The organism is Sorangium sp. So ce693, assembly GCF_051521375.1.
Lineage (GTDB): Bacteria > Myxococcota_A > Polyangia > Polyangiales > Polyangiaceae > Sorangium > Sorangium atrum.
The window spans coordinates 7,116,102-7,230,529 of the sequence record NZ_CP150347.1 but is presented as its reverse complement, the minus strand read 5'-3'; the positions used below and the strand labels follow the sequence as shown (position 1 = coordinate 7,230,529).

Below are 114,428 nucleotides of genomic sequence, written 5' to 3'. Positions count from 1 at the left end.
CCCGAGCGTGTGACAGCGTTCCTGCACGACGTCTCCGAGTACGTCAATGCGGGCCTGGGGGCCGGGTTCGCGCTCGTTCACCTGGGCGAGTGGCGCGATGCGGAGGCGGTCAGGAGCGACGCGCCGCGGCTCCTTTCCTTGCAGCTCAGGCGCGCGCCGCGATCGCCTGGCTAGCGGCTGAGTCCGTAGCACACAAATCTGCACTCCGCTGTAGAACCCATCGTTGCGTTCTGCCATGCTCCGGGCTGTCCCATCAAACCTGCGAAGGAGATTGCAATGAAGCTCTACTACAACCCCAAGAGCCGTGCAGCGATCACCAAGTGGATGCTGGATGAGTGCGGTGCCACGTACGACCTCGTCCCCATCAGCCTCGAGAAGCGGGAGCACAAGGCGCCGGAGTTCCTGAAGATCAACCCGGCTGGCAAGCTGCCCGCGCTTGTGGACGGCGACACCAGGCTCTTCGAGAACGCGGCGATCTGTCTCTATCTGGCGGACAAGTTTCCCGAAGCCAGGCTGGCGCCGCGGATCGGCGAGCCGCAGCGGGGGCGTTATCTGTCGTTGATGGTCTACTCGACGTCGCAGCTCGAGCCGTCGATGGGCGATCACCTGATGAAGCTCGAGACGGGACCCCAGCGGGGCTGGACGGATTTCGCCACGGCCATGGACGTGATCGAAGGCGAGGTCGGGGATGGGCCTTATCTGTTCGGCGACCGGTTCACCGCGGCCGATGTGATGATCGGCTCGATGTTCATGTGGGCGCGCCTGTGGGGAAACGCGACGGGGCGGCCCAGGTTGGAGGCCTACATCGATCGCTTGCAGGCGCGTCCGCATGCGATGAAGATGGGGAAATGAGCGCAGCGCCTGGCTGCGGCGCTCGAGGTTGACGAGGTTGACGGCCTAGCCGGGTCTGCTCACTTCGGGAACGTGTTCAAGGACGGCCCGCGGGCGGTCGCGGCGCGAGCATCGGGTGCAGCTCGGCGATCCCGAGCCGCGCGCGCCCCGCGAACTCGTAGGCGTCGTCGGTCGCGGCGATGTGCTGCGTCGCCGCGTGGATGTCCCGGAAGCACCGCTGCAGCGGGCTCGCCGCGTAGAGCGCGCCCCCGCCGCCGGCCCGGTAGGCGAAGCTCGCGACCTCCGCGGCGACGTCGGTCGCATACGTCTGGACGAGCCGGATCGCCGCCCAGTCCTCGACCGAGAGCGCCTCTCCAGCGCGCGCCTGGTCCCACATCCGCCCGAGCGCGTCGAACGCATAGGCCCGCGCCGCCGCGAGCTTCGCCTCCGCGCGCCCGAGGTCCATGTGGAAGGCCGCGTGGCTGCCCAGCGCGAGCTGCGGCCAGGCCTTCACGCGGCGCGGGGCGACCGCGGCGATCTCGTCGAGCGCGCGCCGCCCGACGCCGAGCGCGAAGCCGACGTGACCGGCCGCGAGCAGGGCAATCAGCGGCAGCGAATGCAGCGCGCCGCCGCGCCGCTGCGGAGCCGCCGGGAAGGGGCACGTCCGCGCCTCGGGCACGAGCGCGCCCTCGATCCGGTAGTGGTCGCTCCCGGTGCCGCGCAGGCCGGCCACGTCCCACGTGTCCTCGATCACCACCTGCTCGCGCGGAATGGCGAGGCTGATCATCTCGGGCGGCCCCGCCGGAGGGGCCCCGCCCTCCGGCGCCGCGATGGCGCAGGTGAACACCCACGACGCGTGCCGCACGCCGCTGCCGAAGGCCCAGCGGCCCTCGAGCACGTACCCCCCGGAGACGCGCCGCGCGAGGCCGGTCGGCACCTGGAGCCCTGCGAACGTCGGGAACGGCCCTGAGAACACCTGGCGGGCCCCCTCGTCCGGCAGCGTGCCCCCGGCGAGCGCGGCGAGCAGCGCGCTGATCATCAGCGACCACCCCGCCGAGGCGTCCGCGCGCGCCATCGCCTCGAAGACCTCGACCTGCGTCAGCGGATCGCTCTCGACGCCGCCGAGCGCGCGCGGCGCGGCCATCGCGAGCAGGCCGCTCGACTGCAGGGCGTCGACGACCGCGGGCGCGAGCGTGCGCAGCCGCTCGGAGGCCTCGGCGTGGGCGGCGGCGACGCCGCGGACGCGCTCCACGGCGGCGAGGAGGCGTTCGCGCTCGGGGGATCGACGGGGCTCGGACATACGGGGCTCCTTTCCTGGATCGGGTGCAGCGCGCCGGCCCCACCGGGCCGCCCGCGCGCCCGATGATGACACTGACAACATGGGAAAGTTTCCGCTGCCTACATTTTCTTCGCGACCGCCTGCGGCTCGTGAGCTCGCGGCCCTGCCCCCGCCGCCCTGCGCCCCGCGGCTCGGTGCACGGCGGCTCGGTGGACCGCGGCCTTCGTGGTATCGTGCGGCTGCGCTGTGGCTTCCCCCGCAAGGCGCCGCCGTCCGCGCGCGCGCACCTCACCCGCACCCGCGTCGCGCCCTTCACCCGCGCCAGCGTCGCCCCCCGTCGACCGGCCCTACCACCACGGCGACCTGCGGCGCGCCGTGCTGGAGGAGGCGCTCTCGCTCATCGAGGAGCAAGGGAACGCGAGCTTCACGCTGCGCGAGGTCGCGCGGCGCATCGGCGTCTCGCACGCCGCGCCTTACCGCCACTTCGCGGACAAGCGCGCCCTGATGACCGAGCTCGCCGTCCAGGCGAGCGCGGCGCTCGGCGCGCGGATCTCGGCCGCCCTCGAGGGCGCCGGGGGCGACCTCCGGGCGCGTTTCCTGGCGGCCGGCTTCGCCTACGTCGCCTTCGCGCTGGAGCACCCCGCGCCCTTCCACGTGATGTACTCCGGCGAGGTGGACGTGGACGACCCGCGGGTCACGGCGGCCACCGCGCAGAACCTGGGCGTGCTCCTCGGGTTCATCGAGGAGGCGCAGCGCGCCGGCGCGTTCCCGCCCGGCGATCCGCGGGCGCTCGCGGTCCCGATCTGGGCGATGCACCACGGCCTCGCGACCCTCGCGGCGTCGGGCGCCCTGGCCAAGGCCGGGCCGGCGGCGCTCCGGGACCTGGTCGACGACGCCCACGCGCGCCTGCTCGACGGGCTGCTCCTCGCCGCGCCGGGGCCGTCGCGCGTCTGACGTCCGCGACGGATTCCCGTGCCCCTCGGCCCCGGCTACGCTCGCGCCCTCATGCGTGCCCCCGCCGCGCTCGCTCTGCCTGCCTTCCTCGTCGCCGTCTCGTCCTCGCCGTCCGCCGCCGCCGACCCGTCTCCCGAGCTCACGTACCTGCCCGAGATCGATCTGCCGATCACCGTCGTCGGCGGCGCCTCATGGATCGCGTCCGAGCTCGCGAAGAAGGGCCTCGCCCCCGCGTCGTGCCGCTGGTGCGAGGCCAACGCGCTCGACACGTCGATCCGCGACGCGCTGGTCTGGAGAGACAACCCGAACACCGCTCATGATGTCAGCAACGTGATGGTCCTCGGCGTCGCGCCCGCCGCAGCGCTGGGCCTCACCGCGCTCGCCGCGTGGTACGACGGCCGCTCCGACAACATCGCCGCCGATCTCGTGATCGTCACAGAGGCGATGGTGGTGGCGATGGACCTGAACCAGATCACCAAATACATCGTCGGCCGCCAGCGGCCCTATTCCCATTACGACAACCTGGATGTGCTCCGAGCGGGCGAGGGGGCCTCGGGCCCCGTCCCGAACGACGACGATCTCTCGTTCTTCTCCGGCCACTCGACGGCCGTCTTCTCTCTCGCCGCCGCGAGCGGCACCGTGGCGTCGATGCGCGGCTATCGCGCGGCGCCGTGGGTATGGGCGAACGGAATGGCGCTCGCCGCGCTCTCCGGCTACCTGCGCATCGCCGGCGATCGCCATTATTTCACCGACGTGCTCACGGGCGCCGTGTTCGGCGCCGCCTCCGGCGTGCTGATCCCGGCTCTGTTTCATGCACCGCGCCCGGGCGTTGCCGGTCCTGGCACGCCGCGTTTTCGCGTCTCGCTCGCGCCGGCGGGCGGCGGCGCAGGCGTGGGCGTCGCCGGGGCCTTCTGAGCCGAGTAGGGCGAATTCGGCCATAGACAAGTGGCAGCGCTGCTTTCGGACGACGTAAGTAAGCAGTGTTGACAAACTGATAGTTCATTTTTACACTATCCCTGTCAGCTAGGAATGCTTGCGCTCGAGCCGTCGTTGCTGGAGCGCGAGCCCACTACGTCGAATACGCCGTGCCGCCCTGGCGGCCATGGCGACGGCGAGCTGCGGTCCCGCAATGGGCACGCGCGCTTTCGCGCGCCCGTCTCGACGGGGGTCCGCCAGCTCGGCCCCATGAAGGAGTCGACGACATGCATGTCGTTCACCATTCGTCACACACCCGGTGGATCGCGGGAGGCCTGGCCGCCCCGCTCCTCGCCCTCCTCGCAGGTTGCAGCGATCAAGCGCTCGGGGCGCCCGTGCCGGCGCCCGGCGTCGAGCTGCCGCCTCGGTCCGCGCCCGGCGTGGGCCGGGAGCTGCCCCAGGGGAGCGCCGGTCAGGGCGAGCCCACGCTTCGGCCCGCCGCGACGGCGGCCGCGCTGCTGGAGCGCGACGAGCTGCTCCGGGAGGCCGGGCGGCTCGCGGAGATCAGGGCGGTGTTCGCGCGATCGCCGGAGGCGCCGCTCGCCCTGCTCGACGAGCACCAGGCCGAGTTCCCCGAGGGGCGCCTCGCGGCCGATCGGGAGATCGTCGCTATCGACGCGCTGCTGCGCAGCGGGCGCGCCGACCAGGCGCGCACCCGCGCCGGGGCGTTCCTCTCGCATTTCCCGGCGAGCCCCCACGCGGACCGGGTGCGCCGCCTGACCGGCGCCGCGCCATGAGGCGATCTCGACAGCGCCGCGCGGCGCCCCGTAGGGCCGGACGGGCATCGATCGGAGGCTCGCCGCCGCTAAGGCTGCCGAGCCTGGGCCCCCGCGCCCGCGGGGACCTCAGCCCGCGGGCGCCGGCTCGGCCGGCTCGGATTCCGGCGGCGACATCCCGTCGACCACGACGGGATCGCTCTGCTCGACCAGGTGCGGCTTGCCCCACGTGTCGATGAAATGCCCCGAGCGCTTCGCCTTGGTCTCCAGGTAGAAGCGGTTGTGATCGTTCGGCGGTATCACGTGCGGGACGCGCCCGACCACAGAAACTCCGTATTGCGTCAGCTGCTGGACCTTGTTGGGGTTGTTCGTGATGAGCTCGATCGATCTCACGTTCAGGCTGCGCAGCATGTGCGCCGCGACGGCGTAGTCGCGCTCATCGTCCCTGAAGCCGAGCGCCAGGTTCGCCTCGACCGTGTCGAGCCCCTGGTCCTGCAGCGCGTACGCCCGGATCTTGTTGATGAGCCCGATCCCTCGTCCCTCCTGGCGCAGATAGAGCAGGATGCCCCGATCCATGCTCTTGATCTTCTTCAACCCCTCGAGGAGCTGATCGCGGCAGTCGCAGCGCAGCGAGCCCATGACGTCGCCTGTCACGCACTCGGAGTGCAGCCGCGTCGGCACGTTCGAGGCGCCGATGACGTCGCCGTGCACCATCGCGATGTGCTCCTTGGCGTCTCGGTTGTTCCAGAACGCGACGATGCGGAAGTGGCCGGCGCGCGTCGGCAGCTCGGCGACGCCGACCACCCGCACGCAGACGTTCACGTGGCCAACCCCGTCGCAGTCGTGCTCTCGATCGCGGGCGACGAGCTCCAGCAGCGGGTTCATCGAGTCGGTCATGTCCTGCCTCCGCGAGGAGCCGCCTCGCGAGCCGATCCGTCGTGGGTAAAGGCGCGCACTTCTTACCAGAACACGACGACCAGGCAACGCCCCGTCGCCGCGCCGGGCGGCCTTCCGACGGAGGAGGCCTGTCGACACGGCATCACGGCGCGTTCGTCCTGCCGACACCGGCCCTCGCGCGGTGCGAAGCCGTCGCCGACGTCGCGCGCCGGAGCGAAGCGGCGGGCTCAGCTGTTCAGGCGTCTTCGGGCCGCCGTCGGTGGGCCGCGCCGGCCGCGGCCACCTCGGGCAGCGACGGGGACCGCCCCGCGCGCAGCACGCGCAGGATCAGGCGAGGATCCAGGAGCGCCTCCGGCCCGTCGAGCATGTGCAACGCGCGCACGAAGCGCACGTAGACCTCGCGATCGACCTGCGCGGCCCGGTGCAGCATCCCCGTGTACCAGCGCATGATCGGCTGGAGGAACGGCCGCCGGCCCATGGTCTCGGGGTAGGCGAGGTCTTCCCCCGTGGACATCCGCCACGGCAGGTCGACCGCCTTCGCCGCGGCCGCGTGGTAACGGCGGCCGAGGCCCGACATCGCGCCGCGCCCCGCGCGGCTGCGCTGCTCCTTGAGCACGGCGTCGAGCGCCAGCGCCTGGAGGCAGGCCGACGTCATCCCCTGGCCGTAAACGGGGTTGAAGCTGGCGAGCGCGTCGCCAAGCACGGCGAGCCCCTCGGGCATCCGCGCCATGCGCTCGTAGTGCCGCCGGAGGTGCGCCGGGAACTTGGAGACGGCGACGTCCGTCACCGGCTCGGCCCCGAGCAGCGCCCGGTAGAGCGCGTCGTTGGGCAGGCCCCGGGCGAACTCCAGGAAGCCCTCGGGATCGGCGGGCGGGTGATCGCCGAAAAGGCCCGCCAGCACCACGATCCAGCGCCCACCCTCGATCGGCGCAATGCAACCGAACCGCCGGCTGTCGGACGGCGAGCCGAGGACGTACAGCGACTTCCACGGGAGCTGCGCCGGATCCCGCGGCCGGTACTGCCGGCTGGCATACCCCACCCGGACCTGGATGGTCGACTCGTCGGGCCGCCGGTAGCCGAGCGCCTCGAGCCACGCCGGCGCGCGCGAGCCGCGCCCGCTGGCGTCCACCACGAGCTCCGCCGGCAGCCGCTCGATCCGGCCGCCCTCGTCGCGTTGCCGGACCACGACGCCCGTGATCCGGGAGCGATCGGGAGACGCCGAGAGCTCCACCACCTCGCGCTGGTCGAGGCGCCGCACCCTGGGCAGCGCGAACGCGCGGCGGCGCACGTGCGCCTCCAGCAGCGGACGGGTCATGCACACGGTCCGCACCCCCGTCTCGAAGCGCGGCTTCCAGGCGCCGTGGTGGTGCCAGGCCAGGCCGAGCCCGAAGTCGTACGCGATGGCTCCGTCCTGGAGCAACTCCCCGGTGAAGCCGGGGAACAGGTCGTTCAGGATACGCTCTCCCTGGGCGAGCAGCCCGTGGAGCTGGCGAGCCTGGGGCACGCCCTTGCGGGCCTCGCGGAGGTCATCCGGGATGGCGTCGCGCTCGACGACGGCCACCTCGCCGAAATGGTCGGCGAGCACGCGAGCTGCGACCAGGCCCCCGATGCTCCCACCGATCACCACCGCCCTGCGGCCGGCGAACGGGCGACTCGAGCGGATGTCCTGCTGGGTGCAAGGCTTCATGAAGCCGCCAGGATTGCAATCCTCGGGCCGTCCCTGCGGATTGCAAGGCCGGCGCAATGCTCGCTTCGTGATGAGGCGGTCAACGCGCGTTGCGCGCGCTGCGCACATCGCGCGCGACGCGCTACGGCCCGACTGAGCAGCTGCGCAACTACGCAACTCGCCGCGCTCCGTCGAGGTGAAAGCGACGATCACTCCTGCGCTCTTCGTCGCCATCAAAGCAGGACCTCCGATGCGGCCGGCGCGGAGAGGCCGTATCGACGCGCCGCCCCCCGCTGGCGGGTGGCCGCTCCGCGGCGCGTGTGAGAGAGAGCACCGCTCACGCACCGGTCCTCGCGTCTTCGCGAGAGGCGCTCGACGCGCATCACAATGCCGTGCGCCCGGAGCCGCGCGACGTGGCCCGTCGTCGCCGCGATGGGCGGCGGGCTACTTCTTGCGGCAGCCGCAGTCGGACGCCGGCGCCTGCGGGGCCGCCGGCCGCTGGCACGTGGTCACGAGGGTGCTCAGGACTGCGAGGAGGATCGCAACGCGGAGCCGCATGCCGGCGATCCTCCCCCGCGCGCCGGGCGGCGTCAATCCGGCGCTGTGGGCTCAGCCGAGCGGCATCTCGAGCGACACCTCGTCGAGCCCTACGCCGAGGAAGCGGCGCGGGCGCACCGTGACCGCGATCTGCGCGCCGCCCTCGCCGCGGGCGGCCTTCACGGTGAGCTCGACGCTGGCAGGCGGCGCGTTCTCGAACAGCGCCCAGAGAGCGCCCTCGACGACCGGCTGGACCTCCGCCGGGTCGCTCTCCGGGGGCAGCTTCGAGCAGAGCGCGCGCAGGAACTGGACGACGCGCGCGACGAAGAGCTGATCGACGAGCGAGACGCGCTCGAGGCGCTCCTCCGGCTCGGCCGTGGGGCTGTCATACGTGAGCTTCTCCGGCGGGACGTAGGCCGTCGGCGCGGCGAGGACATACACCGCGTCGCTGTTCGGGGCCGACGCGAGCAGGAGCACGCCGCTCTTCGAGAGCTCGCGCTGGGTGTCCGTCGACACGAACGCCTCGGTCGGGATCGCGACGCCCTCGTCGCCCTCGTAGGCGCCCTTGACCTCGTGCACCGGCAGGTCCCCGAGCGTCCCGCCGCCCTTCGCGCCCGTCACGCGGCAGGGCCACGCCGTCTCGCGGAAGCTCCCCGCGATCAGCGCGCCGACGACGTACGCCGGCGAGATCCAGACGCGGCCGCCCTCATCGCCGGGCTGCTCGGCGATCGCCGCTTCCCGGATCCGGGAGGTCGACCGGTCGTACGGCGTCCGGCCGAGCACGCGGTTCATCGCGATCGCGACCCACCGCGCGCCATGCCGCGCTGCAGCGGAGCGCCACGGCGCGCGGTGCGGCGCCCGGAACAGCGCGGCCTTGTTGTCGAGCCGCTCGACGCCGCCGAGATCGTCGACCCCGAGCAGGCGCGCGTCGCCGTTCACCACGGCGGGGAGCGCGTGCGCCTCGGCGACGCGCGCGATCTCCTCGAGCCGCGCGAGCGACGCGGCGCTGCCGTCGATCGCGACGTCCACGATGGCGACCGACGCCGGCGGCTCGGAGCTCGCCGTCTGCGCGAGCACCCGCGCGAGCGCGGAGGCCGCCTCGTCGGGCCGCGCGCTCACGACGTCGAACCGGACGCCCTCCGCCCCCTTCGCGCGCTCCACGAGCAGGCTCAGCCCGCGCCACGCCTCCTCGAGGCGCCGCACCTCGGGGTGCTGCAGGATCGCGCCGAGCTGCGCGCCGATCGCGCGCTCGATCTGCGCGATCGCCTCCGCGGGCCGAGCGGGCTGGCCCGCGCGCGGGCGGGCGCTCGCCGCCACGGTCGCGATGAGCTCCGAGAACCGCCCTCCCTCCGCCGGCTTCTCGTCGAGGCTGCCCGGCGTCGCCGGTGGGGGCGCCGCCTCGGCGCCCTCGCCCCCGCCGAGGTCGATCATCGAGAGCAGCGCGTCCACGTCCGAGCCGGGCGCGGGCCGGTCCGCGACGGGCGCCGCGGACCGGCCGGGCGACGCGTCCCGGCGCTCCGGGAGGAGGCCCAGGATGTCGCGCACCAGCGGGGAGCCGCCCCAGAGCCGATCGAGCTCGGCGCGCGCCTGGTCGAGCGTGGCCGAGCCGTCGCGCAGCCGATCCAGGACCCGGCGGCCGTCGAGCAGCGAGCGCAGCAGCGGCACCTCGGCGCACAGCGCGTCGGGCCGGAAGCTCTTCAGCCCGGCGGGCGCGAGGTCGACGCGCACCGCCCGGCCCGCCGCGAGCACGCTCGGCACCTCGATCGCGAGCCGTGGCCGGAGCATCGTGAAGAGGTTATCGAAGCGGCCCGCGTCGACGCGGATCGCGCCCGAGGGCGGGCTCGCGCCGGCGTTGTGCGGATCGCGCGGGGTGAGATCGGCGACGACGAGAACGCGCAGCGGGAGCAGCGGCCCCCGTTCCGTGGCGCCCCCGTCCTCGCCGACGTGGAACCTGAACTCGTCGCCCAGAACGCCCTTTTCCGTCATGGCCAGCGCAGCATAGGCGTCACCTCTCGGCGCGAGAAGCGCTAAGCTCCGCGCGCATGAAGACGGAAGGCGGTCCGCCCTTGAACTTGAACCCTGAACCCCACTCCGCCAGCGATCGCAGGCGCCTTCGCGGGGGCGCCCCGATCCAGATCGGGCTCCTCGGCTGCGGGACGGTCGGCGGCGGCGTCCTGCGCCTCCTGGCCGAGAACTCCGGTTACCTGGCGGAGCGCGCAGGCGTCCCCCTCGTCGTGAAGCGCGTGGTCGTGCGCGACCTCGAGAAGGAGCGCGTCGCCGCCCTGGATCGCGGCCTGCTCACCACGAACCCCGAGGAGGTGGTCGACGACCCCACGATCGACGTCGTCGTCGAGGTGATGGGCGGCGAGACGCCCGCGCGCGCGCTGATCGAGCGCGCCATCGACCGCGGCAAGGGCGTGGTCACCGCGAACAAGCTGCTGCTCGCCGCCCACGGCCCCGCGCTCCTCGCGCGCGCCTCGGCGCGCCAGGTCGATCTCGCGTTCGAGGGGGCGGTCGGCGGCGGCATCCCGATCATCCGGACGCTCCGGGACGCGTTCGCCAGCGACTGGGTCGAGCGCGTCACCGCGATCCTGAACGGCACCTGCAACTACATCCTCACGCGCATGCGCGACACGGGCGCGTCGTTCGACGCCGCGCTGCGCGAGGCGCAGACGCTCGGCTACGCCGAGGCCGACCCGTCGCTCGACGTCGACGGCCACGACGCGGCGCACAAGCTGATCGTCCTGGCGATGCTCGCCTTCGGAGCGCAGGTCGACAGCGCCGACGTGCACACCTCCGGGATCCGGACCATCGAGGAGGCCGATCACCGCTACGCCGATCGGTTCGGCTACACCATCAAGCACCTCGCGATCGGCCGTGACCTCGGCGATTCCATCGAGCTGCGCGTGCACCCCACGCTGATCCCGAAGGAGAGCGTGCTCGCCAACGTCTCCGGCGTGCTCAACGCCGTGCTGCTCGAGGGGCGCGCCGTCGGCCCGTCGCTCGTCTACGGCCGCGGCGCCGGCGACCTGCCGACCGCGGTCAGCGTCGTCTCCGACATCCTCGACGTCGCGCGCTCGATCGCGTCGGGCGTCGCGGGCATGCAGGGCCGCGGCATGTCGATCAAGCCCCGCGCGGTCCGCCCGCTCGGCGAGATCGTCTCCCGGTACTACCTGCGCTTCGCGGTCGAGGACCGCCCGGGCGTCATGGGGCGCCTCGCCGGCGCGCTCGGCGACGCGGGCGTCAGCATCGAGCAGATCGTGCAGCAGGGGCCGACGAACTCGAGCTCGGGCGCGGCGCCCGCTCCTCAGCCCGCGGTGGACGTCGTGCTCATCACGCACGACGCGCGGGAAGGGCTCGTGCGGAACGCGCTGGACGCGATCGCGCGCGAGCAGTTCCTCCGCGAGCCGGTGCACCTGTTCCGCATCGAGGAGCCGTGACGTCCCACGGCGACGCGCCGCTCGGCGTGTTCGACTCGGGCCTCGGCGGCCTTACGGTCGTGCGCGCGCTGCGCAGGCGCTGCCCGGCCGAGGACATCGTCTACCTGGGCGACACGGCGCGCGTCCCGTACGGCACGCGGTCGCCGGAGACGGTGGTCCGCTACGCGCTCGGCTGCGCGCGCGTGCTCATCGGCCGCGGCGTCAAGGCGATCGTTGTCGCGTGCAACACGGTGAGCGCCGTCGCGATCGACATGCTCCGGGTCGAGCTGGATCTGCCCGTCCTCGGGGTCATCCTGCCCGGCGCCCGCGCCGCCGTCGCCGCGTCGCGCGGCGCGACGATCGGCGTGCTCGGGACGGCCGGGACCATCGCGTCCGGCGCCTATCCCCGCGCCGTGGCGTCGCTCAGCACCCGCACCGAGGTCGCCGGCCAGGCGGCCCCGCTGCTCGTCTCGCTGGCGGAGGAGGGATGGGTCGAAGGCGAGGTCCCGCGGCTCGTCGCGCGGCGGTACCTGGAGCCGCTCATCGGCGCGGGAGCCCGCTCGATCGTGCTCGGGTGCACGCACTTCCCGCTGCTCCGCGCCGCGATCGAGGCCGAGACGGCATCGCTCGCCGGCGGCCCCCTCCCGATCGTGGACAGCGCGTCGGCGACCGCGGAGGAAGTGGCCTCGTTCCTCGCCGAGCGGGGGCTCGCGACCTCCCGGAGCACGCCGGGCGCTCTCTCGCTCCTCGTCACGGATCTGCCGAAGAGCTTCGCCACCGTGGCGGCCAGGTTCCTCGGGGAGCCGGTCGTCGCGGACGGCGCTGCCCACGCCTCGACCCAGGTTGGCGATGCTGTCCGCTCCCCGACCCAGGTCGGCGGGGACGCCGCTGGCCATTCTTCCAATTTTTCCGCCCAAAGCGTCGACGTGGAGCAGATCGACCTGTAATACGCAGCAAGCTTCGCTCGGGGCTCCGGGCGCAGAGGAGGTTTTCCACACGATGACGCAGCTCAGGTGGCTTTCGGCCGGCGAGTCGCACGGGCCGGAGCTCGTGGCGACCGTCGAGGGTATTCCGGCGGGCATGCCGCTCCTTGCCGAGGACATCGACGAGGATCTGGCGCGGCGGCAGCGCGGCTACGGGCGCGGCGGGCGGATGAAGATCGAGACCGATCGCGTCCGCCTCGTCGCCGGCGTGCGCGGCGGCGAGACGCTCGGCGGCCCCATCGCCATGGTGATCGAGAACCGCGATCACGCGAGCTGGGCCGGGCGGATGGGCCCCGAGCCGTTCCCCGAGCCGCCCGAGGCGCTGACCCGCCCGCGCCCCGGCCACGCGGATCTGGCCGGCGGCCTGAAGTACGCCCGGCGGGACCTGCGCGACGTGCTCGAGCGGGCGAGCGCGCGCGAGACCGCGGCGCGCGTCGCGGTGGGCGGCGTCTGCCGCAAGCTCCTCCGGTCCGTCGGCGTCGAGGTCTTCGCCCACGTCCTGTCGATCGGCCCGGTGTCGTCGCCGACCTCCGCCGCCTCGGGCGGGGGTGAGCTCCCGCTCGCCGAGCTCCGGGAGCGCGCCCGCGCCTCGGATCTCGCGTGCGTCGACGCCGCTGCCGCGCAGGCGATGCGCGACGCCATCCGCGAGGCGGCGCACCGGGGCGACACGCTCGGCGGCGTCTTCGAGGTGATCGCCACGGGCCTGCCGCCCGGGCTCGGGAGCCACGTGCAGTGGGACCGCAAGCTCGACGGCCGGCTCGCGCAGGCGCTGATGAGCATCCAGGCGATCAAGGGCGTCGAGATCGGCATCGGCTTCGAGGCCGCGCGCATCTCGGGCTCCGAGGTGCACGACCCCATCGCCTACGATCAGGGGGCGCACGCCTTCACCCGCCCGTCGAACCGCGCCGGCGGCCTCGAGGGCGGCATCACGAACGGCATGCCGCTCATCTGCCGCGCCGCCATGAAGCCGATCGCGACGCTCAAGCGCGCGCTCCCCTCGGTCGACGTGCGCACCAAGGAGCAGTTCGACGCCGCCTTCGAGCGCAGCGACGTCTGCGCCGTCGCGGCCGCCTCCGTCGTCGGGGAGGCGATGGTCGCGATCACGCTCGCCGCCGCCCTGCTCGAGAAATTCGGCGGCGACAGCCTCACCGAGCTCTCGCGCAACGTCGACAGCTACCTCCAGCAGGTCCGCTCTTACTGAAGGCCATGGAATTCCCTCCCGACGCACCTCCGCTCCTGCTCACCGGCTTCATGGGGGCAGGCAAGTCCACCGTTGGCCGCATCGCCGCCGCGCGCACGAGGCTCCCGTTCCTCGATCTCGACGACGCCATCGTCGAGGAGGCCGGCGAGAGCGTCCCGTCGCTCTTCGCCACGCGCGGCGAGGCTGGCTTCCGCGCGCTGGAGGCGGCGACCCTGCGCCGGCTCCTCGCGGCGCGCGGCCCGCGCATCATCGCCCTCGGCGGCGGCGCCCTCGTCGATCCCGCGCTCCGCGCCGAGGCGCTCGAGCGCGGCTGCGTCGTCGCGCTCACCGCCACCCCGCGCACGATCGCCGCGCGCACGCCGAACGGCAACCGCCCGCTCCTCGACGGCGCGCCGGATCGCGAGGCGCGCATCCGCGAGCTCCTGGCCGCGCGCGCCCCCGTCTATGCCGATGCCCACGCGCGCGTCGTGACCGACGGCGTCTCCCCCGCGGACGTCGCGGCGCGGGTCCTCCGCGCCTACGCGGATCGCCCGCTCTTCGTGCCGCTCGGCGACAAGAGCTACGCGGTGCGCATCGCCTCCGACGGAGCGGCGTCCACGGCGGACGCCATCGCCGCGCTCGCGCCGACGTCCGTCTTCGTCATCACGGACGAGAACGTGAGCCGCCTCTGGGGCGCGCCGCTGCTCGCCGCGCTCGCGGCGCAGGGGACGCCGGCCGCCGCCGTCACGGTGCTCAAGCCCGGCGAGGAGCACAAGCGGCTCGCGGCCGTCGAGGCGGCGCTGACGGCGATGATCGACGCCGGCGCCGACCGCGGCGCGGTGGTGCTCGCGCACGGCGGGGGCGTGGTGACCGACATCGGCGGCTTCGCTGCGTCCACGCTGCTCCGGGGCGTCCGCTGGGTCGCGGCGCCGACCACGCTCCTCTCGATGGTCGACGCCTCGGTCGGCGGCAAGACCGGGGTCGACCTCGGACCCGCGAAGAACGCCGTCGGAACGTTCCACCAGCCGTCCGCGGTCGTCGCGAGCCCGGCGGCGCTCGCCACCGAGACCGACCGCGCCTACCGGAGCGGGTTCGCGGAGGTGGTGAAGTCGGCCTGCATCGGCGATCCGGAGCTGCTCACGCTGCTCGAGCGTGAGGCCGACCGCGTCCTCGCGCGCGACCTCGGCGTGCTCGCCGAGGTCATCCGCCGCTCGATCGCCGTGAAGGCGGCCATCGTTTCCCGCGATGAGCGCGAGTCGGGCGACCGCGCCCTCCTGAACCTCGGCCACACGCTCGGGCACGCCCTCGAGGCCGAGGGCGGGTTCGTCCGGCTCGCCCACGGCGAGGCGGTGGCGCTCGGCATGGTGGCCATGTTCCGCGTCGGCTGCGCGCTCGGCGTGACCGACCGCGAGGCGGCCGACCGGGCGACCCGCCTGCTCGCGCGGCTCGGCCTGCCGACCCGGATCGAGGACGAGCCGGTCTCCGCCGCGCTGCGCTTCCTGTCGCTCGACAAGAAGCGCCGGGGCTCGTCGGTCCGGACGGTGCTGATGCGGGACATCGGCAGCACGTTCGTGGAGCCGATGCCGCTCGATCGCCTCGCCTCGCTCCTCGAGCGCGCCGCCGCCGGCGCGACCTGATCCCTTCACGCCACCTCCGCCTCCCGCCTCCGGACGCGCGACCTCGTTTGGTCCCGGGCGTTCTCTCCCGAGATGCTTTCGGGGCTGCGTGCGTCGAAGGCCCTCGTCGCTGAGCGCCTCCGGCGCAGACGGCGCTTGCGCTGTCGGTGAATAAATCGATGTGTTTCCAACGTTCTTCGGAAAAAAATCCCGGCACACCGCCCGCATCGTCCGCTCCGCGCTATCTTTCCCGGCGCCGATGGTGACCGCGACGAAGAAGAGAATCCTGGTGGTGGAGGACGAGCAGGACACGGCGGCGATGATCGCCCGGTTCCTCGGCGACGAGTTCGACACCGTGGTCGCGACGAACGGGCTCGATGGGCTCGCGCTGGCCCAGCAGGAGCCGCGTCCCGATCTGGTGATCGTGGACATCATGATGCCGAAGCTCGACGGGGTGAGCATGACGAAGCGGCTCCGCGAGCACGAGCCGACGCGCCGGGTGCCGATCATCTTCCTGACCGCCAAGTCGGATCCGATGGACGTCATCGCCGGCATCCAGGCGGGCGCTCGCCATTACATCACGAAGCCCTTCGTGCTCGACGATCTCAAGAAAAAGGTCCGCAAAGCCGTCTACGGCCGCTGAGCGGCGGTCACCCGCTGCGGATACGGGCCCATCTCGGCGTTTTCGGTGCTCAGCGCACCGGAGTGCGCCTGCGCGCCGAAAACGCCGATCTGGGCCCGTCTCCTGTGCGGGTGACCGCCGCTCTGCCCCGGGGGACTGAAGAGGCCAAGAGAAGGGGAGGAGAGCGACTGGCGATCTCGGCATTTCCGAGGTTTCTCTCCTCGCGCCAGTCCGTTTCTCGCGTGCTGCGTGGTGCTGCTGGGTAGGAATCCCGGCGGTTTTCGCCGTCACGCGCCGTCGCCGTGTGGCGCTCGCCTTGGGGTCTATGAGGTTTCTTCGGAGATCTCGTATCTCCGTCGAGGTCCGGCGCAGCGGCGGGGCGCTGGCGCGGGGGGGCCGCGTCAGCTGCCGCCGCGGCTCGGGACGCTGACGGCCTTGAAGGCGCGCTCGAACAGCTCGAGGGAGCGGCTGATGCTCGACTGCACCCGGCGCATCTCCTCGCCAGAGGTGGTCGCGAGCTTGACGATCTCGAGCGCCTCGCGTGGGTGCGCGTCATCGTAGTTCGCGTGCGCCGCGAGCCACGTCAGCGACTTGCTCCCCTCGCCATAGAGCTTCGTGAAGGCCGGCAGCACCACGCGAGACCACTCGCCGGTGATCCCCTCGATCGCGTAGTTCACGGCGCCGACCGCCTCCGCGAGCGAGCCGCGGTAGGAGATCGACCAGAGCCAGTCGAAGAGCGACGCCACCTCCGGGCTCGGGCGGTGGCTCGTGATCTCCGCGGTGCTGATCCCGTGCCCCGCCGCCCAGTCGAGGTACCAGCGCACGTGCAACGCCTCGACCCGGATGTTGCCGATGAGCCAGTCGCGCACCAGGAAGTCGCGCGGTGACTGGCCGTACGTCGTCTTGGCAAGGCTGAGCCCCATGTACTTCGGGAACGCCTCGACCACACAGAAGAACTCCCGGAGGAGCACGCTCCAGGTCTCGTGATCGATCGGCTCCGTCAGCGTTCGCGCGATCGGCGGCGTGTAGACCGCGGCCTTCCACTGGTCGGCCAGGGACTCGAGCATGTCGTCGATCCAGACCGGGTGCGGCGTCGCCTTAAGGCTGTCCTTGACTTCCTTGTGACGCTGCGAGCGAGGTGACAGCATGAAATTACCTGGAGGGTTTCTGGGTCAATCTCCCTCGTGGCTGCCCGCCGGTCTCTACCCCACCGAATCACCTCAAGCTGACCGGCCAGCGGCCGTCAGGAGACAATCCGCGGCGCAGGCACGATGCTGACCCCCGAGCACGAGAGAAGAGAGGGCCAGCACGACGACCTCACGATGAGAGGCTTCGTGTACATGTGTCCCGCCTGCATCCAGTCTGGATCAGGGGGAAGGAGCAAGTCAATAGACAAACGCGGGCGCCGCCGCAACGACAAGAGGGCCGATCTCGCTCAGGTCGCTCACCATACGACCTCGGAGAGGCACTCGGTCGCGCCGCGGAACCGGCACCGCTGGTGGGTTACCTTTGGGGTGGACGCGCCGCACAGGAGGAGCGCCTGCTCCACCCAGCCGCAGACACCTTCTCCGCAGTTCATCGCGGAGGGGCCCTCGTCGTCGCCGGTCGGGCCTGTGATGGTCAGCACCCATTCCCGCGGCTTCACCATGCGCGGGAAGACCTTCCCGGAGTCGAAGTAGCGCGACCAGAACATTCCAGTCCGGGCGACGATCGTGTCGGGCATCGCGATCGAGAGCGCGAACTTCAACACCGTATTGAGGTCGCGATCCGCGACGTAGCGGGCAAACCGCTTGATCTCGGCGGCCTGGTCGCTCGCAGTCCGCACGTGCGTTCGCAGGGCCCGGTTCCAGACGCCGATCGGATACCAGCTGCTCACCAGCAGCGGCTGATAGAGTACGTCCCGGTCTGACTTGGGCAGCGACGTCACCAGGCGCTCCCACGCACCGGCGTCGCGGTTCGTCGTGACGAACGACCGGAGGTTGACCAGCAACGTTCCTTTGCATCTGCCGGCGGGGATCGAGGTCTTGGTCTTCGTCTCGTGCGTCTTCATCGCGGCGAACCTGCGGCGGGAAGGCCCTGGCGAAGCTGAGCCCGATCGCGGGCGTGGCGCACGTGCCCCCGGGCGGGAAACCCTGCCCAGGAGCACATCGTCGGGGCAACTTCAGGAGTCGTGGTTGTACCTCGCAGGGGAGCGTGAGTCGGGCTCGATGGCAAGAGATGATTACGTGGGAGCAGCCGTACGACACGAGCCGACGTGGCCCTGGGCAAGATCACGCCGGTTGTCCAGCTCTCCTTTCGACCCGAGACGCCAGACCCCAGGCGACCGCCGCAGGCGTCAACACACGCAATGGTGTAATGCGCATTACGTGATTTCGTGCCGCGCTCGTCGTCGTCGTGGCGTCGTGGCCGTCGACGGGCGCTCGTGGCGGTGACGGGGGCTCGCAGCGGCGACGGGCGCTCGCGGCGGGGGCTGCGCGTCGCCTGCGGAGGTGCTGCGCCTGGCAGTTGCCGTCCTCCGCGAACCTCGGTACCCCTACGCCCATGAGCGAACCCACCACGGGCCGGCCCGCCGCCGGCCACGCGGAGCCCGAGCTGCCGCACATCGACGTCGCCGAGCGGGGGGCGCCGCGCGACGGCCAGCCGCAGGTCATCGACCGCCGGCTGTTCATGCAGCTGCTCGTGTTCCGTTGCCGCGACGACGCCGATCCGGCAGAGCTGATCCGCGCAGCCGGCCAGGCGCTCTCGTCCCAGCGCGTCGGCGCGGTCGTCTACGAAGACATCAACGATCCGCGCGGGATCGCTGTGCTCACATGGGCGGAGGACCCCGCCTTCTTCGTCCAGACCGTCCGCCCGGCGCTCAACCGCAACGAGCTCCGGGCCCTGGAGCTTCGCCCGGATTTCACGATGCTGGGGCGCACGTACTCGACCGGCTACGAGCAGGACCTCGATTTCTGGCTGCTCCGGCGCCCGGCGGAGACCGTCTCGAACCCCGCCTGGCCGTGGGCCGTGTGGTATCCGCTCCGCCGCAGCGGCGCGTTCTCCAAGCTCGAGGGGCGCGAGCAAGGGAGCATCCTGCGCGAGCACGGCACCATCGGCAGGGCCTATGGCGCCCAGGACCTGGCCCACGACATCCGCCTCGCGTGCCACGGCCTCGACGCCCGCGACAACGAGTTCGTGATCGGGCTCGTCGGCAAGGAGCTCCACCCGCTCTCCCACATCGTGCAGACGATGCGGAAGACCCGCCAGACCTCGGAGTTCATCAGCCAGATGGGCCCGTTCTTCGTCGGCCGCGCCGCCTTCCGCAGCCCGGGCGGCTGACGGGACCGCTCCCCCTCAGCCGATGCCGGCGAGGCCGGAGAACGCCCGGGCCAGGGCGTCGAGCCGCGCCGTCGCGCGGGCCTCGGCGTCGCCCAGCGGCTCGTCCGCGGCGACCTCCTCGCGCACGTCGAAGTAGAACTTGATCTTCGGCTCCGTGCCGCTCGGGCGGGCGATGAGCCGGCTCCCGCCGTCGAGCTCGTACACGAGCACGTTGCTCGGAGGCAGCACGAGCGGCTCGACAAGGCCGTCGCTCGTGGTGCGCGTGCGCGCCTCGAAATCGCGCCACGCCACCACGGGGACGCCGCCGATCGCGGCCGGCGGGCTCTTCCTCAGCGCGGCCATGATCGCGGCGATCTTCTCGAGGCCGTCGACGCCGCGCAGGGTGTACGAGCGCTGCCCGCTCATGTAGAGGCCGTACTTGCGGGTGATCGCCTGGAGCTCGTCGAGCAGCGTCCTGCCCTCGGCCTTGCGCACCGCCGCGAGCTCGGCGACCAGCGCCGCGGCGCTGATGCCGTCCTTGTCGCGCACGACCGGGCCGACGGTGTAGCCGAGCGCCTCCTCGAAGCCGAACACGAAGCGGGCGCCGGTCGAGCGCTCGATGTCCATCGCCCGGTTGGCGATCCACTTGAACCCGGTCAGCGTCTCCTCGTAATGAACCCCGAGCGCCGCGGCGATCACGCCGAGCATCGGGGTCGAGACGCAGGAGGCCAGCACGAGCCGGCGCCCGTCCTCGCCCTGCGCCCGCCCCTCGGTGAGCAGGTAATGGCCGAGGAGCACGCCGACCTGGTTGCCCGTGAGCTGCTCGTACTCGCCGTCCGGGCGCCTCACCGCCACGGCGAGCCGGTCGACGTCGGGATCGTTGGCGAGGACGAGGTCGGCGCCCTCCTGCTTCGCGAGGGCGAACGCCAGGTCCATGGCGCCCTTCTCCTCGGGATTCGGGAACGCGACCGTGGGGAACGCGCCGTCCGGCTCGGCCTGCTCGGGCACGCTCGCCACGCGCGTGAAGCCGGCCTCGCCGAGCGCCCGGTGGACCAGGCGGTCGCCGACGCCGTGAAGCGGCGTGTAGACGATGCAGAGGTCGCGATCCCCGTCGCTCCGCACCGCGAGGCCGCGGATCGCGCCGAGGTAGTCCCGCTCCAGCGCCTCGGGGAAGTCGCGCACGAGCCCGAGCCTCCTCGCCTCGTCGAGGGGCATGCGGGGGACCTGATCCGCCGGCGGTGAGGCGTCGATCGCCGTGGCGATGCTTGTGTCGTGGGGTGGGATGATCTGCGCGCCGTTGTCCCAGTACACCTTGAAGCCGTTGTACTCGGGCGGGTTGTGGCTCGCCGTCACCATCACGCCCGCGGCCGCGCCGAGGTGGCCGACAGCGAACGCGGCGATCGGCGTGGGGCAGGGGATGGGCGAGAGGTGGCTCGGGATGCCCGCGGCGGCGAGGGCGCAGGCGGTGTCCTCCGCGAACTCGCGGCTCATCCGGCGGCCGTCGTAGCCGATGACGACGCCGGCGCTCCGCGCCTTGTCGCCGATCGCTTCGAGGAGGTGACGGGCGAGGCCCGCGGTCGTGCGGAGGATGACGGCGCGGTTCATCCGGCTCTCGCCGGCCCCGAGCACGCCGCGGATGCCCGCGGTGCCGAACTCCAGAGGACCGGCGAAGCGCTCGGCGAGCTCGGCGCGGACGCCGTCCTCGCCCGCCCTGGCCGCGTCGATGAGCCGGCGCAGCTCGCTCTGGGTCTCCGGATCGGGGTCGTGGGCAAGCCAGCGTTCGGCGGGCTCTAGGACGAAGTCGTGGCTCACCCCTGGTATTTAGTTCATGCGGGCCGTGGTTTGCACCACGACCACGCGCGATTCAGCGCGGCGGCGGCGCGGGCGGCGAACGACGCGCGGTGGCCCGCCCGGCCCGGCGCCGACGTCGCCGGCGGCTCCCGGCCAGCTCGGACCGCTCAGCCCGCTCAGCCTGCTCGGCCGGGCGTCATCCGGGCTTCTTGCCGGCGGCGAGCGCCTCGGCGAAGCGCGTGTCGTACTGCCCGCCGCGGAAATCGCCGTCCTGCAGGATCTGGCGGAGGAACGCGAGGTTGGTCGCGGCGGGCCCGGCCGGACCGGTGAGCTCGATCGTCGTCTCGGCGAGCGCCCGGTCGAGGCGGGCGATCGCCTCGTCGCGGGTCGGGCCGTGAGCGACGATCTTGGCGAGCAGCGGGTCGTAGAACGGCGTCACCTCGAGCCCCTCGGCGACGCCGGTCTCGATCCGCAGGTCGTCGCCCGCGTCCGGCCAGCGGAGCGCCGTGACGCGGCCGGGCTGGGGGGCGAACTTCTTCGCCGGATCCTCCGCGTAGAGGCGCGCCTCGATGGCGTGCCCGCGGTAGGTGTGGCCCAGGACCTCCGGCGCGAGCGGCTCGCCCGACGCGATGCGGATCTGGTGCTCGACAAGGTCGAGCCCGGTGCACATCTCCGTGACGCAGTGCTCGACCTGGAGCCGCGCGTTGACCTCCAGGAAGAAGAGCTCGCCGCTCTCCGCCGCGACGAACTCGACGGTGCCAGCGCCGACGTAGCCGGCGGCGGTCACGACCCGGAGGGCGCTCTCGTGGAGCTCTTTCCGCCGGGCCTCGCCCGCTGCTCCCTGGAAGAACGCGGCCGGCGACGGGGTCTCCTCGACGATCTTCTGGTGCCGGCGCTGCGCGCTGCACTCGCGCTCGCCGAGCGCGACGGCGCCGCCCCGGCCGTCGCAGAGCACCTGCACCTCGATGTGGCGCGGGCGCTCGATGTACCGCTCCATGTACACGCGCGGGTCCCCGAACGCCGCGCGGCCGCGGTCGGAGCACGCGGTGAGGGCGCGCGACAGCTTGCCCGGATCGGTGACGATCTGCATGCCGATGCCGCCGCCGCCGCCCGCGGCCTTGACGAGCAGCGGGAAGCCGATGCTCTCGGCGGCGCGCTGGGCGGCCTCGACGTCGGCGGGGTCGACCGGTCCGCCCGTGCCCGGCGGCGGGAACACGCCGGCCCCGCGCGCGTGATCCCGCGCGAGGATCTTGTCGCCGAAGGCGTGGAGCACCGCGGGCGGCGGCCCGATGAACGTGACGCCGGCCTCGACGACGGCCTCGGCGAACGCCTGGTTCTCGCTGAGCAGCCCGTACCCGGGATGGATGCCGTCGGCGCCCGTCGCGCGGGCCGCCTCGACGATCGCATGGATGACCAGGTAGCTGTCCCGGACCGGCGGCGGCCCGATGCGCACCGCCTCGTCGGCCATCGCGACGTGCGGCGCGCTCGCGTCCGCGTCGGAATAGACGGCGACCGTCGCGATCCCGAGCCGTTTGCAGGTCCGGAGGACGCGGCAGGCGATCTCTCCACGGTTGGCGACGAGGATCTTCTTCAACACGGCCGACAGCTACGCCCCCGCGCGGCGGCGCGTCAAGACGCCCGCTGCAGGCGGCGCTCGCTCGCGCGCTCCCGGGAGGCTGCGCGCGCGATCAGCCCAGCGCCCGCCGCACCTTCGGCTTGGCCCCGAGCAGCACGAGCTGCCCGCAGGCCGCCGAGACGTCATCGCCGCGCCGGCGGCGAACGAAGCAGGAGTATCCCGCCTGGGTGAGCACCTCCTGGAAGGCCGCCACGCGCTCCTGGGCCGGCGGACCCAGCGAGGAGGCCTCGATCGGGTTCATCGGGATGAGGTTGATCTTCACCGGGAGCCCGCGCAGCAGCTTCGCCAGCCGCCGCGCCTCGGCGGGATCGTCGTTCTGCCCGGCGACGAGCGTGTATTCGATGGTGATGCGGCGGCGCCGCGGCAGCGGGTAAGCGCGCAGCGCCGCGAGCAGCTCGTCGAGCGGGTGCTTGCGGTTGATGGGCATCAGCGCCGAGCGGGTCTCGTCGTCCGCGGCGTGCAGCGATATCGCGAGCGCGATCTGCCCGCCAAAATCCGCGCCGAGCCGCGCGATCTCGGGCACGAGGCCCGACGTGGACACCGTGACCCGCCGCGTCGAGAGGTTGATCCCTTCCGGGTGCGTCAGCAGGCGCAGCGAGCGAGCGGTCGCCTCGTAGTTGTGGAGCGGCTCGCCCATGCCCATGTACACGACGTTGCGGAGCTCCTCGCCCTCGTCGAGCATCGCCCGCCCGAGGAGCACCTGGCCCGCGATCTCCTCGGCCCCGAGGTGGCGCTTGAGCCCCGCCACGCCGCTCGCGCAGAAGCTGCACCCCATGGCGCAGCCGACCTGCGTCGAGATGCACTGGGTGACGCGGACGCGCGGCGCGGCGTCCGCCTCGGCGGCCGCATCGTCGTCCTCGTCGTCGGCAGCCGCCGCGTCGGCGTCGAGCTGCGTCTGCGAGCCGGGGCCCGACACCGACGGGAGCAGGACCGTCTCGATGGTCGCGCCGTCGCGGAGGCGCAGGAGCAGCTTGCGCGTGCCGTCCTCGGAGCGATGAACCCGCTCGGGCGTCAGCACCTCGCCCAGCCCCTCCGCGGCGAGGTGCTCGCGCAGCCGCGCCGGGAGGTTCGTCATCGCGGCCGGATCGAGGACGCCGCGGCGATGGATCCAGTGGAATACCTGCTTCGCCGTGAACGACCGCTCTCCGCGGGCAGCCAGCGAGGCCGACCACTCTTCAGGCAGCCGGGCGACGGGGTGAAGCGGTGTGGAGCGCACCTGCCTGGCCTACTGCGCGCCGCCCCCAGCGGCAAGGGGAGCAGGCGGGCGGCCAGGCCAGAGCGTCAGCCGCTCTGGCTGTCGACCTGCGCCGCCGTGAGCTGCCCGTCGCGCTCGCGGCGCGCGCGCGTCCGGCTGGCGGCCTCGAGCACCTCGCGGGTGTAGCGCTCGAACGCCTCGGCCCGGTGCATCGCTGTGTGCTCGGCGAAGACGCGCTGCCTCGCCCGCTGGCCCACCGTCAGGCGCTTGTCCTCCTTCATCTCCCTCAGCTTCCGGAGCACGTCCTCCGGCGAGCGCACGAGCAGGATCTCCTCGCCGGGCTGGAAGAACGTCTCGATACCCGGCCAGGTGTCGCTCAGGACAGGGGTCCCGCACGCGGCCGCCTCGAACAGGCGCGCGCTTGGCGACCACCCGGACTCCACCATCGCACGGCGGGTCAGGTTCAGCGTGAAGCGCTGGGAGTTGTAGAAGATGCGGTGCTCGTCCGGCGGGAGGTGCTCCGTCCGGGAGACGTTCTCCGGCCACGCGAGCGACGTCGGGTACTGCGCGCCCGCCACCCCGAAGCGCCCGCGGCGCATGCGCCGCGCCGGCTCGAGGAGGAGCCGCTCGACGGCCGCCTGCCGGTCGTCGCTGTAGGTCCCGAGGTAGCCGAGATCCCAGCGCATCGGCGCCGGCTGGGGATGGTACACGTCCGTGTCCGCCGAGCAGTAGAGCGCCCGCGCGCGCACCGCGCCGTGGCTGCGCTCCAGCCGCTCCAGCGTCGGGCCCCCCGTCGCCGACAGATAGAGATCATACCGCGGGATCAGCGCCGGCGTCAGGTACGCGTGATCCCCGTGCGCCAGCCGGCCGAGCGTGACGGGCGTGTCCAGATCGTAGAAAGCGGCCTTTCCGCGGGCCTCTTCGGTGATCCACGCCCCGACCGTCGCCCCTTCCGGTACGAAGGAGCCGACGATCACGAGATCGGCTTCGCGCACGGCGCGTGAGAATCTATCGCGGAGCTCGGTAATGCTCGAGTACTGCTCGGTCGTGCCGTAAGGCGGGTTGGGCAGGTCGCGGTGCTGATCGTAGATGGGGAGGTTCCGCTCCAGAAAGAGCACCCGGTGGCCGCGCGACGCGAGCGCCCGGAGGAGAGCTCTGTACGTCGTGGCGTGGCCGTTGCCCCACGAAGACGTGATGGAGAGCCCCAGGAAGACATAGCGGTAGGTAGTTGTCGTCATAGCGTGGTGGCGGCAAGGGTTGAGAGATCCCAGACGGCGTGCCGGCCCGGAATGAGCCGGCCCCGAGGTACACCGCGGCGGCCCCGCAGAGGCGAAAGACGCCTCGCGGACGCACGCGCAACATGCGCAACATGTGCAACGTGCGCAGGACGAGCGGCACGCCGATCCAGTTGCCCTGGCGCCGCGCGAGAGGGCGCGGCGACGAGCGCACCCGGGATTAACATGCGTGCTCACCCTCTGCAATGCTGTGAGATGCAGTTTCTCGATCGAAGGTGCGTATTCCTCGTCAGACGCCAGGCGGTAAGGTCCGCCCTTTTCTCGTGACGACGAAGCGCGCGGAATCGCCGCTTGCTCCGGGATAACGCGGCTCGTTCGGGTAAAGCACCCGACGGCAACCGTCCTCGCATCGCAGAGGAACCGGCCTGTGCGGTAAACGCTGTTGGGAAGCGATGATGATGAGAAAAAGAGGGACGTTGTCGCAATGGTCGGTGACGGCTGCTGGTCGAACGGAGCGTCGACGGGGGAGCCCTGCTCCGGAACGCCGGGGCAGCGCTGGCGAAGCGCCGCCCAGGCCGGCGCGCGCTGTCGGACGCGTACGCCGCGGTGAGCGGGCGCGGCTCTCGGCCGGGGATTCCGCCGTCCAGCTGAGCTCGCCGACGAACCGGCGGCCTCGGCCGGGCAGGGGCGCCTGGCGTCGCGGAGAAATCGGGCGGGGGAGCAGGAAGGCAGGAAGCGCGCGGCGCTGTCCGGGTGCCTTCCCGTCGATGCGGGGTGCTGCGGTGGAATCGGCAGGCCGGGTGTCCAGCCTTCAGCGGTGGTGCGGCCGCGCGAGGGCCGTCGAGACGTTCAGGTGGCGGGGCTCAGCGCCTGCCAGCCCTGGATCACCTCGGCGATGTTCGCGAAGCGGCGGTCCGGGCTGTGCGCCAGGCCCCTGTTCACGAACACCTCGATCTCCCGGTCGACCGGCGGAGGCATCAGGCTGCCCAGGCGGCGCGGCGGTGTCCTCGTCTTGAGATCGGCGAGCATCATCAGATTGCGCGCGGCGTAGGGGAGCTCGCCGGTGAGCGCGTGAAAGATCACCGTCATGGCCGCATAGAGATCGGCCCGGTGATCCACCGTCTTCCCCTTCGTGAGCTGCTCGGGCGGCGCGAACCTGAAATCGCCGAGACACCGGCTCGGTAACGTCGGCTCCGCGTCGGAGAGCCCGGGAGGGAGCTTGCACGAGCCGAGATCCAGGAGCGTCAGCCGCTCGCCGTCAGGACCCTGGTCGAGGAGCACGTTCGCGGAGCTGATGTCGCGGTGGATGATGCCAATCTCGTGCAGCTCGGCGATCGCCGACCAGAGCTGCTCGCCCAGCCGGTGAACGGCGCTGAACGGGAGTGGCCCCTGCCGGGCGATGCGCTCGCTGAGCGGCTCTCCCTCGCGCAGCTCGAACACGAGGAGAGGACCGTGCACCAGGTCCTTGCCGCCGTCGAGCGAGGGCAGTGTGTGTGGGCCCCGCAGCCGCTCGCACGCCGCCGCCTCGCGCCGGAAGCGCGCCTCGGCCTCCTGCTGGGGCATGCGCTCTGGCGTGTTGAGCACGCCTCCCGGCTCCTGGCGCACCGGGGGCTCACCGAGCACCTTGACCGCGACGCGCCGGCCGGTGCTCGCGTCGTCGGCGCTGAACACCTCACCGAGGCCTTCGCGGCGGAGATGACGTACCACGCGGTAGCGCTGGAGCAGAACGGTTCCGGGCACGATTGACAAGAGCGGCCTCCTTCGCTTGACAAAGGGGGTCCAGCGCGTTCCGGTCGCCTCCCCCCTCTCCCCAGACAAGCTCATTTATCACGCAGACGCGACAGAGGAAGCGCCGCGCGCAGCGTCACACGACGAACGGCCCCCACGCCTCGTTTTTGGGTCCCGGGGAGCGCCGCTTCACATCGGCCGCCCGCCGCACCCGAGGTCGCCTGGACGAAAAAGCCGCGGGGCACGGGAAATTGTGCGTGGGCGACGCGTCGCCCACGCGCGGCCCGCGGGACAGCGGGGCGAACGCGGTCCCGGGGGAGCCGGAGCGCGGGCCGCCGGCCGAGGCGCGTCGCGGCGGCGGGAGCGGCCAGCGACCGATCCACTGGCCCACCCAGCGCCGCGCCGGTCTCAGCGGGTGGGCCGCCACGGCCGCGCCGGTGTGCCGCATTGCCATCGTCGCGCGCCGCCGGAGGGTCGAGCGGGTGCCTCGTCCGACCGCGCTCCGGTGGACGGCGGCGGAGCACCGGACTGCCCTGGTGGCGCTGGACCGGAGACCGCCGGGCGCTTCGACGCTGCAGAGTTGCCCCTGGCCGCGCTCTCTGGTGACGATGCGCAGCTGAGCGCGGCAATCGGTGGTGATTGCATGACGGCGGCGGCGCCTCGCGACGCCCGCTTCCGGTGACACGCCCGTAACCCCGAACCGCTGGCCATCCAGGTGAACTTCGCGTAGCTCCCACACAGGGCGGACGATCCGGAGCGACGGCAGGCAATGCGAGCGGGAGACGTCATCGACGGCCGGTTCGAGATCATGGAGCTCGCGGGCGCCGGCGGCATGGGCCACGTCTTCCGCTCGCGCGATCTCAAGACCGGCGAGACCATCGCCCTCAAGGTCCTCCAGAACGCCGCCTCGCAGGACTCGAACCGCCTCGCGCGCGAGGCGCAGGCGCTCGCCACGCTGCGGGTGCCGGGGGTGGTGCGGTACATCTCGCACGGCCGCACGGAGCACGGCCACCCCTACCTCGCCATGGAGTGGCTCACCGGCGAGACCCTCTCCCAGCGCCTCGCCCGGCAGGCGTTCACCCTGGAGGAGAGCCTCAAGCTCGCCCGGCGCGTCGCGACCACCCTCGGCTCCGTGCACCGGCTCGGCGTCGTCCACCGCGACCTCAAGCCGAGCAACCTGCTCCTCGTCGGCGGCACCATCGACCGCATCACGCTCATCGATTTCGGCGTCGTCCGGATGTCTGGCATCGATCAGCAGCTCACCATGCCCGGCGCCATCCTCGGCACCCCCGGCTACATGGCGCCGGAGCAGGCCCGCGGCGAGGCGCACGTCGACGCGCGCGCCGACGTCTTCGCGCTCGGCTGCCTGCTCTACAAGTGCATCTCGGGGCGCGCCCCGTTCCGCGGCGCGCGCGGGCTCGCCGTGCTCGTCAAGGTGCTGATCGAGGAGCCGCCGTCGCTCCGCTGGCTCCGCGACGACGTGCCCGAGGCGCTCGACGAGCTGGTCCAGCGGATGCTGTCGAAATCGCCCGAGGGGCGGCCGAGCGACGGCAACGCGGTCGCGATCGAGCTCGCCGGGCTCATGGATCCCGCGGCGATCTCCGTCCGCCCGCCCGCGATGTCCGTCCGCCCGCCGGAGCTCACGACCGGCGAGCGCAAGGTGATGTGCCTCGTCCTCGCGCGCGACGGCCTCTCCACCGCCGATCCGTCCCTCCCCGAGGTCGACGAGCAGGCGCGCGCGCAGGCGCTCTCGACCACGGCGGCGCGCTACAAGGGCCAGCTCGAGCTCGTCGACGCGCGGCTGCCGCTCGTCGTGCTGGCCGGCGCTGGCGCGACGACCGACCTCGCGGCCCGGGCCGCCCGCTGCGCGCTCGCCGTCCAGGCGCTCCTCGGCGGCGCGCCGGTCGCGGTCGTCACGGGCAGGGCGGAGATCGCCTCGCGCATGCCGATCGGCGACCTCATCGATCGCGTGGTCCAGCTGCTCCCCGAGGGCCGCGCGGCGTCCCGCGCGCCGGCGATCCGCATCGACGAGGTGACGGCGGGCCTGCTCGGCGCGCGGTTCGAGATCACGTCCGACGGGGGGGGTGGCAAATGGCTCCACGGCGCGCGCGAGGAGCCCGAGGCGCCGCCCCACGTGCTCGGCAAGGCGACGTCGTGCGTCGGGCGCGAGCGGGAGCTCGCGCTGATCCGGGACGAGCTCGCCCGCTGCATCGAGGAGTCGACCCCGAGCGTCGTGCTCGTCACGGGGCCGGCGGGCATCGGCAAGTCGCGGCTCCGCCACGAGCTCGTCCGCGCGATCCGGGAGGACGGCGAGCCGGTCGAGGTGTGGCTCGGCCAGGTGGATCCGATGAGCGCCGGGTCGGCCTTCGGCCTGCTCGCGCACGCGCTCCGCCGGGCGATCGGCCTCACCGAGGCCGATCCCGTCGAGGAGCGGCGGCGCAAGGTGCGGGCGCGGGTCGAGCGGCACGCGGCGCTCGACGCAGCGCGGGTCGCGCCGTTCCTCGGCGAGCTCGTCGGCGCGCCGTTCCCGGATGACGACGTGCAGCTCCGGGCGGCGCGGCGCAACCCGATGCTCATGGGCGATCAGCTGCGCCTCGCCTGGGAGGACTTCCTGCGCGCCGAGTGCGCGGTGCAGCCGGTCCTCCTCCTGCTCGAGGACCTGCACTGGGGCGACCTGCCCACGGTCACGATGGTCGACGCCGCGCTCCGGAACCTGAAGGACCGGCCGTTCATGGTCATGGCGCTCGGCCGGCCCGAGGTGCACGAGCTCTTCCCGAAGCTGTGGGACGAGCGGCGCGGGCACAAGCTCCGCCTCGCGGGGATCTCGCGCCGGTCGAGCGAGCGCCTCGTGCGCCAGGTGCTCGGCGAGCGCGAGAGCCCGGCGCTCGTGGCGACGCTCGTCGAGCGGGCGGACGGCAACGCCTTCTACCTGGAGGAGCAGATCCGCGCGGCGGCGGCGGGCAAGGGCGTGGACCTGCCGGAGACGGTGCTGGCGATGGTGCAGGCGGAGCTCGACGCGCTCGACGTGGGCGCGCGGCGGGCGCTGCGGGCCGGGGCGATCTTCGGCGAGACCTTCTCGCGGAGCGGGGTCGCCGCGCTGGTCGGCCGGGCGGAGGTCGAGCCGCTGCTCGCCGAGCTCGAGGTGCGGGAGCTCATCGTCCGGCGTTCCGTGGAAGGCGCGCCGGAGGCGGCCGAGTACCGGTTCCGGCACGCGCTCGTGCGCGAGGCGGCGTACGGCATGCTGACCGATCACGATCGCCGGCTCGGCCACCGGCTCGCCGGCGAGTGGCTCGAGCGGACGGGCGTGGCGGATCCGATGGCCCTGGCCGAGCACTTCGAGCGCGGCGGCGAGCCGGCGCGGGCCGCGGCGGCGACCCTGCGCGCGGCCGAGCAGGCGCTGCTCGGGAGCGACCTGGGCGCGGCGATCGAGCGCGTCGAGCGCGGCATCGCGCGCGGCGCCTCGAAGGCGACGGCCGGGGCGCTGCGGCTCTGCCAGGCGGAGGCGCACCTCTGGCGCGGCGAGTTCGCGCTGGCGGAGCGGCGGGGGACCGAGGCCCTCGAGCGGCTCGCGCCCGGGTCGGGGCCGTGGTTCTCGGCGCTCACGCAGGTGATCCTCGCGGCCTCGAAGCGCGGCAACCACGACCAGGTAGAGAGCCTGCTGCGCCTGGCGCAGGGCACCGAGGCGCGGCGGTCCGCGCGCCCCGCGCGCAGCGTGTGCCTCTGCGCGGGCGCCGGGCGGCTCGTGTTCGGGGGGCGGTACCAGCTCGCGGACGAGCTGCTCGACGGGATCGAGCAGGACGCCGAGGAGACCGAGCAGGAGGTCGAGGTGCTGGCGCGGCTCCACGAGGCGCGCGCGTACCGGGCGATGGCGATCGGCGATCCCGGCGCGTGCCTCGCGGGCTTCGAGGCGGCGCTCGCGGCGTTCGAGCACGCGGGCGATCGGCGCAACGCCTGCTGGGCGAGGAACAACCTGGGCTCCTGCTACGCGGAGCTCGGCGATTTCGAGGGCGCCGAGGCGGCGCTGCGCGCGTCGCTCGCGGACGCGGAGCGGATGGGGCTCTCGGACGCCCGGCTGGGCGCGCTCCTCAACCTCGGTCCGGTGCTCGCGCAGCGTGGCCTCGTCGAGGAGGCGCAGCGGACGGCGGAGGAGGCGATCGCGACCTCCCAGCGCCTCGGCGACGCGCGCGGGGAGGGCGCCGGGCGGGCGTGCCTCGCGAGGATCGTGCTCCAGGCGGGCGATCTCGAGGCTGCCGAGCGCGAGGCGCGCGCCGCGGTCGCGATCCTGTACGGCGCGCCGCCGTTGCGGGCCTTCGCGTACGCGGTGCTCGGGCGGACGCTGCTCGACGCGGGGCAGGCGGTGGACGCGCTCGCGGCGACGACCGAGGCGCTCTGCCTGCTGGAGTCGATGGGGGCCGAGGTGGGCGAGTCGCTGGTGCGCCTCTCGCACGCCGAGGCGCTCTCGGCCTGCGGCCACGGGCGGGAGGCGATGATGGCCATCGCCTCGGCGCGGGAGCGCCTGCTCGAGCGAGCGCGGAAGATCGTCGATCCGGTGTGGCGCGGGAAGTTCCTCGGCAATGTGCCGGACAACGTGGCCACGCTGGAGCTAGAGCGGCGCTGGCTCGATGAGGCCTAGGTCGCCGGCGCGCTCAGAGGAACTCGCAGAAGTAGCCGGTGGGCTGCGTGGCCCTGACGTCGAAGCCGCTCTTGCCCGCCACCTCGAACGACGTCCCTGCCGGATAGGCGCGCCACTCCGTGGAGCCGTCGACGCGGATCGCGAGCTCGCCGGCGACGACCGTCATCCGCTCCGGTGCCTCGGTCGAGAAGTGGAACTCGCCGGTGTCGATGACACCCACCGTCTGCCGGCGCCCGTGGCGCTCGAAGCCGACGCTCTGGACGTTGCCGTTGAAGTAGCTGTTGTGCTTGAGCATGGCGCCCTCCTACCGCGTCCCGCCGCGAGAGACCAGCCCGGACAGGCGGGCTCGCCGCAGGGCGCGACAGGCGTGCTGGGCGTCTCCTTCCATGCTTCAGCTCCTCCGTGCTTCAGCGCCTCCGTGCCCCTTTGCCCGGCGAGCGGAGCCGCGGCGGTCAGCCGCGTGCGTCGTCATGGGCCTTCGACCAGCGCTCGGCGGTGACATCGAGGCTCGCCTTGAGCCAGTCGTCGAGCGCGCGCAGGTCGAGGTCCGCGAACGAAGCGGCGTGCTGCCGGGCGAGGATGCTCACCTGCACCTCGAGCACCGCCCGGAGGTCGCGCTTGCCGAGATGTTCGAGGTCGAACGAGGCCCGGCCGAGGCGATCGCGGAGCAGGTACACGGTCCGGCCCACCTGCACCTCGACGTGGTAGGGGGCCGTGAGCCCCCGCCATATCGACGCCTTGGCGCGATCGAGGCGCCCCTCTTCCTCGTGCAGGAAGTTGCTCCAGCTCGTGGCGGCGTGGGTGGTCTCCTTGAGCTCGAGCAGGCGCAGCCCCTCGCGCCGCTCCTCGCGCGCGAGGACGTAGTAACGGTCGAGGCCGCCCGAGCCGCCGCCCTCCCGCGCCCGGCGGGCGACCTCGATCACCTGGAGAGGGGCGTTCGACGCGAGCCCGCCGAAGGCCTCGACGAGCTGCTGGCCGGTGTCCGCGTGCACGCGGGAGAGCTTGAGCCCGGGCTCGTCGAACCGGAACGCCTCGCCGTCCGTCCATTTCGCGAGCTCGCGCGCGTCGCTGGCCGCGATGTCGGGGATCATCGCCGCGGAGAGCTCGCGCGGCGGCTCGTTCCCCTGAACGATGTCCTCGTAGAGCTCCACGAGGCCTTCGGTGACCTTGGCGGCGTCGAGAAGGAGCCGGAGCGTCGTGAAGTACCGGAGCGCGTCCAGCGCGGCGAGGCCGGTGCCCGCGTCGTCGAGATCGTTGAAGACGTAGCGTGGACCTTCCTCGAACGTGACGAAGCCGAAGTTCTCGGGATGCGCGTCGCCGAAGCAGAGGCAGCGGCCGCCGGGCACCTTGCTCCGCGGCACGTCGAGGAGATCGACGTGCCACGCCTGAGGAAAGCTCCGCATGAAGCGGAGGGGCGACTTCATGGCTGCCCGCCACTTCTCCTCGAACTCGTCGGCATCGAGGTGCGGGTTCACCGCCCGGAAGAACGACTTGGTGAGTGTCTTGACGGGGCGGAGATCGCCCTCCTGGATGGGTTGCATCGGTCTCCCTCCTCGCGCGGCGCGCGCCCCGAGCGAGTCTGGTGTCCACGAGAGAGGCGGAACGGTCTCCCAGTCAGATCTTCGCATGATTCCAGGCGGACCTGGGGGCTGCCGCGCTCGGACGGACAAGCGGCCCCGCGCGTGGGCGGAGCAGGAGCAAGGGGTCGAGTCCCGCCCCTACGACCCTCTCGTGATGGTGTGTCGATGGCGGGGCAGCCCGGCGTGGTTGCTGTCGCGCCGGGCAGCGGCAGGGCTATCCGGGCAGCGCGCTCGCGTCGCCGCGCTTGCCTTCGTCCGACGCGCCGGGCGGGGCTCCGCTCGGCTCGGTGGCGGGGATGCCCGCCTCGTCCTCCTCCTGCGGAGCCTGCGCCGGCTTGCTGTTCGCGTAGCGCTTGCCCGCGCGGCTCGAGGCCCGGAGCACGGGCCCGCGGATGATCTCGATATCGCGCGCCGGAGCGCGGGAGAGCTCGAGGTTGGAGAGCACCAGCGCCACGATCTTGAACCACTGGCTGCGCGCGGCCTGGATCGTGGTCTTGCTGGCGGGGGTGGTGGTCTCGGTGGCCTCGAGCTCTGCGCGGGCGCGCTCGAGCGTCTGGAGCTCCCGGCCCTTGGCGAGCCAGCGCTTCACGACATCGAGCAGCGACGCCTTGCCGTGGGTGGGGACGGACTTGAGGAAGTTGCTGACGGCAGGGTCGTCCTCGAGGAGGCGGGCGATGCGCGTGGTGTTGCCCACCTCGGCGAGCGTCGAGGCGTTGACGATGGACAGGCCGCCCGGGAAGAGCTGTCTCTGGACGGCATCACACTGCGCGGCACGGACTGCGTCGGAGGGCTCCTCGGCGAGGCAGAGCTCGCGGTGCGCATCGATTCCGTACGATACGGCCCGCGCGAGGTGGTCGTGGCGCCTGTCGACCTCGCTTGTCTCGTCGACGATGGCGCGCAGCTTCGACGACATCCGGCCCCCGCGGCTGCTCGGCTGGACCGCGAGCACTGCGTCGTGGGCCTCCACGACCCGCGGGTGGAGCGCCGCGATCTCGGGGATCGCCAGGAACAGCCGGCGTTGCTCCCGGTCCTCGACCCACGGGGAGAGGAGCGCGACCATCTCGTCGATATTCAGATGCTTCAGCATGAGAGACACCTCCTGATGGGGTGATAAGGGCAATGCCTGAGGGCGCATTGCCGACGAACAGGCAAGGGAAGTCCTGCCGTGTCGTCCGTCAAGGGCGGTGCTGCGCCGGTTTCGTGCGGTATTCGCGCCGGAGCTGGGCTCTTGCACGCGATTTGAATCGTTCTGGATCGGGGGAGCGTAGGGACGGTGAGCCTGGAGTGGGTGTCTCGGGCTGGAGATCGCCTTGGGATGCGGGCGGGTCGGTGCGGGACCGAGAGAGGTTGCCTCGAAAGGCGGCCCGCAGCGGTCGCGACGTGGCGGTGTCGCCTCGGGAAGGGGGGCGGGCTGGTGCAGGACCGAGAGAGGCGGCCTCGGAAGGCGGCGCGGAGAGGTCGCGACGTGGCGGGACCGGCTCGGAAGGGGGGCGGATCGGTGTGGGACCGAGGTGGGGTGGCCCAGGAAGGCGGCGCGGAGCGGTCGCGACGTGGCGGGGCTGGCTCGGGGGGGCGGCGGGTCGATCTGGGATCGAAACGAATGGCCTCGAGAGGGGGGCCGGTCGATCCTGCCCGCCGGCCCTCTGCTCAGCCCCCCGCGCCGACCGGCAGCCGCAGCGCGACCTCGAGGCCGCCGCCGTCCGCGTTCCTCGCCTCGACCTCGCCGCCGTGGATCCGCACCGCCCGGTGCGTGATGGCCAGCCCGATCCCCGTGCCGCCCGCGCCGCGCGCCCTGTGGTCGTCGACCCGGTAGAACGGCCTCCAGATGTCCCCGAGCGCGCCCTCCGGGATGCCAGGGCCGCGATCGCGGACGCGCACCTCGGCCGTCCCGCCGGAGCACTCGAGATCGATGCGGACCGCCGTGCCCGGCTCGGTGAAGCGCACCGCGTTGCGCACGACGTTCTCGATGGCGCGCCGCAGGAGCTCCTCGTTCCCGTCCAGCGAGCACGCGTCGCGCGCCCCGAGCTCGACCGAGCAGCCCCGCTGCTCGGCCTCGAACGCGGCGTCCTCGACCAGCTGCTCCAGGAGCGCCGTGAGATCGACCCGCTCGGTGCGCTCCATGCCCCGACCCGACTCCAGGCGGCTCAGCGTGAGCAGCTCGCCGATCATCCCGTTGAGCCGCTCCGTCTCCCGCTCGATCCTGTCGAACGCCGGCTCCACGTCCGGCGGCGAGCGCCGGCGGACGAGCTCGAGCGCGATGTTGAGCCGCGCGAGCGGCGATCGGAGCTCGTGCGAGACGTCGCGCAGGAGCCGGCGCTGCGTCTCCAGGAGCTCGTCGATGCGCTCGGCCATCCGGTCCATGTCGCTCCCGAGCGCAAGCGTCTCGCCGTCCGCGCCCGCGAGCTTCTGCGAGACGCGCACCGAGAGATCGCCCGCGGCCATCCGCTGCGTGGCGCCGCGCAGGATGCGGATCGGACGGGACAGGTACCGCGCGAGGAGCACCGCGACGAGCCCGGTGACGGCGACGATCGCGAGGAGCCGCTGCGGCAGCGTCTCCGGCACGATGAAGAACATCCACGGCGACCGGACCGGACCGGCCGCGACCGCGGCGAGGGCAGGGTCGCGGCGCAGGACGACGGCGACGAGCTCCCGCTCCTCGCCGAGCTCGATGGCGATGCCGTCGCCCGAGCGCCTCGCCTTGTCCTCGACGAGCGGCGCGCCCTCGATGGGGTCGCCCATCACGAGCGCGCCGGCCCGGTACACAGCGACGCGCTGATCCCGCGGATCGAGCGGCGCGAGGCGCTGCTCGCAGCCGGGGAGCCCTTCCCGCGCGCAGGCGAGCGCGCTCTCCGCCCGGAGCTCGACGCTGCGCGTGTTGAGGCGGCGGCGCAGCCCGCTCGGCTCGGCGGAGAACGCCCAGCCGTGGATGACAGCGAGCAGGCCGACGAGCAGCGCCATGGCGAGCCACAGCGAGACGAGGAGGCGCAAAAATAGGCTCTTCACGGCCGCCCTCCGGGGAGGAAGCGCTTCACGCGCGCTCCCTCGCGAGGATGTAGCCCGCGTTGCGGACCGTCTTGATGCGCTCGCCGCCGCCCGGCCCAGGCCCCAGCTTGCGGCGGAGGTTCGAGACGTGCATGTCGATGCCGCGGTCGTACGCCGCGAGCCGGCGGCCGAGGACGCGCCGCGCGAGATCCTCGCGCGAGACCACCGTCCCCGCCTGCCGCGCCAGGACCTCGAGCAGGTCGAACTCGGCCGTCGTGAGCCGGACCTCCTCGCCGCGGACACGGACGCGCCGCGCGGCGGGGAGCACCTCGAGATCGTCGACCGTCAGCGCGCCCTGCGCCTCCGCGGCGGAAGCGCCGGCCGCCGCGCCCGGCCCAGCCGCCGCGCCGGCGTGCGAGGCGCGCCGGTGGAGCGCGCGCACGCGGGCGACCAGCTCGCGCGGGTTGAACGGCTTCGGCAGGTAGTCGTCGGCGCCCATCTCGAGGCCGACGATGCGGTCGACGTCCTCGCCCCGCGCGGTGAGCATCAGGACAGGGACGCGCGAGGTCTGCCGCAGGCGCGTGAGGACCTCGAACCCGTTGAGCCCAGGCAGCATCACGTCGAGCACCACGAGCGTGAACGGCCTCTCCTTCTCCTCCTGCGCTCGCGCGAGGCCGGAGATCGCGTCGCGCGCGCTCTCCACCGCGTAACCCTCCTGACCGAGCAGCTCGGCCAGGAGCTCGCAGAGCTCGGCGTCGTCGTCGATGACCAGGATCTGGGGCGGATCCGTCATGTCGCGACTGTAGCGCGGCTGTCGCACCGCCGTGTAAGGCCTGGTCAAGAGGCGTCTTGACGAATCTTTACACGACCAGGACACCTCTTGAGACACTGCCCTCTAGGTTGCGGTGCATGACGTTGACTCGCTCCGTTCCCTTGCCGTGGCTGGCGTCTCTCGCCCTCGCCGCCACGTGCTCGCTGAGCGTCGCGGCGCGCGCCGAGACGCTCACCGCCGAGGAGGCGGTCCGCCGCGCAGCCTCCCAGAACCCGTCCCTCCGCGCGGCGCTGCTCGAGGCCACCGCGGCGCGGCAGGCCGTCGCCGCCGAGGAGGGCGCCCGCAAGCCCACGCTCTCGGCCTCGGTGACCGGACAGTACCAGGAAAGCTACGGCAGGGTCGCCGACGCCAACGGTGACGCGCCGGGCAACGGCGCCGGCGCGCTCCAGCGCTCGAGCGGCACGTCCGTCGCGTCGAACGTGGCGCTGCGGTACACGACCGACGTCGGGACGAGCCTCGAGGTGGGCGCGTCGGGGCGCTCGCCCGCGGACGGGACCCCGGGGCCGAACTACGGCGCGCAGGCGTACGTCTCGGCGCGGCAGCCGCTCCTGCGGGGGGCCGGGACCGACGCGGTCCTCGCGCCGTACGCGCAGGCGCAGGCGTCGGCCGTCGCCGCGGAGCAGGAGCGCGAGCTCGCGGCGAGCCAGACCGCGCTCGACGTGCTCGGGGCCTACTGGGAGCTCTGGTACGCGGAGCAGGCGATCCTCGTGCAGGAGCAGGCGCTCGCGGCCGCGCAGCGGCTGCTCGCCGACGCGAAGGCGCGCGCCGAGACCCTCGGCACCGGCACGAAGGTGGACGTCCTGCGCTTCTCGACCTCGGCGGCGTCGATCGCGGACGCGCTGTCGCAGGCGCGGGCGACGCGCGCGGCGCGGGCCATCGCGCTCGGGCGCGCGCTCGGCATGGCCCCCGCGAGCGCCGCGTCGCTCGCCCCGACCGGCGCGCCGCCGTCCCTCGGGGCGCTGCCGTCGGCCGACGCGCTCGTGCGCGCGGCGAGCGAGCGGTCCCTGGAGCTCGCGGCCCTGCGCGCCGACCTCGACGCGCAGCGCGCGCGGGTGGGCGCGGCGGAGGACGCGGATCAGATCCGCCTCGACCTGTTCGCGACGGCCTCGATGGACGGGCAGTGGGTGCGCGACGGCCTGCCGGGGCTCTCGCTGCCGGGCGGCCGGCCCGCGTTCGGGGTGCTGGGCGGGATCGAGGTCGAGCTGCCGCTCGGCGGCGGGCGGGCGTCCGCGGACGCGGCCCGCGCGCGCACGCAGCTCGCGGCCGCGGAGGCGCGGTACCAGGCGCGCGCCGAGGCGATCGCGGCGGACGTCAGCTCGCTGCGCGCGAGCCTCGAGGCCGCCGCCGAGCAGGTCGCGCTGGCCACCGAGACGGCGCGCATGGCGGGCGAGCTGGCCGAGGCCGAGCGGCAGCGGCTCTCGCTCGGGACCGCGACGTCGGCGGACGTGGTGCAGGCGGAGCAGACGCGGAGGGAGGCGGAGCTCCGCAGGCTGCGGGCCGCGGTGACGGAGCTGACGTCGCGCCTCCAGCTCGATCACGAGACGGGCGCGCTGCTCGTCCGCTTCGCGTCGGTGCTCCCCAGGAGGTCGTCATGAACAGGAACAAGAAGCGCTACCTGATGTCCGGCGTGGCCGCGTTGGCCGTGGCGAGCTTCGCGATCGGCGGGTACGCCTGGTACAAGCAGCCCGAGAAGACCCCCGCCGGCCCCACCGTCGAGATCCGCCGCGGGAGCCTGACCGAGACCGCCGCCGCGTCCGGCAAGATCGAGCCCGACGTGCAGGTCGAGGTGAAGTCGCGCGCGCCGGGCCAGGTCATCGAGGTGCTCGTCAAGGAGGGCGACACGGTCGAGGCGGGGCAGCTCCTCGTGCGCCTGGACCCGACGGACGCGGAGCGCGACCTCGCCGCGGCGCGCGTGGCGCGCGACCGCGTGAAGGCCGATCTCGCCGCGGCGAACGCGTCGGTCGCGGTCGCCGAGCTCGAGCGCAAGAACAGCCAGACGAGCCAGGAGGTCGCCGAGAAGAGCGCCGAGATGGGCCTCGGGTCGACCGACGCGGCCCGCACGGCGGCGCACTCGACGAAGGTCGCGGGCGCCAACATCACGCTGCGGCGGGCGCAGCTGAGCTCGACGCAGGCGCAGCTCAAGGCGGCCGAGCTGGCGGTGCAGGACGCCGAGACACGCCTGAAGGAGACGCAGATCTACGCGCCGATCGCCGGGACGGTGCTCGACGTGGCCGTGGAGAAGGGGACGCTCGTCTCGTCGGCGCTCACCAACGTGAGCGGCGGCAGCTCCGTGATGACGCTCGCCGATCTGTCGAACCTGCGCATCATCGGCGCGATCGACGAGGCGCAGATCGGGCGCGTCGCGCCGGGCCAGCGGGTCGACATCCGCGTCGACGCCTACGGGGACCGGGTGTTCCAGGGCGTCGTCGACCGCGTGAGCCCGCTCGGCAAGGAGGTGTCGAGCGTCGTGACCTTCGACGTCGAGATTGTCGTCAAGGACAAGGACGCGTCGCTGCTCCGGTCGGGGATGAGCGCGGACGTGGAGATCGTGACAGCGGAGCAGAAGGACGTGCTGCTCGTGCCGCTCCTGGCCGTGCAGTCGCAGGGCAAGCGGCGGTTCGTGCGGCTCGCGAGCGGCGAGGAGCGGCCGATCCAGACCGGGGCGACGGACGGCTCGCAGATGGTCGTGACCGCGGGGCTGAGCGAGGGCGACGACGTGCTCGCGAGCGCGCCCGTCTCGAGCGCGGCGGGGCCGCAAGGCCAGGGGCAGGGGCAGCGGCAGGGCGGCGGCCAGAACCCGATGCGGGGGATGGGCATGGGGATGGGCGCCGGCGCCAGCCGAGGAGGGCGCTGAGATGGACGTCCCGGTCCTCGTGAGCGGGCTCTCGAAGGTGTACCACGCCGATCGCGAGGACCTCGCGGTGCGGGCGGTCGACCGGATCGGCTTCGAGGTGCGCCGGGGCGAGTCGGTGGCGATCATCGGGCCCTCCGGCTGCGGGAAGTCGAGCCTGCTGAACATCCTCGGGTGCCTGGATCGGCCGACGGAGGGCACGTACCGGCTCGGGGGGCGCAACGTGGCGGAGCTCGACGACGACGAGCTCGCGGCGCTCAGGAACCGCCACATCGGGTTCGTGTTCCAGAGCTTCAACCTGCTGCCGCGGATGACGGCGGCGGAGAACGTCGAGCTGCCGCTGCTCTACGGGGCGGTGAAGAACAGCCGCGCGCTCGCGGAGGGCGCGCTCGAGCGCGTGGGGCTCGCGGCGCGCGCGCGGCACCTGCCCTCGGAGCTCTCCGGCGGGCAGCGGCAGCGCGTCGCGATCGCGCGGGCGATCGTGACGCGGCCGTCGATCCTGCTGTGCGACGAGCCGACGGGCGCGCTCGACAGCAAGACCGGGCGCGACGTGCTGGAGCTGCTCCTGTCGCTGAACGCGGACGGGACGACCCTGATCATGGTGACCCACGACCTCGGCGTGGCGCGGTCGCTCTCGCGCGCCATCCACATGAGGGACGGGCACATCGTGGCCGACGGCCCTTCGGCCGACGTGGTGTCGGCGTTCCACGCGGGCGAGATGGAGGCGGCATGCTGATCAAGGAGACGGCGAAGAGCGCGTGGCGCTCGCTCGCCTCGAACCGCCTGCGCACGCTGCTGACGATGCTCGGCATGATCATCGGGACCGCGGCGGTCGTGGCGGTGCTCGGGATCGGGGAGGGCGCGCGCAGCAGCGTCGAGGGGCGGATCCGGTCGCTGGGCGCGAACCTGCTGATGGTGCGCCCGGGGTCCGCGTCGGCGAGCGGGGTGCGGTCGGGCACGGTGAAGACGCTGACCGAGGGCGACGCCGAGGCGCTCAAGGGGCTCGCCGGCGTGGCGGCGGTCGCCCCGGAGCGGAGCGGCAGCGCGCAGCTGCGGTACATGGCGAGCAACCTGAACGCGTCCGTGACGGGGATCACGCCGGCGTACCTCGAGGTCCGCTCGCTGTCGGTGGCGAGCGGCGTCTCGTTCTCCGACCTCGACGAGCAGCAGCGGGCGCGCGTGGTCGTGCTCGGGGCCAACGTCGCGCGGCAGCTCTACCCGGGGGCGTCTCCGCTCGGGACGCGGCTCCAGATCAACGGGAACGCGTTCCGGGTGGTCGGGGTGCTGACGGAGAAGGGGTCGGGCATGGGCTCGCCGGACGACGGGGTGTTCGTGCCGATGTCGACGCACCGGTCGGTGCTGTTCGGGCAAGATCACCTGTCGACGATCTCGCTGCAGCTGGCGAGCGAGGATCGGTCCGAGGTGGTGATCGCGCAGCTCGATCAGCTGCTCCGCCTGCGCCACCGGCTGCGCGCGGATCAGGCGAGCGATTTCGAGGTGCGGTCGCAGGCCGAGATGCTGGCGACGATGGGGCAGATCACGGGCACCTTCACGATGCTGCTCGGCAGCGTGGCGGCGGTGTCGCTGATCGTGGGGGGCATCGGGATCATGAACATCATGCTGGTCTCGGTGCGGGAACGGACGCGCGAGATCGGCGTGCGGATGGCCGTCGGGGCGCGGCGCGGGGACATCCTGCGGCAGTTCCTTGTCGAGGCGGTCGTGGTGTCGCTCGCGGGCGGCGTGGCCGGGGTGGGCCTCGGGTACGGGGCGGCGGTGCTGCTGTCGCGGTTCGGGGAGTGGGCCACCATCGTGCCGCCCTACGCGGTCGGGCTGGCGCTCGGGGTGTCGATCCTCATCGGGATCACGTTCGGCGTGGGGCCTGCCAGGCGCGCGTCGAGGCTCGATCCGGTGGAGGCGCTGCGGTTCGAGTGAGCGGGCGATGGGAAAGGTACGGGTTGAAGGGGGGAGTCTCGGGCGTGCTGGACGATAGAGAAGCATGACCAGGACACATGACCGCTGGTCGTCGTCCCGAGAACCCTATCCCTGGTCTGAAGGAGGCTCATTCCCGCAGCCCGCGCCCGTCGCGAGGGAACGCAGACACCGCTCGTTCTGGGCCGCTCATCGCTCCACGCACACCCGGACCCACGCCTCTGCGCGGCCGTCCGTTCCGGCCAATCACGCAGTGTTTGCCGGCGCAGCGCTGAGCTCGCCATTGCTTTTCAGTACCGGCGCGCCGCTGGCTCGCTATCCTGTGGTGGGATGGATGTCCTGCTGCAGAGCGACCACCTGACGGTCACACTCGATCAGGAGATGTCGATCGTCCGCAGCACCCGCTCCGAGCTCCCCTATCCGTCGCCCGACGATTTCATCCGGGTCCACTCCGAAGCGCTCAAGGTCTACGAGTCGCTGGATCGCTGGAGCCTCGGCCACCTGATCGACCTCCGCCGGGCGCCCATGAACAACGATCCGGCGTTCGAGGCCGCGACGATGCGCACGCGCAGCATGCTGGTCAGCGAGTTCGCCTGCGTCGCCATCGTCGTGCGGACGGCGGTCGGCGCCCTCCAGGTGAACCGGCTCCTGCGTGAGGAGAGCAACGACCATGTCGTCGTGCTTCAGGACGACGACGCCGCCGTGGGAGTTCTCCTCGAGGAGCTCGGAAAGCAGGCGCGCCGGTCCAGCGCGCCGCCGCACAGCCGCCCCCGGAGCTCCCATCCCAATCCCTTCATGCGCCCCGCCAGGCAGCGCTGAGCCCGAGAGGCCCGGCGAGGTGAAGGCCGCCCCGGCGCCCGGGGCGAGGGCGCCTGTCGCGGCGCTTCTCGTGAGCGCTCCGGGCGTCTAGACTCCCGGGGTGCGCGCCGATCGCAGCACGTGCCCGAGCTGCGGCCTCCTGATCAACGCGGAGGGGCTCTGTTACCCCGGCTGCCAGCGGCCGCTCGCCACCGTGCGCTGCGGCGGCTGCTACCAGCTGAACCTCCCCGACGCGGAGCGCTGCGACGGCTGCGGGCACGAGCTCGGGCTGGAGCCCATCCCCGAGCCCGACGCGCTCCTCTGCTCCGATTGCGGCGTGCCCTTCTCGGCGTTCCGCGCCGCGGCCGGCCTCCTGCGCGACTGCGGCCGGTGCGGCGGCCAGCTCGTCGACCATGCGCTCCTGCGGGACCTCCTGGAGCGCCGGGAGAGCTATGGGACGAGCGCGCCGAGGCCGCCGCCGCAGCGCCCGGAGCACGTCGACGTCCGCGTGCGCTACGTCCGGTGCCCGGCGTGCGGCCAGCGGATGAACCGCAAGAACTTCGCAGGCAAGAGCGGCATCATCGTCGACATCTGCAGGGAACACGGCACCTGGTTCGACCGGGGCGAGCTCCCGCAGCTCCTCGCCTTCGCCGCGTCGGGCGGCACCGCGAGGGCGCGGCAGCAGCAGATCGAGGAAGAAGCGAGGTCGCGCCGGGAGGCCGAGATCGCCAGAGAGACGGCGCGCCGGGCGAGCGCCGTCGTGGCTGCCTCGTCCTGGGAATCCCGCTGGGAACACCGGCGGGCCGCCGTGGCGGAGCTGCTCGAGCTCTTGTGGCGAATCACCCGCTGAGCGTCCGCGCGCGCCGGCCGCGCCGGTGAAGAGACGTCAAGGGGCGTGCAGGACGGACGGGGGCGTCGTATGACGTGCCGCCACGAGATGACGTCCCTCGACCAGCGCCTGTCGGCTCTCGATCTATCCGTCCTGCCGACGTGGGTCTACGACCACGGCCGGCACCGGTTCCCCTGGGCGAACGCGAAGGCCATCGAGTTCTGGCGCGCGACGGATCGCGCCGAGCTGCTCTCCCGCGACCTCTCGGACCTGTCGCCGGCCGTCCGCGCGCGGCTCGACGGCTACCTCCGCGTCCTCGCGGAGGGGGGCACGGTCCTGGAGGACTGGACGCTCTACCCGCGCGGGGCGCCCGCGACGGTGACGCTCCACGGGCAGCCGATCGACCTCGATGACGGGCGGCTCGCGATCCTGTTCCAGGCGCTCCCTCAGGCCGCCAGCGTCGGCGCGTCGATGGTGCGCGGCGTGGAGGCGGTCCGCCACTCGTCGGTGCTGGTCAGCCTCGTCGATCGGGAGGGGGAGGTGCTCTTCCACAACCCCGCGGCCCTTCGGGCCTTCGGCGACGCGCCGACGATCGACGCGGCGTTCCCGGACGAGGGCGTGAGCGCGGCGGTCCGCGGTGCGATCGACGCCGAGGCGCCGTGGGCAGGGGAGGTGCGGGTCGTCACGACCGACGGCGAGCGGTGGCACCAGGTGGAGGCGCGCCCGACGACCGATCCCGTGACCGGCGCGCGCGCGGTGCTCGTGCAGCAGCTCGACGTCACGGCGCAGCGGCGCGCCGAGGGGCAGGTCGAGGAGCAGGGCCGGCTCATCGACCAGCTGAACCGCTCGCTCGCCCTCGTGGAGGAGCAACGGCGGCAGATCCTCAACCTCTCCGCGCCGATCCTCGACGTCGGCCGGGGCACGCTCGCGGTGCCGCTCATCGGGCGCCTCGACGCGGCGCGCGGCAGCGAGCTGGGAGAGCGGCTCCTCCCCGCGATCGTGGCGCATCGGGCGTCCCACGTGGTCCTCGACGTCACCGGCGCGGAGGCGCTCGATCCGGACGGCGCCGCGGCCCTGGAGCGGCTGGCGCACGCGATCCAGCTGCTCGGCTCCAGGCCGATCCTCACCGGCGTCCGCCCGGAGGTCGCGCGCGCGCTCGTCGACGTCGACCTCGGCGAGGATCTGCTCGTCCTGCGCAGCCTCGGCCGCGGTCTGGAGGTCAGCCGGAAGCGCGCGCGCGGAGACGCGCGGCGGCGGGCGTAGGCGCCGGCGCGCGCGGCGCCATCGAGAGCGGCGTCCGGCGGCGCCTGCTCCCGCCGCAGCGCTTTTCGAGCTGCCAGGTCGGACGGCCTCTGCCATAAGGGCCGTCATGACACTTAACATTCGTGGAAAGTGGGCGCTGGTCACCGGCGCGAGCAGGGGTATCGGAAAGCGGATCGCGCGCGGCCTCGCGGACCTCGGCTGCAACGTCGTCCTGCACAGCCGCGACGCGGCCCACACGCGCGAGCTCGAAGGGGAGCTCGCTGGCAAGGGGATCCGGGCGAGCGCCGTCTCGGGCGAGCTGTCGGATCAGGCGGCGGTCGATCGCATGCTGGACGACGCCATCGCGGCGTCGGGCGGGATCGACCTCCTGTTCAACAACGCCGCCATCATGACGCCGTTCCGGGCCTCGTACCTGCAGACGCCGGCGGACGATTACCGGCTCAGCTTCGAGGTGAACGTCATCAGCCCGATACGGATCACGTATCGGTTGCTGCCGACGATGCTGGAGCGCCGCTTCGGGCGCATCGTCCAGGTGACCTCCGGGATCCAGGATCAGCCCGAGCTGATGGCTTACGCGGCGTCGAAGGCCGCGCTCGACAAGTTCGTGCGCGACATGGCGCCTTCGCTCCGCGGCACGGGCGTGCTGATGAACCTCCTCGACCCGGGGTGGCTGCGGACCGATCTCGGCGGGCCGAAGGCGCCGAACGACGTCGAGTCGGTGCTGCCTGGGGCGCTCGTCCCGGCGCTGCTCGACGGTGAGGTCCACGGGGTGCTCTTCCGCGCGCAGGATTACGCGCGTCCCGCCGCGAGCTGACGCGCGCGGGGCGTGCCCCTGACGTCCGCGCGCCCCGCGTGAATCGAGCCGGCTCGACAACTTGTGCCGCGCCGGCGGTGCGCGTCTTGCTAGCGTCGTGGGAGATGAACGAGATCTCGGGACCTGGGGCGGACACGAGACCTCGCGCGGGCCGCAGCGCGGGGGAGGCTCCCACGGCGCTCGCGGCGGCGGCCGTCGCGCGTGAAGCGCGGTGGGGGCGCTGGGGTGCGCTCTTGCCGGTGCTGGCCTGCGCGTGCTCGCTGGAGGGGTTGTCTGCCGAGTGGGACGCCTCGTCGGCGCCCACGGGAGGGGGGAGCAGCCTGTCCAGGATCAGGATCGAGGCCGAGGACTGCGAGCTCTCCGGCCGCTTCGAGCGTGTGGACGACCCGCTGGCGAGCGGCGGGACGTACGTGGCTGTCCCCGAGGAGGCGAATTGCGAGAGCGACCGGGTCGACTGCTCGTTCGAGATCGGCGAGGCCGGCACGTACCAGATCAGGGCCAGGGTCGCCACGGGGCCCGACGAGAGCACGGACAACTCGTTCCTGGTCCGCGTGGACCATGAGCCGGAGCTCGGGACCAGGTACGACTTCAACGGGACCGAGTTCCACGAAGATTACGTTCACGACTCGAAGGACGCGACAGGGCTGCTGCTCAAGTTCGCGCTCGGGCCCGGGATGCACATCGTCTCGTTCGGGTGCCGCGAGGACGCGGCCAGGCTCGACTGGGTCGAGCTCGTTCGAATCGGCCCCTGATCCCCGGGGCCAGCCGCGGCGCCGAACCCGGGGCCACGCCGCGGCGCTCGATATCGCGGGCCTCGGACATCGTCAGGGCTGATGACGCGGTGTCGCACGTGTCCACCGTGTCAACCCGTGGTTGACAGCCTCGGTCGTGACGCCGCCCCGGAGCCTCCGGAGGAGAGGCGCGGCGCTGCAGAGATTCCTGCGGGAAATGCGGTGGAACCGTGCGATCGAGACAGGGCCGGTTCGTCCTGAACTGATGGCATGTGCGTTGCTGGGGAGCTCCAGCGAACGGCTTGTGTGCTGTCCGGCGTCTCCGCCCGCGTCGCGCGAGCTGCTTGGCCTTGGTTCATCACGGAAAGGTGACTTGCTCATGAAGTGCGAATCTCGAGTCGCTTGGGCTGCGCTGATCGCGCTCGGCGTTTCGGTGGTCGGGTGCGGCTCGGAGACGTCAGCGCCGGAAGACGATGCGGGTCAGCCGACGAGCAGCGGGAGCGCAGGCTCCACGGCGAGCGTCGGCGCCGCCGGCTCCGGCGGGACCGGCGCGGGCAGCGGCACCGGCAGCGCCAGCGGCGCGACCGGGGGCTCCGGCGGCGGTGAGGGCGGCTCCGGCAGCGGTGAGGGCGGCGCCGGCACCGGTGAGGGCGGCTCGGACGAAGGCACCGGAAGCTCCAGCAGCGGTGAGGGCGGCTCTGGCAGCGGCGCCGGCGGCGGCGACCCCGGCGCCGTCGACTTCAGGCTCTACGGCTATGCCACGACCGGCGACGGCACCACCGGCGGCAAGGGCGGGCAGGTCGTCTCCGTGAGCTCGCTCGACGCCCTGAGGAGGGAGGCCGCGAGGGACGGCGCCTTGATCATCCAGATCACCGGCAAGATCAGCGGCAGCGGCGACGACGTGGACGTCACCTCCGACAAGACCCTCGTGGGGGTCGGGTCGAGCGGAGAGCTGGAGGGGATCGGGCTCAATCTAAGGAGGTCCTCCAACATCATCGTCCGCAACCTGAAGATCCACCACGTGCTGGCCAGCAGCGGCAACGGCGACGGCATCCACATGGACGAGAGCCACAACGTCTGGATCGACCACTGCGAGCTCTGGGCCGAGTCTCCCGCCGTGAACTCCGACAAGGACAAGTACGATGGCCTCATCGACGCGACCCACGAGTCCTCGAACATCACGATCTCGTGGAGCTACCTGCACGACCACTGGAAGGGCATGCTGGTCGGCTCGTCGGACAAGGACGCCAGCGACCGCCGCATCACCTTCCATCACAACCGCTTCCGCAACGTGAACTCCCGCGTCCCGAGCTACCGCGGCGGCAACGGGCACGTCTTCAACAACTACTTCGAGGACGTCCTCGCGTCGGGGGTGAACTCGCGGGTCGGCGCCTGCCTGAGGGTGGAGGGCAATCACTTCTACAAGGTGAAGAACCCCATCACCACCCTGGACAGCCCGGCCGGCGGTACGCACCGCATCGACAACCTGTTCGAGGAGACCACCGGGACGCAGGCGTCGGGTGAAGACTGCTCCTGGACCGCGCCGTACGAGTACCCGCTCGACCGCGCGGCCTCCGTCAAGGCCCTCGTCCTGGAGCACGCGGGCGTCGGCAAGACGGATCCGCTCGCGAACCTGCCCTGAAGCCCCGCTGCCGGCGCGCCCCTCGTCCCGCGCGTCTCGGCGGCCGGCGCCGCGCGCGGAGCTGCCCGCGCGGGAGCCGAGTATGGCGAGCGCCGACGATGTAGTCAGCTCAGCGCCGTAGGTCGTCTCGACGGTGTCTCGTGGCGTCCGGTGATTCCGTCGCCTCCTGATGTATAAGGGCCTATCAGGCCCCGCCGGAGTGGGCGATCGCCGCTCGGGGAGCTCGGCTCTCTCGAACGGCCCGGAACCTGGGGGAAGATCTCGTCATGTTGACCTTCGCGGCGCTTTGTGCTCAGACCCGGGCGATTTCACGGATGGCGTTCGATCGGAAGTACCCGCACGCCTGGCTGCTCCGGGAGCTCGGCCCCGATGACCAGCCCCCTCCGTCGTTCAAGACCCTCGTCGCCGGGACCTCGCCTGGCATGAGCGGCCAGCCGACCACGTCGCGCCACCGGATCTCGTCAGGGATGATCGCCACGTCGCACGGCTGCGAGCTCCTGCCGGTGGCGAAGCGCCCCGAGAGCCCCTGGCAGGATCGCATCCTCATCGGGCGGGCGCTGAACAGCGATATCGTGCTCCGCGACGCGTCCGTCTCCAAGGTCCACGCCCACATCTCGGTGCTGGTCGCGGACACCCCGATGCTCCACGCGAGAAAGAGCACCAACGGGACCTTCCTGAACGACCGGCTCCTCACGCCGTCCGGGGACGGCGTGCCCCTCCGCAGCGGCGACATGATCCAGCTCGGCAACGTCGTCTGCGAGTTCATCGTGAACGCCGATCTCTACCGGCTCGCCGCTCGCTGAGGACGCGGCTTCGCCGCTGCTCCGCTCGCTCGTCGGATCGCCCGAGCCTTCACTGATTCGCCGGCGCCCGCCGCCGGGATCAGCTCCGCTCCGGGTGGGGCGCGCGGAAGAGCACCTCCACCGGGCCCGCGTGCGTCTCCACGACGTAGCTCGCGTCCACCGGGGGGCCGCCGCGGAACGCCTTCGTGATCTCCTTGCGCCGCTTCATCAGCTCGACGAGGCCGAGCGCGAGCGCCTCGGAGGCCGTGAGCTCCTTCGGCGTCGGCTTGCGGCCGATGAGGTCCTCGTCGACCATCGCGAGCGTGGGGTAGGCGTCCGGGTCGGCCAGCTCCCAGCGCTGCTCGGCGACCTCGGCGCGCAGCGCGGGGTGCAGGTCGCTCGCGCGATCGAAGCTCAGCGAGAAGAAGCTCGCCGGCAGCGACGCGGGCGGCGCGTCCGGCAGCTTGGCGGTCTCGGCCAGGTAGAGCTCGAACCCGCGCGCGCTCTCGAACAGGAGGACGCCGTGGCTCTGGCCAGCCTGCCCGACGACGCACAGCGCGAGATCGCGCGCGCCGAGCGACGGGATCGACAGCGCCATGATGTCGGCGTCGCTGGGCACCGCCTTCCAGGGCGTCGCGCGGTAGAGCGCGGCCGCCGCGCGGAAGAACGAGGCCATCGCCGGCGCCTCGATGCCGCCCCCGAGGAAGCTCGGCGTCAGGCGGCCGTCCCGCGCGCCGAGGTGGGCCTCCAGGTCCTCGGCCACGACGTCGATCTCGGGCGTGGGCGCGACGCGGACCTCGACCTCCGGGCCGAGCCGCGCCCGCAGGGCCTCCGCGAGCGCCGGCGAGGCCACGCGCACGCGCTCGGGCAGGCGCGGCTTGCCCTCCAGGGGACCGCTGACGGCGGCCTCGAAGCTGTCGACCGCGCCCGTCACGACGTCGCCGGGGCGCAGCGCGGCGCAGCTCAGGACGAAGCCTCGCTCGGTCATCCAGACGACCGCCTCGGGGCGGTACGCGTCGTCGCCCTCGTGCACGAACGCGCGCAGGGAGAAGAAGCCGCCGATCCACTCCTCGTCCCTGCGAGGCAGCGAGCGCGCGCTCTTCTTGGACCGCTTCTTCTTGGGGGCTGGCACGGAGGGCATCAGGGCACCTGTTCGCGAGGGCGCTCCAGCCGGTACGCTCGACGACCTGGGGAGCGAGGGGCGAGACCGGAACCGAGAGAAACCGAGGGGAACCGCGAGCGGAACGCTAGCGCAAAGGCCGCGTGCGTCGAAGCGGGAACACGGTGCAAGGGGGCGCAAGGGGCGCGACGGGCGCAGCGGGCGGCAACATGAGCGCAAGGGAGTGGCGTCGTGGCTGGCGCGGGGGGGTCTTTCGTCTGGCGCTCGTCGCGGTGCCCTGTTATCGGTCGTCGTGGTCCAGCGCGGGGACCTGAAGCAGGTGTCGCTCGCCGACCTTCCAGGGGACTCGATGCCTGAAGCGATCACCAGAGGCTCCCGGCGCTCCGCAAAGGGTGTGGGGCGCGCGAGGCGAAGGGGGCTCGGTCGCCCAGCGCTCGGGCTCCTCGTGACGCTGGCCGCCTGGGCGCAGGCGGGCGCGGCCCAGGCGGAGCCGACCGCCGCAGCGCGCGCGCAGGCCGAGGGGGCGCCCGCGAAGGGGGCCGGCGCGGCCCGCCCCGTCGAGCCGGAGAAGCACGAGGCGACGCGGCCGGGAGAGGGCGTCGAGGTCCCCGGGAGGGCGCTCGCGCCCAGCGCAGCAGCGCAGGATCCCGCGCCTTCCGCCGGCGACATGGAGCCGCGCAGGCCCACGCCCTACGGCGTAAGGCCCGATCCGATTCACCGGAGCCTGATGTGGGTGACGGGCGGGCTCACGCTGGCGGGCATCGCGCTCGGAAGCACCTTCGGTGGCCTGGCGATCGCCACGTGGGACAAGGTCGATGAGGAGGCGAAGACGGCGTGCGCGAACCCGAGGCGCTACCGGGACTGCGCGCAGCCGGTGCCCGATCTGGCCAGCAAGGCGATGTCGTATGCGACCGTGTCCGATTTCTCCTTCATCGCCGCGAGCGTGGCGCTCGCCGGCACGGCCGTCCTCTGGCTGACGCTGCCCTCGGACGGGCCGCGCGCGGCCGCCAGCGTCCAGCTCGCTCCGGGCGTCGTCGGTGGCTCCGTCGTCGGGGTGTTCTGATGACGATGAGGCTCGAACGGCGCGCCCGGCTGTGGCTGGCGAGCTCTCTCCTGGCGGCGAGCAGCGCGGGGTGCGCGGAGATCGTCGGCATTCAGCTCATCGACGAGCAGGGCGTCGGGGGCGGCTCGTTCAGCGAGCCCGGCTATACGTGCCAGTGGGCGATGTCCTTCGGTGACGCCGAGACCACGCTCGGCGGGATCGCGGCCGACGAGGACGGCACCCTGTGGCTGGCGGGCGGCTTCAAGGGGGATCTCACCGTCGCCGGCGGCGCGCCGCTCACGGCGGGAGGCGCCGGCAAGGACGTCTTCGTGGCGCACCTCGCGAGGGACGGGAACCACATGTGGAGCGGGCGCTTCGGGAACGCGGAGAACGACACTGCGACCCACGTCCACCAGGCGACCGCGATCACGCTGGGCGGCGGCAGCGTCTACGTGGCGGGCGGCTTCACGGGCAGCCTGTCGTTCGGCGCGGACTGCGGGCTGCCCGAGGGCGCCGGCGAGGGCGACGCGTTCGTGGCGCGGCTCGACACGAGCGATCCCGACGGGGTCGCGGTGTGCGTGACGCACGGGTCCAGCGGCCTTGACGAGGCGAAGGCGGTCGCGGCGGAGGGCGACCGCGTCTTCGTCCTGACGTCGCTCCAGGGCGGGTCGGACATCGGGTTCTCCAGCTACGATGGACAGACCCTCCTGAATCCGTGCAGCGGCGTCTTTGCGGGCCGTGAGGGAGCGCGTTACTGGCCTCGCGACCTCCGTGTGGCCTCCGGCGACGCCTTCGTGGCCTCCGATTTCGAGGGACGGGTGAACGTGGGCTTCCCTGGCTTCGAGAGCGCGCTGCCGCCCGGCGGCGCGGCCTCGGACGGGATCGACGCTTTCCTGGCGTCGTTTCCGGCGTCGTGGATCTGCGATGGATGGAGCGCCGAGGGGGCGGACGTCTGGTATCGACACGACTCCGCCCTCCGCGGCGATCAGCGCATCAGCGCCGTGGCGTTGCACGAGGCCGGCGTCGTCCTGACCGGCTCGTTCGATGGGCAGATCGATCTCACCGGAGAGATCGCCTCCACCGGAGAGGACGGCTTCGCCGCGCACCTCGACCGGAACGGCGTCGCCACGTGGGCCAAGCAGCTCGGGGGCAGCGGGGCTCAATCGGCGCAGGTCGTCGGGGTCGACGAGCTCGGAAAGCTCGTCGTGGCCGGGCAGTTCGAGCAGCAGATGAAGATCGATGACGTCGAGATCGGCGGGGAGGCGGGCGAGGGAGACGCCTTCCTCGCGCGGCTCCGGGCCACGGACGGCGAGGTCGAGTGGCTGGGCGCGCTCGGCGGCCCTGCGCTCCAGCGGATCCTGGCGCTCGCCGTCTCCGGAACGGACGTGTTCCTCGCGGGCACGTCCAGCGCCGACTTCGCGCTCCTGAACTGCCCTGTCGAGGCCGCGGACGGTCAGCTGTTCGTCGCCAAGCTGTCGGTCTCCTCGCTCTGACGGCCGTGCGGCGGGCGCGGGCGGCTGCGCTCGATGCCGTCGCCGCCGCGCGAGAGCAGCGCCCGCGCGCAGGGCGCGATGACCTGAGCGAGCGCGCGCTCCCGGATCGCGCGCCGGTGCTGCGGGGAGAGCACGCCGAAGCCGAGCAGCGGGCCGCTGTGGCTCGCCTCGCTCGGGGCGGGGAGATCCGAGGAGGCCGTGGCGAGCTCGTCGACGACGGCGCTCGCCAGGGAGGGATCGCGGTCGAGGGCCCAGGCCGTGAACCGGAAGGCGAGCTCGGCGTGCCGCGTCTCGTCCTCGGCGATCTTCTCGAGCGCGCGCCGGACCGCGGGATCGGTCGCGTGGAGGGCGGCCTCTGCCGCCTCGATCGCGGCGACGGTCTCGCCGATGCACCCCTCGCGGAGGGTCGTCACGAGGATCTCGCGGGCGCCTTCGCCGCAGAGGGCGCCCTCGATGGCGAGGGGCCCCGGGCCGACGCCGCGGCCGGCGAACGCGCTGGCCAGCTCGAAGCACGCGCGCGCGTGGTCGGCCTCGTCGCCCATGGCCGCCTGCGCGGCGCCGACGAGCTCCGGCGGCGCGCCGAGCGACAGGAGCTGCAGCGCGAAGCGCGCGAACGCGGCGATGGACGCGTGCTCGAGGAGGGCGGCGCGGGTCCAGTGCTCGGCGAGGGCCGCCCGTTGCTCGGAGGACAGCTCCTCCAGGCGAGGCGGCGCGTCCGGAGCTGTGGTCCGCCAGTCGTCGCGCGCGGCCGGCTGCGCGGTGCGCACGACGCCATCCACGAGGAACGGCCTGCCGATCACGCAGTTCTGCTCGGTGCAGGCGTGCCGCAGGGCCTCGAGCGAGCATTGCGTGTCCCCTGAGCAGTCCTGGTCGCTGGCGCACTCGTCGGCGGGCGTCTGGCACGCGAAGGCGGTCCCGCCGCATCCGGGGTGCAGGACGTAGCTGGAGCAGAGCAACAGTCCACAGTCCTGGTCGCTGGTGCACCGCGAGAGCGCGCACCGCCCGACCGGATCGCCGCACAGGCAGATCTGCCCCTCGCCGCAATCGGCGTCGGTCGTGCATCCGTACTGGCAGAAGCACCCTGGCGCCACCTCGCCGCCGGTCATGACGTCGCAGTAGCCGTGTGGCTGCTCGGTGCAGTCAGCGTCGGATTTGCAGTTCCCCGTCGCGCCGCTCGGGTCCGCGCAGGCCTTGGCGCGCGGGAGCGGGCTCGGACAGGTGACGACCTCTGCGCGGTGGATCCAGCCGCCGGCGCAGCGCACGTACCCGGTGTTCCGGTCCGCGACGACGATGGGCTCCGGATCGTCGCAAGCGAACGGAAACCCTTCCGGTGGCAGGCCTCCTGAGCTGCTGGAGGTGCCTTCACCTGAGCTGCTGGAGGTGCCTTCGCCTGAGCTGCTGGCGGTGTCTTCGCCTGTGGCGCTGGAGGTGCCTTCACCTGAGCTGCTGGAGGTGCCTCCGCCTGTGCCTTCACCGGGCGTGACGGTTCCACCGCAACTCAGCGCAGGCGCGATCGCCAGCACCGACAGCAGCCTCGCACCCCAAGAGTCCATCGAGACGAGCAATCGCATGGTATGTCCCTCTTTCGAGGATCTTACCCGGGTTCGGCGCCGCGGTGGCGGGCGCCATGAGCGCCGTTGCCGCGTCCGGCGCGCCGTGCGAGCGTCGCGCGATGCGGGTGTTGATCGCGGGGGGCGGCATCGGCGGGCTGACGGCGGCCCTGAGCCTGCACGCGGCCGGCATCGATGCGAGCGTCGTGGAGGCCGCGCGAGGGATCAGGCCGCTCGGTGTCGGCATCAACCTCCTCCCTCACGCCGTGCGAGAGCTGACGGAGCTTGGCCTCGCTGATGCGCTGCTGGCGACAGGGATCCCGACCGCCGAGGTCGTGCACCACGATCGGTTCGGGGGCCGGATCTGGGGCCAGCCGCGGGGGATCTCCGCCGGGTATCGCTGGCCACAGGTGTCGATCCACCGCGGTGAGCTCCAGTTGATGCTGCTCGCGGCGGTGCAGCGGCGCCTGGGGGCCTCCAGCGTGCGCGTCGGGTCGGCGGTGGAGGGGTTCGAGCAGACGGCATCCGAGGTGCAGGTCACGGTGCGGGATCGGCGGACCGGTGAGCGCCACGTGGCCCCTGCGGACGTGCTCGTCGGGGCCGACGGCATCCACTCCGTGGTTCGCGCGCAGCTCCACCCGGCGGAGGGGCCGCCCCGGTGGAACGGGATTCACATGTGGCGTGGCGTGACCGAGGGCGAGCCCTTCCTCTCGGGGCGCACCATGATCATGGCCGGCAGCAACGTGGCCGCCAAGTTCGTCGCTTACCCGATCTCCCGCCGCGCGGAGCTCCGCGGGCGGGCCGCGATCAACTGGGTGGCGGAGGTGCGGCTGCACGAGGGGGCGGCGGTCGCGCCGGGGAGCTGGAACCGGCGAGGACGCGTGGAGGACGTGCTGCCCCACTTCGCGGCGTGGCGCTTCTCCTGGCTCGACATTCCGGCGCTCATCGCCGCGGCGCCCGTCATCTTCGAGTATCCCATGATCGATCGCGAACCGCTGCAGTCGTGGGGCGCTGGCCGGGTCACCCTGCTCGGCGACGCGGCGCACCCCATGTACCCTGTCGGTTCCAACGGCGCCTCCCAGGCGATCCTCGATGCTCGCGTGCTGGCCTGGCACCTCGCCCAGACGAGCACCCCCGAAGAGGCGCTCGCCGGCTATGAAGCCGCGCGCCGTCCGGCGACGAGCTCCCTCGTCCTCGCGAACCGTGCGATGGGCGCCGACCGAGTCCTCTCGATGGTGGAGCAGCGAGCGCCGGCGGGCTTCACCCGGATCGAGGACGTGCTGAGCGGGGAAGAGCTGGAGGAGATGGGCCGCAGCTACACGAAGATGATTGGAACCGACGTCGAGGAGCTCAACGCCCGGCCGTCGTGGAGCGCGCGCTTTCTCGAAGCAGGCGATGGAATCCATCCATCCTCTCGGTGATCGGCGCGACGATCGGCGGGCTTCGCTGCCGCCATCGGGGAACCGCGCCTCCGGTCCGCGACACTCGCCGCCTTCCTCCCGGATCGAGCAGAGCTCCCGAGTCGAGCAGCTTTTCGACGTCGCCAGGGATTCGACGAATCACCATGGACGGATCTCGGCTCGTCCGGGGGCCTCACCCACAGGGCCCGCGCTCGAAGCCAACGTGGGAGGAGCGTCCGCAATACCGGCTCTTCCCCACCTATGTCCCAGTCGAGGTCACGGCAAAGCGGCTTGATTCGCGTTTCGATATGGAATACTAAGTTTTATGTATGCTGCCTCGTAAGAATCTATTTTCTTTCACCTCGAAAGACCCTTCGGCGTTCGCGATCCACCTCGCCGCTGCGGCGAGGGAGCACTCCGTCTATTTCGACGAGGGACTCGGCGTGCCAGTCGTGCTCCGCGGCGCCGACGTGACCGCGGTGCTGCGCGACAGCGAGACCTTCAGCACCCGGGCCTACGACAACGGGATCATGAAAGGGACGCTCGTGACGCTCGGCGGTGAGTCGCACACGCGCATGCGGCGGCTCTTCAACGCGGTCCTCTCCCCACGCGTGATCTCCCGCTACGAGGAGGCGATCGTGACCCCGGTGGCGCGCAGGGTCGTGGAGCGGCTCGCGCGGAAGGAGCAGGCGGATCTCTTTGATGATTTTGCGATGTCGATGCCCATGGGCGTGACGAGCGCCCTCTTCGGGCTTCCGGAGGAGCGGATCGCCGAGAACGACGTGCTGATCCGCAAGATGATCCGCAGCGTCGTGATGCCGCAGGATCCCGTCGTCATGGCCGAGGGGCGGAGTGCCCACGCCGCGATGGAGGCGCAGCTCCGGGAGATCGCTGAGCGCGAGGTGGCGCACCCGAGCGATACGCTGCTCGGCGAGATCGCGCGGGCGATCGTCGCGGAGGGGCTGGGCGGTGTGGAGGCGTGCGAGGGGGTCGTGCTCACGTTGATCCTCGCCAGCTACGAGACGACCAGCTGGATGCTGGCCAACCTGCTCGTGGCGCTGCTCGCCCACCCCGAGTCGATGAACCAGCTGCGTCAGCAACCTTCGCTCCTGCCGCAGGCCATCGAGGAGTCGACCCGCTGGTGCAGCAGCGTGGCGGGCATCGTGCGGTTCGTCGAGCGTGAGGCGACGATAGGCGGCGAAACGCTGGCTGCGGGGACGATCCTCTACCTGTCGCTGATGGCTCGCCATTACGACGAGGAGATCTACCCCCGCCCGGAGATCTTCGACATCCATCGACGACCCGTGGGAATGCTGAACTTCGGCGGCGGTCTGCACTACTGTGTCGGGGCGCCGCTGGCGCGGATGGAGGCGAGGATCGGCGTGTCGCTCCTGCTCGAGCGGTTTCCGGCGCTCCGGGCCGATCCGACCCTGCGGCCGACGTTCTCGACGGCGCCGCGCGGCGCGGCCGCGTTCGGACCCGACCAGATTCCGGCGTTGCTCGTGTAATTACCGCGACCCCGCGCGGCGCGCGACCCGACCTCGCGACCCGAGCCAGCCACAGCGGTGCGGATGCGATCACCCCGGGTCGCGCGTCTGACTTGTTCCGACCGTGAGCCCCGCGAAGGCCGCCGCGAAGCGGCGCCGGAGATCTGTGTCCACGACCAGCTTGTCGCGCAGCGTTCGGGACAGCTCAACATGGTAGAAGGGCGCGCCCATCTGGCGCGACCAGCGTGCTTGCACGTTCGTGGCACCGCCCAGCCTGTCGATCTCCGTGGGGTAGGCGAGGACCTTTCCCTCGTTGATGATCGGCCGTAGAGGCGTGAGCAGCCGCTCCAGCGCGGCGCCATGCCCCACCGCGCTGGCGATGACGGCGGCGTTCGGAGCCGAGCGGTCTTGAAAGCCGTGCAGCTGCACCGTGGGCGTGCCGGGGAAGGTCTGGAGCAGCGCCCTGTGCACCGAAAGGAAGAACGAGCGCTCGGCGTGGGCGACGTCTGCGAAGGCGAGCGACGCAATCAGCCGCTCTCGGGAAGCACGGTCCTCTCCACGAGCGCTGCCGCCAATGCCCTGGGAGCCGTCCTGCGTGGGTTTGCCGTCACCGCCGTCCTTGCCCCCTGCGCCTTCCAAGCTCTCGTCATCCTCCGCGGTGTGACCCGGGCTGCGCCCGCCCCCGACAGCGGTACCCAGGTCTGCGCGCCCGCCGCCTGCGCCCTCATCGTCCACGCTGGCGCCGCGTGGGTTGGGTCGCCCGCCGTACCGGTGCGACGTATTCACGATCAGCGCGCGCGCCCGTTGCGCCTCGAAGATGGCCAGCGCGACGGGCAGCGTCCCCTGATCGAAGAACGTGTGCGGCGCCTCGACGAGCAGCGGCATGGCCGCTCCTACGCGCAGCACGACGGCGGCTGCCCCGCGGCGGCGCGTGCCGTCCTCGGAGAGCACCCACAGGTCGCGCCCGGGGACGGCCCGCAGCGCGAACCCCGGTGGTGCAGCCGGAGGCGGCCGCCTGTTCTGCGCGGCGAGCCCTGCCGCCGCGATCCATGCGGCGTACGTCGCCTGCTCCGCGTCGTCCGGCGGCTCCGCGACGAGGTTGCGCCCGCCCTTGCGCAGCGGGGCGATCTCCTCGTCCAGGGCCTGCTGCTCGCCGCTGTTGTCCAGGGCCGCCGTCACGGGGTCCTCGGCAGCTGCTCCCGGGCTCGGCGCCGCGCCTGGCGCGCTCCCGATGCTCCGACACACCCCCTGCGAGCAGCCGGCGATCGCGAACAGCACCACATAGCCTGCGCTCCTCATGGTCATCCTCGTCGGCGGAGCCTCGATGCCCTCCGTATTTTTCTCATGCTACGGCCTTGGAAGCCAGGATGACGCTCTGCGATAGCGCGCCCTGCATCATCTCCTCTTCCTCATGCTCATGCTTCCGGAGCGGGGGTGGTTTGCGCTAGTAGCACGGCATGCCTCGTTCCTTCGAGCCCGTGGAGGCTCCGCCGCTCCCCGAGCAAGCCGGTCGTACGTTTCCGCGCATGGTCGAGCTGATGCAGCGGCTCCTCGCGCCCGACGGATGTCCCTGGGATCGCGAGCAGAGCTTCGCGACGCTCCGGCGCTACGTGCTCGAGGAGGCGTGCGAGGTCATCGACGCCATCGACGGCGGCGACCGCAAGGAGCTGTGCGCCGAGCTCGGCGATCTCTTGCTCCAGGTCGTCTTCCAGGCCGAGCTCGCCCGGGCCGAGGGGGCGTTCGGGCCGGACGACGTGATCGCGGCGATCTGCGAGAAGCTCGTGCGGCGCCACCCGCACGTGTTCGCGGACGAGAGCGCCGAGAACGCCGACGAGGTGCTCCAGAACTGGGAGCGCATCAAGGCGGCCGAGCGGGCGAGCCAGGGCAAGGACCGCGGCGTGCTCGGCGGCGTTCCCCGCAGCCTGCCGGCGCTGACCCGGGCGCAGCGGGTAGGCGAGAAGGTCGCGCGCGTGGGCTTCGATTGGCCGGACGCGCGGGGTTCGCGCGCGAAGGTGGACGAGGAGATCGGAGAGCTCGATAGGGCCCTCGATAGCGGCGATCCCGCCGCGATCGAGGAGGAGCTCGGCGACGTGCTCTTCGCGCTCGGAAACCTGGCGCGCCACGCCGGCGTCGACGCGGAGGGGGCGCTGCGCCGGACGATCGACAAGTTCACCCGGCGCTTCGAGCATGTCGAGCGGCGGGTCGTCGAGCGGCACGGGGGCTGGCCCGTCAAGGCGTCGCGCGACACGCTCACGCTGGAGGAGCTCGACGGCTACTGGGACGAGGCCAAGCGCGGCGAGCGGCGGACCTGACCGCGGCGCGAAGCAGGGACCCCCGGATCGGACGCTCTGAGCAAGCGGTCAACCCCGGGCGAGCGGCGCGCTCCGACGGCGTCGAGCTCGGCGTGACGATTCCTCCGCTGGCTGGCGTTCGGAGCGTCAAGTAGGCGCCATCGCGTCAAAAGGCGATCTACCCATGACGAAAGTCACGGCAGATGTCGCCGCTTCCTGCGTCAATCTGTCGTTTTGTGGCACTGCCCTCCGAGAGGGTCGTCAGCTCTCCCGTCCCACCAGGCGCGTACTCGAGGTTTTTGCGCCTTTCACGAGGCGGCCCCCGGCTTGCTACACGCCCGGGCAGCCATGGCAAACCGCCCCTCCGCCAGGTCGCTCCACGTCGCCGTCGTCGCGGACAATCCCGAGACGATCGACGCGCTTCATGCCTACTTCAGCCAGGCCGGGATTGCGTCGAACGGCGCGAGGACATTGAACGACGCGGACAGGATGGTGCCCGCGACCACCGCTCTGGTCCTGTTTCCCGACGACTTCGATCCCGGCGACATCGTGACGTTCATCACGTCGCTGCGGAGCGCGCGACCGAAGCTCCTCATCCTCCTCGTGACGGGCACACCACAGTCCTTTCGCTCCGCGCTGGGGCCGGACGGCCACTCCTTGCCACCCATGGTGCTGCCGAAGCCGGCGTTCGGCTGGAACCTCCTCGACGCTCTTCGCGCCCACGCTCATCCGAGGTCCATATGACTGCTTCAACGGCTCGCCGGCATTCATCTCCTCCTGGCGCAGCGCGACGCGCCATCGGACGTCGCGGGAGGACAGCAAGGTGACGGGATCCCTGCTTCTCAGCGTGCCCGTGCTGCTCGTCGGGGCGGCGCTCTCGCTGGGCCTGCGCTCGAACGGCGCGCGAAGCGCTGCGGCGATCGCCTCGCAAGCGATCGCCGCAGCGCTCGTGCTCGCGAGGGTCGCCCCCCTCCTTCGAGGCGGCGAGGCTCTGGAGATCGTGTGGCCCTGGCCGACGCCCATCGACAGCATGGCGTTTCGCGTCGACGCGCTCGGAGCGTTCTTCCTCGCGTGGTCCCTCCCGATGACGCTGCTCGGAACGATCTACGCCGTCGGATACCTTCGCCCCTACTTCGATCGAGGGAGGAACGGCGGCTCCCACTTCGCTCTCTTGAACATGGTCGCCCTGTCCTTCGTGCTGATCTACTCGGTGCAGAACGCCCTCGTGTTCTTGCTGGGATGGGAGATCGCCGCCCTCGCAGCGTGGCTGCTCGTCATCTGGGACTACCGAAACCAGAAGATCCGTTTTGCCGGCTTCAACTATCTCATCTCAACCCATGTCGGGCTCTTCGTCCTCGTCGCGGCGTTCATGCTGCTCCACAGCAAGACCGACTCCATGGACTTCGCCGTGTTCGGCAAATTCCTGTCGAGCCAGGATCCGACGCGGGGGACGCTCTTCCTGCTCCTCGGGGCGTCGTTCGCGCTGAAATCCGCGTTTTTCCCGTTTCACACGTGGCTTCCCCGAGCCCACTCCGCGGCGCCGGCGCACATCTCGGCGCTCATGTCCGGCGTGATTCACAAGGCCGGTCTCTTTGCCTTTCTCCGCTTCACGCTGCTCATGGGACGGCCCGACGAGTGGATGGGATGGAGCGTGCTCGGCTTCGGCGCGCTCTCCGCGTTCTTCGGCGTCCTCTCCACGTCCGCCGAGCGCGATCTGAAGCGCCTGCTCGGGTACTCGTCGACAGAGAACGTCGGCATCGCAGCGATGGGCTTCGGGGTGGGATACCTGGGATGGGCCTGGGGAGTCCCTGCGCTGACCCTGTGCGGCTTCGGCGGCGGCCTCCTGCACGTCCTGAATCACGCCCTGTTCAAGTGCCTTCTGTTCTACGCCGCTGGAGCGATCTACCGCGCTGCGCACACCGTCGATCTCGAGCGGCTCGGCGGGCTCGCGAGGCGTCTCCCGCGGACATCCATCCTCTTCCTCATCGGATCCCTGGCCATCTCCGCGCTCCCGCCGCTCAACGGCTTCGTCAGCGAGTTCCTGATCTACGCCGGGCTCCTCGCAGGGCGCGCGCCTTCCAGTCAAGGCAGCGCGGTGACCATCGCAGCGGCGGCGGCCCTGGCGTTCGTCGGCGCGGTGAGCGCGCTGTCGATGACGAGGGCCTTCGGGCTCACGTTCCTCGGCGTGCCTCGGGAGCCAGGGCTCCACGTCGGCGAGGACGCGCCGGGTTCGATGCTCTGGCCCATGGTGATCCACGCCGCGCTCGTGGTCGCCATCGGCGTGGCTCCAGACCTGGGCATCGCAGCGATAGGCGCCGCGCTGAGGCTCTTTCCCATCGAGCCCAGCGCGAGCACGCTGCCGGCCCTGCTCGCTCCGCTCGCGTGGGCGAGCCGCGCGCTCGCCGGCGCCTTGCTCGTCGCCGGCGTGATCGGCTGGCGTCGAGGTCTAGCGGCGCGGCGAAGCGTCACGTGGGGGTGTGGAACCACCGCCACCTCCTCTCGCATGCAGTACACGGGGAGCTCGTTCTCCGAGCAATTCACGCGTATTTTCGCATCCTTCTTGCCGTCGCGTCGAAGGGAGCGGCTGCCCGAGGGGCCGTTCCCGCAGCAGCCCGGCCATCTGTCGACACACCATGTCGACGCCGTCGAGCGACGCATGTTCGAGGTGCTCGGGCACGGCGAGAGCTTCATCGCTCAAGCCTTCGACCGCATCCCGGAACAGCCGCGCTTCGCGTTCGCCGCAGGGCTCGTGGCGCTCGTCATCATCGGAGCGATGGTCGTCGGAGGGGTCGGCCGATGATGCTCACCCGCCTCGCGAACGTCGCCGTGCTCGTCGTCATGCCGTTCGTCCTCACCGGCGTGATCAACCGCGTGAAGTCGCTCTGGTCCGGGCGCAAGGGACCGCCGGTCCTTCAGCTCGCCCATGACGTGAGGCGACTCTTTCGGAAATCGTCTGTCTACAGCACGACGACGACACCGCTGTTCCGGGTCGCGCCGTACGTGTTCCTCGCCACCGCGGTGGGCTCCGCCCTCATCGCGCCTCTCCTCGGTTCGACGCCCCTCGCGTCGTTCCAGCTCGATTTCGTGTGGTTCGCGTACGTGTGGGGGCTGGGCCGCGTCGCCATCATGCTCGCCGCGCTCGATACGGGGAGCTCCTTCGAGGGGATGGGCGCGGCGCGGGAGGCCGTCTTCTCGTCGCTCCTCGAGCCGGCGCTGTTCCTCGTCACCGGCGCGCTGAGCCTCGTCGGGGGCCGGCGCACCCTGCACGAGGCGCTTGCGCCGCACCTCCACGCCGGCGCGCCCGCGCTCGTCTGGGGCGCCGCTGTCGTGGCGATGCTCATCGTGCTTCAGGTCGAGGCGGCGCGCATGCCCGTCGACGACCCGACGACCCACCTCGAGCTCACGATGGTGCATGAGGTCATGATCCTCGATCACAGCGGCCCGGATCTCGCGTGCATCCACCTCGGCTCCGCGATCAAGCTCTTCGTCGGCGCGTCCATCGTCGCGACGCTCCTCAATCCGTGGGCGGGCTCCGGCGGCGCGGCCTGCGCCGCCGCGAACCTCGCCTTGACCCTCGCGGCCGGCGTCGTGATCGGCACGATCGAATCCCTGGTAGCCCGGCTGAAGCTACGCTCGGTTCCCCAGTACATCGTCATCGCGCTCGCGGCTGGCGCCGTCGCGCTCCTCGCGACCGTGTGGCGGGCGGGGGGCCCCGAATGAGCCCTCTCTTGAATACGCTGCTCGGCGTGCTGCTCATCCCCCTGTTCGTCGCGACGTGGCGGACGAGCCTGCTCGGCCTGTCCTGCCAAGGGTTCTTGATGGCGTGGGTGGCGTACCGCCTGAATCCGGAGCTCGACGCCGTGAGTGACTGGGTCACCCTGGGCGATCTGGTCCTCCTGCGCGGGCTCGCCGCGCCGATCGCGCTCTACCGCGTGCTTCGGTCGCAGAACGCGCCCACGCGCAACGACGTCATCTCGCCGAACCTGCTCTCCTGGACGATCGCCCTCGGCATCGTCCTCCTCGCCTTCAACTTCTCCGAGTCGCTCGTCCCCGAGCACGGAGAGCAGAGAACGCTCGTCGCGGTGGCTGCAGCGGGGGTGCTGCTCGGCTTCCTCGTGCTATCGACGCAATCCGGTCCCTTCAGCCAGATGGTGGGTGTTCTTCGCGTCGAGAACGCGATCGCTCTATTCGAGCTCGGCGGCGCGCACGAGCACGACACGCTCGCCATTCAGCTCGGTCAGGTCGCCGTCGTCGCCGTCACGATCGCGCTCTATCGCTGGTATCTCGAGATGCTCGGCGCGAGCACCGTCGCGCAGCCCGAGGGCGCCGTGGAGGGGCCCACGCTATGAGCACGATCGCCCTCGTCCTGCTTCCAGCGCTGGCATCCGTGGCGCTCATCGCGCGCGCCGCCCGCGAACGAGCCACGCTGGTCCTTGTCGGCGCCTCCGCGATAACGACGGCCCTCGCGATCATGGGAGCCGCGATGCCCCCCGACGTACCGGGCTCTCTCGGCGGATTCTTTCGCGTGGACGCGACTTCACGGCTCTTCATGACCGTCGTGGACTCGATCTTCCTCGGCATCTCGTTGTACGTGATGCATCGGGTGTACACGACCCCGGCGCTCCGCCAGGACATCGCGCGGTTCGTGTGGCTGGCTCTGTTGTTCCTGGCTGCAGCCAACACGGCGCTGATCGCGAATCACCTGGTGTTGCTCTGGATCGCGCTCGAGGCGACCACGCTCGCGGCCGCGCCCCTCATCGCGCGGCCCGGCGTACCGGCGTCCCATCGAGCGTCATGGCGCTATTTGCTCTTCTCGTCCGTCGGGCTCGGCGTGCTCCTCGTCGGCTTCATCTGCCTGGGGCGCGGGCTCGAAGCCGGCGGCCAGGCTCCGACGTTCTTCCTCGATCGCCTCCTCGAGCCTTCCGCGATCCCGGTGAACCACTGGACGAAGCTCGGGGCCGCGCTGGCGCTCCTCGGGCTGGGCACCAAGCTCGGCCTCGCGCCGATGTACAGCTGGCTCCCGGAGGCCTACGACGAGGCCCCGCCGGCCGTCGCGGCGCTCCTCGGCGCCGTCCAGTTCAACTGCGTTCTCGTCGCGCTCTTCCGCGTCGTTCAGGTGGTCCGACCGACCCACGCGGCGCTCTTGGCAGGCGAGCTCCTCACGATGGGCATCGTCTCGGTGGTCGTGTCGACGGTCGGCATCATCGCGACCCGCAACCTGAAGCGCCTCATCGCTTACGCGTCGATCAACCACGCCGGAGTGATCGCGATCGGCCTCGGCGTCGGCAAGTCGGCGTCCTACGGACTCCTGCTCTACGTCCTGAGCAACGCCTTCATCAAGGCGATCCTCTTCCTCACGGCCGGCACGATCAAGGCTCATTATCATACCAAGGACACGCGCGCGATATCGGGCCTCATCGAGGACCTCCCGTACAGCGGTGGGTTCTTGATGGTCGGCACCTTCGCTCTGCTCGGCTTTCCGCCGTTCGGCAGCTTTCTCGGAGAGCTCCTGATCCTGTCTGCCCTCGTCGGCTCAGGGCAGATGCTCGTCTTCGCCGCCTTCTGCGTGCTGATCACGATGACGTTCGTGGCGACGGGACGAGCGGTGTTCCCGATGATCTGGGGCGAACCCACGAGGCAGCGCAGCTGGCCTCGGCAGACGCTGCCGGTCGCTCTGCCCAAGCTCGGGTTCCTCGTCGCGCTGGTCGTGCTGGGCGTCTACATCCCGCCGCCCATCAACTCGCTGCTCGCCCAGGTGGCTGATTGCTTGGAGGGGCCGTGAAGGCATCGATGACCGCCCACCAGGTCGCCGTGGACGCGATCCCGAGGCTCGAGCCGGGACCGTGGCGCGACGAGCTCTTGAAGCAGCTCCGCGCGGACATGCGTGTGGTCACGCTGTATGGCAGGCGCGACGTCGACCGCGTCGCGATCACGGCGGTTCTTCAGGCGTCGGACCGTTCCCTGCGCGTCTCGAGGACGGAGGTGGCCCCGGAGCGCGGGTACCACGAGATGACGACAGAGCATGCCGCGCTTCACTGCTTCGAGCGCGAGCTCCACGAGCAGACCGGCGTGCGAATCGCCGGACATCCGTGGCTCAAGCCGATCCGCTACGAGGGGCAGGAGCAATCGGCGATGAGCTCGCACCCATTCTACAAGATTGAAGGGAAGGAGGTACACGAGGTCGCTGTCGGCCCCATCCATGCCGGGGTCATCGAGCCCGGCTCCTTTCGCTTCATGTGCCTCGGGGAGCAGGTGCATCACTTGGAGATCCACCTCGGTTATCAGCACCGTGGCGTCGAACGCCGCCTTCTCGAGCGTGACCCACGGAGCCTGACCCCGCTCATCGAGACCATCGCGGGAGATACCAGCGTCGCTCACGCATGGGCGTACTGCTCCGCCCTCGAGAGCCTCGCGGGATGCCAGCTGGACGGCGAAATCGAGCTCGCCAGGGCGGTCGCTCTCGAGCTCGAGCGGGTCGCGATGCACCTCTCGGGGCTCGCCGGGATGGCGGCGGATGTCGGATTTCTGCAGGGAGCGACGACCTACGGCCGGCTCCGAACCACGGCGATCAACACGATGATGCGGCTGTGTGGCAGCCGCTTCGGCAAAGGAGCGCTACGTCCCGGCGGAGTCCGGATGCGGCTGCCGCCGGAGACGCTGCGTGAAATTCGCGCGAACCTCGAGCTGCTTCAAGCAGATCTGCCGATCATCAACGATTGCTTTCTCATGGCACGAACGGTTCAGCACCGGCTGCGTTCCACGGGAACGTTGACGACCGCGCAAGCGCGGGAGCTCGGGCTCGTCGGACTGGCCGCGCGCGCCTCGGGGATCGGGCTCGACGCGCGCCACCTCATGGAGCACGGGGCGTACAGCGTGGTGCCCATCCAGCCCGCCGTCTTCCCGGACGGCGACTGCTGGGCACGCGCACGTATCCGCATCGCGGAGATCGAAGCGTCCCTGTCGTGGATATCGACCGTTATCGCGCTCTACCCGAACTGGGAGCATCCGCCGCTGTCGATCGGCGAGCTCGCGCCGAACCAGCTTGCCATTTCGCTCGTGGAGGGCTTTCGGGGAGAAGTCGTCCACTGCATCGAGACCGGCGAGCACGGCGAGGTGGTCCATTACAAAGTCCAGGACCCATCACTCCGCAACTGGATGGGGCTCGCCCTCGCGGTGCGCGGCAACGAGATCTCGGACTTCCCGATCTGCAACAAGAGCTTCGACCTCTCCTACTGCGGGAATGATCTATGAGCATGTTCTTGTCGCTCCGTGTACGTGCCTCCCAGGGCACGCAAGCCATCGCGGATCTCCGCAAGGCAGTGCCGACCGGGTTTCGCGGTCGCCCGACGATCCGCCGCGACCCCTGCGCGGCCGATTGCAGCGCGTGCCGCGACGCGTGCCCGACCCAGGCCATCCGGCTGGCTCCGGTGGCGCTCGATCTGGGCCGCTGCGTCTTCTGCAACGCTTGCGCGGAGGTCTGTCCCGAGACGAAGATCGAGTTCAGGCCGGAGCCCAGGATGGGCGGGAACGAGCCCTTTGACCTCACGGTTCGAGAGGGCGAAGAGGAGATCGTGCGGATCCGCGCCTCCGCGGCGTTCTCGAAGTTGTTCGGGCGGTCTCTGAAGATGCGCCAGGTCTCGGCCGGCGGCTGCAACGCCTGTGAGCTCGAGCTGAACGCCGTCACCAACGTCAACTTCGATGTGCAGCGGTTCGGGATCGAGTGGGTGGCGTCTCCGCGGCACGCGGATGCGCTCGTCCTGACAGGTCCGCTCACGCGCAACATGAAGGAGGCGGTTCGACTGGCCTGGGATGCGATGCCCGAGCCGCGGTTCGTCGTCGCCGTGGGGGCCTGCGCCATCTCCGGGGGCCTCTACGACGGCGCAGCGGGCGTCGACCGCGGCTTCCTGGAGAGCGTCGGCCCTTCACTCTACGTCCCTGGATGTCCCCCGCACCCGCTCACCTTCGTGAACGCGATACTCGATCTGCTCGGGATCGCGTGATGTGCGCCGGCGCATCACGCGTCGTCGTGGTGATCAGAGCTCATCCGGCACTAGACCCGGACCGGTAGCCACAAGGCGCGCCTTTCGCTAGGCTCACTCGCGTGCCGCGATCAGCACGAAGCGCTCGCGTACGCGCGCCTCGTTCGACTCGTGACGAACGTGGATCTCATAGCGGCCCGGCTGGGCGACGGCCACGCTGAGCGGCGCGTCGCCACGACGGTAGCGCGTCAGCCAGTGCGAGCAGCGCTGCTGCTGGCAGTGCTGCTCCAGCGCTCCACCGTCGCCGTCAGGTAGCCGCACGCGCACGTGCTCGGGCACCTCGAGGTGAACCACCGCCGGCTCGTCCGCGTGGCGGTCGGTCCACAGATCGAGGTGCATCCACGCGTCCCCTTCCTCAGGCAAGGCGATGGCGCGCTCCTCCAAGCGCTCGATCGCCGGAGATCTCGCGCCCCTGTCGCCCGCCACGACGACGGCGATCGCCAGCGCCGCGAGCGCTGGAGCTGCAAGCAAGGCCCTCCACCCCCAAGGGCAGCTCGCCCGCTGCGACCGCGCGCCGCCTGTCGCCGCCGGGCGCTCCGACCGCTCGGGGAGCTTGCTCAGCGCGCGCTCGACGAGCGCATCGGATGGGTTCATCGAGCGCAGCGCCCGCACGCTCGCCTCGAGATCCTGCGGAATCGAAGGCAGATCGTGGTCGCGCCCGCTCACGTCGAACCCTCACGCGCCGCGACGACGCGTGGCGCCGCCAGACGCTCGTAGGGATCGCGCAGCCGCGCGCGCCCGCGGGCATGGCGGATCTTCACCGTCCTCTTGGGGATCTCGAGGATCTCGGCCACGTTGTTATAACCCACTTCCTCGATGTCGCAGAGCACCACCACGGTGCGAAACTCCTCCGGCACCTCCTGGAGACATCGATGCAGGAATGAACGAGGGTGGGTCTGCGGATCCAGCCCGATGAACGAACCGGAGAGCGCCATGTCGCGCTCGAGGGGGGTCCGCTCCTCCTCGCTGCCGTCGCACCAACGGATGCGTGCGGGTCGCGTGTGTTCGGCGATCGCCTGGACCCAGGCGCGGAGCGCGCGGTTCGTGGTGGGACCTTCGTTCATGGCTTTCGCCACAGCAGAATCCGTGCCGGAGCACGGCCTGGCCGTGAGCCGCGCCTGGAGCGCTCGAAGCGGCGTGCTTTCTCGGCATTTCCAAGCCAGACAGCCGACGGCTTTCGCCAGTCGAGGGGTGACGTGGATCGCTGGAGCCGGTTTCGTCGTCGGGCTTGCAGGTTGCGACCAGATCGCTCACTATTTCTCGCGTGCGAGAGCGAAAACGACGACCTGACGTCGTATTCGAGCCGATCATGCGCTCCCACGCCATGAAAAAGGCGGACCAAATCCTCCGCGCCGTCGCCGCGAAGGACGTCACCCTGACGCTGATCGGCGAGAGCGGCTGCGGCAAGGAGGTGCTGGCGAGGCGCGCGCACGAGCTTTCGGAGCGTCGGCGGGGGCCGTTCGTGCCCATCAATTGCGCGGCGATCCCCGACGCGCTCTTTGAAAGCGAGCTCTTCGGTCACGAGCGCGGCGCGTTCACCGGGGCGAGCGAGCGAGCGAAGGGCAAGGTCGAAGCGGCCGAGCGGGGCACGCTCTTGCTCGATGAGATCGGTGAGATGCCGATGCCGATGCAGGCGAAGCTCCTGCGATTCCTCGAGAACCGCCGGTACATGCGCGTCGGCGGCGCGACCAAGATCGAGGCGGATGTCCGGTTGATGTTTGCCACGCTGCGACCGCTCGATCAGGAGGTGCGCGCGGGCCGCTTTCGCGCCGACCTGTTCTATCGAATCCAGGGCATCACGCTCAATGTCCCCGCTTTGCGGGAGCGGCGCGCCGACATCGCGCCCCTGCTGAACCAGTTCACCGCGCAGCACTCGGCGCGACACGGGGTTCGCCCGCCGAGGTTCAGCCGGCAGGCCAAGGCGCTGCTACTCCGTTACGACTGGCCTGGCAACGTGCGCGAGCTCCGGAACGTCGTGGAGACGCTCTGCTTGCTCCGGGATGGGCGGCAGGTGCGCGTGGCCGATCTGCCCGAGGGCGTCCGTTCGCAGGTCATGCCCGAAGAAGCCGCCGCGGGCGTGTCGCGCGCCAGCACCTCGCTCGTGCTCGACCTCGACGACGGATTGGAGTCGCTCATCCAGCAGATCGTCGAGGCGGCGCTGGAGCGCGACGGGGGCGACAAGATCAAGGCGGCGGCGCGGCTTCGGATCAGCCTGAGGACGGTGCAACGCTACGTCGCAGCGGGGCGCGTGCGGGTGCCAAGTGGGCGTGTTCGTGGAGAGCAGAAGGCGGCGAAGAGGTGAACCAGAGCGCCCTCCGCAAGGCGCTTCCTACCAACCTGGAAGGCTCACCCGGAAGCGGTCGAGCGCCCGCGAGGAGCACCCCTCGAAGAGGAGGTCGTCTTCACGCCCCCTGGGCTCAATCGCGTGCCGCTATCAGAATGAAGCGCTCGCGCACGCGCGCCTCGTTCGACTCGTGACGGACGTGGATCTCGTACCGGCCCGGCTGAGCGACGGCCACGCTGAGCGGCGCGTCACCGCGGTAGTGCGTCAGCCTGTGCGAGCAGCGCTCCTGCTGGCAGTGCTGCTCCAGCGATCCTCCTTCGCCGTCAGGCAACCGCACGCGCACGTGCTCGGGCACCTCGAGCTGGACCACCGCCGGCTCGTCCGCGTGGCGGTGGGTCCACAGATCGAGGTGCATCCACGCGTCCCCTTCTTCAGGCAAGGCGATGGCAAGCTCCTCGGAGCGCTCGATCGCCGGAGATATCGCGCACCTGTCGCCCGCCACGAAGGCGGCGCTCGCCAACGCCGCGAATGCCGGGACCGCGAGGAAGGCCCTCCACCCCCAGAGGCTGCTCGCCCGCTGCGACCCCGCCCCTTCTGCCGCCGCCGGGCGCTTAGGCCGCTCGGGGAGCTTGCTCAGCGCGCGCTCGACGAGCGCATCGGGGGGGGTCATCGAGCGCAACGCCCGCACGCTCGCCTCGAGATCCTGCGGAATCGGAGGCAGTTCGCGGTCGTGCCCGCTCATGTCGAACCCTCCCGCGCCGCGACGACGCGCGGCGCTGCCAGACGCTCGTAGGCGTCGCGCAGCCGCGCGCGCCCTCGTGCGTGGCGGCTCTTCACCGTTCCCTTGGGGATCCCGAGGAGCTCGGCCACGTTGTCATAACCTACTTCCTCGATGTCGCATAGCACCACCACGGTGCGAAATTCCTCCGGCAGCTCCTGGAGGCACGCAAGGAGCACTCCGGTGTCCTGGCTCAAGATCGCGGCCGCCTCCGGGCTCGAGACCTCGGCGCGAGGCAGGATGCCGAGCGCCTCGCTGCACACCTCGACGAGCCGATCGAGCAGGCCGCGGCGCCGCGCCTCGGTCCGGTAGGCCTCCAGGTACTCGTGCCGAGCGATCCCACACAGCCAGACGCCGAGGTCCGAGCGCCCTTCGAAGGACGCCGCGTGCAGGTATGCCTTGAGCAACGCGTTCTGGAAAAGATCGTCCGCCTGGTCTCGCGTACCGCAGAGCGAGGCGCAGAATCGGTAGAGCCGGGGGAGGACCGGGCGCACGGCCGACTCGAACGCCGCACGCGATTCGCCGAGGGAGGGTCGCGATTCGGTCATGAGGGCCGTTCGAGCATCTAGAGCGTCGAAGGCCGGAACTCTAGCGTGGAATGGACGGAAGGGTAGCGCCCGCCGCTCGCGCCACGGAGGGGCGAGCGACGGCACCTCAAAGGAGGGGGAAATGTGCATCGGCCGCCCTGGGACGGAACGGAGCCGCGCCGAGGTTCCTGGGCGCCGCACGAAATAGTCACCCCGAGCGGGAACCTCGGGCTGAGTGGTCCCGTCCTGGGCCGTGTTCTGACGAACAGCGGGCCCACATGGTGCCCCAACTCCAAGGCGAGCACCGCATGTCCAATCCGAAGATTTCTAGGACGTCGACGTCCGCGGCGTCCACATGGAGGAACGACCTGGTTTCAGGGTTCCTCGTTTTCTTGATCGCCCTACCGCTCTGCCTGGGCATCGCCATGGCGAGCGGGTTCCCCCCCATCGCTGGCGTGCTCACCGCCGTCGTCGGTGGCATGGTCGCCACCTGGCTCGGCAGCGCGCCGCTGACCATCAAGGGGCCCGCCGCGGGCCTCATCGTCATTGCGCTCGGCGCCGTTCAGGAGCTCGGCGGTGGGGACAACGCCGTGGGCTACCGCCGCGCGCTCGCCTGCATCGCCATCGCCGCGGTGACACAGATCGCCTTCGCCCTGGCGCGCGCGGGCACGCTCGGCGACTTCTTCCCCTCCTCGGTGGTCCACGGCATGCTGGCGGCCATCGGGATCATCATCTGCTCGAAGCAGGTCCACACGCTCGTCGGCGTCACGCCTTCGGCGAAAGATCCGCTCCACCTGATCCTCGAGATCCCGCGCAGCCTGTCGCGCCTGAACCCCGAGATCGCCTCGATCGGCATCCTCTCGATGATCCTCCTCTTCGGCTATCCGCTGCTCGCCAAGAGAGCGAGCTGGATGCAGAAGATCCCCGCGCCGATGCTGGTGCTCGCGCTGTCCGTGCCGCTCGCTTATGTCTTCGATCTCGAGCACGAGCACACGTACACGCTCGCGGCGACCCAGGCGACGTACGCGATCGGGCCGAGCTTCCTCGTCAACCTGCCGGGCAACCTCGTCCAGGCGATCGTCTTCCCGGACTTCAGCCACGTCGGCACGCCCGCGTCCATCAAATATATCGTCATGTTCTCGCTGGTGGGCAGCATCGAGTCGCTCCTGTCCGCGAAGGCCGTCGACTCGCTCGATCCCGCGAAGAGCCGCTCCAACCTCGACAAGGATCTGCTTGCCACGGGCGTGGGCAACCTCATCGCGGGCCTGCTCGGCGGGCTGCCGATGATCTCCGAGATCGTTCGCAGCTCCGCGAACATCGGCTACGGCGCGAAGAGCCGGTTGTCCAACTTCTTTCACGGGACCTTCCTCCTCCTCTTCGTGGCCTTCGCGCCGGGCCTCATCCACCGGATCCCCCTCGCCGCGCTCGCCGCCATGCTCACCTTCACGGGCACCCGCCTCGCGTCGCCCAAGGAGTTCGCGAAGACGCTCCGCATCGGCAGGGAGCAGCTCGTCATCTTCGCCACCACGGCTGTGATGTGCATCGTCTCCGATCTGCTCGTCGGCGTCGCGGCCGGCATCGCCGTGAAGCTGCTCATTCACCTCACGAACGGCGCGCCGCTGCGCGTCGTCTTCCGCCCCGATGTGGACGAGCGCGTCGAGGAGGGGCGGGTCGTGCTGCGCGTCAAGCACGCCGCCATCTTCAGCAATTACCTCAGCATCCAGCGGAAGATCGACAACCACGCGCAGGTTGCGAACATCGAGATCAACTTCGCGGATGCCCGCCTGGTCGATCACACGGTCATGTCCAATCTGCATGAGCTCCAGGGCGTGATGGAACGAAATGGGCGGACCTTGACCCTCGCCGGCCTCGGCGATCATTTCCAGATGTCATCCCACCCGCTCTCGGCGAGGAAGCGGCCCGTCATCAGCCCGGTCGCCGAGCGTTGAATCGAGTCGAGACGCCATGGCGCGGGAGGGGGAAGCGCGCGTGGGGCTCTCCATGAACAACCGCCACTCGGGAACCCCATGAACAGCGAGCTCTCTCAGGATCTTCGCTCGAGCGCCGCCCGGCAGAAGCACCTGTGCGACGTGGTCGAGCACGCCGGACACCTCCTGCCGGCGCAGGGGCCGATCGGCGTGTTCGTCCACCACAACACGTTGCACGCGTTCCAGCACCTGCCGTTCCACGACGCGCTCGCCGCGGCGAGCGCCGTCTTCGAGGCCGAGCCGTATCTCTCTGAGGCAGATTACCACGCGCACATCGCGTCGGGTCGGATCGGCGACGAGGACCTCGAGGCCGCGCTCGCGGGGCGGTTCGCCGCGCGGCCGGACGAGCGCCGAGGCCCGCTGTCCCGGCACGAGATCGAGCGGCTCGCGCTGCGCCACCCGATCGACGCCGAGACCGCGGCGGGCCTCCTGTGGCGTATCTCCGAGGCGGGGGAGACGCGCAGGCTCCGGGCCGACGTCCCCGACGAGCGACGCCGGCGCATCGTCCAGAACACGGAGCGCTGGCTCGAGGCGCACCCGGAGATCGCGGCGCGCCTCCTCGACCGGGGGGGCCGCGATCCGGAGTCGCGCGCCGCCCTCGCGCTCTGGGACGCGTGCCGCGCCGTTCCGCTGCCGCCCGCCCCTCCCGTGGAGCCGCCGCTCGTCGAGCGCGTGGGCGCCGACCGGTCGCACCGCGATCTGCTGATCGAGCTCGCAGGCGAGGACCCGGCCGAGCTCGTCGATCCGCTCGTGATCCGCTTCCTTGGCGCTTACCTTGACGAGGGCATCGCGCACTGGGCGATGCCCGATCGAGCGCAGGGGCTCTGGCGCTGCTTTCGCGACATGGCGCTCGAGGGCTCCTGGCTGGCCGCTCCGGCGTTCGTCGGGCTCGACGTGGAGCTCCGCCGGCTCGACGCGGAGGCGCTGTCGCCGCCCGCCATCGCGCTGCGCGCCCTCGAGGAGCTCTCCGTCGCCGAGGATCACTGGGACGTGTACGTGACGCGCGTGCTGCTCGAGCTTCCGGGCTGGGCCGGCATGATCCACCGCCTCGAGCACACCCCGAGCGACCGGCCTCCGGGATCGCCGCCCGTATCGCTGGTCGAGTACCTCGCCGTGCGCCTGACGCTCGCCCGGTACGCGCTGCGCGACGTCGCGCGCCGGCGGCTCGGGTACCGGGGGCCCCTCGCTGGCCTCGTCGAGCATGCCCGGCGGGCCGCGCGGCCCCCTGCGCCGCCGTCGAGCTCTCCCGACCACGCCAGGCCGTTCCGCCTGTTCCAGCTCGCTCAGCTCGCCGGCCTCTCGGCCGCCGAGATCGAGCCGCTGTCCACGGCGGAGCGCGTCTGGGCGCTCGAGGCGCTCGAGGCGTTCGACGAGATCGCGCGGCGCCGCGTCCTGCACGAGGCCTACGAGCACCACCACCGGGCCGAGGTGCTGCACGGGATCGCCGCGAACCTCCGGCGCCCGGAGGAGGAGCGCTCCGTGGAGGCGCCGCGCTTCCAGGTCGCGTTCTGCATCGACGACCGCTGCGAGGGCCTCCGGCGGCATTTCGAGGAGCTGTCGCCGCGGCACGAGACCTTCGGCGTGGCCGGGTTCTTCGGCGTGCCGATCCGCTACCGCGGGCTCGACGACGCCGGCCACGTGAGCCTCTGCCCGGTCGGCGTGGAGCCGGCGCACGAGATCGTCGAGCGGCCGCACGAGGAGGAGGCGGGCTGGCGCCGAAAGGCTCGCCGCAAGCGCTGGGCGCGGCTCCTGCACGCGCTGGGGCGCGGTACCCACACCATGGCGCGCGGCGTGCTGCTCACCCCGACCCTGGGCCTCCTGTCCACCGTGCCGCTCGTGGGACGCACCCTGTTTCCGCGGGCCGTGGCGAGGCTGCGCCGCGCCCTCGAGCGGCGCCTGCTCCCGCCGGTGCCGACGCGGCTCCACAGCCCGCATGACGAGGGCTCCGGCGCGGGCGGCGAGGGGCAGCCGTTCACCGCCGCGGCCAAGGCGGCCCGCGTGGCTGCCACGCTGGAGAACATGGGGCTCACGCGCGTCTTTGCGCCGATCGTGGTCGTGCTCGGCCACGGGGCGACCAGCGTGAACAACCCGCACCAGTCGGCGTACGACTGCGGCGCGTGCGGCGGCCGCCACGGCGGCCCGAACGCGCGGCTGTTCGCGGCCATGGCGAACGATCCCGAGGTCCGCGTGCTGCTCGCCGCGCGCGGCATCGACATCCCGGACGGGACCTTCTTCCTCGGCGGCATGAACAACACGACGACGGACGAGATCGTCCTCTACGACCAGAACCTCGTGCCGGCGTCCCACCGCGGCGAGCTCTCGGCGCTGGTCGGGGCGCTCGACGCTGCGCGCCAGCAGCACGCGCACGAGCGCTGCCGGAGGTTCGCGTCGGCGCCGCGCGAGGGCGACGCCGCGCGGGCGCTCGCGCACGTCGAGGCGCGCGCCGCGGATCTCAGCGAGGCGCGGCCCGAGCTGGGGCACGTCACCAACGCGGTCTGCGTCGTCGGCCGCCGGTCGCTCACCCGCGGGCTGTTCCTCGACCGCAGGGCGTTCCTCGTCTCGTACGACCCGACCCAGGACCAGGGCGGGACGATCCTCGAGCGCATCCTGCTCGCGGTCGGCCCGGTCGGGGCAGGGATCAACCTCGAGTACTACTTCTCCTGCGTCGACAACCGTCGCTATGGCGCCGGCACCAAGCTCCCGCACAACCTCGCCTCGCTGCTCGGGGTCATGGAGGGATCGCTGAGCGACCTGCGCACCGGGCTGCCGAAGCAGATGATCGAGATCCACGAGCCGGTGCGCCTGCTCGTCATCGTGGAGGCGAGCACGGAGACGGCAGGCGCGCTCTACGCGCGGCAGCCGGCCCTCCGCGAGCTCATCGGCAACGGCTGGATCCAGCTCGCCTGCGTCGATCCGGCGACGGGCCGGATCGCGTGCTTCACGGGCGACGGCTTCGCGCCGTTCTCTCCACCGCATCAACCCCTGCCTGCGGTCCAGCGCTCCGCCGACTGGTACGCCGGGAGGTCCGGCTTCGTTCCGCCTGCGCTCATCCGAGCCGCGTCAACGCGGCCACGTGAGGTCGTCGACCATGCTGTCTGATGTGCTCCTCGGCAAGCTCGCCGCGCTCGCCGTGCTCTCTCCGGCGGCGGCGTTCGCCGCGCTCGGCGCCTACCTGCTGCTCGTTCGCACGCCGAGCGAGCGCGTCGTGTCGCGCGTCGTGCTCTCCACGCTCGCGCTCTCGCTCGCGGCCTCGCTGGCGATATGGCTCTCGGCCGTCGCGGCGCCCTACGCGTTCGTCCCGGTGGCGCTCGGCCACTGGTTCGAGCTCGGCGATTATGCGTTCGAGGTCGTCCTGCTCGTCGATCGGCTGTCGGCGACGATGATGCTCCTCGTCTCGCTGATCGCGCTCCTGGTCGGCAGGTTCTCGGTGGCGTACCTGCACCGCGAGCCGGGCTTCGCGCGCTTCTTCCTGCTCCTCGCGCTGTTTTCGACCGGGATGCTGGGGCTCGTGTCGGCGGGCACCGTCGATCTCCTCTTCGCCGGCTGGGAGCTCGTCGGCGCGACGAGCGTGCTGCTCGTGGCCTTCTTCCACGAGCGCGAGGCGCCGCCGCGGGCCGCGGTGCGCGTGTACATCACCTACCGGCTCTGTGACATCGGGTTGCTCGGGGGCGCGGTGCTCATGCACGACGTCGCCCGCTCCTCGCAGTGGGGCGAGGTGTTCGGCGGCTCGCCCTGGCCCGGGACCGCCGCGTCGCTCGGGCCCGGCGCGGCCACGGCGCTCGCGCTGTGCCTGTTCCTCGCCGCGATGGGCAAGAGCGCGCAGTTTCCCGTGGGCAGCTGGCTGCCGCGGGCCATGGAGGGGCCGACGCCGTCGAGCGCGCTCTTCTACGGCGCCATCTCGGTGCACGCCGGGGTGTACCTCATGCTCCGCGCGGCCCCGCTGCTCCAGCGCTCGCTCGCCGCGAGCGTGGTGATCGCCTGCGTCGGGGCGGCGACGGCCGTCTACGGCACGATGGTGGGGCGCGTGCAGGCGGACGTGAAGGGCGCGCTCGCGCACGCGACGATGACGCAGGTGGGGCTCATGTTCGTGGAGATCGGGCTCGGGCTCTACTGGCTCGCGCTCGTCCACCTGTTCGCCCACGCCTGCCTGCGCTGCCTCCAGCTGCTGCGCGCCCCCTCGGCGCTCCGCGACGCGCAGGACATCCGGGCCGCGCACGCCGGCGAGCCGCTGCCGCACCTCGGGCTCGCTGGCCGGCTCCTGCCGGCGGCGCTCGTGCGGCGCGCGTACTGGCTGTCCCTCGACCGCTTCCACCTCGAGGGGCTGCAGGAGCGGCTCTTCGCCGCGCCGCTGATGCGCCTCGGGCGCCTGCTCGACCAGAGCGAGCGCCGCTGGGTGGCGGCGCTGAGCGGCTGGCCTGAGCGCACCCCCGCAGAGCCCGGCGACGAGGACGCCCGCGACGCGACAGAGGGCGCGGCGGCCTTTCAGCCCCGCGCGCGCGACACGAAGAGGGCTCGCACATGAACGCCTTTCCGCTCCTCGGGACGCTCATCCTCACGCCCGCGATCGCGGCGCTGTTCGCCGCCCGGGCGCGCAGCGACGAGCGCGCGCGCCGCGTCGCCCTCATCGGCGCGGCGCTCACCCTGCTCCTCTCGTTGCTGCCGCTCGCGCTCTCGTACGCCGGCGTCGCGCTCACCGCCGGGGGGCCCGCCCTGCCGCTCCTCGGGGCGCGCCTCCGCCTCGGCCTCGACGGCTTCACCATCACCCTGCTCCCTCTGCTCGGCTTCGTCCTGCTCGCCCTGCTCGCCGCGAGCCCGCGCGCCGCGATCGATCCGCCCGGCGCCGCCGCGCTGCTCGCCACCGGCAGCGCCATCCTCGGCGTGTTCTGCTCCGTCGATCTCGCGGTGCTCGCGGCGGCGTGGGTCGCCGCGCTCGTGCCGGTGGATCGCCTGGTCGCCAGGAAGGGCGCCCAGGACCCGCTCCTCCGGCGCACCTGCCGCATCTTCCTGCTGGGGGGCACGGCGCCGCTCGTCGTGGCGATCGGCGCCATCGCCGTGCTCGCCGCGCGCCAGGGCGCCGCCCTGCCGTTCGACGTCGAGGAGATCGCCCGCGTCGGCGTCCCCGAAGCGTGGCAGTCGCCGCTGTTCGCGCTCGTCGGCATCGCGGTGCTGATGCGCATGGCCGCCGTGCCGTTCCACGGCTGGCTGCCGGTGCTGCTGGAGCGGGGGCCGCTCGGCGTGACCATCCTGCTCGCCCAGATGCAGGTCGGCGTCTGCGTGCTCGTTCGCGTGGGGGCGACGCTCCTGCCCCTGGGCTGCGCCGACGGCATGCCGATCCTCGCCGTCCTCGGCCTGATCAGCGCGCTGCACGGCGCGGTGCTCGCGCTGGTCCAGACCGATCTGCGCCGGCTGCTCGGCTACCTCGTGGCGAGCCAGAAGGGGCTCGTGCTCCTGGGGGTCGCCTCGCTGAGCCCGCAGAGCGTGAGCGGCGCGCTCCTGCAGAGCGTCGCCTTGTCGATCGCGATCACGGGGCTCACGATGGTCGTCGGCGCGATCGAGGCGCGCGCCGGTACGGCGGACACGCGCGAGCTCGGCGGCCTCGTCGCCCGGACGCCCCGCATGGCCGCCTTCTTCTTCCTGCTCGCGTGCGCCATGATCGGGATGCCGGGAGCGCTCTCGTTCGTGAGCGAGGACCTGCTCCTGCATGGAATCTTGCATGCCCATCCCGTGCTCGCGGTGCTCGCGTTGACGGCGGCGGCGCTCAACGGGATCACGCTGTTCCGGGCGTTCCAGCGGACCTTCCTGGGGCCGCTCCGGCGCCACCTGAAGGGCGCCGCGCTGGAGGCGCTCGTGCTTCGCGAGCGCGCGTTCCTGCTCGCGCTCGTCGCGCTCACCGTCGTCCTGGGGGTGGCCCCGGCGCGGCTGATCGCGATCCATGAGCCGGTGGTCGAGCGGGTCCTCCACGACGTGGCGCACGGCGCGCAGGCGCGCCTCGCGGCAGCGGCGAACCGCCGCTTCACCGACGCGGACGGCCGAGCGCCCCATCGTGACGGACGGCCGTAGCCATGTGTCGCGTCCGGCGGCTGGCGCGCGCTGCGCGCGCCGCCGCCGCCGGATGTGCCTCAGAGCAGGTAGCGTTCTCCCGAGTCGGGCAGCACGGTCACGATCGTCCCGCGCACCCTGCGCGCGATTTCAACGGCCGCGTGGACGTTGGCGCCGGAGCTCGGCCCGACGAGGAGCCCCTCCTCGCGGGCGAGCCGCCGCGCCATGCGCGAGGCGCCCGCTTCGGTCACCGTGAGGATCTCGTCGATGAGCGATCGCTCGAGGATCGCCGGGACGAAGCCGGGGCCGATGCCCTGGATGCCGTGGGGGCCGGGGCCTCGCCCGGAGAGCACGGCGCTCTTCGTCGGTTCGACGGCGCAGATGCGGACCGCGCTGCCGAGCTGATCCCGGAGCACGCGACCGCAGCCGGTCAGCGTGCCGCCCGTGCCCACGCCGGCGACGAAGGCCGCGATGTCGCCGCCGGTCTGCGCGAGGATCTCGAGGCCGGTGGCGCGCGCGTGGGCGCCGGGGTTCGCCGGGTTCTGGAACTGCTGGCTCATCCACCCGCCGGGGGTCGCCTCGCAGATCTCGATCGCGCGGGCGACCGCGCCGGCCATGCCCTGGCCCTCGGGCGTGAGGACGATCTCGGCGCCGTACGCGCGGAGGACGTGCCGGCGCTCGACGCTCATGTCCTCGGGCATGACCACCACGCAGCGGTAGCCGCGCACGGCGGCGATCATCGCGAGGCTGATCCCCGTGTTGCCGCTCGTCGCCTCGACGATGGTCGACCCTCTCCTGAGGATCCCTTCGCGCTCGGCGCAGAGCACCATGCCGAGCGCCGCCCTGTCCTTGACGCTGCCGCCCGGGTTCATCGACTCGAGCTTGCCGTAGACGACGCCTCCGCCCTCGGGCGAGATCCGGGCGAGGCGGACGAGCGGCGTGCCGCCGATGAGCGACAGGGCGTCCGGCACGACCGGACCGACGCGGACCGCGACAGCAGGCGGAGGAGCCGAGCTATCGCCGGGCGCGTCGGGCGGGCTCGGCGGTTCGCCGCCCGGCGCTCGAGGGGACGACATGCCGCCAGTGTACACGTGAACAGGGCACCCCCGGGCACGCGCCGGAGCGCGCGCCCCTCCGGGGGCGCCGGCCCGCTTTACATCGAGATCTCCGAGAGCACCCCGTAATGATCCGAAGCGGCGACGCCGTTGCGGATCTCCTCGAAGACGACCCTCGACGAGAGGGGCTTGCCTCGCCCCTGCGCGTCCGGGCCGCGGACGAAGACGTAATCGATGCGGCGCGGGTACTCGTTCGTGATGGCCGCGAACGGGTTCCGCGCGGGATCGAAGGTGAACCCGGGGCCCTTGCCCGCCTGGTCGAAGGTGTCGGCGAAGTACACGCTCTTCTGGTTCAGGGCGTGCAGCCCCTTCATGAACCGGATCTCCGTGGCCTCGGGCTGCGCGTTGAAGTCGCCGACGACGATGGGCGGCAGGCCTTCCATGGGCGCCTCGCGCATGACGATGTCGGCCGCGGCCGCGACCTGCGCCTCGCGCACGGCGCCGTGGTGGAACTTCCAGTTGAGGTGGGTGACGAAGAACGGGATCGCGCCGTGGGGCGACCCGAGCTCGGCGAGCAGGATCGAGCGCTTCTCGTCGGTCTCGCCCGTGGGCAGGGGGAACGCCTGGCTCCGCGCGATCGGCCAGCGCGACAGCACGGCGTTGCCGAAGAGCACGCCGCCGCCGAGGTCGTGCGCGGCGCCGAACGCGGCCTCGTAGCCGAGCCCGTCCGCGATGCTGTCGGCCAGCGATCGGCCCTCGTACGACAGGACCTCCTGGAGGCCGACAACGTCGGGATCGAGCTCGCGGAGCCCCTCCCGGATGAGCTCGAGGCGCGCCTCCCACGGGTCGTGGCGGTTCCAGATGTTCAGGGTGAGCACCCGGAGGGAGCTGCGAACACGGATGCCGGATCCGCCGTGCGGGGCGCCGCTGACCCCGGAGCCTTCTCGAGGACGTTCCATGTCGACGGGCTACGCCAGCTGCGCGCCCGGATCCAGCCGTGATACGAAGGGCCCGGCGCAGGCCGCTGCCCCTCCGGCGCGGAAGGGCGGCCTTGACCGGGAGAACCCTGAATGATCACGTGTGCTCGTCGACGCGGGCGGCCAGGATCGGCCTCCTTCCGACCTCGGACCTCGCTCCGCATGACCGCGAGCTTCCTCCTGCTCGCGCTGGCCGCCGGTTGCGAGAGCAAGATGGATCCCAAGGAGTGCGACAAAGTCCGCGGCGACGCCTTCGAGCTGGTGAACAAGGCGCAGCACTGCAACACGGACGCCGACTGCCGTCAGAGCGAGTGGCCGGGCTGTGCGAAGCCCATCAGCAACGCGACCTTCGACAAGATCAAGCCCATGTCAGAGAGCTACAAGACGGGCAAGTGCGAGGAGCCCAAGGTGGACTGCAAGCCCCCGCCGGAGTCGTACTGCAAGCAGGGGCTCTGCGTTCACCGCGAGCTCGGCACGGCGGAGGGGGCGGGCAACACGCCCACCGACCAGATCCAGATCCAGTGATCCCCGCGACGCCGTCCGCCAGCGCGCCTCGCGGGCCGCTGCGCGGCGGCGCTGCCCGCGCGGGGCGCGCGCCGGCCCGCCCCGCGCGCGGGACAGCGCCGCCGGGCGCAAACGGGCGCGCCGCCTCGGTACGCGCTTGACGCGCGAACCCGCAGAGGCCACGGACGCGGCCGTGAGCGAAGGCTTCTATCGCGGCAAGCGCGTCGTGGTGACCGGCGCCGGCGGGTTCATCGGCAGCCACCTCGTCGAGGCGCTGATCCGGGAGGGCGCGCGCGTGAGGGCGCTCGTCCGGTACACCTCGGGCTCGCGGCGCGGGCACCTCGACCGGCTCCCCGAGGACGTCCTCGCGGAGGTCGAGGTCGTCCCCGGCAACGTGGAGGACGCGGGCGCGGTCCGGTCGCTCGTGCGCGGCGCCGACGTCGTGTTCCACCTCGCGGCCCTGATCGGGATCCCGTACTCGTACGTGGCCCCGCAGCAGTACGTGGCGACGAACGTGCAGGGCACGCTGAACGTCCTCGAGGCGGCGCGCGAGCACGGCGCGCGCGTTGTCCACACGTCGACGAGCGAGACCTACGGCACAGCGCGCTACACGCCCATCGACGAGGCGCACCCCCTGACCGGCCAGTCCCCGTACTCGGCCACGAAGATCGGCGCCGACAAGCTCGCCGAGAGCTATCACCTCTCGTTCGGCCTCGAGGTGGCGACCATCCGGCCGTTCAACACCTACGGCCCGCGGCAGTCGTCGCGCGCGATCATCCCGAGCGTGATGCAGCAGCTCGCGGCCGGCAGCGCCGCGCTCCGCATCGGGAGCACCACGCCGGTGCGGGACCTCAACTTCGTGACCGACACCGTCGCCGGCTTCCTCCTCGTCGGATCGAGCGCGCGGGCCGTGGGGCAGACGCTCAACGTCGGGAGCGGGCGCGCCATCTCGATCGGCGATCTGATCCGGCTCATCTTCGAGGTGACGGGCAAGCGCGCGGAGCTCGTGACGGACGAGGCCCGGGTGCGCCCTGACGCGAGCGAGGTCATGGTGCTGCTCGCCGATTTCCGTCGCGCCGCGGAGCTCGTCGGCTACGCGCCCCGCGTGCCGCTCGAGGAGGGGCTCGCGCGGACGTACGCCTATGTCGAGCGTCACCTCACCGATTACCGGCCGCGCGAGTACGCGATCTGACGCGCGTCGCCGCGCGGCCGGGGGCCAGCGCCTCGCGCGCCCTCTCCGCGAGGCGCCGGCTGGATGGATGGAAGGCCATGTGGAAGATACCTCTCAGCGATCTCTCGTTCGGGCCTGAAGAAGCCGAGGCCGCGCGGCAGGTCGTCGCGTCGGGCTGGTTGACGATGGGGGAGCGGACGGCGCAGTTCGAGCGGGAGCTCGGCGAGGCGCTCGGCACCCCGAGGGTGCTCGCCGTGACGAACTGCACCGCCGCGCTGCACCTCGCGTACACCGCGCTCTCCGTGGGCCCCGGCGACGAGGTGATCTGCCCGAGCCTCACGTTCGTGGCGACCGCCAACGCCGCGCTCCTGTGCGGCGCCAACGTGGTGCTCGCCGACATCGTCGGCGACGACGACCTCGGCGTCGATCCCGCCGACATCGTCCGCAAGATCACCCCGAGGACGCGGGCGATCGCGGTCGTCCATTACGCCGGCTACCCCTGCGACATGGACGCGATCTCCGCGATCGCGGCCGAGCGGGGGCTCGCGGTGGTCGAGGACGCGGCGCACGCGCCGCTCGCGAGCTACCGGGGCAGGGCGCTCGGGACGCTGGGGGACGTCGGCTGCCTGAGCTTCTTCTCGAACAAGAACCTCGCGGTGGGCGAGGGGGGCGCCGTGATCGCGAGGGACGACGCGCTCCACGCGCGCATGCGGCTCCTCCGCGCGCACGGGATGACGACGCTCACCCTCGATCGGCACAAGGGGCACGCGTTCACCTACGACGTCGTGGAGGCGGGCATGAACTACCGCATCGACGAGATCCGCAGCGCCATCGGCCTCGTGCAGCTCGGCCGGCTCGCGGCGGGAAACGCGCGTCGGCGCGCGCTCGCGGCGCGCTACCACGAGCGCCTCGCCGGGGTGCGGGGCCTCGGGCTGCCGTACCGCGACTTCTACGCGCGCGGGCTGGGGGAGAGCGCGCACCACCTCATGCCGGTGCTCCTGCCCGAGGGCACCTCGCGCGAGGCCGTGATGGAGGCCATGAAGGCGCGCGGGATCCAGACGAGCGTGCACTACACGCCGATCCACCGCTTCTCGCACCACGGCGCCTCCGAACGGGTGCGCAAGGAGGGGCTCTCGCGGACGGACGCGATCGCGGGCCGCCAGCTCACGCTGCCGCTCCACCCGCGCATGCCCGACGCCGACGTCGACGCCGTGTGCGAGGCGCTCGCCGCGTCACTCGGGTAGGTACCGCTGCCGGTTCTTCTCGAACTCGTCCTGCGCCTCGGCGAAGTCGTCGCTCCTTCCGATGTCGAGCCAGTGGCCCCGGAAGGGGAAGGTGGCGACCGGCTCGCCGGCGCCGAGCAGCGCGTGCATCAGGTCGTCGAACCCGAACGGCCGGCCCTCGGGGATGAAGCGCAGCACGCCGCGGCTCATCGCGTAGATGCCCATGCTGACCCAGAACGTGTACGTCGGCTTCTCGCGGAAGCTGACGACGCGCCCGTCGGGGCCGAGGTCGAGCACGCCCAGGTCGATCTTCGAGGCGCGCTCGCAGACGGCGACGGTGAGGGGCGATCCGGTCGACTCGCCCGTCCGGTGGAGCGCCGTGAAGTCGAGATCGCTGAGGATGTCGCCGTTCATCACGAGGAAGCGCTCCGGCAGGTCCCGCTCGATGACCCGGAGCGGACCCACGGTCCCGAGCGGCGTGTCCTCGCGCTGGTAGGAGATGCGCAGCCCGTATCGGCTCCCCTCGCCGACGACCGCCTCGATGAGCGCGGCCTGGTGGCCGACGCACATCACGACGTCGGTGACCCCCGCCCGGGCCAGCTGCCGGAGGAGGATCTCGACGATCGTGTGATCCCCGATCGGCATCAACGGCTTCGGAATAAGCGCGGTGTAGGGGCGGAGCCGGGAGCCTTTGCCGCCGGCAAGCACGACTGCCTTCATGCGGTGACGTATACCCACGCGCTGCCCCGACGGGGTACCATTCCGCAGAATTTCACGCTCGCCCGGCCTGCAGCGTCCTCTCCGATTGACTCTCTTCGGGCTGCTCTATTACTGGTTGGAGAGCGTCCCGCGGCAGGTCAGCCCCGGCGTGGGGCGATTCACCCTTCACAGGCGACTTGGGCAGCAATCATGACGATGGTACCTCCCTCCCGTACCCCCGCCAGGAAGCGCCGGAAGCTCGGATATCGAGGCAGCGGCACCTTCGCCATGTGCAGCGCCGGCCCGCACCCGGGCGGTCCGCTCTTCCGGCAGCTGTGCACGCTCGCTGACCGCTTCAACGCCTGCGAGGACGATCCGGCCGCGGCGCAGATCGGGAGCGTGCTCTCGCTGCTCGCCCTCTACGCGACCAAGCCGAACGACCGGGATTTCCGGTTGCCGTTCGGCTCTTTCGTCATGGATCTCGCCCTGGCCGACGAGGCGCGCGCTCGGGCGCCGGGCGCCGGGCCCATCCCGTACGGGCGCCTGCTGCTCGCTCGCTGACCTGGGCTTCATGAGCACGCGAGAGCTACCGACACGCCCAGCGGGGCGCAGCAAGCGGACGGCATCGGCCTCGGTGGTGCTCATCGTGAGCGCCAGCGAGCAGCTCGCGGAGCGTTGCCGGCGGCTGGTCTTCGTCGAGGGCGCCGACCTGCTCGCGTGCGATCTCGTGTCGCTGCGCGGCAGCGCGGCATGGCTGAACCCGCTGGCCATCGTGATGACCCAGGACGTGCGGGCGTTCGACCCGGAAGGGTTCATCGAGCTGTCGCGGCGCATCGGCGCCGAGCTCGTGGTGCTCCCCTCCGAGAGCGTGCCGGATACACAGCTCGCCGCGATGATCACGGCGGCGCTGGACATCGCCCAGCGCCGCCGGACCGACTGACGGCGACGAGCCGCGGTCGAGGCCGCGTCAGTCGCGCGGCGGGAGGACGTCGCCGGATCGGCTCGCCCGCAGGCACCCCTCGTCGAGGCCGAGCTTGCACGCCTTCGTGAACAGCTCGACCGCCTTCCGGTCGTCGCGCTGCACGCCCTCACCCTCCGCGTGGAGGTGCCCGAGCTCGACGCACGCGTGGGCGTTCCCGCGCTCGCAGATGCGCTGGAACAGCGCCGCCGCGCGACCGGGATCGGCGCTCGCGCCCTGGCCGTGGAGGTAGGCCCTGCCTGCCGCGAGGCACCCGAGGTTCGCGCCCGCGTGGCACGCGCGCGCGTGCCAGTAGAGCGCCGCCTCGTCCGCTTCGCTCGCCCCGCCGGCGCCGTCCGCGCGCGCGAGCCGATCGTGGTAGGCGTCGCCGAGCCGCAAGCAGCCGCGCGCGCTCCCCTCCGCGCACGCCTTCTCGAACAGCGTCATCGCTCGCTCCACATCGATCGAGACGATCGCTCCACCCAGGTACATCGAACCCAGCGTCACGCAGTCCTCGATCTGGTGGTCGGCGCAGCCGTTCGTGCAGCCGACGAGATCGTCCGCCTCGCAGGGCAGCCGCAGCGGCGGCGGGGCCGCCTCGGCGCTCACCGCGGTCCGCGGGGTCGCCGCGCGCCCCTCGGGTGCAGGTCGACCCGGCTCGGCGGGGCGCCGCGCCGCGGTCGCGCTGCTGCAGCCGCAGAGGAAGAGCGCGCCGAGGAGCGGCGGGGCGAGTTCGCGCACGTGCATGCTCGAACTCATGACACACAGGGAGCGCTCTCCCAATGCCGCCCATCGGGCGCGTTCAGCGCCGCCGCGTTTGCCCCGGGCGCGCGGGTTTGCCCCGGGCGCGCGGGGTACGGGGACGCTCCAGGGCTGGTCCCGCGCCGGGCCTCGGTGTACACGGGGCCGATGCCCCAGATGAGCCCTCCTCCGCTGCAAACGCTTGATGAGCCGAACCTCGAGGCGCTCGTCGAGCTGATGTTCCTCGCGGCGTTCGCCGACGGCGAGTTCAGCCCGGAGGAGAAGATCCATTTCGCCCGGAGCGTAGAGTCGCTCACGGATCGACGGATCCCGCAGAGCACAATGGACACGCTCCTCCAGAGCGTGGTGGAGCAGCTCCACAGGGAGGGCCGCGCGGCCCGGCTCGCGTCGCTCAAGGAGCGGCTGGCCAGCCCGCAGGCCCGGAAGGTCGCCTTCTTCCTGGCCGCTCAGGTCGTGGTCGCCGACGGGATCGTCAGGAGCAGCGAGCGCGAGCTCTTGCTCGACGTGGCCGCGGCGCTCGAGCTCGATCAGGCCGAGGCCGCGGAGATCGTGCGGAAGCTCGCCGCTTCATGAGCGGCCGGCCGCCCTCGGCGCTCCGCGTCCGGGGCGCCATGGACGCCCCCTGCGCCGCGAAGGCGGGCTGCTGCGCGGGGCGAGCGTGGCGGGGTGAACGGGCGCCGGCGTTTTCGGTTACGATGGCCTCGCCGTGACCTGGTCCTCGACTGGCAGTTTCCTGATCCCGTTTCCGGTGCCGGGCTCAGCGCTGACCTCCACCCGGGGGACGTACGTGATCGGGGCGCTCATCGGCGACGGGCAGTATGGCTCGGTGTACGAGTGCAGCGGGCCGTTCGATCAGGTGTACGCCCTGAAGATGCTGCGGCCGGCGAACAAGCCCTACCAGGTCGTCAAGGAAGAGTGGTCGCGCGAGATGCTCCGCCTGGAGAGCTTCCGCCATCCGAACATCGTCTACATCCACGACGCGTTCGAGGTGAACTACCTGTTCTACCTGGCGCTCGAGCGGTGCGACACGAGCCTCCGGGCGCTGCTCGGCGCCCCGTTCCAGCCGTCGCTGCTCCTGGAGCTCTCGCGCCAGCTGCTGATGACGCTGCAGTACCTGCACGACAACGGCGTCGTGCACGCCGATCTGCACGCGGGCAACGTGCTGATCTCGCAGCTCGACCACAGGCCGCTCGTCAAGCTCACCGACTTCGGCGTGGCGCACCAGCTCGACGGCGTCACCCGCTGGTTCCGCCCGCAGGTCGCGAACCCGAAGATCCTCGTGCCGGAGCTCGTGACGGCGGGCTACACGACGACGCAGAGCGACCTCTACCAGCTCGGCCTGCTCATGTACCAGATGCACACCGGGCAACCGGCGATCGACGTGAACGTCGCCTACGAGGAGATCACGCGGCAGATCGCCGAGGGCACCCCCCGGCAGAAGGCCGAGGCGCTCGGCACGCCGCTCAGCCAGGTGATCGCCAAGCTGCTGCGCCGCCGCGACGCCTACCGCTACCACTCCGCGCGCGATGTCTGGGACGATCTGCGCCAGCTCCGCTGGGCGTAGCGCGATCTCCGCTGCGTCCCGCGCGCGTTCCGGGCTAGATCTCGCGGCATGATCGCCGCCGCAACCCCACGCGTCGTCTCGCTCACGCCCGCGGTCTTCCACCTGCCGGACGCGGTGAACCAGGTCTCCCGCACCTACGGGGAGAGCCCGATCGTCCCGCGTGGCCCCCGGCTCCGGCCGCTGCTCGACAGGGCCCGGCACGGCATCGTCGAGGCCCTCGGCGCGCCCGGCTACGAGGCCATCCTGCTCACGGGCTCGGGATCGACCTCCATGGCCGCCGTGCTCGGCTCCTGCTTGCGGCGCGACGAGCGGCTCCTCGTCGTCCGGAACGGCGCCTACGGCGACCGGATCTTCGAGTACGCCGCCACGCTCGGCCAGCCGGCGGTCGACATGTGCCTGCCCTACGGCGAGAGGCCGGACCTCGCGAAGATCGAGGCCATCCTGGCGGCGGACGAGGTCGACGCGGTGGCCATGGTCTACGGGGGCACGTCGACGTGCACGTTGAACCCCGTGCCCGAGGTCGGCGCGCTCGCCCGGAAGTACGGCAAGAAGCTCCTCGTCGACGGCATCAGCGCGCTCTTCGTCGAGCCGCTGGCCCTCGAGGGCTCAGGCATCGCCGCCGTCATGGGCTCGTGCAACAAGGGCCTCCACAGCCACCCCAACCTGACGGTAGCGCTGGTCCGCAAGGACCTGCTCGCCGAGATGGAGCGGATCCCCGCCCGCGTCCCGAGCCTGGAGCTCCACAAGACGTGGCGCGCCCAGCAGGGCGGCGCGCACCCGTACACGATCGATCCGATGAGCCTCTGCCAGGTGATCGCGGCGCTGGATCACCTCGCCGCGACCGGCGGCGTCGCCGGGCGTCACGCCGTGTACCAGGCGCGCTGCGCGATCCTGCGCCCCGGCTACGAGCGCCTCGGGCTGACGATCGCGCGCTGGGAGAACATGCCGCTCCAGTCGATCGGGACGGCGCTGCACATCCCGGCCGGGCGGACCTATGACGAGATGGCGAGCCGGCTCGCCAGCGAGCCGGTCGATGGGCACGTGTTCGAGATCTACGCGGCCCAGGGGAAGCTCTCGGACCGGCTGTTCCGGATCTTCCACATGGGCGAGTACCCGCTCGAGGCCTACGAGATCTTCCTCAAGGCGCTCGCGCGCGTCGTCTGAGCGCGGCGCCCGCGGCTTACTCCGCGCGGCGCCCGCGGCTTACTTCGCGCGGCCGCCCGCGGCTCACTTCGCCTCCTTGGGCGCCTCCTTCTTCTCGGCCGGCGCCGCGGGCTTGTTGCCCTTGGCCGCCTTGTCGCCCGCGGGCTTGGCCGCCTTGTCGGCCGTGGTCTTCCCGGCCTTGTCCTCCCCGGCCGCGTCCTTCGCCGCGTCGCCGACGCCGAGCAGCTCGATGTCGAAGACCAGCGTCGCCTTGGCCGGGATCTTCGGCGGGCTGCCCGCGTCGCCGTAGGCGAGGCGGGAGGGGATCGTGAGCTTGCGCTTGCCGCCCACCTTCATCCCGGCCACGCCCTGGTCCCAGCCCTTGATGACCTCCGACGCGCCGAGCGTGAACTCGAACGGCTCGCGGCCGACGGAGGAGTCGAACTCGGCGTTGTTCTTCAGCAGGCGCCCCGTGTAGTGGACGCGAACTTTGTCGCCGTCCTTCGCCTCCGGGCCGGTGCCCACGACGGTGTCTTCCTTGATGAGATCGGCGGGCTCCGGCTCGGCGGGCTTCACCGCCGGCACGGCGCTGCCCGGCGGCAGATCCGGCTCGGGGACCTTCTCCTCGCAGCCCGCGACCGGGCCGAGGAGGACAGCGCAGGAGATGGCGATGACGATCTGGAGAGGCTTCATGGCGCCACGTATTACGCACCCAGCGCGGGGCGATCAACGGTCACCCGCCGCGCCCGGGGCCTCCTGGCCGTCCGGGTTTCCGTTGCAGCGCTCCGGCCCGCGCGGTTAGGGTGCGGCCACCTTGGCTCGCGCGTTCTCCGTCGCTGCCCTGGCGATCGCCGAGGGGGGCGCCAATGCCGTTGGCGCGGTGCGCTTCACCTGCGCCGAGGCGGAGCTCGAGGTCGAGCTGGTCCGCGTCGCCGGCTACGCCGAGGGGTTCGCCCTGGGCGCCGTGGCGGCGCCGGTCCGCTTCGGGGTGCCTTACACAGCGATCCGCGGCCTCTTCCGGCGCGGCAAGGCGCTCTGCGTGGCGCTCGATCCGTCCGCGTGCTCGCCGCACAACTGCTTCGTCCTCGCGCGCTTCGAGGGCGATCTGCCCGGCGTGCCCGGCGTGACCTCGCCGGCGGCGATGGAGGCGATGGAGAGCGCCTACCGCGCGCGCCTCAACGCCCGCATGGCGAGCTGGATCGCGCCGGCGCCGCTCGGCGTGCTCGCGGCCGCTCTGTCCCCCGACTATCTCGCGAGCGGCCCGCTCGGGACCGCGTCGCTCGCGTGCCTCGTCGCGCTCGCGACCTGGCTCGCGCTGCGCTTCGTCGCGCGGCTCGCGACCTGGGGAGGGCCGCCCTCGGACCGCCTGCGCGACGCGCTCGTGGCGGAGATGTCGAGCCGCATGGGCTTCGCGTCGGAGCGGCTCGCGGCCTCGTCCCCCGGCTCGCCGGCTGCGCCCGTGTTCGCGCCCCGCCCGACGCCGCTCGGCGAGCGGCCGGGGCGCGAACAAAGGCGCGGTGTCGAGGAGGGGATCGACGCGCTCCCGCTCCGGGCCCGCGTGCTCGTGCCCGCGGCGCTCGCGGTGATCGGCATCGTGGCGACGATGGCGTTCGTGCAGCGGTTCGCGGCGCCCCGCGATCAGCCGCCGGCCGAGCGACAGGCGGCGCGCGGCGTCGGGCAGGCGACCCGCGGAGCCACCGCCGCGCTCCTCGCGAGCGAGGTCCGGGAGCGCGCCGAGCCGTCGTTCCCGCACTGCCTCTGCGATCGCGCCGACTCGCCGCTCTGGCGGACGGGGGTGCCGATCCTCAGCCTGCTCGGATCGACAGGGCCGGACGACGGCGCCGGGGTGATCGCGCCGATCCTGCGGCAGGAACGCGCGGACGACGACGCGGAGAGCGAGGCCGGCGCGGGGCAGGGCGACGCCGCCGGGGAGCCGGGCGACGCCGGGGTGGACCCGGGCGACGCGGGCCGGGACGGCGGCGCGACGCGGCCGGCGCGCGGCCGCTACGACTTCGAGCTCGCGGTCGTGAACAACAGCGGCGCGCCCGTCAGCGACTTCCGCGTGCTGCTCACGTTCGCGCGGCGCGATCTCCGCGGCGAGCGCGCCGGCATCACCGAGCGTGGGCTGTTCTGGGAAGGCGCGCTCGGGCCGGGGCGCGCGGTGAAGTGGCACGTCGAGGCGCCCGGCACGGAGGTGAAGATCGAGCCGGGCGTGACGGGCATGCTCGACGGCGAGACCGGCGTGGCGTCGCCCGACGCCTTCTTCCAGCTCACGCGCGCGCGCTACCGCGTGGTGCGCATCCACGCGGCGATGATGCTCGCCTGGCTCCGCGACCCGCGCGCCCGCGACGCGCTCGTGTCGCTCCTGCCCGCCGCGCCCGCGGAGGAGGCGATGCTCGGCCGGATCCGGCGCGCGACGGCCGATGTCATCCCCTGCTCGGCCGCGGTCGTCGAGGGGCGGCTTCGCGCGTGCCTCTTCAACGGCGGCGTGAATCCGGTGCGCGGCGTCACGCTGCGCGAGGTCGCGGCAGGCGAGGGCAGCGCGCCGCGCTCCTGGCCCGTCGCGGCGACCTTGCCGGTGCACGAGGGGGTGGAGGTGACGCTGCCCCTCGAGGGGAGCGCGGCGCCCGAGGAGCTCGAGGTGGTCCCGCAGGACCGATGAGCCGATGATGGGGGGATGAAGAGAGGCTTCAGGGCCGCGGTCGCCCTGGGCACCCCGCTCGCCGCCGCGCTGGGGCTGCTCGCGGGGGCCCGCGAGGCCGCCGCGTGGGCGCCGCTCGATCTCGAGGTCGTCCCCCGCTGGCGCGAGCTGCCGGTCGGCTACCACATCAACGGGGGGACGATCCCGGGGCCGCTCTCCAGCTTCGCTGCTGCCAGCATCGAGGCCGGCTTCGCGGCGTGGTCGAGCCCCGGATGCACGGCGTGGGAGGCCGATCTCCTCGGCGACACGGACGACGGCTACGACTTCGACGACGGCAAGAGCGTGTTCCTCTGGATCAGCGACAGCTGGCCTGGCGAGCTCGGGCAAGCCGGCTCGGTCATCGCGGTCACGATGCCGGTCTGGGATCCCGACGGCGTCATCGGCGAGGCCGACATGATCTTCAACAACGTCGGCTTCTGCTGGGACGACACGGGCGAAGGAGACTGCATCGATGTGCGGTCGATCGCGACGCACGAAGAAGGGCACTTCCTTGGCCTCGGCCACACGAACGTGCGCGGCGCGACGATGCTGGGGTTCTACCCGGGCGGCACGTCGGCGCGCACGATCGAGGACGACGACATCGAAGGCGTCTGCGCGCTCTACCCGATCGCCGGGACGGGCGCCGCGAGCTCGGGCGGCGGCGGCTTCGGCGCGGGCGCGACGGCGACCTCGGGCGCATCGGGCGGCGCGGCGTCGGGGAGCGAGGACGCGCCGAAGAGCGGCAATGGGGACGAGGCCGAGGGCGACGCCGGCTGCTCCTGTTCGGGCGCTGGCCAGCCGCCGAGCGCTCCCGGCGCCCTGCCGATGACGGCGCTCGGCGCGCTGCTGGCCCTCTGGTGCAGGCGGCCGCGCCAGACCCTGCGCGAGCGGCAGCAATCGGGCCGGGCAGGAGGGCGGGCCGCCCGCGTTGTCGCGCGGACGGGTGCGCTTTACAACCCAGCGCAGCCGGGGCAAACGTGCCGCCATGCCCGAGCCGAGCACCGCAGCGTTCGAGGCGGAGGTCGCGTGTGCCCTCCGCTCCCTTGAGGCCGAAAGCACCGTTCCCGCCCTCGATCCGCTCGGCGATCCGGCCGGGGCGGCGTGCGCGCTCTCGGCGGAGGGCGCCGACGCGCCGCTGATCCTCCGGGTCGCGCCCGAGCTTGGCGCGCTGCGGCGGGAGCAGGATACGGGCTTCGGCCCGGCGCCGCGGGACCCCGTGTGGCTCCGGATCGAGCGCGGCGCGAGCGTCGTCCGGCTCGCGCCGCTGAGGCTCGCGGGCGCCCGCCACGCGCGGCCCCAGGCAGGCGGCGCGGAGGCCAGCGCGGGCGCGGCCGGGGAGGGGACGGCCGAGCCTCGCGACGCGGTGGGCGTCCAGGTGATCTCGGAGCGGCGCCCGTGCTGCGGCGCACCCGCGTGCGCGCGCGAGCGGACCTACGTCGCCGCCTGGCTCGCGCTCGCCGGGCCCGCGCGCGCCACGGAGGCGCGGCGCCTGCTCGTCGCCGAGGCGCAGGATCTCGAGGCCGAGCGCGCGGAGGCGCTCGTCGAGGCGGTGGCGGCGCCGCTCGCGACTGCGCTGGGCGTCCCGCTGGAGACGGCGCGGGGGACCGAGCCGCCCGGCGCCATCGCGCCGCGGCCCCTCCCGGAGCCCGCGCCGACGCCGCTGCCAGCGCTGCCGGCCGCCGCGCTGTCGCGGTTCGCGATCCGGAGCGAGGGCGAGCTCCTCGTCTTGCGGGACCACGCGAGCCACGGCCCGCGCGGCTCCGCGGCCCGCAACGCGCTCATCGGGGCCGCGCTGCTGCTCGCCGCGCTCGCGCTCTGGATCCAGGTCATGCGGAGCGTCTCCGCGGGGGACAGCGGCATTGCCATCGGCGTCGGCAGCGCCGCCGCGCTGCTCTCGCTCGCAGGCTACGCCTTCCTGGGCGTCGCCAGGTTCTCGTCCCGTTACGCAGCGCGCTCCGCCCCGGTCGTGTCGTTCGGCCCGGGCCGCTTCGTCGTCGCCCCCTGGGTGAGCCGCACCGGCGCGATCGACCTGCGCCCCGAGGGCCGGCTCGGGGCGGCCGTCTCCGCCGGGGAGGTCCGCGACATCCGCGTGCTCCCGCGCGGCGACCGGTTCGCGGTCGAGATCGACACCGACCACGGGCCCATCGACGCCCTCCTCACCGAGCGTGAGGACGTCGCGCGCTACTGGCGGGACGCGATGGATCGCGCCGTCGCCTCGGTGCGCCACGCCGGCGGCCCCTCCGCCAAGCAGCGCCTCCGGGCGCGCGCCCAGGCACAGCAGGCCTCCGCGGCGGGCTGAGCCTTACCGGCGCTCGTCGCCTGCGAGGGGCGTACGCAAAAAGATGTCCGGCACGGGACCGCTCGAGTGTCGTAGGGGCGGACGCTCTCAACCTCGGACGCCCTGAACCTCGGTCGCAACCTCGGTCGGACGCCGGACGCCCCTCAACCTGGGTCGGACGCCGGACGGACGCCCTGAACCTCAGACGCCCTGAACCTCGGTCGGGCACCCTGAACCTCAGACGCCCTGAACCTCGGTCGGGCACCCTGTCGGGCACCCTCACCCCCGCCCTCAACCTGGGTCGGACGCCCACCATTGCGCGCTGGACCCATCAATTCCCCCTTGTGCGCCGCTCCTTTTCGTATAATGAACAAGTTCAGTGAACGCGTTCACTCAAAAGCCCGGCAGGCGCGACGCCCAGAAGGACGCGACGCGCGCCCGGATCCTCGAGGCCGCGCGCGACCACTTCGAGCGCCACGGTTTCGAGGCCGCCAACGTCCGCTCCATCGCCGCGGACGCCGGCGTGGCAGCCGGCACGGTCCTCCTCCACTTCGCCGACAAGCGCGACCTGCTTCACGCCGCGCTGTTCGACGACCTCGCCGCCACCGCGGCCGAGGCCATCGGCGACGAGGAGCCCGGCCCCCTCGAGCAGCGGCTCCACCGCCTCGGGGCCGCCTTCTTCGCGTACTACGCCCGCCGGCCGGCCCTCTCGAAGACGCTGCTCCGCGACGCGCTGTTCGCCGACCCGCCCTGGCAGGCCCGCTTCACCGAGCAGGTCGCCGCCGTGCACGGCCGCGTCGTCGAGCTCTTCAACGCCGCCCGCGCGCAGGGCGAGGTCGCCGACGACGCCGACCCCGCGCTCTTCGGCGTCGCCTTCTTCTCCTTCTACTACTTCGCGCTGATCGCCTGGGCCCAGGGCGCGCACCCGTCGCCCATCGCCCTGCTCGATCGGCTCGTCGCTCAGCACCTTTGCGGCCTCCGCCCCGCAGCCAACGTCAGGAGGGCTCGATGACGTCATCCATCATGTTCCGCAGTCCAGAGGCGCGCGCGCGCATCGCGGCGTGGTTCGACAGGTTCCACGAGAAGCTCCCGGTCCCGGCCCGATCGCGCGAGGTCTCGACCCGCTTCGGCGCCACGCACGTCCTCGTCGCCGGCCCCGAGGACGCCCCGCCGCTCGTCTGCCTGCACGGCGCGCTCGCCAGCTCCGCGCACCTCATGCCCGAGCTCGGCCCGCTCCTCACGCGCTACCGCGTCCACGTCGTCGACGTCATCGGCCAGTCCGTCAAGAGCGCCGACGTCCGCCTGCCGATCGACGGGCCCGCCTACGCCGAGTGGCTCACCGACGTCCTCGACGCGCTCGGCCTCGCGCGCACCCACCTCCTCGGCGTGAGCTGGGGCGGCTTCGCGGCCCTGCGCATGGCCCAGGCCGCGCCCGCCCGCATCGACCGGCTCGTCCTGATCGTGCCGGCGGCCCTGGTGTCGGGCTCGGCGTGGCAAGGCCTCACCCGCATCGCGATCCCGATGGCCCTCTACCGCGCCTTCCCCTCGGAAGAGCGCCTCGCGCGCCTCGTCTCCGGGCTGTTCTCCACGCACGACGACATGTGGTGCTCCTACTTCGGCGACGCCGTGCGCAGCTACCGGCTCGATTTCCGCCCGCCCCCGCTCGCAACACCCGCGTCCCTCGCCGGGTTCACGCGGCCCGCGCTCGTGTTCGGCGCCGACGACGACGTGAGCTTCCCCGGCGCGAAGCTGCTGGCGCGCGCGAAGGAGCTCCTGCCGCGCGCCGAGACCGAGCTGCTCGAGGGGTGCCGCCACTCGCCCCCCACCGACGACGCCTTCCGCGCGCGGCTCTGCGAGCGGATCGCGCGCTTCCTCGGGAGCGACGCCGCGCGTGACGCCGCCGACGTCGCGCCGCCCCCCGCGCCCCCCGGGCTCGTCGCGCCGGTCGCTTGACCCCGCGCCGCGCTCCCGCCCGCGAGCGCCCCTCAGTGCCCCGACACGTCGTCGACCTGCGCAAAGGCCCGGATGAGGCGCTCGCGCGCCCGCGCCGACAGCGGCGGCGCCTCGATCGATCGCACGTTCTCCAGGAGGTGCTCCACGCTGCTCGTCCCCGACAGGATCACGTGCGCCCCGGGCTCGTCCCTGCAGAAGCGGTACGCCGCGTCCGGGAGCGACGAGGCGCCCTCTCCTTCCAGGAGACGCTCAAGCCCCTCGTCGCCGAGCTCGGGCGACACCTTGCCCCGCGCCGCCAGGTCGGCGAGCAGCTCCCGCAGCCGCGCGGACCGGCTCAGCGCGCGCCGGACCGCGAACATGATCAGCGTCCCGATGTCCTTCGCCCGCGTCAGCGGGAACACCCTCGCTCGCGCCGACTGGTTCAGGAGGTTGAACCCGACCATCACGACGTCCCACACATCGTCGAGGAGCGCCTGCTCGAGCATCGCGTGCGTCGGATCGGCGGCGAACGCCTCCGTGATGCCGAGGAAGCGGATCTTGCCCTGCTCGCGCAGGCGCAGCAGCACGGGGACGATCCGCTCGCGCAGATCGGCGTACTGGTGCGGCAGTACCCCGTGCAGATGGTAGACGTCGACGTGATCCGTGCCGAGCCGCTCGAGGCTCGCATGCAGCGACGACACCACGTCTTCCTGCCGGAGCGGCGCCTCGAGGCGCGTCGTCTTCTTCGTCGAGAGCACGACGCTGTCGCGCGGCACCTCGCGGAGCGCCTTCCCGACGAGCCCCTCGGTCCCGTACGCCTCCGCCGTGTCGATGAAGCTCACGCCGCGCTCGATGGCCGCACGGACGAGCCGGAGCGACTCGGCCTCCGCGATGCGCCCTGACCCGAGCCGGCTGTCGCCGCCCGCACCCAGGCCGAGCACGCTGACCTCGAGGCCGGTCCGGCCCAGGATGATTCGATTCACGGTCGTCCTCTCCCTCGATGAACGGTGAGCTTCACGGAGCCCACGCCGGGCGCGGGCTCACTCCTTCGGGGCGACCTTCCATGACGTGAACCGCCGCTCGACGCGCATGAGCAGGTGATTGAACGTCAGCCCGAGCGCCGTGATCGTCAAGATGCCGACATACATGCTCGGGATCTGGAAATTGTATTGCGCGTAGATGATCAGGTATCCGAGCCCCGCCTTGGCCCCGATCATCTCCGCCGCCACGAGGACGAGCAGCGAGTACGCGCCCGCCAGGCGGATACCCACGAAGATCGTCGGGACGGCGGCCGGCAGGATGACCTTGCGGAACAGCTGGAGCGGCGACAGCCCCATCGTGCGCGCCGACTTGATGAGCAGCGGATCGACCCCGCGCACCCCGCTGATCGTGTTGAGCAGGATCGGCCAGGTGCACGAGTAGATGACGAGCGCGATCTTGGAGGCCTCCCCGATCCCGAGCAGCAGCAGGAACACGGGCAGGAGCGCGAGCGCGGCCGTGTTGCGCAGCACCTCGAGCAGCGGATTGAGCGCGTCCGCCACGCCCTTGTACCACCCGATCGCGAGCCCGAGCGGCACGCCCACCGAGATCGCCAGCGTGAAGCCGACGAGAGAGCGCGACAGGCTCGCCTTGATGTGGCTCAGGAGCTGCCCGTTCTGGAGGAGCTGCCACCCGGTCCCCAGCACCTCGGACAGCGGCGGCAGGAACGCCGCCTCCACGAGGCCCACCCGCGGCGCCGTCTCCCACAGGGCGGCGACCGCGAGGAGGATCCCCGTGCGCGCGACGGCGCGGCCGAACCACCGCGCCGCGTCGCCCACGAGCTGCCCTTGCTGCGACTCCTCGGGCAGCGGAATCGATTGCTCCAGGCTAGCCATTGACCGCCACCACGCCCGCCACGGGGCGGCTCTCCGCCGCGCGCTTCTGTCGCTTGCTCCGCTCCTGCTCCTCGGCCTTCAGCACCTCCTCGCGCAGCAGCGTCCAGATCTCGTGCCGCAGCCTGCCGAACTCGGGAGTCGACCGCGCGTCCTCATAGCCCCGGATCTCCTCCGGGATGTCGATCACCCGCTTCACGCGGCCGGGCCGGGACGTCATGATCGCCACCCGCTGCCCGAGGAACACCGCCTCGTCGATGCTGTGCGTGATGAACAGGATCGTCTTTCGCGACTTCTCCCAGATCCGGAGCAGCTCGGCCTGCAGCGACTCGCGCGTCTGCGCGTCCAGCGCCGCGAACGGCTCGTCCATCATCAGCACCTCCGGGTCGTAGGCGAGGCTCCTCGCGATGGCCACCCGCTGCTTCATGCCGCCCGACAGCTCGTGCGGATACCGATCCTCGAAGCCGGAGAGGCTGACCAGATCCAGGTAATCCTGCGCGATCTCCTTGCGCCGGCTCTCCGGGATGCCCTTGGCCTCGAGCCCGAACTCGACGTTCTCGCGCGCCGTCCGCCACGGGAACAGCGCGTACTGCTGGAACACGATCCCCCGATCGAGGGCAGGGCCCGTGATCGGCTTGCCGTCGAGCAGGAGCTTGCCGCTGGATGGCTTCGACAGGCCGCCGAGCAGATCGATGAGCGTCGACTTGCCGCACCCGCTCGGCCCGACGAGGACCATCAGCTCGCCGGCCCTCACGTCGAGGTTGAGGTCCTCGATGGCCGTGAACCGCGCGTCCTCCTTGGTCCCCGCCGGCCCCTTGACGGCGAATGTCTTGCTCACGTTGTGGAACTGGATCTTGTTGCTCATGGCTCCTCCTGCTCCCGAACCTCGACGAGGGTGGGCCCCTTCACGGACCGCCCTTCCAAAACGGGTCGAACTCGCTGTACGGCTCGTCAAATCCCGCCATCCGGTGCGCACCGTCGCACCGCCATGAGGCCCATTCAGGCGCGGTCGTGGAGCGCCATCCTCGACCGTTCCGGTGGCGTTGAGCACGCCGCGTACCAAGTGTGAGCCGGCTCCGCAGACGCAAATCCGCTATAACAGATGGCGGCCTGCTGCTGGGGCAGCAGGCGCTTGCTCGAGGAGTGTTGCTACAGCAACAGTGGATCCGTCCTTACGAACCAGGGCGGTCTGCGGACGGTTTGATGGGGACGCATGACAGTTATTTCGACGAGCGGGGAACGCCCGGGGTAAATTTCCACCCATGACCGCCGCCACCACTTCATGGGGAGAAGTCGACGCTGAGAAACTCGCGGGCAAACGCGCACGCCTCTTCGAACGGGCGCCGGTCGCGATCGTCCAGTACGGCAAGGAGCTCACGATCGAGGACTGGAACGGCGCGGCCGAGCGCCTGCTCGGCCACGCGCGGAACGAGGCGCTCGGCCAGCGCGTGGACGAGCTCCTGCCGGCGTCCGGCAGCCCCGACGCGTGGCGGCGGCTCCTCGCGGAGGACGGGGCGGCCCCCCGGGTGTGGAGCCACGTCAGGAAGGGCGGCGCCGTGGTGAGCGTCGAGTGGCACCACGAGCGCATCCTCGACGAGCACGGAGAGGTCGTCGGCGTCGGCGTGTTCGGGCAGGACGTGACGGAGCGGATCGAGCAGACCCGTCGCCACCATCAGAGAGAGGTGATCCTGAAGGCCATCACGCAGTCGCTCCCGATCATCGTCTGGGCGATCGACCGCGAGGGGAACTTCACGTGCCACGAGGGCAAGGCGCTCGAGGGCATCGGGCTCCAGCAGGGCGCGCACATCGGCAAGAACTTGTTCGACCTCTACGCGAGCAACCCGCACGGGTGCGAGATGGTGCGGCGGGCGCTCGCGGGCGAAGCGAGCCACTCGGAGTCCCTGACGCACGGGGTGTACTGGGACAACTGGGAGATCCCCATGCGCGACGATCAGGGCGAGGTGTCCTCGGTCGTCGGCTTCACCCTCGATATCAGCAAGCCAAAGAACACCGAGCAGGAGCTCCGGTCCAGGCTGGAGCTCATCGAGCGGCAACAGCGGGTCATCCGCGACCTGTCGACTCCCATCATCCAGGTGTGGGAGGGCGTGCTGACCCTGCCGATGATCGGCGTGCTCGACAGCGCCAGGACAGCGGAGGTGATGGATACCCTGCTCGAGGCGATCGTCCGCACGGGCTCGCGCTTCGCCATCCTCGATCTCACCGGCGTCGAGCTGGTCGACACGAAGACCGCGAGCTACCTCCTCGATCTCGTCGGCGCGATCCGGCTGCTCGGCGCCGAGGGCATCGTGACGGGCATCCGGTCGAACGTCGCCCAGACCATCGTCAGCCTCGGGCTCGATCTGGCCAACATCACCACCCTCGGGAACCTCCGGGCGGCGCTGCAGTACTGCATCCGTCAGATGAGCAAGGAGCGCGCGGCCGGCGCGGCGCACGCCTCGCACCAGGGCGCTGCTCCGCGGCCCGCGTGACAGCGCCGCGCGGACGACCGCTCCGGCGCGGCGCTCCCTCGGCCTCCCTGCGAGCCCTCACGATCGCCGCGCTGGCTCAGGGCTTCGCCGTCCCCGCCGCCCCCATCGACTTGGCCAGCGCATCGACGACGACGCGGACCGCGGCGCGCGCGGGCGCCGCATAGACCGCGAAGCTGGCGCGCTTCGAGGCGCCGTACTCCGGCAGCACGCGCCGCAGCGCGCCGCTCTCGAGCTGATCCTGGACGACGTAGTCGGGGAGGTTCGCCAGGCCGAGGCCGGCGACCGCGGCGTCGCGCAGCGTGATCGTGTCGCTGGTGCGGAACGTGCCGCTCACCGGGACGACGCGCTCGCCCTCGGGGCCCACGAGCGTCCACCGGGCGACAGGCTCGAGGTTGAGCGTGATGCAGTCGTGGGCGGCCAGGTCCTCGAGGCAGCGCGGCGCTCCGTGGCGCCGCAGGTACCGCGGGCTCGCGCAGAGCACGCGCAGGTCGTCGGCGAGCCGCCGCGCGACGAGCGAAGCAGGGGAGATCTCGGCGGCCAGGCGCACCGCCACGTCGACGCGCTCGGCCACCAGATCGACGATGCGGTCGGTGAGGTCGAGATCGATGCGGAGCTCCGGGTACCTCGCGCGACAGGCCAGCACCGCGGGCGCGACGCGGATCGAGCCGAGGACCGTGGGCGCCGAGATGCGCAGCGTCCCGCGCGGCGTCCCGTCGAGATCGGCGACCGCCCGCCGCGCCTCCTCGATGTCCGAGAGGATCCGGTCTGCGCGCTCGGCGTACAGGTTCCCCGCCTCCGTGAGGCTCACGCGGCGCGTGGTGCGCCGGAGGAGCTGCGCGCCGAGGCGCTCCTCCAGCCGCGCGACCTGCTTGCTGACCGACGACGACGTGAGCCCGAGCGCCCTCGCCGCCGCCGAGAAGCTCTGCCGCCGCGCGACCTCGAGGAACGCCCTCATCTCGTCCAGGTGACCGCCCAGCGGATCCATCCCATTCGTTCCTTCCGCGACGCAATCCTCGTCGGCCGACCAGGATTATCACGCGCCTGCTCCAGATCTAGTTTCCTGGAGGACGAGGCGATCGCCTCGCCGTGAAGGAGGATCCATGCTCACCCAGGCTCGCGGGCACACGGGCGTCGCGCTGCTGCTCTTCATCCTGGCCGCCGCGCTGGTCGGAGATCGGCTCGCGGCGACGCCCCCGGCGCAGGGCGGGTCGACCCCGCCGAGCGCGCGGTACGACCTCGCGCAGATCGACCCGCAGGGCCGTGCGAACGGCGGGCCGCGCGCCGCCGGCGCCCTGGCGGCGGCTCAGGCCACCCGATCGATCGCCCCCTCCACGCCCTCCTGCTTGGAACAGTGCGCACAGCAGTAGAACGCCCCGCCGGCCTCGATGCCGTGCCCCACGATCCTGCAGGCGCAGTGGGCGCACACGGGCGCGAGCTTGTGAATCGCGCACTCGAAGCAATCGAACGTGTAGCTCGTGCCGCCCACCATGATCTGGAAGGCCTTGTCGTAGCTGTTGCCGCAGCAGTCACACGTGTTCATGGAAACCTCTCGACGGTTGGGTGATGACGTCACACCGCCGGCCGAGCGCGGCCGGCTCTCGCGAACGCGCCGGGCGGCTCGGTCGGTCGGTCCGACGCCGGAGGATCCTTGATCTCCGGGGGCCGCTCTCCGGGCTCGGGAGCAGGGGGCGGGGGGTCCCGGCGCGCCGGTTCGCCCGGATCGGGATCCCCTCGGGGAGGTTCGGGCGGCGCTGGATCCCGCGCCGGCGGGCCCTGCTCGGGCTCGCCGACCGGCGCGGGGCGGGGTGTGCCCCGGGACGGGGGCGGGGTCGCTGGCATTGATGTTCTCTCCCTCGCGCGTCCTCTCCTGAGCTCGTGTTGACGCGGTGCAAACAGGGCTGCACGAAGCGCGCCAGAGGCGCTCGCGAGCAGAGCGGCTCGGCAGGGCGACGCGCCGCGCCCGTTGCGGCTCGCCGAGGGGCGCGAGGGCGCGCATTCCTGTCACAGTGAGGCGTCGCTGGTTCGTCCCGCGACGGCGAGAGGCCCCGCGATCGCCGGGGCGGGCGCTCGTCGCAGGGACGCGCGCTCGCAGCGGGGCCCGTCCCGAACACGCGAGCGCGGGGCGAGCGCGTCGAGCGAGCGTGAGCAGAACCGATGGGCCCGCCCGTCGACCGTCAGCGCTTCACTTCGGGAGGAAATCGAGGATCTGCCCGAGCGCCTTGGTGAAGCTCGCCGCTTCCAGCACGTCGGGCAGCACAAGCACGCCGAGCACGCTGAGGCCGATGCCCATCAACGAGCCTCCGGCGATCACGCCCGCGCAGATGGCCTCGGTGTTCTCCGCGGCGAGCGCGTACCAGGGCCGCGCGGGCGGCGCGTCCGCGCGCCCGCCGGGCGCCGTCTCGCTGAGCCGCGTCTCCTGCTCGCGCTTCTTGCGCCAGAGCGCGGCGCGCCGCTCGAGCAGCCAGAAGAGGAACGAGCCGAGGAACATCGACCAGATATCGGTGAAGTTGAGGATGAACGCGAGCCCCAGCGCGACCGCGGAGAGGGGGAATCGGTTCTTCGTGACCTGCCGCGTGATCTCGACGAGGATCCCGACGATCGCCCCGACCACCACCGCGGACTTGGCGGTCGGGTGGAGGAAGTCGAGCCCCTTCATCAGCACCTCGGCGACGGCCTTCCACGTGAGCGCGCTCGGGACCGGCAGCCGCTCCGTCCCGTAGCGGCCGATGTCGCCCTGGATCAGCACGAGGTACCAGATGGGCACCGAGAGCACGAGCCCCGAGACCGTCCCGAGCACGTGCCCCATCGCCTGGTGGCGGGGCTTGCCGCCGAGCATGTAGCCCGGCTTGATATCCATCAGCAGGTTCGCGGTGTTGCTGGCGACCTCGGCGGTGACCCCGGCCGTCATCAGGTTCGTCGTGATGTTCTTCGGCGCGAGGGCGCCGTAGGTGAGCTGCGTCAGCTTGCCGAGCGCCCCGGTCGGGGTGATCGCCGTGATGGCCGTCGAGTTGACCGCGATGAGCGAGAAGATGAAGACGAGCGGGATCGCGAGCGCCCCGAGCCACCAGGAGATCCCGAACCAGAGCTGCCCGAGCACCACGATCACCGCGCCGACGACGGGTATGCCGATGATCGACAGCTTCACCGGAAGCTCGATGTCCGCGAGCACGTCGGTCGCTCCGCCCTTCTTGGTGAGGCCCTTGAACGCGTCGAGGATCACCTTCGGCTTGGAGAAGAAGGCGTAGAGAGACGACGTTGTCATGCACGCGACGCCGCCCCACAGCGCCCAGAGGGTGATCGCCCCGAACCCGAAATGCCCGTTCTTCGGCAGGATGATCCCGCGCTGGATCAGGATCGGCGCGAGGATCCAGTAGTTGAGGATCCCGCCGAGGAGGAGCGACACGCCGGTCCGGATGCCCATCAGGCCGCCCGTGGCGACGAAGATGATGCTCGTGTCGAACCGGATGGTGAGCTCGTTCAGGGGGGTGCCGCGGATGGCCGGCGAGATGCCCCAGCGCTTGAGCAGATCGGCGAAGCGCCCGCCATAGAGGAATTCGTCGTAGTAATGCGGGATGTTCCTTAGCGCGAAGAGCGCGCGCATCACCTTGTCGTCGCGGAGGAGCTCGAGCGCGGCGCTCAGGAGGCCGCCGCCGAGGAGGAGCTTCGCCTTGAAGAGGCCCTCCTTCTCGTCGCTCTCGTGCAGCGCGTCCATGACGACGCCGGCGGCCATCCCCTCGGGGAAGGGCTGCTGCTCGTCGTTGATGAAGCGCTTCTTCATCGGGAAGGCGAAGAGCACGCCGAGGATGGCGAGGACGAACATCCAGATCATCGCCCGGCCCATGGGGATGATCGTCGTCGTGACCATCGAATAGGCCGCGAGGCTCGTGAAGAGCGGCGCGTTCATGTAGCCGGCCGACGTCGCGATGGACTGCATCGCGTTGTTCTCGAGCACGGTCATGTCGCTGCCGAGGCCGAGCCTGGAGAGCACCTTGAAGAGCCCGAAGGCCAGGATCACGCTCGTGATCCCGACGCCGAGCGACCAGCCTGTGCGCGCGCCGATGTACAGGTTCGTGAGCGACAGGAACGCGCCGAGGAGCATGCCCGTGATGGCCGAGCGCCACGTGAGCTGGGGCATGTCGCCGCGGTAGACGTTCTTCAGCCACCATGCGTCCTTCTCTTCGAGCGACATGGTGTGAACCTGCTCTGGCGTGAGCTGTTTGATGGCCATTGCGCGGCGACCTCCTCGCACCTTGTACCATGGTGGGCGACGCGCCGTGCATCTCTTCCGCGAGGGCTGGCGGCGCAGATCTCGCCGATCCCCGCTCGAACCGTCACCCGCGCGCCCGCGGCCGAACCCGGCGAATCCACGCTGCGACGGAATTGCTGGCCCCGTGTCACGAGGCTCTCCCTGCAAGCCGGGTGGGTGATACCGTATCAACCACCTAATCCATGCGTCGAAGAGGTCGCGCTCACCCCGCGGCCTGCGGGCCTCATGGCGACGATGACGGCGCTTCGCTGGATGGGTACGAAGAAGCCAGAGGATGCGGCCGACTGCCGATCACGCCGAGCGGCGCTCTAGCGGCGCTGCCGCTGCTCGGCGATCGCCGCCGCGGCCTCCGCCTCCGCCTCCGCCTGGATGGCGACGTCGTCCGGCTGCGGCAGCGCCTGAACCGCAGGGAACCGCACGCCGAACACGCCAGCGCCCACGTTGACCGGCTCCATGCGCTCGCTCGTGGTCCGCGCGTCGAGCTCGACGATCCGGTTCACGGTGCGCTGCATGGCGATGGCGACGAACAGCCAGGTGATCGGGCCGGCCAGGATCTGGATGTACGGGATGACGCTCGCCACACACGCCGCGATGACCAGGCCCCGCGGCACGCCGTCGGGCATGCCCCGCAGGCGGCACTGCAGGTTCACGCGATCACAGAGCCGGAGGCCGTTCCAGAAGATCCAGTAGTAATTGAAGTACGGGGCGAAGTGCAGGCCGATGGCCTTCCCCACGGAGGGATCGTCGCGCTCGGCCTGGGGCAGCTGGGCGTGCATCGCGTTGAAGCGGACGAACGACACGATCCCGAACGTCACGACGTGCAGCAGCGCCGTGGCCCACACCGGAAACGCCTCGAGCCGATGCCGCGCGAGCGCGACCCGCTCGCCTGCGCCCAGCCCGGCCACGCCGCCGCGATACGTGTTCGAGGCAACAGGCTGCCCGCCGACGCGCTGCGCCAGCAGGGCGTGACGCATGGCCTCGTTCTGCCGGCGCAGGCGCTCGTTCTCGGCCTGCACGTCGTCGAGCTTGTCCGCGAGGGCGTCTCGATCGGAACGGAACACGCGGCAAGTATAGCGCCGCGCCCCCGCCCGGCAGGCCGAAGGTGAGGGCCGAGCGATCAGACCCCCATCGCGCGCGCGAGATCGAGAGCCGTGTCGCTCTCGGCGCAGCTCAGATGGGGTATCAGTCGCTGTCTCGGCCGCTGCCGGCGAACCCGTCTTCCCGGCGCGCGAAGAGCACGTTGAACGTCGTGAGCGTCCCGTAACAGCCCGTGATGTACGCCTGGAGCTGGACCTTCTCCGCGTCGCTCAGCCCCTCGTGCGCGTTGATCTTCTGCTCCAGCACGCGCAGCTTGTCGCGGAGCATCACGATCTTGTGGAAGAACACGTCGAGCGGGATGCGCTTCTCGGCCGTGCCCTCCTTCCCCGGCCGGAGCACGATCTCCCCGCCTTCCCAGCGGCCGCCCAGCTCCGCGCGGCCGACGCCGAGCTCCTCGGACAGCACCTCGCGCAGCACACGGCGGAACTCGTCGATATCCATGTCGATGTCGATCTCCCTTGGCAGCGGCGAACGGAAGGGCTGCGGCGCCGCGCTCTGCGGCGCCGCGCTCGGCCGGCGCTCCGGCGACGGGGCGCGCTCGGGCGCCCGCGGCCTGACGCCGGTGCCGCGCGGCTGGCCCGCCGCCCGGGGTGGCGGCGGCGGCGGCGGCGCGCCCTTGGCGCGGTAGCGGGCGCACGTCGCTGTCGCCTTGATCGGCGGCGGGTACACCTCGAGGGCGCACTCGCCGACGCGGCCGCGCGCTGGATCCTCGTGCACCCTGGTAAATGCCGCGCAGCTTCCGCACCGGCCCGCGTAATCGTTCACCGCGGCCGGACTGTACCAGCTTTGCGCGCGACCGGCAGCGCAATCTGGGCGCGAGCTGGCCAGGCGGCCCGCGCGCGACGTCCGGCTCCGGCTCGCCCGCCTTCCGGCTCCGGCCGGCGAACCGCCGCTGCTCGCCCGGCGGGGGGACCTGTCGGTCGCGGCCGCGAGCGCCGTGCCGGCGAGCCTCCCGGGATCATCCGGCCGACGTCGAGCCAGGACAAGCGATCTCTTCGCAGGCCCGCCTCCCGACCCTTGCTCACCCGTGTTGCGCAGTCGCGCAAGCGCTCGTCCGAAGCCCGCTGATGGCCTCGACCGCCGCCCGGGCCGCGCCAGCGCGATCCGGGGCCGGAGAGGGGCGATGGCCGGATGGACCGTGGGTTGCAATCGGCCGCCGCGTTCCTGTCGCCATGTAGGGCTCGATCCCATCGAAAGAATGTTCTTCAGGCGGTTCAACGTCTCTTGGATCGAGCGACGAGCGGAGCCAGGCCGTCGACCGGGGCCGCCAGAAGCACCGGCGCCTCTTCGGCGCCGAGGTGAGGCCCAATCCGGATTGCTTCATCGACTGCGCCGCGGATCACGGCCTGGGCGCGGTTCATGGCGGATGTCCACATGGTTGAGGTTTCGTGTGTGCGCCGCAGACCGGCGGACACCCATCGGTACATAGAAGGAGATATCGAACGTGACGCAGACGACTCCCGTCAGTTCTCGCAATCAACGCAACGTCCTCGTGAAGGCAGCAGCGGATTTTGTCACCAAGGCCATGGTGGACGGCAGCTACCGGACGTTCCTGCCGCTCCGCCGCATCGCCGACGACTACCCGAACGCCTATTTCGACAGGCGCGGCGCGCAGCACAAGGCGAGCGTGTTCTGCAGCAACGACTACCTCGGGATGAGCAACCACGAGCGCGTGGTCGCTGCAGCCCGGAACGTGCTCGACGAGCAAGGCCTCGGCTCCGGCGGCTCGCGCAACATCTCCGGCACCTCCCACTACCACGTGGAGCTGGAAGCCGAGCTCGCAGCCTTGCACGGCAAGGAGTCCGCTCTGCTCTTCAACAGCGGCTACGTGGCGAACGAGGAGACGCTGGGCGTCATCGGCAAGCTGATGCCCGAGATCACCGTGCTCTCGGACAGCAAGAACCACCGGTCGCTCATCGAAGGCATCCGCAAGAGCGGGCTCAAGAGGGTCATCTTCGAGCACAACTCGGTCTCGGATCTCGAGGCCAAGCTCAAGGCCTTGCCGGCGGACGCGCCGAAGCTGATCGTCCTCGAGTCGATCTACTCGATGGACGGCCATTTCGGGCTGCTCGAAGAGGTGTGTCGCCTCAAGCACCGTCACAACGCCATGATCTTCCTCGACGAGACCCACGGCGTCGGGGTCTACGGTCGTACCGGGGCCGGCGTCGCGGACTCCCTGGGCCTGGCACACGAGATCGACATGTTCCAGGGCGGCTTCGGCAAGGCCCACGGGGCGACCGGCGGCTACGTGGTGGGGGACCGCTTCGTCGTCGACGCCGTCCGGCTCATGGCGCCGGGCTTCATCTTCACGACCTCGCTCCCGCCGCTCGTCCTGGCCGCCGCGCTGGCGTCGGTGCGGCACCTGAAGCAGAGCAACGTCGAGCGGGAGCGGCTCTTCGCCAACGTGAGCCTGCTCAAGGACGAGCTCCGACGCCACGGTCTCCCGGTCATGGACAGCCCGAGCCACATCGTGCCGGTGATGATCGGCGACTCCTTCAGGTGCAAGAGCATCTCGGATACCTTGCTCAGAGAGCACGGCTTCTACGTGCAACCCATCAATTTCCCGAGCGTGCCGCGCGGGCAGGAGCGGCTCCGCGTGATCGTGTCCTCGTCGCACACAGAGCGCGAGATTCGCGCTTTCGTCATCGCGCTGGCGCACATCATCGCCGCGACCAGCTGAAGCCACTGAGCAGATCCGCGGCGCATTTTCGACGCGAAGGACGCGGGGAGCGCGGTATTCCCCGAGCATCTCGCGCGGGTATGTCGAGTCAATATTTTTTTTGAGGGCCTGCTTGGCCATTGGAGAACTGCGTATGAGCTATGAATTGAGGCCTCTTTCAAAGTACTTCGGCGCCGAGCTGGTCGGCTTCGACGTGAGACGCAACGGGACGGCGCTGCTCGACCTCCTGCTCCGGCACCAGCTCCTCCTGCTCCGCGATCAGGAGCTGATGCCCGCCGAGCTCGTCGCCACGGGCCGGCGCATGGGGCCGATCTTGCCGTTCCTCCTCTCGAACTACCGCCACCCGGAGTTCGACGAGATCCTCGTCACGTCGAACGAGAAGGTCGACGGGAAGCCGCTCGGCGTCGCGCGCGTGGGCAACTTCTGGCACTCGGACTCCTCGTACATCGCGAACCCCGCGAACACGACGCTCCTCTATTCCCTCAAGGTGCCGCCGGCGGGGGGGGACACGCTGTTCGCCTCCATGTACCTCGCCCTCGACGAGCTCTCGCCGGAGCTCCGCGCGACGCTGGAGGGACGCACGGCCGTCCACACGATCCGCAAGCGATACAAGGTCACGGCCCAGGACGTGGGTCAGTCGCTCCGGGAGATCGACGATCGCTTACGGCTCTCCATCCCCGATGTCACCCACCCCGTCGTCCGCAAGCACCCGCTCACCGGGCGGCCCGCGCTCTATATCAGCGACGGATACACCCTGAGCTTCGAGGGGATGGGGTGGGAGCAGAGCCAGCAGACGCTCGAGGAGCTGCACGCGCACGCGACGCGCGAGCACACCATCTACCGCCACCACTGGCGCGTCGGCGACCTCTTGATCTGGGACAACCCGTCGCTGATCCACGCCGCGATGGCCTCCGACCCCGAGATCCCGCGCACGATGTACCGCCTGTCCATCGAGTCCGGCGTGACGCGCTGACCGCGGAGAAGGAAGCATGTTTGGCATCGTTGAACTAGGGCTCTGCGTCCCGCCGGCGCGCATGAGCGCCTCTTCGATCAGCGCGGCGTCCGGGGTGCCGATCGAGTTCTTCACGGACAAGATGCAGCTCGCCTCCAAGCCGGTGGCGCAGGGGCGGCGGTGCGTCGAGCTCGCGCTGGAGGCGATCGACGATCTGAGGGCGCGCCACCCCTTCGCATCGGACAGCATCGATCTCCTGGTCTACGCCTCGACCGGCCTCACCGACCACGCGCTCTGGTCACCGGCAGGCAAGATCCAGGCGGCCATCGGCGCGAAGGGCGCGTTCTGCTTCGAGCTGAGCAACGGCTGCAACTCGCTGAACGCGGCGCTCCACGTGATCAAGGGGCTGATGCTGGCGACCTCTTCCTACCGGCGGGCGCTCCTGATCTGCGCCGACACGCTGTCGAGCTACGTCGATCACACGGATCCCGGGTCGAAGAGCCTGTTCAACTTCGCCGACGCCGCCTCGGCCCTCCTGTGCGACCGGTACGCGCCGTCGCTCCACGTCCTGTCGAGCGCGTTCGCGACGGACGGCACGTACGTGGATCTGTACAAGCTCCCCCGGGGCGCGTCCACGATCGTCACGGAGCCGTGCACGGCGGAGGTGAGCCTTCATGATCAGTATTTGCACTACATCACCAGGCTGGTGGGGCAGGTACTGGACGAGGCCAACCTGCGGGCGCGGGACATCGATTACCTGTTCATGAACCAGGGCGATCAGCGGGTGCTGCGCGAGGTCCTCGCGCGCTTCGGCCTCAGCGAGTCGCAGTCGTATCTGAGCTTCCGCGACTACGGTCACCTCGGCTCCACGGACACGGCCCTCGCGCTCGCCGACGGCCTCAGGACGAACAGGCTCCGTCCCGGTCAGCGGGTCGTCGTCGTGTCGAGCGGCGTGGGCTTCTCTTGGGGAGCGAGCCTCATTCAGGTCTGAAAGGTCCCAGGTATGAAAATCCTCATCATGCACACAGTGCCTTATCGAAAAATGGAGTATCATCGCGCGCTCGATCACGGCGCGCACGACGTCACGTACGTGGGTACAGCGGCGCGCATCGCGGATCTGCCGGCCGGCCTGCGCTGCGAGAGGCTCGTGATCCCAGGCGCGGCGAAGCGTCACGTGGAGATCAACGCGATCGTCTCGGCGGCGGACGGCTACGAGATGGTCATGGCCCTGTCGGAGTTCGACCTGCACGAGGCGGGCGAGGTGCGCGAGCACCTCGGGATCCCGGGTCCTCGCTACGACGAGCTGCTGAAGTTCAAGGACAAGATCCTCATGAAGCGGCTCGTGGCGGCGGCCGGCCTGAGGAGCCCGCGCAACATCGACCTCCGGACGGTGGAGAAGGGCGCCCCGGTCGCGTCCGTGCCGTGGGAGGGGCGCACCATCCTGAAGCCGACGCTGGGCGCCAGCAGCATCGGCGTGCACGTCTTCGGCTCACCGCGCGAGGCGCTCGCCTTCGTCGTCCGGCCGGAGAACGACGAGTATTACGCGGACGGAGAGATCGAGGAGTTCGTCGAGGGGCCCATCCTCCATGTCGACGGCGTGATGGATGGGGGCGCCCCGCGCCTCATCGTGGCGAGCCGCTACGTCAACACGCCGCTCGAGTACGCGTGGGGCAGCAAGCCGCTCGGCTCGGCGCAGTTCAGGATGTCGGACCAGTACCGGGCGTTCTTCCTCGATTGCCTGCGCGCTGTCGGCATCGTCGACGGCGCCTTCCACCTCGAGGTGATCGAGGGGCCGGAGGAGCTCGTGTTCCTGGAGGTCGCCAACCGCGCGGGCGGCGCCGATGTCATCCCGGCGACGGAGGCCTCGACCGGCGTCCACATACCGACCGAGGAGATCGACGTCCTCATCCGGGCTCAGGCGCGGCGGCTCGGTCGCCCGTTGCCCGGGGGGCCCGTCCGGGAGGTCACGAAGACAGAGGGGCCGTGGTTCGGCTGGCTGGTCGTGCCGGGCCATCATTTCCCCGAGGCCTCGTGCCGTGTGACGACGCCTGACTGGCTCCCGGGCTCGGGCGCTGTCGTGAAGCTCCGTGTCGCGCAGCCCCCCGACCGGCTGAAGAAGTCGGTGACGCACCAGTACTGGGAAGTCCCCGCGGCGGCAATCGTGCGCGGCGGGGACAGCGCCGAGGTCGCCGAGGTCGTGCGGCGGCTCAGCGAGGAGATCCGGGTCGTCCCGCACGCGACGGAGGTGGTCAGTTGAAGCGGCGCCTCCTGACCGCGACGCTCCTCACCAACGTCGCCGATGGAATGCACACGCTGGCGCTGGGCAAGTTCCTGTTCGACCGGACAGGAGCGGTGTCGTCCTTCGCGTTCGTGCTCGGCTTCGACTACCTGATCGGCGTGCTGAGCCAGATCTACGCGGGGCCGATCATCGACAGGCTCAATCCCAAGCTCGTCGCCTCGGCTGCCGGGATCAACCGCGCGCTCATCATGGTGATGCTGGCCGCGCTGGCGCTCCATCCAGGGTACGAGGCCACGATCGCCGTCGTGGCCCTCTCGGCGCTGCTCAAGGTCGGCTCCCATTTCTACAAGACCGCCGCCTTCGCGCTGGTGCCGGGGGTGGTCGCGAAGGAGGAGCAGGTCCGCTACTCGTCGCTCGCGATGCTGCTGCTCCAGCTCGGTCAGCTGCTCGGCGTCGGGGCCGTCGGCGTGCTGCTCGCGCGCCTCAGCTACTCCGTCGTGTTCCTCATCGATGCTGGGTTGTTCCTGGCCACGAGCCTGATCCTCTGGAGGCTGGAGGTCTCCGGCGATCCGGCGCGCCGCGCCGCGCTCGTCTCGCTCTCGCAGGTGATCAAGGACTGGAAGGAGCTGGCGCAAGGGATGCGGCGCACGCCGTCGCTCTTCGTCCACGTGGCGATCTCGACAGGCGATCTCGCCGTCATGGCATGCTTGAACCTGATCCTCGTGCCGCTCGTCAACAGCCGGTTCGGCGGCGATGCGGTGTGGCTCTCGGGGCTGGACGGTGCGTTCGCGGCCGGGGCGGTCATCACGTTCCTGCTCGCGAGGAAGGGGGGGAGCCCGCGGCACCTCGTCGGGTTTCAGCTGCTCCAGGTCCTGTTCCTCACGGTCATCACGGTCGCGCGGAGCAGGGCGGCGACAACCGCGTCGTTCCTGGGCCTCGGCGCCGCGATCGGCTTCACCAACGCGCTGCTCACGTCGAAGCTCTACCAGCGGATGCCGCCGGCGCAGAAGGGCCGCATATCGAGCTTCCGCTTTCTGCTGGTGTCCATCGTCACCGTCATCGGCATCGGCGGCACGACCAAGCTGCTGAGCTGGAGCGCGCCGTGGGGCGTCGGCTTCGTCGCGGGCATGGCCACCCTGTTCTGCCTCGTCACCCTAGCAGTCGGCCGTCAGGCCTTTTCTGAGGAAATGTCATGAGCATGAGACACGAGAGCGCGCCGGCGGCGCGCACGACACGGGAGCTCCGTAGGGAGGTCGTGGGACGCCTGGACCGGGTGCTCACCGCCGCGCGCCGCGCCGAGTACTACGCGGGGATCCTCCCGCGGGACGCGACCGGCCTCGACGCGCTGGCGCTGGCCCCGGTCACCACGCAGAAGGCCTACAGCGACACGATGATGACGGCCCCCGAGAGCCTGAAGAGCGGCGAGGAGCACGGCGGCGTCGTCCTCCAGACAGGCGGGACCTCCGGAGAGCCGAAGTTCTCGATCTACTCGGGCGCCGAGATCAGGGAGATGATCCGCTCCGGCGTCAGGATGCTGAGCCTGATGGGGGTGCGCAAGGAGCACAATGTCGCCAATTGCCTCGCCATCGGCGAGCTCTATGGCGGGCTGATCACGCTGGAGCACGAGCTGCTCGAGCTCGGGGCGCGCAGCTTGCCCTTTGGCCCCCACGTCGACCCGGCCTTCTTCCTCAACGCCGCCCGCCGGATGCGCATCGACGTGCTGTTCGCCAATCCGCTCTCCTTCATGCACAAGCTGCGCAAGATCCACGAGGTCGAGCCGTCCTTCGGCTTCGAGCTGCTCCTCTACGGCGGCGCTGGGCTGTCGCCGGTGGACGCCGACTGGCTCAGGACGCACATGGGGGTGAGGCGCATCGCCTCCGTGATCGCGTCGGTCGACGCCCTGCAGTTCGGCTTCCAGTGCTCGCATTGCACGGGGAACGAGCACCACACCCTCGACGATTTCAACCACGTCGAGATTGTCGACGACGACGGCAGGCCGGTGGAGGAGGGCGAGGAGGGGCGCATCGTCCTCACGTCGCTCTACCGGACGCTCTATCCGCTGGTCCGCTACGACATCGGCGATCGAGGCCGCTTCCTCGACGAGGCATGCGCGTGCGGGCTGCCCTATCGAAAGATCGAGTTCCTCGGCCGCGGGGGCGAGTTCCTGAAGCTCTCCAGCGACGCCACGGTCTGGGTGCACCAGCTCGTCAAGGCCTTCTCCGACGAGGGCCCCTCGGCCATGCAGATCGTGCTCGAGCGCTACAAGCACAACGCCCACCTGGTGGTCCGCCTCGAGGGCGCTCACCTGGACGAGCGAGAGATACGGCGGAAGATCCTGGATCGCCTGCCGGTCCTCGGGAAGTCCGTCGAGCGGGGCTCGATCCTGGTGTCGGTCGACGTCCTCGCGGAGGGCGCGCTGCTGCGGAGCGAGCGCACGGGGAAGGTCCCGCTCGTGGTCGATCAGCGCTTCAAGGCCTCGAGAGAGGCGTCGCCGCTCCGGGAGTCTGGCGCGCGGCCCCATGCAGGCGAGGACGGCGCGGCAGCGCTCGGGGGCGCCAGATAGGATGGCCACGGCTCATGACGCCGACGCTCCTTGTTCGTTGAGCCGTTCGACGGCGCCTCGCGCGCGTCGCGATGACCGCGGCGCTGCTACCCGGCTGCGGGCTGGCGGCTGCGACCGTCCGGGTGAACCCCTGTCGTGGCCGCCGCGCTCGGGCTACCATGGCGGCGTGCGTCCCACGGCGTCGCTCCCCGTCCTCCTGTCCGCGACCGCGCTCTCCACGCTCGCCGCCTGTACTGCCTCGCCGCCGCCGCGCGCGCCCGCGCCGCCGGCTGCCGCGGCGCCCGCGGCCGCGGCTGCGGAGCCCGCCGAGAGGCCGGCGCCGGCCGAGAGGCCGGAGCCGACCGCGGCGAGGCCGCCGCTCGAGTTCATCCACGACGACGTGTCTCGCGCGCGCGAGAAGGCTCGGACGGAGGGCAAGGCGCTGTTCGTCGATGCGTGGGCGCCGTGGTGCCACACGTGCCTGAGCATGAAGCACTACGTGCTGACCGATCCGTCGCTGCGCCCGCTCGCCGATCGGGTGGTGTTCGCGGACGTCGACACGGATCGACCGGAGAGCGCGCCGTTCCTGGAGCGTCACGAGGTGACGGTGTGGCCGACGTTCTTCGTCCTCGAGCCGGCGGCCGGCGAGGTGATCGGGCTCTGGCGGGGCGCCGCCTCGGTCGAGGAGCTGCGCGAGCTGATCCGTGACGCGCTGCTCGCGATGGATTCCAAGGCTGCGTCGGCGCTGCCGGCGGACGATCCGAACCGCCTGCTTGTCGAGGCGAAGCGGGCCCACAGCGCCGGTGACCACGCCGCGGCGGTGTCCGCCTACCGGCGCGCCCTGGCCCGGGGCGGAGAGGCGTGGCCGCGGCGCAGCGAGGCGCTGCTCGGCCTCCTGGCGGCGCTCTACCGCAAGAAGGACGCCGCGGCGTGCGTGGAGCTCGGCAGCGCGCACGTCGGCGAGGTGAAGGGCGCGGCGCTGCCCGCCGATTTCGCGAGCGTCCTGCTCTCCTGCGCGGCCGCGCTCCCCGGCGGCAAGGCCCAGCGGGCCGCGCGCGAGGCGGCGGTCGCCCGGCTGCGGTC

General features: G+C 71.7%; 97 protein-coding genes (2 of these 97 cut by a window edge). 61 read left to right on the top strand and 36 right to left on the bottom strand.

Going from position 1 to position 114,428, the window contains the following annotated elements; all coding sequences use genetic code 11:
• Positions 1-174: the 3' portion of a class I SAM-dependent methyltransferase gene (locus tag WMF14_RS26915; RefSeq protein ID WP_437790605.1), read on the top strand. Its footprint begins 498 nt before the window's first position; only the last 174 of its 672 coding nucleotides appear in the window; the start codon falls outside the window, past its left edge; it ends in the stop codon at positions 172-174.
• Between the two features lie 102 nt (positions 175-276).
• The gene (locus WMF14_RS26910) at positions 277-852 is read left to right on the top strand and encodes a glutathione S-transferase family protein (protein ID WP_272093746.1); all 576 of its coding nucleotides are present in this window, start codon (positions 277-279) and stop codon (positions 850-852) included.
• Between the two features lie 76 nt (positions 853-928).
• Here WMF14_RS26910 and WMF14_RS26905 read toward each other — a convergent pair whose 3' ends face one another.
• Positions 929-2,131, bottom strand: a complete 1,203-nt coding sequence (locus WMF14_RS26905) for an acyl-CoA dehydrogenase family protein (RefSeq protein WP_437790603.1) — start codon at positions 2,129-2,131, stop codon at positions 929-931.
• A 354-nt stretch (positions 2,132-2,485) separates the two neighbouring features.
• Here WMF14_RS26905 and WMF14_RS26900 point away from each other — a divergent pair, with 354 nt between their 5' ends.
• The 3 genes from WMF14_RS26900 (at position 2,486) to WMF14_RS26890 (ending at position 4,776) form a co-directional block, all read left to right on the top strand.
• Entirely contained in the window at positions 2,486-3,064 is a 579-nt protein-coding gene (locus WMF14_RS26900; protein WP_272093743.1) for a TetR/AcrR family transcriptional regulator, read from the top strand.
• Between the two features lie 51 nt (positions 3,065-3,115).
• The gene (locus WMF14_RS26895) at positions 3,116-3,979 is read left to right on the top strand and encodes a phosphatase PAP2 family protein (RefSeq protein WP_437790602.1); all 864 of its coding nucleotides are present in this window, start codon (positions 3,116-3,118) and stop codon (positions 3,977-3,979) included.
• A 287-nt stretch (positions 3,980-4,266) separates the two neighbouring features.
• Positions 4,267-4,776, top strand: a complete 510-nt coding sequence (locus WMF14_RS26890) for a hypothetical protein (protein WP_437790600.1) — start codon at positions 4,267-4,269, stop codon at positions 4,774-4,776.
• A gap of 108 nt (positions 4,777-4,884) precedes the next feature.
• On the opposite strand, the gene ribA is transcribed toward WMF14_RS26890, so the two are convergent.
• The 3 genes from ribA to WMF14_RS26875 form a co-directional block, all read right to left on the bottom strand.
• Entirely contained in the window at positions 4,885-5,652 is a 768-nt protein-coding gene (gene ribA / locus WMF14_RS26885) for a GTP cyclohydrolase II (protein ID WP_272093740.1), read from the bottom strand.
• A 235-nt stretch (positions 5,653-5,887) separates the two neighbouring features.
• Positions 5,888-7,339, bottom strand: coding sequence for an NAD(P)/FAD-dependent oxidoreductase (locus WMF14_RS26880; RefSeq protein ID WP_437790598.1), 1,452 nt, complete (start codon positions 7,337-7,339; stop codon positions 5,888-5,890).
• A gap of 588 nt (positions 7,340-7,927) precedes the next feature.
• Positions 7,928-9,841: a type VI secretion system contractile sheath domain-containing protein gene (locus WMF14_RS26875; RefSeq protein WP_437790596.1), complete on the bottom strand. Its 1,914-nt coding sequence runs from the start codon at positions 9,839-9,841 to the stop codon at positions 7,928-7,930.
• A gap of 56 nt (positions 9,842-9,897) precedes the next feature.
• Between WMF14_RS26875 and WMF14_RS26870 the strand changes: the two genes are divergently transcribed.
• The 5 genes from WMF14_RS26870 (at position 9,898) to WMF14_RS26850 (ending at position 15,696) form a co-directional block, all read left to right on the top strand.
• Positions 9,898-11,295, top strand: coding sequence for a homoserine dehydrogenase (locus tag WMF14_RS26870; RefSeq protein WP_437790594.1), 1,398 nt, complete (start codon positions 9,898-9,900; stop codon positions 11,293-11,295).
• Positions 11,292-12,221: a glutamate racemase gene (gene murI / locus WMF14_RS26865; RefSeq protein WP_437790592.1), complete on the top strand. Its 930-nt coding sequence runs from the start codon at positions 11,292-11,294 to the stop codon at positions 12,219-12,221. The genes WMF14_RS26870 and murI overlap by 4 nt, the downstream gene beginning before the upstream one ends.
• Positions 12,222-12,273: 52 nt before the next feature.
• Positions 12,274-13,458 (top strand): chorismate synthase, encoded by a 1,185-nt coding sequence (aroC, locus tag WMF14_RS26860; RefSeq protein WP_272093735.1) that lies wholly within the window; start codon positions 12,274-12,276, stop codon positions 13,456-13,458.
• Between the two features lie 5 nt (positions 13,459-13,463).
• Positions 13,464-15,074, top strand: a complete 1,611-nt coding sequence (aroB, locus tag WMF14_RS26855; protein ID WP_437790590.1) for a 3-dehydroquinate synthase — start codon at positions 13,464-13,466, stop codon at positions 15,072-15,074.
• A gap of 238 nt (positions 15,075-15,312) precedes the next feature.
• Positions 15,313-15,696 (top strand): response regulator transcription factor, encoded by a 384-nt coding sequence (locus tag WMF14_RS26850; protein WP_272093733.1) that lies wholly within the window; start codon positions 15,313-15,315, stop codon positions 15,694-15,696.
• A gap of 380 nt (positions 15,697-16,076) precedes the next feature.
• On the opposite strand, the gene WMF14_RS26845 is transcribed toward WMF14_RS26850, so the two are convergent.
• Positions 16,077-16,823 carry a TenA family transcriptional regulator gene (locus tag WMF14_RS26845; RefSeq protein ID WP_272093732.1) on the bottom strand — a complete coding sequence of 249 codons (747 nt, stop codon included), beginning with the start codon at positions 16,821-16,823 and terminating at the stop codon, positions 16,077-16,079.
• 296 nt (positions 16,824-17,119) lie between these two features.
• The gene (locus WMF14_RS26840; RefSeq protein WP_272093731.1) at positions 17,120-17,725 is read right to left on the bottom strand and encodes a hypothetical protein; all 606 of its coding nucleotides are present in this window, start codon (positions 17,723-17,725) and stop codon (positions 17,120-17,122) included.
• Between the two features lie 491 nt (positions 17,726-18,216).
• On the opposite strand from WMF14_RS26840, the gene WMF14_RS26835 reads away from it, so the two are divergent.
• Positions 18,217-18,993 carry a chlorite dismutase family protein gene (locus tag WMF14_RS26835; RefSeq protein WP_437790588.1) on the top strand — a complete coding sequence of 259 codons (777 nt, stop codon included), beginning with the start codon at positions 18,217-18,219 and terminating at the stop codon, positions 18,991-18,993.
• 15 nt (positions 18,994-19,008) lie between these two features.
• On the opposite strand, the gene WMF14_RS26830 is transcribed toward WMF14_RS26835, so the two are convergent.
• From WMF14_RS26830 to WMF14_RS26810, 5 genes are all read right to left on the bottom strand, one after another.
• Positions 19,009-20,784: a phospho-sugar mutase gene (locus WMF14_RS26830; RefSeq protein WP_437790586.1), complete on the bottom strand. Its 1,776-nt coding sequence runs from the start codon at positions 20,782-20,784 to the stop codon at positions 19,009-19,011.
• 175 nt (positions 20,785-20,959) lie between these two features.
• Positions 20,960-22,360 carry an acetyl-CoA carboxylase biotin carboxylase subunit gene (locus WMF14_RS26825; RefSeq protein ID WP_437790584.1) on the bottom strand — a complete coding sequence of 467 codons (1,401 nt, stop codon included), beginning with the start codon at positions 22,358-22,360 and terminating at the stop codon, positions 20,960-20,962.
• A gap of 91 nt (positions 22,361-22,451) precedes the next feature.
• Positions 22,452-23,615, bottom strand: coding sequence for a 23S rRNA (adenine(2503)-C(2))-methyltransferase RlmN (rlmN, locus tag WMF14_RS26820; protein ID WP_437790582.1), 1,164 nt, complete (start codon positions 23,613-23,615; stop codon positions 22,452-22,454).
• A gap of 65 nt (positions 23,616-23,680) precedes the next feature.
• On the bottom strand, positions 23,681-24,832 hold the full coding sequence (locus WMF14_RS26815) for a CgeB family protein (RefSeq protein ID WP_272093726.1): 1,152 nt from the start codon (positions 24,830-24,832) through the stop codon (positions 23,681-23,683).
• 846 nt (positions 24,833-25,678) lie between these two features.
• Positions 25,679-26,569, bottom strand: coding sequence for a serine/threonine-protein kinase (locus WMF14_RS26810; protein WP_437804306.1), 891 nt, complete (start codon positions 26,567-26,569; stop codon positions 25,679-25,681).
• A 757-nt stretch (positions 26,570-27,326) separates the two neighbouring features.
• Between WMF14_RS26810 and WMF14_RS26805 the strand changes: the two genes are divergently transcribed.
• Positions 27,327-31,190: a serine/threonine-protein kinase gene (locus tag WMF14_RS26805; protein ID WP_437790579.1), complete on the top strand. Its 3,864-nt coding sequence runs from the start codon at positions 27,327-27,329 to the stop codon at positions 31,188-31,190.
• A gap of 13 nt (positions 31,191-31,203) precedes the next feature.
• Here WMF14_RS26805 and WMF14_RS26800 read toward each other — a convergent pair whose 3' ends face one another.
• The 5 genes from WMF14_RS26800 to WMF14_RS26780 all read right to left on the bottom strand — a co-directional run bounded on the left by WMF14_RS26800 (position 31,204) and on the right by WMF14_RS26780 (position 36,545).
• Positions 31,204-31,485 (bottom strand): pyrimidine/purine nucleoside phosphorylase, encoded by a 282-nt coding sequence (locus tag WMF14_RS26800; RefSeq protein ID WP_437790577.1) that lies wholly within the window; start codon positions 31,483-31,485, stop codon positions 31,204-31,206.
• 157 nt (positions 31,486-31,642) lie between these two features.
• Complete coding sequence (locus tag WMF14_RS26795; RefSeq protein WP_437790575.1) at positions 31,643-32,731, bottom strand: DUF2252 family protein; 1,089 nt, start codon at positions 32,729-32,731, stop codon at positions 31,643-31,645.
• A gap of 253 nt (positions 32,732-32,984) precedes the next feature.
• A complete protein-coding gene (locus WMF14_RS26790; protein ID WP_437790573.1) occupies positions 32,985-33,857 on the bottom strand; it encodes a hypothetical protein in 873 nt (290 codons plus the stop codon).
• A gap of 560 nt (positions 33,858-34,417) precedes the next feature.
• Positions 34,418-35,773: an ATP-binding protein gene (locus tag WMF14_RS26785; RefSeq protein ID WP_437790571.1), complete on the bottom strand. Its 1,356-nt coding sequence runs from the start codon at positions 35,771-35,773 to the stop codon at positions 34,418-34,420.
• Positions 35,774-35,798: 25 nt separating this feature from the next.
• Positions 35,799-36,545, bottom strand: coding sequence for a response regulator transcription factor (locus WMF14_RS26780; protein ID WP_272093720.1), 747 nt, complete (start codon positions 36,543-36,545; stop codon positions 35,799-35,801).
• A gap of 116 nt (positions 36,546-36,661) precedes the next feature.
• Here WMF14_RS26780 and WMF14_RS26775 point away from each other — a divergent pair, with 116 nt between their 5' ends.
• The 11 genes from WMF14_RS26775 to WMF14_RS26725 all read left to right on the top strand — a co-directional run bounded on the left by WMF14_RS26775 (position 36,662) and on the right by WMF14_RS26725 (position 48,244).
• On the top strand, positions 36,662-38,179 hold the full coding sequence (locus WMF14_RS26775) for a TolC family protein (protein WP_437790569.1): 1,518 nt from the start codon (positions 36,662-36,664) through the stop codon (positions 38,177-38,179).
• Positions 38,176-39,438 carry an efflux RND transporter periplasmic adaptor subunit gene (locus WMF14_RS26770; RefSeq protein WP_437790567.1) on the top strand — a complete coding sequence of 421 codons (1,263 nt, stop codon included), beginning with the start codon at positions 38,176-38,178 and terminating at the stop codon, positions 39,436-39,438. Before WMF14_RS26775 ends, WMF14_RS26770 begins: the two co-directional genes overlap by 4 nt.
• 1 nt (position 39,439) lies before the next feature.
• Positions 39,440-40,171 carry an ABC transporter ATP-binding protein gene (locus WMF14_RS26765; protein ID WP_437790565.1) on the top strand — a complete coding sequence of 244 codons (732 nt, stop codon included), beginning with the start codon at positions 39,440-39,442 and terminating at the stop codon, positions 40,169-40,171.
• Positions 40,165-41,367: an ABC transporter permease gene (locus WMF14_RS26760; protein WP_437790563.1), complete on the top strand. Its 1,203-nt coding sequence runs from the start codon at positions 40,165-40,167 to the stop codon at positions 41,365-41,367. Before WMF14_RS26765 ends, WMF14_RS26760 begins: the two co-directional genes overlap by 7 nt.
• Before the next feature lie 327 nt (positions 41,368-41,694).
• On the top strand, positions 41,695-42,183 hold the full coding sequence (locus WMF14_RS26755) for a hypothetical protein (protein ID WP_437790561.1): 489 nt from the start codon (positions 41,695-41,697) through the stop codon (positions 42,181-42,183).
• A 100-nt stretch (positions 42,184-42,283) separates the two neighbouring features.
• Entirely contained in the window at positions 42,284-43,012 is a 729-nt protein-coding gene (locus tag WMF14_RS26750; RefSeq protein ID WP_437790559.1) for a zf-TFIIB domain-containing protein, read from the top strand.
• Between the two features lie 87 nt (positions 43,013-43,099).
• Entirely contained in the window at positions 43,100-44,254 is a 1,155-nt protein-coding gene (locus WMF14_RS26745; RefSeq protein WP_437790557.1) for a PAS domain-containing protein, read from the top strand.
• Between the two features lie 106 nt (positions 44,255-44,360).
• Positions 44,361-45,068, top strand: coding sequence for an SDR family NAD(P)-dependent oxidoreductase (locus WMF14_RS26740; RefSeq protein WP_437790555.1), 708 nt, complete (start codon positions 44,361-44,363; stop codon positions 45,066-45,068).
• Positions 45,069-45,172: 104 nt separating this feature from the next.
• Positions 45,173-45,820, top strand: coding sequence for a hypothetical protein (locus tag WMF14_RS26735; RefSeq protein WP_437790553.1), 648 nt, complete (start codon positions 45,173-45,175; stop codon positions 45,818-45,820).
• Positions 45,821-46,178: 358 nt separating this feature from the next.
• Positions 46,179-47,441 (top strand): pectate lyase family protein, encoded by a 1,263-nt coding sequence (locus WMF14_RS26730; RefSeq protein WP_437790551.1) that lies wholly within the window; start codon positions 46,179-46,181, stop codon positions 47,439-47,441.
• Positions 47,442-47,755: 314 nt separating this feature from the next.
• Entirely contained in the window at positions 47,756-48,244 is a 489-nt protein-coding gene (locus WMF14_RS26725; RefSeq protein WP_437790549.1) for an FHA domain-containing protein, read from the top strand.
• A 79-nt stretch (positions 48,245-48,323) separates the two neighbouring features.
• On the opposite strand, the gene WMF14_RS26720 is transcribed toward WMF14_RS26725, so the two are convergent.
• Positions 48,324-49,364 carry a hypothetical protein gene (locus tag WMF14_RS26720; protein ID WP_437790548.1) on the bottom strand — a complete coding sequence of 347 codons (1,041 nt, stop codon included), beginning with the start codon at positions 49,362-49,364 and terminating at the stop codon, positions 48,324-48,326.
• Between the two features lie 424 nt (positions 49,365-49,788).
• Here WMF14_RS26720 and WMF14_RS26715 point away from each other — a divergent pair, with 424 nt between their 5' ends.
• Both WMF14_RS26715 and WMF14_RS26710 read left to right on the top strand, forming a co-directional pair.
• The gene (locus tag WMF14_RS26715) at positions 49,789-50,406 is read left to right on the top strand and encodes a hypothetical protein (protein ID WP_437790546.1); all 618 of its coding nucleotides are present in this window, start codon (positions 49,789-49,791) and stop codon (positions 50,404-50,406) included.
• A 5-nt stretch (positions 50,407-50,411) separates the two neighbouring features.
• Positions 50,412-51,878 (top strand): hypothetical protein, encoded by a 1,467-nt coding sequence (locus WMF14_RS26710; RefSeq protein ID WP_437790544.1) that lies wholly within the window; start codon positions 50,412-50,414, stop codon positions 51,876-51,878.
• Here the strand turns inward: WMF14_RS26710 and WMF14_RS26705 are convergent.
• Entirely contained in the window at positions 51,839-53,449 is a 1,611-nt protein-coding gene (locus WMF14_RS26705; RefSeq protein WP_437790542.1) for a ferritin-like domain-containing protein, read from the bottom strand. The two genes, WMF14_RS26710 and WMF14_RS26705, sit on opposite strands and share 40 nt — an antisense overlap.
• A 101-nt stretch (positions 53,450-53,550) precedes the next feature.
• Between WMF14_RS26705 and WMF14_RS26700 the strand changes: the two genes are divergently transcribed.
• Together WMF14_RS26700 and WMF14_RS26695 are read left to right on the top strand one after the other, a co-directional pair.
• Positions 53,551-54,849 carry a flavin-dependent oxidoreductase gene (locus tag WMF14_RS26700; RefSeq protein WP_437804305.1) on the top strand — a complete coding sequence of 433 codons (1,299 nt, stop codon included), beginning with the start codon at positions 53,551-53,553 and terminating at the stop codon, positions 54,847-54,849.
• Positions 54,850-55,157: 308 nt separating this feature from the next.
• Positions 55,158-56,336 carry a cytochrome P450 gene (locus WMF14_RS26695; RefSeq protein WP_272093703.1) on the top strand — a complete coding sequence of 393 codons (1,179 nt, stop codon included), beginning with the start codon at positions 55,158-55,160 and terminating at the stop codon, positions 56,334-56,336.
• A gap of 69 nt (positions 56,337-56,405) precedes the next feature.
• Here WMF14_RS26695 and WMF14_RS26690 read toward each other — a convergent pair whose 3' ends face one another.
• Complete coding sequence (locus WMF14_RS26690) at positions 56,406-57,614, bottom strand: hypothetical protein (RefSeq protein WP_272093702.1); 1,209 nt, start codon at positions 57,612-57,614, stop codon at positions 56,406-56,408.
• A 158-nt stretch (positions 57,615-57,772) separates the two neighbouring features.
• On the opposite strand from WMF14_RS26690, the gene mazG reads away from it, so the two are divergent.
• The 8 genes from mazG to WMF14_RS26650 all read left to right on the top strand — a co-directional run bounded on the left by mazG (position 57,773) and on the right by WMF14_RS26650 (position 66,606).
• Positions 57,773-58,627 (top strand): nucleoside triphosphate pyrophosphohydrolase, encoded by an 855-nt coding sequence (gene mazG, locus WMF14_RS26685; RefSeq protein ID WP_272093701.1) that lies wholly within the window; start codon positions 57,773-57,775, stop codon positions 58,625-58,627.
• Between the two features lie 327 nt (positions 58,628-58,954).
• Positions 58,955-59,350: a hypothetical protein gene (locus tag WMF14_RS26680; RefSeq protein WP_437790539.1), complete on the top strand. Its 396-nt coding sequence runs from the start codon at positions 58,955-58,957 to the stop codon at positions 59,348-59,350.
• Between the two features lie 79 nt (positions 59,351-59,429).
• Positions 59,430-61,406 carry a proton-conducting transporter transmembrane domain-containing protein gene (locus tag WMF14_RS26675; RefSeq protein WP_437790537.1) on the top strand — a complete coding sequence of 659 codons (1,977 nt, stop codon included), beginning with the start codon at positions 59,430-59,432 and terminating at the stop codon, positions 61,404-61,406.
• Positions 61,403-62,326 (top strand): respiratory chain complex I subunit 1 family protein, encoded by a 924-nt coding sequence (locus WMF14_RS26670; protein ID WP_437790535.1) that lies wholly within the window; start codon positions 61,403-61,405, stop codon positions 62,324-62,326. Before WMF14_RS26675 ends, WMF14_RS26670 begins: the two co-directional genes overlap by 4 nt.
• A gap of 8 nt (positions 62,327-62,334) precedes the next feature.
• Positions 62,335-62,955: a hypothetical protein gene (locus tag WMF14_RS26665; protein ID WP_437790534.1), complete on the top strand. Its 621-nt coding sequence runs from the start codon at positions 62,335-62,337 to the stop codon at positions 62,953-62,955.
• Positions 62,952-64,388, top strand: a complete 1,437-nt coding sequence (locus tag WMF14_RS26660) for a proton-conducting transporter transmembrane domain-containing protein (protein WP_437790532.1) — start codon at positions 62,952-62,954, stop codon at positions 64,386-64,388. The genes WMF14_RS26665 and WMF14_RS26660 overlap by 4 nt, the downstream gene beginning before the upstream one ends.
• The gene (locus WMF14_RS26655) at positions 64,385-65,857 is read left to right on the top strand and encodes a hydrogenase (RefSeq protein WP_437790531.1); all 1,473 of its coding nucleotides are present in this window, start codon (positions 64,385-64,387) and stop codon (positions 65,855-65,857) included. The genes WMF14_RS26660 and WMF14_RS26655 overlap by 4 nt, the downstream gene beginning before the upstream one ends.
• A 2-nt stretch (positions 65,858-65,859) precedes the next feature.
• Positions 65,860-66,606, top strand: a complete 747-nt coding sequence (locus WMF14_RS26650; RefSeq protein WP_437790529.1) for a 4Fe-4S binding protein — start codon at positions 65,860-65,862, stop codon at positions 66,604-66,606.
• A gap of 93 nt (positions 66,607-66,699) precedes the next feature.
• Here WMF14_RS26650 and WMF14_RS26645 read toward each other — a convergent pair whose 3' ends face one another.
• Together WMF14_RS26645 and WMF14_RS26640 are read right to left on the bottom strand one after the other, a co-directional pair.
• Positions 66,700-67,311: a hypothetical protein gene (locus WMF14_RS26645; protein WP_437790527.1), complete on the bottom strand. Its 612-nt coding sequence runs from the start codon at positions 67,309-67,311 to the stop codon at positions 66,700-66,702.
• Entirely contained in the window at positions 67,308-67,721 is a 414-nt protein-coding gene (locus WMF14_RS26640) for a sigma factor-like helix-turn-helix DNA-binding protein (RefSeq protein WP_437790525.1), read from the bottom strand. Before WMF14_RS26640 ends, WMF14_RS26645 begins: the two co-directional genes overlap by 4 nt.
• Positions 67,722-67,873: 152 nt before the next feature.
• On the opposite strand from WMF14_RS26640, the gene WMF14_RS26635 reads away from it, so the two are divergent.
• Positions 67,874-68,947, top strand: coding sequence for a sigma-54 interaction domain-containing protein (locus WMF14_RS26635; RefSeq protein ID WP_437790523.1), 1,074 nt, complete (start codon positions 67,874-67,876; stop codon positions 68,945-68,947).
• Positions 68,948-69,062: 115 nt separating this feature from the next.
• On the opposite strand, the gene WMF14_RS26630 is transcribed toward WMF14_RS26635, so the two are convergent.
• Both WMF14_RS26630 and WMF14_RS26625 read right to left on the bottom strand, forming a co-directional pair.
• Complete coding sequence (locus tag WMF14_RS26630; RefSeq protein ID WP_437790521.1) at positions 69,063-69,599, bottom strand: hypothetical protein; 537 nt, start codon at positions 69,597-69,599, stop codon at positions 69,063-69,065.
• A gap of 68 nt (positions 69,600-69,667) precedes the next feature.
• Positions 69,668-70,255 (bottom strand): RNA polymerase sigma factor, encoded by a 588-nt coding sequence (locus WMF14_RS26625; RefSeq protein ID WP_437790519.1) that lies wholly within the window; start codon positions 70,253-70,255, stop codon positions 69,668-69,670.
• A gap of 287 nt (positions 70,256-70,542) precedes the next feature.
• On the opposite strand from WMF14_RS26625, the gene WMF14_RS26620 reads away from it, so the two are divergent.
• From WMF14_RS26620 to WMF14_RS26605, 4 genes are all read left to right on the top strand, one after another.
• Complete coding sequence (locus WMF14_RS26620) at positions 70,543-72,183, top strand: SulP family inorganic anion transporter (RefSeq protein WP_437790517.1); 1,641 nt, start codon at positions 70,543-70,545, stop codon at positions 72,181-72,183.
• A gap of 78 nt (positions 72,184-72,261) precedes the next feature.
• Complete coding sequence (locus tag WMF14_RS26615; protein ID WP_437790515.1) at positions 72,262-75,321, top strand: YbcC family protein; 3,060 nt, start codon at positions 72,262-72,264, stop codon at positions 75,319-75,321.
• Entirely contained in the window at positions 75,311-76,744 is a 1,434-nt protein-coding gene (locus WMF14_RS26610) for a proton-conducting transporter transmembrane domain-containing protein (RefSeq protein WP_437790513.1), read from the top strand. The genes WMF14_RS26615 and WMF14_RS26610 overlap by 11 nt, the downstream gene beginning before the upstream one ends.
• Entirely contained in the window at positions 76,741-78,282 is a 1,542-nt protein-coding gene (locus WMF14_RS26605; RefSeq protein WP_437790511.1) for a complex I subunit 4 family protein, read from the top strand. Before WMF14_RS26610 ends, WMF14_RS26605 begins: the two co-directional genes overlap by 4 nt.
• Before the next feature lie 59 nt (positions 78,283-78,341).
• Here WMF14_RS26605 and cysK read toward each other — a convergent pair whose 3' ends face one another.
• On the bottom strand, positions 78,342-79,232 hold the full coding sequence (gene cysK / locus WMF14_RS26600; protein WP_272095909.1) for a cysteine synthase A: 891 nt from the start codon (positions 79,230-79,232) through the stop codon (positions 78,342-78,344).
• Positions 79,233-79,414: 182 nt separating this feature from the next.
• Positions 79,415-80,275, bottom strand: coding sequence for an endonuclease/exonuclease/phosphatase family protein (locus tag WMF14_RS26595; protein WP_437790509.1), 861 nt, complete (start codon positions 80,273-80,275; stop codon positions 79,415-79,417).
• A 180-nt stretch (positions 80,276-80,455) separates the two neighbouring features.
• Between WMF14_RS26595 and WMF14_RS26590 the strand changes: the two genes are divergently transcribed.
• The 3 genes from WMF14_RS26590 (at position 80,456) to WMF14_RS26580 (ending at position 83,212) form a co-directional block, all read left to right on the top strand.
• Positions 80,456-80,818: a hypothetical protein gene (locus tag WMF14_RS26590; RefSeq protein ID WP_437790507.1), complete on the top strand. Its 363-nt coding sequence runs from the start codon at positions 80,456-80,458 to the stop codon at positions 80,816-80,818.
• Between the two features lie 172 nt (positions 80,819-80,990).
• Positions 80,991-81,989 carry an SDR family NAD(P)-dependent oxidoreductase gene (locus WMF14_RS26585; RefSeq protein WP_437790505.1) on the top strand — a complete coding sequence of 333 codons (999 nt, stop codon included), beginning with the start codon at positions 80,991-80,993 and terminating at the stop codon, positions 81,987-81,989.
• A 77-nt stretch (positions 81,990-82,066) separates the two neighbouring features.
• Positions 82,067-83,212, top strand: a complete 1,146-nt coding sequence (locus WMF14_RS26580; protein ID WP_272093680.1) for a DegT/DnrJ/EryC1/StrS family aminotransferase — start codon at positions 82,067-82,069, stop codon at positions 83,210-83,212.
• Here the strand turns inward: WMF14_RS26580 and WMF14_RS26575 are convergent.
• Positions 83,201-83,911, bottom strand: a complete 711-nt coding sequence (locus tag WMF14_RS26575) for a nucleotidyltransferase family protein (RefSeq protein WP_272093679.1) — start codon at positions 83,909-83,911, stop codon at positions 83,201-83,203. The genes WMF14_RS26580 and WMF14_RS26575 overlap by 12 nt on opposite strands.
• 189 nt (positions 83,912-84,100) lie before the next feature.
• Between WMF14_RS26575 and WMF14_RS26570 the strand changes: the two genes are divergently transcribed.
• Complete coding sequence (locus WMF14_RS26570; protein ID WP_272093678.1) at positions 84,101-84,451, top strand: hypothetical protein; 351 nt, start codon at positions 84,101-84,103, stop codon at positions 84,449-84,451.
• Positions 84,452-84,461: 10 nt separating this feature from the next.
• Positions 84,462-84,830: a hypothetical protein gene (locus WMF14_RS26565; protein ID WP_272093677.1), complete on the top strand. Its 369-nt coding sequence runs from the start codon at positions 84,462-84,464 to the stop codon at positions 84,828-84,830.
• A 27-nt stretch (positions 84,831-84,857) separates the two neighbouring features.
• Here WMF14_RS26565 and WMF14_RS26560 read toward each other — a convergent pair whose 3' ends face one another.
• Entirely contained in the window at positions 84,858-85,595 is a 738-nt protein-coding gene (locus WMF14_RS26560) for a tetratricopeptide repeat protein (protein ID WP_437790502.1), read from the bottom strand.
• Between the two features lie 171 nt (positions 85,596-85,766).
• Between WMF14_RS26560 and WMF14_RS26555 the strand changes: the two genes are divergently transcribed.
• The 3 genes from WMF14_RS26555 (at position 85,767) to WMF14_RS26545 (ending at position 88,338) form a co-directional block, all read left to right on the top strand.
• On the top strand, positions 85,767-86,183 hold the full coding sequence (locus WMF14_RS26555; RefSeq protein WP_272093675.1) for a tellurite resistance TerB family protein: 417 nt from the start codon (positions 85,767-85,769) through the stop codon (positions 86,181-86,183).
• Between the two features lie 133 nt (positions 86,184-86,316).
• Complete coding sequence (locus WMF14_RS26550; RefSeq protein WP_437790501.1) at positions 86,317-87,174, top strand: serine/threonine protein kinase; 858 nt, start codon at positions 86,317-86,319, stop codon at positions 87,172-87,174.
• Positions 87,175-87,222: 48 nt separating this feature from the next.
• Positions 87,223-88,338: a pyridoxal-phosphate-dependent aminotransferase family protein gene (locus tag WMF14_RS26545; RefSeq protein ID WP_437790499.1), complete on the top strand. Its 1,116-nt coding sequence runs from the start codon at positions 87,223-87,225 to the stop codon at positions 88,336-88,338.
• 63 nt (positions 88,339-88,401) lie between these two features.
• On the opposite strand, the gene WMF14_RS26540 is transcribed toward WMF14_RS26545, so the two are convergent.
• A complete protein-coding gene (locus WMF14_RS26540) occupies positions 88,402-89,010 on the bottom strand; it encodes an FKBP-type peptidyl-prolyl cis-trans isomerase (protein ID WP_276596374.1) in 609 nt (202 codons plus the stop codon).
• 121 nt (positions 89,011-89,131) lie between these two features.
• Between WMF14_RS26540 and WMF14_RS26535 the strand changes: the two genes are divergently transcribed.
• The 5 genes from WMF14_RS26535 (at position 89,132) to WMF14_RS26515 (ending at position 95,228) form a co-directional block, all read left to right on the top strand.
• Positions 89,132-90,979: a hypothetical protein gene (locus WMF14_RS26535; RefSeq protein WP_437790497.1), complete on the top strand. Its 1,848-nt coding sequence runs from the start codon at positions 89,132-89,134 to the stop codon at positions 90,977-90,979.
• Between the two features lie 15 nt (positions 90,980-90,994).
• Positions 90,995-92,044, top strand: a complete 1,050-nt coding sequence (locus WMF14_RS26530; protein ID WP_437790495.1) for a matrixin family metalloprotease — start codon at positions 90,995-90,997, stop codon at positions 92,042-92,044.
• A complete protein-coding gene (locus WMF14_RS26525; RefSeq protein WP_437790493.1) occupies positions 91,983-93,296 on the top strand; it encodes a hypothetical protein in 1,314 nt (437 codons plus the stop codon). The genes WMF14_RS26530 and WMF14_RS26525 overlap by 62 nt, the downstream gene beginning before the upstream one ends.
• A gap of 358 nt (positions 93,297-93,654) precedes the next feature.
• The gene (locus WMF14_RS26520; protein ID WP_437790491.1) at positions 93,655-94,287 is read left to right on the top strand and encodes a TetR/AcrR family transcriptional regulator; all 633 of its coding nucleotides are present in this window, start codon (positions 93,655-93,657) and stop codon (positions 94,285-94,287) included.
• Complete coding sequence (locus WMF14_RS26515) at positions 94,284-95,228, top strand: alpha/beta fold hydrolase (RefSeq protein ID WP_437790490.1); 945 nt, start codon at positions 94,284-94,286, stop codon at positions 95,226-95,228. Before WMF14_RS26520 ends, WMF14_RS26515 begins: the two co-directional genes overlap by 4 nt.
• Positions 95,229-95,260: 32 nt before the next feature.
• Here WMF14_RS26515 and WMF14_RS26510 read toward each other — a convergent pair whose 3' ends face one another.
• From WMF14_RS26510 to WMF14_RS26500, 3 genes are read right to left on the bottom strand one after another with little or no spacing between them, the layout of a single operon-like run.
• Entirely contained in the window at positions 95,261-96,190 is a 930-nt protein-coding gene (locus WMF14_RS26510) for an aldo/keto reductase (RefSeq protein WP_437790489.1), read from the bottom strand.
• A 57-nt stretch (positions 96,191-96,247) separates the two neighbouring features.
• The gene (locus WMF14_RS26505; RefSeq protein ID WP_272093666.1) at positions 96,248-97,081 is read right to left on the bottom strand and encodes an ABC transporter permease; all 834 of its coding nucleotides are present in this window, start codon (positions 97,079-97,081) and stop codon (positions 96,248-96,250) included.
• Positions 97,074-97,943, bottom strand: a complete 870-nt coding sequence (locus tag WMF14_RS26500) for an ABC transporter ATP-binding protein (protein WP_437790487.1) — start codon at positions 97,941-97,943, stop codon at positions 97,074-97,076. Before WMF14_RS26500 ends, WMF14_RS26505 begins: the two co-directional genes overlap by 8 nt.
• Positions 97,944-98,340: 397 nt before the next feature.
• Between WMF14_RS26500 and WMF14_RS26495 the strand changes: the two genes are divergently transcribed.
• Positions 98,341-99,567, top strand: a complete 1,227-nt coding sequence (locus tag WMF14_RS26495) for a PAS domain S-box protein (RefSeq protein WP_437790485.1) — start codon at positions 98,341-98,343, stop codon at positions 99,565-99,567.
• Positions 99,568-99,643: 76 nt separating this feature from the next.
• On the opposite strand, the gene WMF14_RS26490 is transcribed toward WMF14_RS26495, so the two are convergent.
• From WMF14_RS26490 to WMF14_RS26470, 5 genes are all read right to left on the bottom strand, one after another.
• The gene (locus WMF14_RS26490; RefSeq protein ID WP_437790484.1) at positions 99,644-100,552 is read right to left on the bottom strand and encodes a LysR substrate-binding domain-containing protein; all 909 of its coding nucleotides are present in this window, start codon (positions 100,550-100,552) and stop codon (positions 99,644-99,646) included.
• 318 nt (positions 100,553-100,870) lie between these two features.
• Positions 100,871-101,107 carry a hypothetical protein gene (locus tag WMF14_RS26485; RefSeq protein ID WP_272093661.1) on the bottom strand — a complete coding sequence of 79 codons (237 nt, stop codon included), beginning with the start codon at positions 101,105-101,107 and terminating at the stop codon, positions 100,871-100,873.
• 642 nt (positions 101,108-101,749) lie between these two features.
• Positions 101,750-103,795, bottom strand: coding sequence for an OPT family oligopeptide transporter (locus WMF14_RS26480; RefSeq protein WP_437790482.1), 2,046 nt, complete (start codon positions 103,793-103,795; stop codon positions 101,750-101,752).
• Positions 103,796-104,142: 347 nt separating this feature from the next.
• Entirely contained in the window at positions 104,143-104,895 is a 753-nt protein-coding gene (locus WMF14_RS26475; RefSeq protein ID WP_437790480.1) for a hypothetical protein, read from the bottom strand.
• A gap of 121 nt (positions 104,896-105,016) precedes the next feature.
• Positions 105,017-105,697 carry a hypothetical protein gene (locus WMF14_RS26470; protein WP_437790479.1) on the bottom strand — a complete coding sequence of 227 codons (681 nt, stop codon included), beginning with the start codon at positions 105,695-105,697 and terminating at the stop codon, positions 105,017-105,019.
• Between the two features lie 679 nt (positions 105,698-106,376).
• Here WMF14_RS26470 and hemA point away from each other — a divergent pair.
• The 7 genes from hemA to WMF14_RS26435 form a co-directional block, all read left to right on the top strand.
• A complete protein-coding gene (gene hemA, locus WMF14_RS26465; RefSeq protein ID WP_272093657.1) occupies positions 106,377-107,612 on the top strand; it encodes a 5-aminolevulinate synthase in 1,236 nt (411 codons plus the stop codon).
• Between the two features lie 145 nt (positions 107,613-107,757).
• The gene (locus WMF14_RS26460) at positions 107,758-108,585 is read left to right on the top strand and encodes a TauD/TfdA dioxygenase family protein (protein ID WP_437790477.1); all 828 of its coding nucleotides are present in this window, start codon (positions 107,758-107,760) and stop codon (positions 108,583-108,585) included.
• 16 nt (positions 108,586-108,601) lie between these two features.
• Positions 108,602-109,555 (top strand): 3-oxoacyl-ACP synthase III family protein, encoded by a 954-nt coding sequence (locus tag WMF14_RS26455; protein ID WP_437790476.1) that lies wholly within the window; start codon positions 108,602-108,604, stop codon positions 109,553-109,555.
• 12 nt (positions 109,556-109,567) lie between these two features.
• A complete protein-coding gene (locus WMF14_RS26450; protein WP_437790474.1) occupies positions 109,568-110,821 on the top strand; it encodes an ATP-grasp domain-containing protein in 1,254 nt (417 codons plus the stop codon).
• Complete coding sequence (locus tag WMF14_RS26445) at positions 110,818-111,999, top strand: MFS transporter (RefSeq protein ID WP_437790472.1); 1,182 nt, start codon at positions 110,818-110,820, stop codon at positions 111,997-111,999. The genes WMF14_RS26450 and WMF14_RS26445 overlap by 4 nt, the downstream gene beginning before the upstream one ends.
• Entirely contained in the window at positions 111,996-113,366 is a 1,371-nt protein-coding gene (locus WMF14_RS26440; RefSeq protein ID WP_437790470.1) for a phenylacetate--CoA ligase family protein, read from the top strand. Before WMF14_RS26445 ends, WMF14_RS26440 begins: the two co-directional genes overlap by 4 nt.
• 166 nt (positions 113,367-113,532) lie before the next feature.
• On the top strand, positions 113,533-114,428 hold the 5' portion of the coding sequence (locus WMF14_RS26435; protein WP_437790468.1) for a thioredoxin family protein. It continues 586 nt past the right edge of the window; 896 of the gene's 1,482 nt are visible here — the first part of the coding sequence; it begins with the start codon at positions 113,533-113,535; the stop codon falls past the right edge of the window.

Excerpts from the sequence above, each read along its gene's own strand:
- WMF14_RS26910 (WP_272093746.1), top strand. The coding sequence starts at position 277 with ATGAAGCTCTACTACAACCCCAAGAGCCGTGCAGCGATCACCAAGTGG.
- WMF14_RS26905 (WP_437790603.1), bottom strand. The coding sequence starts at position 2,131 with ATGTCCGAGCCCCGTCGATCCCCCGAGCGCGAACGCCTCCTCGCCGCC.
- WMF14_RS26895 (WP_437790602.1), top strand. The coding sequence starts at position 3,116 with ATGCGTGCCCCCGCCGCGCTCGCTCTGCCTGCCTTCCTCGTCGCCGTC.
- WMF14_RS26890 (WP_437790600.1), top strand. The coding sequence starts at position 4,267 with ATGCATGTCGTTCACCATTCGTCACACACCCGGTGGATCGCGGGAGGC.
- ribA (WP_272093740.1), bottom strand. The coding sequence starts at position 5,652 with ATGACCGACTCGATGAACCCGCTGCTGGAGCTCGTCGCCCGCGATCGA.
- WMF14_RS26880 (WP_437790598.1), bottom strand. The coding sequence starts at position 7,339 with ATGAAGCCTTGCACCCAGCAGGACATCCGCTCGAGTCGCCCGTTCGCC.
- WMF14_RS26875 (WP_437790596.1), bottom strand. The coding sequence starts at position 9,841 with ATGACGGAAAAGGGCGTTCTGGGCGACGAGTTCAGGTTCCACGTCGGC.
- WMF14_RS26870 (WP_437790594.1), top strand. The coding sequence starts at position 9,898 with ATGAAGACGGAAGGCGGTCCGCCCTTGAACTTGAACCCTGAACCCCAC.
- aroC (WP_272093735.1), top strand. The coding sequence starts at position 12,274 with ATGACGCAGCTCAGGTGGCTTTCGGCCGGCGAGTCGCACGGGCCGGAG.
- aroB (WP_437790590.1), top strand. The coding sequence starts at position 13,464 with ATGGAATTCCCTCCCGACGCACCTCCGCTCCTGCTCACCGGCTTCATG.
- WMF14_RS26850 (WP_272093733.1), top strand. The coding sequence starts at position 15,313 with ATGGTGACCGCGACGAAGAAGAGAATCCTGGTGGTGGAGGACGAGCAG.
- WMF14_RS26845 (WP_272093732.1), bottom strand. The coding sequence starts at position 16,823 with ATGCTGTCACCTCGCTCGCAGCGTCACAAGGAAGTCAAGGACAGCCTT.
- WMF14_RS26840 (WP_272093731.1), bottom strand. The coding sequence starts at position 17,725 with ATGAAGACGCACGAGACGAAGACCAAGACCTCGATCCCCGCCGGCAGA.
- WMF14_RS26835 (WP_437790588.1), top strand. The coding sequence starts at position 18,217 with ATGAGCGAACCCACCACGGGCCGGCCCGCCGCCGGCCACGCGGAGCCC.
- WMF14_RS26815 (WP_272093726.1), bottom strand. The coding sequence starts at position 24,832 with ATGACGACAACTACCTACCGCTATGTCTTCCTGGGGCTCTCCATCACG.
- WMF14_RS26805 (WP_437790579.1), top strand. The coding sequence starts at position 27,327 with ATGCGAGCGGGAGACGTCATCGACGGCCGGTTCGAGATCATGGAGCTC.
- WMF14_RS26800 (WP_437790577.1), bottom strand. The coding sequence starts at position 31,485 with ATGCTCAAGCACAACAGCTACTTCAACGGCAACGTCCAGAGCGTCGGC.
- WMF14_RS26795 (WP_437790575.1), bottom strand. The coding sequence starts at position 32,731 with ATGCAACCCATCCAGGAGGGCGATCTCCGCCCCGTCAAGACACTCACC.
- WMF14_RS26790 (WP_437790573.1), bottom strand. The coding sequence starts at position 33,857 with ATGCTGAAGCATCTGAATATCGACGAGATGGTCGCGCTCCTCTCCCCG.
- WMF14_RS26780 (WP_272093720.1), bottom strand. The coding sequence starts at position 36,545 with ATGACGGATCCGCCCCAGATCCTGGTCATCGACGACGACGCCGAGCTC.
- WMF14_RS26775 (WP_437790569.1), top strand. The coding sequence starts at position 36,662 with ATGACGTTGACTCGCTCCGTTCCCTTGCCGTGGCTGGCGTCTCTCGCC.
- WMF14_RS26770 (WP_437790567.1), top strand. The coding sequence starts at position 38,176 with ATGAACAGGAACAAGAAGCGCTACCTGATGTCCGGCGTGGCCGCGTTG.
- WMF14_RS26765 (WP_437790565.1), top strand. The coding sequence starts at position 39,440 with ATGGACGTCCCGGTCCTCGTGAGCGGGCTCTCGAAGGTGTACCACGCC.
- WMF14_RS26760 (WP_437790563.1), top strand. The coding sequence starts at position 40,165 with ATGCTGATCAAGGAGACGGCGAAGAGCGCGTGGCGCTCGCTCGCCTCG.
- WMF14_RS26755 (WP_437790561.1), top strand. The coding sequence starts at position 41,695 with ATGGATGTCCTGCTGCAGAGCGACCACCTGACGGTCACACTCGATCAG.
- WMF14_RS26745 (WP_437790557.1), top strand. The coding sequence starts at position 43,100 with ATGACGTCCCTCGACCAGCGCCTGTCGGCTCTCGATCTATCCGTCCTG.
- WMF14_RS26740 (WP_437790555.1), top strand. The coding sequence starts at position 44,361 with ATGACACTTAACATTCGTGGAAAGTGGGCGCTGGTCACCGGCGCGAGC.
- WMF14_RS26735 (WP_437790553.1), top strand. The coding sequence starts at position 45,173 with ATGAACGAGATCTCGGGACCTGGGGCGGACACGAGACCTCGCGCGGGC.
- WMF14_RS26730 (WP_437790551.1), top strand. The coding sequence starts at position 46,179 with ATGAAGTGCGAATCTCGAGTCGCTTGGGCTGCGCTGATCGCGCTCGGC.
- WMF14_RS26725 (WP_437790549.1), top strand. The coding sequence starts at position 47,756 with ATGGCGTTCGATCGGAAGTACCCGCACGCCTGGCTGCTCCGGGAGCTC.
- WMF14_RS26720 (WP_437790548.1), bottom strand. The coding sequence starts at position 49,364 with ATGCCCTCCGTGCCAGCCCCCAAGAAGAAGCGGTCCAAGAAGAGCGCG.
- WMF14_RS26710 (WP_437790544.1), top strand. The coding sequence starts at position 50,412 with ATGAGGCTCGAACGGCGCGCCCGGCTGTGGCTGGCGAGCTCTCTCCTG.
- WMF14_RS26705 (WP_437790542.1), bottom strand. The coding sequence starts at position 53,449 with ATGCGATTGCTCGTCTCGATGGACTCTTGGGGTGCGAGGCTGCTGTCG.
- WMF14_RS26700 (WP_437804305.1), top strand. The coding sequence starts at position 53,551 with ATGCGGGTGTTGATCGCGGGGGGCGGCATCGGCGGGCTGACGGCGGCC.
- WMF14_RS26695 (WP_272093703.1), top strand. The coding sequence starts at position 55,158 with ATGCTGCCTCGTAAGAATCTATTTTCTTTCACCTCGAAAGACCCTTCG.
- WMF14_RS26690 (WP_272093702.1), bottom strand. The coding sequence starts at position 57,614 with ATGAGGAGCGCAGGCTATGTGGTGCTGTTCGCGATCGCCGGCTGCTCG.
- mazG (WP_272093701.1), top strand. The coding sequence starts at position 57,773 with ATGCCTCGTTCCTTCGAGCCCGTGGAGGCTCCGCCGCTCCCCGAGCAA.
- WMF14_RS26680 (WP_437790539.1), top strand. The coding sequence starts at position 58,955 with ATGGCAAACCGCCCCTCCGCCAGGTCGCTCCACGTCGCCGTCGTCGCG.
- WMF14_RS26670 (WP_437790535.1), top strand. The coding sequence starts at position 61,403 with ATGATGCTCACCCGCCTCGCGAACGTCGCCGTGCTCGTCGTCATGCCG.
- WMF14_RS26660 (WP_437790532.1), top strand. The coding sequence starts at position 62,952 with ATGAGCACGATCGCCCTCGTCCTGCTTCCAGCGCTGGCATCCGTGGCG.
- WMF14_RS26650 (WP_437790529.1), top strand. The coding sequence starts at position 65,860 with ATGTTCTTGTCGCTCCGTGTACGTGCCTCCCAGGGCACGCAAGCCATC.
- WMF14_RS26630 (WP_437790521.1), bottom strand. The coding sequence starts at position 69,599 with ATGACCCCCCCCGATGCGCTCGTCGAGCGCGCGCTGAGCAAGCTCCCC.
- WMF14_RS26625 (WP_437790519.1), bottom strand. The coding sequence starts at position 70,255 with ATGACCGAATCGCGACCCTCCCTCGGCGAATCGCGTGCGGCGTTCGAG.
- WMF14_RS26620 (WP_437790517.1), top strand. The coding sequence starts at position 70,543 with ATGTCCAATCCGAAGATTTCTAGGACGTCGACGTCCGCGGCGTCCACA.
- WMF14_RS26615 (WP_437790515.1), top strand. The coding sequence starts at position 72,262 with ATGAACAGCGAGCTCTCTCAGGATCTTCGCTCGAGCGCCGCCCGGCAG.
- WMF14_RS26610 (WP_437790513.1), top strand. The coding sequence starts at position 75,311 with ATGCTGTCTGATGTGCTCCTCGGCAAGCTCGCCGCGCTCGCCGTGCTC.
- WMF14_RS26605 (WP_437790511.1), top strand. The coding sequence starts at position 76,741 with ATGAACGCCTTTCCGCTCCTCGGGACGCTCATCCTCACGCCCGCGATC.
- WMF14_RS26595 (WP_437790509.1), bottom strand. The coding sequence starts at position 80,275 with ATGGAACGTCCTCGAGAAGGCTCCGGGGTCAGCGGCGCCCCGCACGGC.
- WMF14_RS26590 (WP_437790507.1), top strand. The coding sequence starts at position 80,456 with ATGACCGCGAGCTTCCTCCTGCTCGCGCTGGCCGCCGGTTGCGAGAGC.
- WMF14_RS26580 (WP_272093680.1), top strand. The coding sequence starts at position 82,067 with ATGTGGAAGATACCTCTCAGCGATCTCTCGTTCGGGCCTGAAGAAGCC.
- WMF14_RS26575 (WP_272093679.1), bottom strand. The coding sequence starts at position 83,911 with ATGAAGGCAGTCGTGCTTGCCGGCGGCAAAGGCTCCCGGCTCCGCCCC.
- WMF14_RS26570 (WP_272093678.1), top strand. The coding sequence starts at position 84,101 with ATGACGATGGTACCTCCCTCCCGTACCCCCGCCAGGAAGCGCCGGAAG.
- WMF14_RS26565 (WP_272093677.1), top strand. The coding sequence starts at position 84,462 with ATGAGCACGCGAGAGCTACCGACACGCCCAGCGGGGCGCAGCAAGCGG.
- WMF14_RS26560 (WP_437790502.1), bottom strand. The coding sequence starts at position 85,595 with ATGCACGTGCGCGAACTCGCCCCGCCGCTCCTCGGCGCGCTCTTCCTC.
- WMF14_RS26555 (WP_272093675.1), top strand. The coding sequence starts at position 85,767 with ATGAGCCCTCCTCCGCTGCAAACGCTTGATGAGCCGAACCTCGAGGCG.
- WMF14_RS26545 (WP_437790499.1), top strand. The coding sequence starts at position 87,223 with ATGATCGCCGCCGCAACCCCACGCGTCGTCTCGCTCACGCCCGCGGTC.
- WMF14_RS26540 (WP_276596374.1), bottom strand. The coding sequence starts at position 89,010 with ATGAAGCCTCTCCAGATCGTCATCGCCATCTCCTGCGCTGTCCTCCTC.
- WMF14_RS26530 (WP_437790495.1), top strand. The coding sequence starts at position 90,995 with ATGAAGAGAGGCTTCAGGGCCGCGGTCGCCCTGGGCACCCCGCTCGCC.
- WMF14_RS26525 (WP_437790493.1), top strand. The coding sequence starts at position 91,983 with ATGCCCGAGCCGAGCACCGCAGCGTTCGAGGCGGAGGTCGCGTGTGCC.
- WMF14_RS26515 (WP_437790490.1), top strand. The coding sequence starts at position 94,284 with ATGACGTCATCCATCATGTTCCGCAGTCCAGAGGCGCGCGCGCGCATC.
- WMF14_RS26505 (WP_272093666.1), bottom strand. The coding sequence starts at position 97,081 with ATGGCTAGCCTGGAGCAATCGATTCCGCTGCCCGAGGAGTCGCAGCAA.
- WMF14_RS26500 (WP_437790487.1), bottom strand. The coding sequence starts at position 97,943 with ATGAGCAACAAGATCCAGTTCCACAACGTGAGCAAGACATTCGCCGTC.
- WMF14_RS26495 (WP_437790485.1), top strand. The coding sequence starts at position 98,341 with ATGACCGCCGCCACCACTTCATGGGGAGAAGTCGACGCTGAGAAACTC.
- WMF14_RS26490 (WP_437790484.1), bottom strand. The coding sequence starts at position 100,552 with ATGGATCCGCTGGGCGGTCACCTGGACGAGATGAGGGCGTTCCTCGAG.
- WMF14_RS26485 (WP_272093661.1), bottom strand. The coding sequence starts at position 101,107 with ATGAACACGTGTGACTGCTGCGGCAACAGCTACGACAAGGCCTTCCAG.
- WMF14_RS26480 (WP_437790482.1), bottom strand. The coding sequence starts at position 103,795 with ATGGCCATCAAACAGCTCACGCCAGAGCAGGTTCACACCATGTCGCTC.
- WMF14_RS26455 (WP_437790476.1), top strand. The coding sequence starts at position 108,602 with ATGTTTGGCATCGTTGAACTAGGGCTCTGCGTCCCGCCGGCGCGCATG.
- WMF14_RS26450 (WP_437790474.1), top strand. The coding sequence starts at position 109,568 with ATGAAAATCCTCATCATGCACACAGTGCCTTATCGAAAAATGGAGTAT.
- WMF14_RS26440 (WP_437790470.1), top strand. The coding sequence starts at position 111,996 with ATGAGCATGAGACACGAGAGCGCGCCGGCGGCGCGCACGACACGGGAG.